The organism is Enterococcus eurekensis (assembly GCF_042654605.1).
GTDB classification, from domain to species: domain Bacteria; phylum Bacillota; class Bacilli; order Lactobacillales; family Enterococcaceae; genus Enterococcus_I; species Enterococcus_I eurekensis.
Genome location: NZ_JBHSGT010000056.1, coordinates 1 through 94,714 on the forward strand (window position 1 = coordinate 1; position 94,714 = coordinate 94,714).

General features: G+C 35.9%; 84 protein-coding genes, 1 tRNA gene and 1 riboswitch. Of the genes, 79 read left to right on the forward strand and 6 right to left on the reverse strand.

Annotated elements, in window-relative coordinates:
- Window positions 1-308: 308 nt before the first annotated feature.
- From ACFO3L_RS09010 to ACFO3L_RS09085, 16 genes are all read left to right on the forward strand, one after another.
- Window positions 309-530: a transcription antitermination protein gene (locus ACFO3L_RS09010; RefSeq protein WP_379966269.1), complete on the forward strand. Its 222-nt coding sequence runs from the start codon at window positions 309-311 to the stop codon at window positions 528-530.
- A 103-nt stretch (window positions 531-633) separates the two neighbouring features.
- Entirely contained in the window at window positions 634-1,806 is a 1,173-nt protein-coding gene (locus tag ACFO3L_RS09015; RefSeq protein ID WP_379966272.1) for a CDP-glycerol glycerophosphotransferase family protein, read from the forward strand.
- Window positions 1,796-2,539 (forward strand): WecB/TagA/CpsF family glycosyltransferase, encoded by a 744-nt coding sequence (locus ACFO3L_RS09020; protein WP_379966275.1) that lies wholly within the window; start codon window positions 1,796-1,798, stop codon window positions 2,537-2,539. The genes ACFO3L_RS09015 and ACFO3L_RS09020 overlap by 11 nt, the downstream gene beginning before the upstream one ends.
- Window positions 2,540-2,553: 14 nt before the next feature.
- Window positions 2,554-3,270 (forward strand): glycosyltransferase family 2 protein, encoded by a 717-nt coding sequence (locus tag ACFO3L_RS09025; RefSeq protein WP_379966278.1) that lies wholly within the window; start codon window positions 2,554-2,556, stop codon window positions 3,268-3,270.
- Window positions 3,270-3,626 carry a DUF2304 domain-containing protein gene (locus ACFO3L_RS09030; RefSeq protein WP_379966281.1) on the forward strand — a complete coding sequence of 119 codons (357 nt, stop codon included), beginning with the start codon at window positions 3,270-3,272 and terminating at the stop codon, window positions 3,624-3,626. The genes ACFO3L_RS09025 and ACFO3L_RS09030 overlap by 1 nt, the downstream gene beginning before the upstream one ends.
- A 12-nt stretch (window positions 3,627-3,638) precedes the next feature.
- Window positions 3,639-3,980 carry an EamA family transporter gene (locus tag ACFO3L_RS09035; RefSeq protein WP_379966284.1) on the forward strand — a complete coding sequence of 114 codons (342 nt, stop codon included), beginning with the start codon at window positions 3,639-3,641 and terminating at the stop codon, window positions 3,978-3,980.
- 10 nt (window positions 3,981-3,990) lie between these two features.
- On the forward strand, window positions 3,991-5,547 hold the full coding sequence (locus ACFO3L_RS09040; RefSeq protein WP_379966287.1) for a DUF2142 domain-containing protein: 1,557 nt from the start codon (window positions 3,991-3,993) through the stop codon (window positions 5,545-5,547).
- 38 nt (window positions 5,548-5,585) lie between these two features.
- On the forward strand, window positions 5,586-8,924 hold the full coding sequence (locus tag ACFO3L_RS09045) for a CDP-glycerol glycerophosphotransferase family protein (protein WP_379966290.1): 3,339 nt from the start codon (window positions 5,586-5,588) through the stop codon (window positions 8,922-8,924).
- An 82-nt stretch (window positions 8,925-9,006) separates the two neighbouring features.
- Window positions 9,007-11,310, forward strand: a complete 2,304-nt coding sequence (locus ACFO3L_RS09050; RefSeq protein WP_379966293.1) for a CDP-glycerol glycerophosphotransferase family protein — start codon at window positions 9,007-9,009, stop codon at window positions 11,308-11,310.
- Between the two features lie 86 nt (window positions 11,311-11,396).
- Window positions 11,397-12,674, forward strand: coding sequence for an endolytic transglycosylase MltG (gene mltG / locus ACFO3L_RS09055; protein ID WP_379966296.1), 1,278 nt, complete (start codon window positions 11,397-11,399; stop codon window positions 12,672-12,674).
- 125 nt (window positions 12,675-12,799) lie between these two features.
- Window positions 12,800-13,273: a transcription elongation factor GreA gene (greA, locus tag ACFO3L_RS09060; protein WP_379966299.1), complete on the forward strand. Its 474-nt coding sequence runs from the start codon at window positions 12,800-12,802 to the stop codon at window positions 13,271-13,273.
- 134 nt (window positions 13,274-13,407) lie between these two features.
- A complete protein-coding gene (gene liaF, locus ACFO3L_RS09065) occupies window positions 13,408-14,139 on the forward strand; it encodes a cell wall-active antibiotics response protein LiaF (protein ID WP_379966302.1) in 732 nt (243 codons plus the stop codon).
- Window positions 14,136-15,209, forward strand: coding sequence for a sensor histidine kinase (locus ACFO3L_RS09070; protein WP_379966305.1), 1,074 nt, complete (start codon window positions 14,136-14,138; stop codon window positions 15,207-15,209). The genes liaF and ACFO3L_RS09070 overlap by 4 nt, the downstream gene beginning before the upstream one ends.
- Window positions 15,209-15,838, forward strand: a complete 630-nt coding sequence (locus tag ACFO3L_RS09075) for a response regulator transcription factor (protein WP_379966308.1) — start codon at window positions 15,209-15,211, stop codon at window positions 15,836-15,838. Before ACFO3L_RS09070 ends, ACFO3L_RS09075 begins: the two co-directional genes overlap by 1 nt.
- 22 nt (window positions 15,839-15,860) lie before the next feature.
- On the forward strand, window positions 15,861-16,526 hold the full coding sequence (locus ACFO3L_RS09080) for a potassium channel family protein (RefSeq protein ID WP_379966311.1): 666 nt from the start codon (window positions 15,861-15,863) through the stop codon (window positions 16,524-16,526).
- Between the two features lie 31 nt (window positions 16,527-16,557).
- Window positions 16,558-16,854: a HesB/YadR/YfhF family protein gene (locus ACFO3L_RS09085; protein ID WP_379966314.1), complete on the forward strand. Its 297-nt coding sequence runs from the start codon at window positions 16,558-16,560 to the stop codon at window positions 16,852-16,854.
- Between the two features lie 75 nt (window positions 16,855-16,929).
- Here ACFO3L_RS09085 and ACFO3L_RS09090 read toward each other — a convergent pair whose 3' ends face one another.
- Window positions 16,930-17,733, reverse strand: coding sequence for a DUF1189 domain-containing protein (locus ACFO3L_RS09090; RefSeq protein WP_379966317.1), 804 nt, complete (start codon window positions 17,731-17,733; stop codon window positions 16,930-16,932).
- Window positions 17,734-17,806: 73 nt separating this feature from the next.
- Between ACFO3L_RS09090 and ACFO3L_RS09095 the strand changes: the two genes are divergently transcribed.
- The 10 genes from ACFO3L_RS09095 to ACFO3L_RS09140 all read left to right on the forward strand — a co-directional run bounded on the left by ACFO3L_RS09095 (window position 17,807) and on the right by ACFO3L_RS09140 (window position 28,464).
- Window positions 17,807-18,241 carry a GtrA family protein gene (locus ACFO3L_RS09095; protein WP_379966320.1) on the forward strand — a complete coding sequence of 145 codons (435 nt, stop codon included), beginning with the start codon at window positions 17,807-17,809 and terminating at the stop codon, window positions 18,239-18,241.
- A 76-nt stretch (window positions 18,242-18,317) separates the two neighbouring features.
- Window positions 18,318-18,926 carry a superoxide dismutase gene (locus ACFO3L_RS09100; protein ID WP_379966323.1) on the forward strand — a complete coding sequence of 203 codons (609 nt, stop codon included), beginning with the start codon at window positions 18,318-18,320 and terminating at the stop codon, window positions 18,924-18,926.
- Window positions 18,927-19,047: 121 nt separating this feature from the next.
- Complete coding sequence (tagD, locus tag ACFO3L_RS09105) at window positions 19,048-19,458, forward strand: glycerol-3-phosphate cytidylyltransferase (RefSeq protein ID WP_379966326.1); 411 nt, start codon at window positions 19,048-19,050, stop codon at window positions 19,456-19,458.
- 114 nt (window positions 19,459-19,572) lie between these two features.
- Window positions 19,573-20,631 (forward strand): ABC transporter ATP-binding protein, encoded by a 1,059-nt coding sequence (locus tag ACFO3L_RS09110; protein WP_379966507.1) that lies wholly within the window; start codon window positions 19,573-19,575, stop codon window positions 20,629-20,631.
- A gap of 54 nt (window positions 20,632-20,685) precedes the next feature.
- Window positions 20,686-21,495, forward strand: coding sequence for an ABC transporter permease (locus ACFO3L_RS09115; RefSeq protein WP_379966329.1), 810 nt, complete (start codon window positions 20,686-20,688; stop codon window positions 21,493-21,495).
- Window positions 21,496-21,625: 130 nt separating this feature from the next.
- Complete coding sequence (locus tag ACFO3L_RS09120; RefSeq protein ID WP_379966332.1) at window positions 21,626-22,672, forward strand: LCP family glycopolymer transferase; 1,047 nt, start codon at window positions 21,626-21,628, stop codon at window positions 22,670-22,672.
- A 289-nt stretch (window positions 22,673-22,961) separates the two neighbouring features.
- Window positions 22,962-25,073: a peptidoglycan D,D-transpeptidase FtsI family protein gene (locus ACFO3L_RS09125; protein WP_379966335.1), complete on the forward strand. Its 2,112-nt coding sequence runs from the start codon at window positions 22,962-22,964 to the stop codon at window positions 25,071-25,073.
- 37 nt (window positions 25,074-25,110) lie between these two features.
- Window positions 25,111-26,997, forward strand: a complete 1,887-nt coding sequence (locus ACFO3L_RS09130) for an ABC-F family ATP-binding cassette domain-containing protein (protein ID WP_379966338.1) — start codon at window positions 25,111-25,113, stop codon at window positions 26,995-26,997.
- Window positions 26,998-27,012: 15 nt separating this feature from the next.
- Window positions 27,013-27,960, forward strand: a complete 948-nt coding sequence (locus ACFO3L_RS09135; RefSeq protein ID WP_379966341.1) for a thymidylate synthase — start codon at window positions 27,013-27,015, stop codon at window positions 27,958-27,960.
- Window positions 27,961-27,972: 12 nt separating this feature from the next.
- Window positions 27,973-28,464 (forward strand): dihydrofolate reductase, encoded by a 492-nt coding sequence (locus ACFO3L_RS09140; protein WP_379966344.1) that lies wholly within the window; start codon window positions 27,973-27,975, stop codon window positions 28,462-28,464.
- A gap of 40 nt (window positions 28,465-28,504) precedes the next feature.
- Here ACFO3L_RS09140 and trhA read toward each other — a convergent pair whose 3' ends face one another.
- On the reverse strand, window positions 28,505-29,158 hold the full coding sequence (gene trhA, locus ACFO3L_RS09145; protein WP_379966347.1) for a PAQR family membrane homeostasis protein TrhA: 654 nt from the start codon (window positions 29,156-29,158) through the stop codon (window positions 28,505-28,507).
- 124 nt (window positions 29,159-29,282) lie between these two features.
- Here trhA and ACFO3L_RS09150 point away from each other — a divergent pair, with 124 nt between their 5' ends.
- From ACFO3L_RS09150 to ACFO3L_RS09240, 19 genes are all read left to right on the forward strand, one after another.
- Window positions 29,283-30,125 carry a DegV family protein gene (locus ACFO3L_RS09150; protein WP_379966350.1) on the forward strand — a complete coding sequence of 281 codons (843 nt, stop codon included), beginning with the start codon at window positions 29,283-29,285 and terminating at the stop codon, window positions 30,123-30,125.
- 151 nt (window positions 30,126-30,276) lie between these two features.
- Window positions 30,277-31,161: an SGNH/GDSL hydrolase family protein gene (locus ACFO3L_RS09155; RefSeq protein ID WP_379966353.1), complete on the forward strand. Its 885-nt coding sequence runs from the start codon at window positions 30,277-30,279 to the stop codon at window positions 31,159-31,161.
- Window positions 31,154-31,816 (forward strand): YpmS family protein, encoded by a 663-nt coding sequence (locus tag ACFO3L_RS09160; RefSeq protein ID WP_379966356.1) that lies wholly within the window; start codon window positions 31,154-31,156, stop codon window positions 31,814-31,816. Before ACFO3L_RS09155 ends, ACFO3L_RS09160 begins: the two co-directional genes overlap by 8 nt.
- A gap of 5 nt (window positions 31,817-31,821) precedes the next feature.
- A complete protein-coding gene (msrA, locus tag ACFO3L_RS09165; RefSeq protein ID WP_379966359.1) occupies window positions 31,822-32,328 on the forward strand; it encodes a peptide-methionine (S)-S-oxide reductase MsrA in 507 nt (168 codons plus the stop codon).
- A gap of 3 nt (window positions 32,329-32,331) precedes the next feature.
- On the forward strand, window positions 32,332-32,553 hold the full coding sequence (locus tag ACFO3L_RS09170; protein ID WP_379966362.1) for a YozE family protein: 222 nt from the start codon (window positions 32,332-32,334) through the stop codon (window positions 32,551-32,553).
- 18 nt (window positions 32,554-32,571) lie between these two features.
- Window positions 32,572-34,002, forward strand: a complete 1,431-nt coding sequence (locus ACFO3L_RS09175; protein WP_379966365.1) for a S41 family peptidase — start codon at window positions 32,572-32,574, stop codon at window positions 34,000-34,002.
- 4 nt (window positions 34,003-34,006) lie between these two features.
- The gene (gene lepB, locus ACFO3L_RS09180; protein WP_379966368.1) at window positions 34,007-34,561 is read left to right on the forward strand and encodes a signal peptidase I; all 555 of its coding nucleotides are present in this window, start codon (window positions 34,007-34,009) and stop codon (window positions 34,559-34,561) included.
- 143 nt (window positions 34,562-34,704) lie between these two features.
- Complete coding sequence (gene ylqF / locus ACFO3L_RS09185; protein WP_379966371.1) at window positions 34,705-35,568, forward strand: ribosome biogenesis GTPase YlqF; 864 nt, start codon at window positions 34,705-34,707, stop codon at window positions 35,566-35,568.
- The gene (locus ACFO3L_RS09190; protein ID WP_379966374.1) at window positions 35,555-36,328 is read left to right on the forward strand and encodes a ribonuclease HII; all 774 of its coding nucleotides are present in this window, start codon (window positions 35,555-35,557) and stop codon (window positions 36,326-36,328) included. The genes ylqF and ACFO3L_RS09190 overlap by 14 nt, the downstream gene beginning before the upstream one ends.
- A gap of 73 nt (window positions 36,329-36,401) precedes the next feature.
- On the forward strand, window positions 36,402-37,265 hold the full coding sequence (dprA, locus tag ACFO3L_RS09195; protein ID WP_379966510.1) for a DNA-processing protein DprA: 864 nt from the start codon (window positions 36,402-36,404) through the stop codon (window positions 37,263-37,265).
- A gap of 137 nt (window positions 37,266-37,402) precedes the next feature.
- Window positions 37,403-39,481: a type I DNA topoisomerase gene (gene topA / locus ACFO3L_RS09200; RefSeq protein WP_379966377.1), complete on the forward strand. Its 2,079-nt coding sequence runs from the start codon at window positions 37,403-37,405 to the stop codon at window positions 39,479-39,481.
- A gap of 24 nt (window positions 39,482-39,505) precedes the next feature.
- A complete protein-coding gene (trmFO, locus tag ACFO3L_RS09205) occupies window positions 39,506-40,816 on the forward strand; it encodes an FADH(2)-oxidizing methylenetetrahydrofolate--tRNA-(uracil(54)-C(5))-methyltransferase TrmFO (RefSeq protein WP_379966380.1) in 1,311 nt (436 codons plus the stop codon).
- A 125-nt stretch (window positions 40,817-40,941) separates the two neighbouring features.
- The gene (locus ACFO3L_RS09210; protein WP_379966383.1) at window positions 40,942-41,358 is read left to right on the forward strand and encodes a hypothetical protein; all 417 of its coding nucleotides are present in this window, start codon (window positions 40,942-40,944) and stop codon (window positions 41,356-41,358) included.
- A 13-nt stretch (window positions 41,359-41,371) separates the two neighbouring features.
- Window positions 41,372-42,790, forward strand: a complete 1,419-nt coding sequence (locus tag ACFO3L_RS09215) for a flotillin family protein (protein ID WP_379966386.1) — start codon at window positions 41,372-41,374, stop codon at window positions 42,788-42,790.
- A 247-nt stretch (window positions 42,791-43,037) separates the two neighbouring features.
- On the forward strand, window positions 43,038-43,940 hold the full coding sequence (gene xerC / locus ACFO3L_RS09220; RefSeq protein ID WP_379966389.1) for a tyrosine recombinase XerC: 903 nt from the start codon (window positions 43,038-43,040) through the stop codon (window positions 43,938-43,940).
- A 34-nt stretch (window positions 43,941-43,974) separates the two neighbouring features.
- Window positions 43,975-44,520, forward strand: a complete 546-nt coding sequence (hslV, locus tag ACFO3L_RS09225) for an ATP-dependent protease subunit HslV (RefSeq protein WP_379966392.1) — start codon at window positions 43,975-43,977, stop codon at window positions 44,518-44,520.
- A 2-nt stretch (window positions 44,521-44,522) separates the two neighbouring features.
- The gene (gene hslU, locus ACFO3L_RS09230; RefSeq protein ID WP_379966395.1) at window positions 44,523-45,920 is read left to right on the forward strand and encodes an ATP-dependent protease ATPase subunit HslU; all 1,398 of its coding nucleotides are present in this window, start codon (window positions 44,523-44,525) and stop codon (window positions 45,918-45,920) included.
- A 17-nt stretch (window positions 45,921-45,937) separates the two neighbouring features.
- Window positions 45,938-46,723: a GTP-sensing pleiotropic transcriptional regulator CodY gene (gene codY, locus ACFO3L_RS09235; protein WP_379966398.1), complete on the forward strand. Its 786-nt coding sequence runs from the start codon at window positions 45,938-45,940 to the stop codon at window positions 46,721-46,723.
- Window positions 46,724-46,745: 22 nt separating this feature from the next.
- Window positions 46,746-47,621 (forward strand): aldose 1-epimerase family protein, encoded by an 876-nt coding sequence (locus ACFO3L_RS09240; RefSeq protein WP_379966401.1) that lies wholly within the window; start codon window positions 46,746-46,748, stop codon window positions 47,619-47,621.
- A 49-nt stretch (window positions 47,622-47,670) separates the two neighbouring features.
- Here the strand turns inward: ACFO3L_RS09240 and plsY are convergent, their stop codons facing one another.
- Window positions 47,671-48,303: a glycerol-3-phosphate 1-O-acyltransferase PlsY gene (gene plsY / locus ACFO3L_RS09245; protein ID WP_379966404.1), complete on the reverse strand. Its 633-nt coding sequence runs from the start codon at window positions 48,301-48,303 to the stop codon at window positions 47,671-47,673.
- Between the two features lie 180 nt (window positions 48,304-48,483).
- Here plsY and parE point away from each other — a divergent pair, with 180 nt between their 5' ends.
- The 13 genes from parE (at window position 48,484) to ACFO3L_RS09310 (ending at window position 69,202) form a co-directional block, all read left to right on the forward strand.
- Complete coding sequence (gene parE, locus ACFO3L_RS09250; protein WP_379966407.1) at window positions 48,484-50,481, forward strand: DNA topoisomerase IV subunit B; 1,998 nt, start codon at window positions 48,484-48,486, stop codon at window positions 50,479-50,481.
- 12 nt (window positions 50,482-50,493) lie between these two features.
- The gene (gene parC, locus ACFO3L_RS09255) at window positions 50,494-52,950 is read left to right on the forward strand and encodes a DNA topoisomerase IV subunit A (protein ID WP_379966410.1); all 2,457 of its coding nucleotides are present in this window, start codon (window positions 50,494-50,496) and stop codon (window positions 52,948-52,950) included.
- A 279-nt stretch (window positions 52,951-53,229) separates the two neighbouring features.
- Window positions 53,230-55,509 carry a formate C-acetyltransferase gene (gene pflB, locus ACFO3L_RS09260; RefSeq protein ID WP_379966413.1) on the forward strand — a complete coding sequence of 760 codons (2,280 nt, stop codon included), beginning with the start codon at window positions 53,230-53,232 and terminating at the stop codon, window positions 55,507-55,509.
- Window positions 55,510-55,579: 70 nt separating this feature from the next.
- Window positions 55,580-56,347, forward strand: a complete 768-nt coding sequence (pflA, locus tag ACFO3L_RS09265) for a pyruvate formate-lyase-activating protein (protein WP_379966416.1) — start codon at window positions 55,580-55,582, stop codon at window positions 56,345-56,347.
- 113 nt (window positions 56,348-56,460) lie between these two features.
- Window positions 56,461-57,387 (forward strand): manganese-dependent inorganic pyrophosphatase, encoded by a 927-nt coding sequence (locus tag ACFO3L_RS09270; RefSeq protein ID WP_379966419.1) that lies wholly within the window; start codon window positions 56,461-56,463, stop codon window positions 57,385-57,387.
- Between the two features lie 80 nt (window positions 57,388-57,467).
- Window positions 57,468-58,292 (forward strand): DUF1803 domain-containing protein, encoded by an 825-nt coding sequence (locus ACFO3L_RS09275; protein ID WP_379966422.1) that lies wholly within the window; start codon window positions 57,468-57,470, stop codon window positions 58,290-58,292.
- Between the two features lie 142 nt (window positions 58,293-58,434).
- Window positions 58,435-60,348, forward strand: coding sequence for a 1,4-alpha-glucan branching protein GlgB (gene glgB, locus ACFO3L_RS09280; RefSeq protein ID WP_379966425.1), 1,914 nt, complete (start codon window positions 58,435-58,437; stop codon window positions 60,346-60,348).
- Window positions 60,349-60,374: 26 nt separating this feature from the next.
- Window positions 60,375-61,520, forward strand: a complete 1,146-nt coding sequence (locus tag ACFO3L_RS09285; protein ID WP_379966513.1) for a glucose-1-phosphate adenylyltransferase — start codon at window positions 60,375-60,377, stop codon at window positions 61,518-61,520.
- Entirely contained in the window at window positions 61,507-62,646 is a 1,140-nt protein-coding gene (glgD, locus tag ACFO3L_RS09290) for a glucose-1-phosphate adenylyltransferase subunit GlgD (protein WP_379966428.1), read from the forward strand. Before ACFO3L_RS09285 ends, glgD begins: the two co-directional genes overlap by 14 nt.
- A gap of 4 nt (window positions 62,647-62,650) precedes the next feature.
- Entirely contained in the window at window positions 62,651-64,081 is a 1,431-nt protein-coding gene (gene glgA, locus ACFO3L_RS09295; RefSeq protein ID WP_379966431.1) for a glycogen synthase GlgA, read from the forward strand.
- Between the two features lie 80 nt (window positions 64,082-64,161).
- Window positions 64,162-66,576, forward strand: a complete 2,415-nt coding sequence (locus ACFO3L_RS09300) for a glycogen/starch/alpha-glucan phosphorylase (protein ID WP_379966434.1) — start codon at window positions 64,162-64,164, stop codon at window positions 66,574-66,576.
- Between the two features lie 12 nt (window positions 66,577-66,588).
- On the forward strand, window positions 66,589-68,397 hold the full coding sequence (locus ACFO3L_RS09305; RefSeq protein ID WP_379966437.1) for a glycoside hydrolase family 13 protein: 1,809 nt from the start codon (window positions 66,589-66,591) through the stop codon (window positions 68,395-68,397).
- Window positions 68,398-68,473: 76 nt separating this feature from the next.
- The gene (locus ACFO3L_RS09310) at window positions 68,474-69,202 is read left to right on the forward strand and encodes a hypothetical protein (protein ID WP_379966440.1); all 729 of its coding nucleotides are present in this window, start codon (window positions 68,474-68,476) and stop codon (window positions 69,200-69,202) included.
- A 109-nt stretch (window positions 69,203-69,311) separates the two neighbouring features.
- Here the strand turns inward: ACFO3L_RS09310 and ACFO3L_RS09315 are convergent.
- Window positions 69,312-69,392: transfer RNA gene (locus tag ACFO3L_RS09315), tRNA-Leu, on the reverse strand.
- 200 nt (window positions 69,393-69,592) lie between these two features.
- On the opposite strand from ACFO3L_RS09315, the gene ACFO3L_RS09320 reads away from it, so the two are divergent.
- The gene (locus ACFO3L_RS09320) at window positions 69,593-70,810 is read left to right on the forward strand and encodes a pyridoxal phosphate-dependent aminotransferase (RefSeq protein ID WP_379966443.1); all 1,218 of its coding nucleotides are present in this window, start codon (window positions 69,593-69,595) and stop codon (window positions 70,808-70,810) included.
- A 73-nt stretch (window positions 70,811-70,883) separates the two neighbouring features.
- Here the strand turns inward: ACFO3L_RS09320 and ACFO3L_RS09325 are convergent, their stop codons facing one another.
- The gene (locus tag ACFO3L_RS09325) at window positions 70,884-71,063 is read right to left on the reverse strand and encodes a DUF2187 domain-containing protein (protein ID WP_379966446.1); all 180 of its coding nucleotides are present in this window, start codon (window positions 71,061-71,063) and stop codon (window positions 70,884-70,886) included.
- Window positions 71,064-71,191: 128 nt separating this feature from the next.
- Here ACFO3L_RS09325 and ACFO3L_RS09330 point away from each other — a divergent pair, with 128 nt between their 5' ends.
- The 4 genes from ACFO3L_RS09330 to ACFO3L_RS09345 all read left to right on the forward strand — a co-directional run bounded on the left by ACFO3L_RS09330 (window position 71,192) and on the right by ACFO3L_RS09345 (window position 77,491).
- Window positions 71,192-72,025, forward strand: a complete 834-nt coding sequence (locus tag ACFO3L_RS09330; protein WP_379966449.1) for a helix-turn-helix domain-containing protein — start codon at window positions 71,192-71,194, stop codon at window positions 72,023-72,025.
- A gap of 71 nt (window positions 72,026-72,096) precedes the next feature.
- Entirely contained in the window at window positions 72,097-73,242 is a 1,146-nt protein-coding gene (gene nagA, locus ACFO3L_RS09335; RefSeq protein WP_379966452.1) for an N-acetylglucosamine-6-phosphate deacetylase, read from the forward strand.
- Window positions 73,243-73,362: 120 nt separating this feature from the next.
- Window positions 73,363-74,064 carry an ABC transporter ATP-binding protein gene (locus ACFO3L_RS09340; RefSeq protein WP_379966455.1) on the forward strand — a complete coding sequence of 234 codons (702 nt, stop codon included), beginning with the start codon at window positions 73,363-73,365 and terminating at the stop codon, window positions 74,062-74,064.
- Window positions 74,065-74,071: 7 nt separating this feature from the next.
- Window positions 74,072-77,491 (forward strand): FtsX-like permease family protein, encoded by a 3,420-nt coding sequence (locus ACFO3L_RS09345; RefSeq protein WP_379966458.1) that lies wholly within the window; start codon window positions 74,072-74,074, stop codon window positions 77,489-77,491.
- Between the two features lie 771 nt (window positions 77,492-78,262).
- Here the strand turns inward: ACFO3L_RS09345 and ACFO3L_RS09350 are convergent.
- Window positions 78,263-78,757, reverse strand: a complete 495-nt coding sequence (locus ACFO3L_RS09350; RefSeq protein ID WP_379966460.1) for an FUSC family protein — start codon at window positions 78,755-78,757, stop codon at window positions 78,263-78,265.
- 101 nt (window positions 78,758-78,858) lie between these two features.
- Here ACFO3L_RS09350 and ACFO3L_RS09355 point away from each other — a divergent pair, with 101 nt between their 5' ends.
- From ACFO3L_RS09355 to purD, 16 genes are all read left to right on the forward strand, one after another.
- Window positions 78,859-79,806 (forward strand): aromatic acid exporter family protein, encoded by a 948-nt coding sequence (locus ACFO3L_RS09355; RefSeq protein ID WP_379966463.1) that lies wholly within the window; start codon window positions 78,859-78,861, stop codon window positions 79,804-79,806.
- 199 nt (window positions 79,807-80,005) lie between these two features.
- A complete protein-coding gene (locus ACFO3L_RS09360; RefSeq protein ID WP_379966466.1) occupies window positions 80,006-80,515 on the forward strand; it encodes a hypothetical protein in 510 nt (169 codons plus the stop codon).
- Between the two features lie 29 nt (window positions 80,516-80,544).
- Window positions 80,545-81,333 carry a M15 family metallopeptidase gene (locus ACFO3L_RS09365; protein ID WP_379966469.1) on the forward strand — a complete coding sequence of 263 codons (789 nt, stop codon included), beginning with the start codon at window positions 80,545-80,547 and terminating at the stop codon, window positions 81,331-81,333.
- A 7-nt stretch (window positions 81,334-81,340) separates the two neighbouring features.
- Entirely contained in the window at window positions 81,341-81,961 is a 621-nt protein-coding gene (locus tag ACFO3L_RS09370) for a glycoside hydrolase family 73 protein (protein WP_379966472.1), read from the forward strand.
- A 14-nt stretch (window positions 81,962-81,975) separates the two neighbouring features.
- Window positions 81,976-82,662: a hydrolase gene (locus tag ACFO3L_RS09375; RefSeq protein WP_379966475.1), complete on the forward strand. Its 687-nt coding sequence runs from the start codon at window positions 81,976-81,978 to the stop codon at window positions 82,660-82,662.
- A gap of 88 nt (window positions 82,663-82,750) precedes the next feature.
- A riboswitch (purine riboswitch) is annotated at window positions 82,751-82,847 on the forward strand.
- 89 nt (window positions 82,848-82,936) lie between these two features.
- Window positions 82,937-83,518: a xanthine phosphoribosyltransferase gene (locus ACFO3L_RS09380; protein ID WP_379966478.1), complete on the forward strand. Its 582-nt coding sequence runs from the start codon at window positions 82,937-82,939 to the stop codon at window positions 83,516-83,518.
- A 190-nt stretch (window positions 83,519-83,708) separates the two neighbouring features.
- Window positions 83,709-84,197 (forward strand): 5-(carboxyamino)imidazole ribonucleotide mutase, encoded by a 489-nt coding sequence (gene purE / locus ACFO3L_RS09385; RefSeq protein ID WP_379966481.1) that lies wholly within the window; start codon window positions 83,709-83,711, stop codon window positions 84,195-84,197.
- On the forward strand, window positions 84,181-85,311 hold the full coding sequence (gene purK, locus ACFO3L_RS09390) for a 5-(carboxyamino)imidazole ribonucleotide synthase (RefSeq protein ID WP_379966484.1): 1,131 nt from the start codon (window positions 84,181-84,183) through the stop codon (window positions 85,309-85,311). Before purE ends, purK begins: the two co-directional genes overlap by 17 nt.
- A gap of 268 nt (window positions 85,312-85,579) precedes the next feature.
- On the forward strand, window positions 85,580-85,834 hold the full coding sequence (gene purS, locus ACFO3L_RS09395) for a phosphoribosylformylglycinamidine synthase subunit PurS (protein ID WP_379966487.1): 255 nt from the start codon (window positions 85,580-85,582) through the stop codon (window positions 85,832-85,834).
- 1 nt (window position 85,835) lies between these two features.
- Window positions 85,836-86,510: a phosphoribosylformylglycinamidine synthase subunit PurQ gene (gene purQ / locus ACFO3L_RS09400; protein WP_379966489.1), complete on the forward strand. Its 675-nt coding sequence runs from the start codon at window positions 85,836-85,838 to the stop codon at window positions 86,508-86,510.
- Window positions 86,511-88,733 carry a phosphoribosylformylglycinamidine synthase subunit PurL gene (gene purL, locus ACFO3L_RS09405; protein WP_379966492.1) on the forward strand — a complete coding sequence of 741 codons (2,223 nt, stop codon included), beginning with the start codon at window positions 86,511-86,513 and terminating at the stop codon, window positions 88,731-88,733.
- Window positions 88,718-90,157, forward strand: coding sequence for an amidophosphoribosyltransferase (purF, locus tag ACFO3L_RS09410; protein WP_379966495.1), 1,440 nt, complete (start codon window positions 88,718-88,720; stop codon window positions 90,155-90,157). The genes purL and purF overlap by 16 nt, the downstream gene beginning before the upstream one ends.
- A gap of 15 nt (window positions 90,158-90,172) precedes the next feature.
- Window positions 90,173-91,213, forward strand: coding sequence for a phosphoribosylformylglycinamidine cyclo-ligase (gene purM, locus ACFO3L_RS09415; RefSeq protein WP_379966498.1), 1,041 nt, complete (start codon window positions 90,173-90,175; stop codon window positions 91,211-91,213).
- Entirely contained in the window at window positions 91,213-91,809 is a 597-nt protein-coding gene (purN, locus tag ACFO3L_RS09420; protein ID WP_379966516.1) for a phosphoribosylglycinamide formyltransferase, read from the forward strand. The genes purM and purN overlap by 1 nt, the downstream gene beginning before the upstream one ends.
- Window positions 91,787-93,328, forward strand: a complete 1,542-nt coding sequence (gene purH / locus ACFO3L_RS09425; RefSeq protein WP_379966501.1) for a bifunctional phosphoribosylaminoimidazolecarboxamide formyltransferase/IMP cyclohydrolase — start codon at window positions 91,787-91,789, stop codon at window positions 93,326-93,328. The genes purN and purH overlap by 23 nt, the downstream gene beginning before the upstream one ends.
- Before the next feature lie 30 nt (window positions 93,329-93,358).
- Window positions 93,359-94,615 (forward strand): phosphoribosylamine--glycine ligase, encoded by a 1,257-nt coding sequence (gene purD, locus ACFO3L_RS09430; protein WP_379966504.1) that lies wholly within the window; start codon window positions 93,359-93,361, stop codon window positions 94,613-94,615.
- The last annotated feature ends 99 nt before the right edge of the window (window positions 94,616-94,714 follow it).

Below are 94,714 nucleotides of genomic sequence, written 5' to 3' on the forward strand. Positions count from 1 at the left end.
ATAGGGATATTAGTGATACATATTTCAATAAAATGTGCCAAAGAATTAAAGCTATGAATTATTCAGGGTATTAGTATATTTGGTAAGTTTTTAAAGGAAATTAATTTCACACCCAAAAAAGATTGATTGGAAACAGAAAAATTTAAGGTTTTGTATCCTTAGTCGTTAGCAGAAATACAATCCTATTTCCTATGCGGAAAATTTGTTTATTTACAAAAATTTCTTGATATTTCACCTTGTATTTGTTTGGCATACATGTTATAACTGAAAGTACCATTATTAGTAAAAAACACTAGGGGGCAGATAATATGGTACAAGATTTGTTGGTTGGTAAAAGTTATGAAGTTCAGACAAAAGATTTTCATCGATCGTTTGTTGGTAAAATTACCGATGTAACTAAAGAAAATATCTTAGTAGAAATTGAGCATCTATCTTTAGTGGATAGCGAAATGTTTAAGATGAATTCCCTTATTAAAGTCGATCGCTTCGATATTAAACGACAATTAGAAGATGATTATTTTTTCAGTTAATCCAGTAGAAACCATTAAGTCTTAAGACTCTAGAATCAGAGCTGAGATTTAATGGTTTTTTTGTAAATCTAAGGTGGAGTTATGCTATAATAATTAATGGAAAATGATAGAGGAGGGGGAAATGCTTTCCATGATATCGAATCTATTAAAAAGTTTGTATCTTTTCATTGTTAAAATACGTTCAGATATAACGTTTAAAAAACATGAAAAAGTAATTTTTTTATTAAGTTTCCCAGCAACGAGCGGAATTGTTATTGAAGCAATTTACAATGAATGGGGTAAAAACTTAATCATTTGTTACACATCAGAGGCATCTGGATTAGCATATGAATATAAAAAAAAGGGGTGTATAATTTACCATATTGATTCTTTTAAAACATTAATTCATCGAGTAGTCCCACTCGTTACTACTGCTAAAGTGGTACTTTGTGACAATTATTTTGCATTTTTAGGCAGTATTCATTCATCAAATGATAGAGAAATTGTTCAAATATGGCACGCAAATGGTGCAATTAAATATTTTGGATTAGAAGCTAGATATACACAAAATCGTTCGAAAACAGATCAAAATCGTTATAAGAGAGTGTATGAGAAATTTACTCATTATATTGTGAGTTCGGATAAAATGAGCGAAATTTTTACACGAAACTACCAAGTGACAATTAATACGTTACCCTTTGGTTATCCTATGACTGATAATTATTTTGATCCCGACTGGATTCACGAAAAGAAAAATTTATTTAAGCAGAATTTTCCTACATCTAAAAAAGTTTTACTGTACGCACCGACTTATCGTGAAGAAAATTCTAAAATAACGAATAAATTTAATAAAATTGTAGACGACCTACAAGAGGATTGGATAATACTTGTAAAACCTCATCCGCATGAAGAGGGGAAATATCGTTCCTTGAATCATGAAGATAAGATGTTTTTGGATTTTAAGGGATTGTCGTTAACAGAGATTTTACCTTCTGTGGACTGTTTAATCACCGATTACTCTTCAATACCATTTGAATACTCACTAGCGAATACTAATGGTAGGGTTATTTTTTATTGTTATGATTTTTTAGAATATGACCGCATGGTCGGAATTGAGAAAGATTTTAAAGAATGGGCCCCAGGTGATATTGTTTTTGATGAGAAATGCCTTCTAGAAGCAATCAATGCTGAAAAGGAAACGTCCTTTGATAAATTCAATGCCGATTGGAATCAATTTGCTAATGGAACGTCTCGAAAAAAAATAATAGAATGGGTAAGGAATAAAAATGAATCATGAATTAATAATGGGAATACCAGTAGATCATATAACTTATGAGAGTGTCCTTGAAGATGTGAATAATCACCTACTCGCTGGAACAAAAAAGATGACCATCGCTAGTGTTAATCCACAAATTATCGTAGAATCTAAAAAATATCCTGAAGCGGTAAATTTTTTAGAAAAGAGCACACATCGGATTCCAGATGGTATAGGAATCGTGTTAGCTTCTAAATTGACTGGTGGAAAAATCAAAGAACGTGTTACAGGATTTGACTTGATGATTAAGTTACTTGAAAATGGTAATAATAATAAAAGAAGTGCTTTTTTTTATGGAGCAAAACCTGAGATTCTGGGTGCTGCTTTAAAGAATATTGAATTAAAATATCCTAACTTGGTAATAGCGGGTGGAATAGATGGTTATACTACTATGACGGAAGAGGAAGTTGTAGAACAAATTAATCGGACGAGTCCCGATTTTCTTTTTGTTGCTATGGGATTTCCGCGTCAAGAGTTATGGTTGAATCGTAATGTATCTAAACTAGATGTGAAAATTTTTCAAGATGTTGGCGGTAGTTTCGATGTACTCAGTGGAACTGTCAAACGCGCCCCCAAATTTTTTCTCGACTATCACATGGAATGGTTATACCGTTCTTTAAGTAACCCTAAAAGGATAGGCCGGATTTTTCAACTACCTGTTTTTTTAATGAAGAGCGTATGGTGGAAAATATTTGAAGCAAATAATCTTTTATAAATAAGGAGATGCAGATGAAAATTTTATTGATTATCCCTGCGTATAATGAAGAAGAAAGTATTTTATCTACAATTAGTTCAATAGAAAAGATAAGGGAGACTTTTCCACATCAATTGGATTATTTGGTTATAAATGATGGATCAATAGATAGTACGGAAGACATTTTAAAGCAAAATAAGATAAATTATGTGACTCTTTTAATAAATTCAGGAATTGGAGTTGCTGTTCAGACTGGCTATAAATTTGCTTTGGAAAACGAATATGATATTGCTGTTCAATTTGATGGAGATGGTCAACACGATATTAATTCCCTAGAAAATCTAATTAGCTCTTTGATTACAAAAAAAGCAGACTTAGCAGTAGGATCCAGGTTTTTAGAAGAAAAAAAATCTGAATTTCAAACGACATTAATGAGACGTGTTGGAATAAATATTTTGAGCTTCTTTATAAAGGCTGTATCTGGGAAAAGAATCAGAGATACTACATCTGGTTATAGGGCAGGGAACAAAAAAGTTATCAAAGAATTTGCTAAACGCTATCCCACAAAATACCCAGAGCCAGAATCGATAGTCTACCTTCTAAAAAAAGGATATACAATTAAAGAATGTCCCGTTAACATGTTTGAGCGTCAAGGAGGAACCTCATCAATCACACCATTTAAATCCGTTAGGTACATGATTGATGTTTGTTCTGCAATTCTAATCTTATTATTACTGAAGGAGGAAGACTAATGAATAGTTTATCTGTGATTATGGTAGTAATTTCGATCCTTTTTTTATACATGATTTTACGAGATATTAATAAAAATGAAATTACGTTAGAATATGCTAAATTATGGATTTTTGTAGGTTTTATTATGCTGTTTATTTCCATTTCAGCAGAATTTTCTACGTGGATAGCGAAGTCTCTAGGGTTTGAACTACTTTCTAATTTTTTATTGGTTGGTGCTGTTTTATTTTTAATTGTTCATTCTTTTCTTCAAGCAAAAGAACTTTCAAGAAACAAAAAGCAAATCACTTCGTTAATTCAAGAAGTTTCGTTAGTAAAAAAAGAAATTAAAGATATGAATTCGGAGAAGGAAACTTAAGGGGGATTTTTTATGATACTTTTTATTTTGTACGTTATTTTATCTACATCGGGGCTAGTTTTATTTAAAATCGGGGCGAATAGCCTGACGTTAGGGCTTCAAAAGTCTATTTTTTCAATGCAATTACCTTTAATAAGTTTGCTAGGATTGACATGTTACTTAATTAGTTTTGTTTTATGGATGTATATAATATCTAAATCGGATATTAGTTTTATAGTTCCATTAGGAGTAGCACTCACAAATTTAGCAGTTTTGTTTAGTTCTTACTTTATTTTAAAAGAAGAAATTTCTATAACTACAATTATAGGTGCGGCTATTATTATTCTAGGTGTTATTGTAATTAATATAAAGTAGAGGTGATAACATGTCGAATGACTTTAACAGATTGGTATTTCAGCAACATATAAGTACTTTTTTCGCATCAATATGGGAAAAAAGGTGGTTTATTTTTTCTGCGTTAGTGGTGTCCATAATAGGAGGAGGCGTTTCTACAGAAGGAGCATCTTTTTATTGGAGGTTTATTATTTTAATTTTTGTAATAAGTGGAATATCGATTTTATTTATTCATAGTAAAGTAGCCACGGCATGCTTTGTAATAATAATGACTTTTGGAACATTTTTTGTTATTTTTTCTCCAGTGTTTGATTCTCTAGATGAACCTGCACATTATGGAAGAGCACAACATGTTTCGGAAGGAAATTTATTTTTGAAAAATGATCCTAAAGAACTTGCATTTTCCAAGGATTATCAATATTTGGTTGAAATGACGGGTTACAATGGTATCAATCGATTAAACCCTAAGAAAAATTTTTTTCATAGTGATTTATTTTCAAAAACACATATTAAAGAAAAACAAGTAGAAACAAAAATCAAAGCAACAAGAACGTATGGGACTTTAGTGTATATTCCTAGTGCTTTAGGTTTGAAAATTGGAGAGATTATCTCTGGTGGTAACTTAGGCGTAATGTTCTATCTGGGTCGTTTTTTTAATCTATTGATGTATGCGCTAATGGCTTTTTTTGCAATACGATTAGCTGGTAGATTCAATCTGTTGGTTGGTTTTTTTGCGATTCAGCATTTTCCAGTCTACATATCTGCCTCATTTAATCAGGATGCTTTTTTTTATGGGTTATCATTGCTTATTTTGGCAAAATTTATTAGTATATTTGATAGTGAAAAGAAAATTAGTTATAAAGATGTCATTCAAATGACTATTTTCTGTGGACTAATGGCATTTACTAAGCTACCATCAATTGCGTTAATCGGGTTAATGATTTTCATACCACGAGATCGATACAGTGACAAGAAGGTATATTATTCTAATTTTTTAGCTATATTAAGTGTGTTGATAGTTTCTCTTATATGGTTAAAATACTACTCGACAATGGAAGCTACAGATCTTCCAAAATCAGTAAATCAAACAGAACAATTAAATTATATTATTGAGAATCCACGTGCGTTTATCACCGCATTAGCAAATGGTGTATTAAGTACCCCGCTAAAATTAAAGCAATATTTTACTTTTGGGTGGTCTTACCATTATTCAGAATATGCCTATATTTTAAGCCTTCCTGTAATAGGAGCGATGCTGTTGATGTATCCTATGCAATTGAAAAATAAAGTGAACGCTTGGTTTAAATTTGCGCTTGCAGGGGTAATGTTAGCGATTATAATAGTTACTAATATTATTTTATATCTTACATTCACTGGTGTGGGTGAAAACGTTATTAAAGGAGTTCAAGGGAGATACTTTTATGGAATATTGGTATTACTACCATTTTTAACAAATATATCGGACAAGATATTTATTAAGGATAGTTTTGAAATAATTAATCGGCAAGCCTTCAAAAAAATTATCTTAGTATTATCAATTTTATTTTTAACATGGATGGCTACGATGAGAATTGGGGCATACTATTAATTTGTTATAGGTTTATCAAGGAAGGGATTTTTATATAAATGTTTATGAAAAAAATAGTGAAGAAATTTGTATCTTCTAAGAATGTATTGTTTCCAAATATGAATAATAAAATGCGACTACATTATGCAAAGGGATACGAAACAAAAGCGATTCAAGAAAATACGATTCTTTATGAAACAAGAGATGGAAAATCAATTGTCGATTCGCCCTATGCGATGTTTCTTTATTTAGCAACTTCATCTGAATTTACTCATTTCAAACATGTTTGGGTAATTCATAAGAAAAATGAAGGACTTGAGGAGAGCATACCAGAGGAGTTGAAAGAAAAAGTAACCTTTGTCTATAGACAAACATTAGAATATGTCGATGCGCTACTAGAAGCAAAGTATCTGATATCAAACTCTACTTTTGAATCTTTTTTTGTAAAACGACCAGGCCAAGTCTATATTAATACGTGGCATGGAACTCCCTTAAAACTAATGGGATTTGATATACCAGGTGATATCTCGCATTCGCAAAATGTTTTACGTAATTTTTTGATGACAGATTACATTCTTTCACCTAATGAACATACATCTAATATCTTTATTAATAGTTATAAGTTAAAAGGTCTATACCAAGGAGAAATTTTAGAGGGTGGATACCCTAGGGTTGATTTGACCTTGAGAGCTTATGAAGAAAATGTATATAATAAAATTGAAAAAAATGGGTGTCGAATTGATAAAAACAAACCTATTATTCTTTATTCCCCTACATGGAAGGGTGCATCGGTGCATGATGTGAATGATGATATTGAACAAATTATTTTAGAAACGCGTACGTTAATTAACAGATTCAAAAATGAATATCAAATATTGTTAAAGGTACATCCGTTTATTTTTCCGATAATTAAAGACGAGCCGCGCGTTATAGAGTATCTAGTTTCTGATATGATAGATGCAAACGAGGTTCTATCTGTCACAGATATATTGATTACGGATTACTCGAGTATATTTTTTGATTTTTTAGTTACAGATAAACCAATCATATTTTATGCTTGGGATAAGGATCTATATGAAGAGGAACGTGGTCTGTATTTATCTGAAAATCAGCTTCCAGGACCTATTGCCGAAAATTTAGAGGAACTCATTAGTATGATATCCAATATTAATACACTTGATTACAAAGAGAAGTACGGAAAACTTAAAGCGAAAATGACACCCCATGAAACAGGAGAGACTACGAAAGGTTATGTAGAGTACATTTTTGGTAATAAACAACCTGATAATAATATTAAACGTTATATGATAGATACACAAAAGAAAAAGATTTTATTTTTTCCTGGTGGGATGAGAAATAATGGAATCACCTCAAGTTTCTTGAATCTTATAGATAACATAGATTACGATAATTATGATGTTACAGTACTTTTAAATCCGAGCAATGATTTAGAAATTAATAATAATTTTAAATTAATGAATTCTAACGTTCGACCTCTATTTAGGTTCGGAATTGATATCTTGACTCGTAAGGAAAAACTTCTTAACAAAAGATTTGCCGACAGAGGCGTATCTGTAGAGGACAGAAATAAATATCCCTTAAAAGGTTATCAAAGAGAAGCACGTCGCTTAACAGCCGCATTAAAATTTGATGTAGCAATTGATTTCAGTGGTTATAGTTATTTTTGGGGAAGGCATATATTAGGAGTAGATGCTAAAAAACATCTAGTATTTATGCATAATGATTTATTGGCAGATTCAATGCGTGAAATCGATGGGGAAAGACCGATGTTTAAAGACTTAAACGGTTTATTTTCTATTTATTATCAGTTCGATCGATTATTAAGTGTGTCACCAATGACGCAAGAAGTCAATGCAAGCAAATTATCTCGCTATGTTAGAGACGATCAAATGTCATTCGTATATAACACTATCAATATTGATAATATCTTAAATCCTACAAAAGAAAAAAAAGATGAGCATCATTTGAAAGTTGCTAGGAGGTTATTAAGAACACTAGAAGAAGGAGATATTTACTTTTATAAAAACATCGAAGATATCAGACAGGGTAATAATTTTAAATATAAAGTCCAAAAGAATAGTGATGCTATTGGGTTTGCTTCTTATGAATTTAATTCAAAAATCTTTGTTAAAGTATCTATAGAAGGAACATATATAGGCTGGGCAGAGGAGTCGCATTTTGATTTTAGAGAAGTAATTACTTATTCTGTGCAGAATTTTAATGGATATGGGACTGTTTCTAGATTTTTAAATTCACCTATTTGGAAAAAAATTAAAACAAATACAACTAAAGATCAAGTGATAACGTACGTGAAACCATTTAAAAATAGATATGTACAGATTAAAAAAGTTGCAGATACCTCGGATGGTCGATACTATTACGTGAAGTATAAGGGAGAAAAATTAGGATGGGTAAAATCTAGTGCGGTTCAAAGGGTACATAAGATTAGTAAGTATTCACCTGTCAATCTCTACTTTTATCAAAAAATGAAGATTATGGAGAGTGAAAATCCAGTTACTTATCCGGAGCAGATAGAGTGGGTTTTTAAATACGGAAAACTGAAAGACTTTGATTCAGTAGCTTTATACTCCGAACCTGAAGGAGTAACTGGGGGAGTCGAGTTATCATTACCTTTTGAATATAAAGATCAAATTTTTGAAATCAAGGAAATCACGGAATTTGATAATAAACGTTTTTGTCGATTGAGCTTACCAGGACAGGAAAGTAGATTTGTAGGACATGTAAATGAAAAAAATATTGAATATGTTTCCCCAATAACTAATACTGAAATAAATAGTATCTTGGGTACACAGCAAAATAATTTTCCTGAAGTGGATACGGATAATCAACCAATACCTGTGTTTGATAAGAAATACTTTAACTTTGTTAATATGGGAAGGTTATCTCCAGAAAAAAATCAACAAGTTTTAATATCAGCATTTAAGAGGTTTCATGAGGAGTATCCTGATAGTCGTTTATACATATTAGGTAAAGGTCCGTTGGAAGATACTTTAAGAGCACATATAATTGAACTGGAAATGACTGAATCGGTCTTTTTGTTAGGTCATATTCCAGCACCGTATAATTTTATGAAACAAACAGATTGTTTCGTGCTACCCTCGCTATATGAAGGGCAGCCGATGGTTCTGTTAGAGGCGCTGACATTGGGAATGAAAATATTAGCTTCTAATATTCCAGCAAATATTAATGTGGTAGGGATAGCTGAAACCTATGGATTACTGACAGAAGGGACATCTATAGAGGCTGTCTATAATGGTTTGGTTCGAATTATAAAAAATGATAAACCTTTTGAAGTTTTCGATTATAGAGAATATAATCAGGATGCGATAAATAGTTTTTATAAAGAAATCAACTAATAGTATATAAAAAAGGAAATGAAAACTATGTATTTTCGTTTCCTTTTTTAATAATATTTTGAATCAAATAGGAGAGGATATAATGTCAACACTGAATAAAATAAAACGGAATCTTTCCACTCCCAATGAGTGGCATTATTTGAAATATCGAAATATAAAAATAAATCGAAGGACTATTTTATTAGAGGCAGTACATGGGAGAGAAATCTCAGGACATATTTACGCGCTGGTTAAAGAATTGCTTACTTCATACCCGAACTATCAAGTTTTTATAGCTGTTAACAAAAGTGCTTTTATTCCAGAAGACTTCAAAAAAAATACAGTATTACACATGAGTAAAGATTATCTTAAACTCTTAGCTACCTGCGAAATATTAATTAATGATACCTCGTTTTGGTCTTTTTTTCATAAGAGATCTGAACAAAAATATTATATTTTTTGGCATGGAACGCCCTTAAAGCAATTAGGGAAGTCAACTCAAATTCAAGGTTACGGAAATGTTCAACGTAATTTAGCTGCAGCAGACCAAGTGTTTGTCAGTAATGAGTTTACGAGGGAGCGACTAGTTAAAGATTTTGGGATAGAGTCAATCGTTGATAATCAGTTTGTTATAGGACCGTCGCCTCGAAATAGTGCTTTATTTGTTAATAAAGTGATACGAGGTCGCTATCTTTACATGCCTACATGGCGTGGAACGGATGTAGCGAAGGTTCAAATCCGAAAAAACTTTTACGAGTTTTTAAAAGAACTTGATGTGGGGCTAAAAGATACAGAGGAATTGTATATAAAACTCCATCCTTATGAAGAAGCTTTATTGAATTTTAAAGAAGAAGACTATAAGCATATTAAATTATTTCCTAAAAATGAAGATGTTTATCTCTTCTTACAAACAGTGGAGCAGTTGATTACTGATTACTCATCAATTATGTTTGATTTTTATTTAACGAGACGTCCAATCGTCCTCTTTACTTATGATAAAGCCGATTATCTACGTGAGCGTGGTATTTATTTTGATATGGATGATTTAGCGTTTCCACAATGTCAAACAGTGAGGGAAGTATTAAATTGTTTACATAGTAAACGTCAGAATATTGACCAAAACTTGCTAGAGTCTTTTGTTGAGTTTGATTCGATAAACGGAACAAAAATTGTCTTAGATTACTTGTTAAAAAATATTGAAAATCAAAGTATACAAGTGATTCCAAATTGGAATGAAAAAGAAAACATTTTAATCTATGCCTATCAATTAGCAGATAACGGCATTACTGCATCATTGCTTAATCTTTTTGATCAAGTGGATCTTACGAAACGTAATTATATTTTGACTTGGCAAGAGGGAATGATACCACAAGACTTAGAATATAAAGTTAAAAACCTACCAGAAGGGGTTTACACTTTTATTCAGACAAACAAAGTACAAAGCACGATGTCTGAGACGATTCCAACAGCAATGTACATGGCGGGTATCCCTTTAAAAACGAAAAAAATGGAAAAAATGTATCAAAGAGATTTCCAACGGAACTATCTCAATGTTCCAATTAGTCACTTTGTCCATTATCCAGGCTATGATCGTTCTTATTGTGTTTGGACTTGGGCGTTGAAGCCATTGGGAATAAAGACTTTTATTTTTGTACATACGGATATGAAACAAGAGTTTCAAGTGAATCGTCAATTAAAACCTAGAATAATTTATGAAGCATATCAAAAGGCAGATAAAGTTGTCTGTGTGACGAACTCAATTGAAAAAAAGGTGCAAGAAGTTGTCCCTGACTCAGACACAGCTGTAATGAATGTTTTATTCAATGAAGAAAAAATCAGGGAAATGGCACTGACGGATGCTATTAGTAACGTACCTTCGAACTTGCAAAAAGCTTTTGATGATGAAGAAATAACAGTGTTCATCAGTGTTGGTCGATTTTCCAAACAAAAAGGGTATGATCGATTAGTTAAGGCGTTTGAAAAATTGGATAATCCTTTTACAAGACTAGTATTAATTTGTTCTTATGGACCTGAAAGAGAAATGATCAATCAACAAATTAAAGAAAGTCATTTAAAAGAACAAATCTTTTTGTTAGAGAAGTTTGAGAATCCATATTGTCTTGTAAATAAGGCAGATGCGTTTGTTTTTAGTAGTCGCTACGAAGGTTTAGGTATGGTTGTTTTTGAATCATTAGCTGTAAATACACCAGTGATTATGACTCGAATTCCTGAGACGTTAGAAGTTCTGGGTGATGAAGAGCTAGCAATTGTAGTAAATAATTCCACTGAGGGAATTTACACGGGGCTAAAATCATTCATAGATGGTAAACGACCAAAAAGTTTTTTTGATTTTGAACAACAAAGAATGAATTCTCTAAATATTTGGGAAAGCTTTTTCGAAAAATAAGAGTTTTTTTATTCGATTGTTTCACTCCTCTTCGCTTTCGTGTATAATGATACAAGTTAGTATCTCGAAAGTAAGGAGGAGTTGTTTTGTCTAACAACCAAAATGAGGAAAAGTCAGTGAAAGATAAAGTGATGGATTCCTTAGAGACGTCTAAAAATGAGCAATCAAAAAAAGAAACTAAAAATTCAGATAGCAATGAGAGAAGTATCGGTTCACGAGTGAAGCAGGAAAAGAAAAAAGGGCAAACAAAGCCAATAAAGACATTGCCGGATTCGCCAAAAAAAAGACGCCAAAAAGAAGATAAAATTGTTAATCGAATTGCGACAATTGTTGTTCTGACGCTGTTAGTTATCATAGGGATTTCCGGTTTTTCTTTTTATCGTTATGTGACGGATAGTTTAGCGCCACTAGATAAGAGTGACAAAGAAGTTATTTTTGTGGAAGTGCCAATTGGCTCATCTAATAAAATGATTGGGAATATTCTAGAAGAACATAAAGTGATTAAAGATGGTACAATTTTCAATTTTTTCACCAAATTTAACAACTATAGTGGGTTTCAAGCTGGACGTTATCAATTTTCACCGAGTATGACATTGGATGAAATTAGCCAACAGTTAAAAGAAGGTGGCTTAGCAGCCGATCAAGCAGATGCGCGTTTAACAATCCCTGAAGGATACGACATTAGCCAAATTGGTGACATTTTAGAAAAGGAAACCTCATTCAAAAAAGAAGACTTTATTGCTTTGATGAAGGATGAAATTTATTTTGATAAACTACTTCAAAAGTATCCAGAATTATTAACAGACGCTTCCGAATCGAAGGGTGTTCGTTATCGATTAGAAGGCTATTTATTCCCGGCTACTTATGATTTCTTTGAAGGAATGGCACTTGAGGACTTTGTCACGCAGATGATTGGTAAAACCAACGAAGTCTTAACTGGATACTACGAGGAAATTGAAGAAAGTGAATGGAATGTTCATGAAGTGTTAACTTTAGCTTCCTTAGTTGAAAAAGAAGGTGTCGAAGATAAAGACCGTCGCATGATTGCGCAAGTTTTCTTCAATCGTCTAGCGATAGACATGCCTTTACAATCAGATATAGCCATACTATATGCATTAGGTGTTCATAAAGAATTGGTAACCTATGCAGATCTAGAAGTGGACTCGCCATATAACTTATATAAACATACTGGCTTTGGTCCAGGTGCTTTCAATAATCCAGGTGAAAATGCGATTCAAGCCGTTTTAAATCCGGAGAAAAATACTTACTATTACTTTGTTGCCGATTTAGCAACTGGAAAAGTTTATTTTGCAGAGACATTGGATGAACATAACCGTCTAGTCGAGCAATACGTAAATAAGTAAATTCAAGAAAGTAGTTTACATTTAAATAAAAGAATGGTAATCTTTTGTGGACTCAAGCAAAAGGTTACCATTATCTTTTAAAGAAAAGAAAATAAAGAGTAATTGAAACAAAAGGAGATAGCATTATGGTAGAAAAAGTATATCCAATGACTGAAGAAGGTAAACTAAAATTAGAGCAAGAATTAGAAGAGTTAAAAACGGTTAAACGCGGAGAAATTATTGAGCGAATTAAAGTCGCACGTAGTTTTGGTGATTTATCAGAGAACTCTGAATATGAATCAGCAAAGGACGAGCAAGCATTTGTTGAAGGGCGAATTACAACATTAGAAAATATGATTCGTTTTGCACAAATTATTGATAATAATAATGTCAACCAAGATGAAGTTTCAATTGGTAAAACAGTTGTCTTTATGGAATTACCAGATGGTGAGGAAGAAGAATATACAATTGTCGGAAGTGCAGAAGCTGATCCATTTGCTGGTAAAATTTCAAATGATTCACCAATCGCCAGCGCTTTGATTGGTAAAAAAATTGGTGATGAGGTTTCAATCTCGACACCTGGTGGCGACATGCTAGTTAAAATTGTTCGTGTAGGTTAAGCTTAAATTAGGTGAAATAGGAATCGGTCTTTCAGACAATTCCTATTTTTTTATGTTTTTCAGTCTTAAGGTGGATGAAAAAAAAAGAATAATTGATACAATAGGCTAGATAAAGTGAAGAAGGAGATAATTACATGAATAAACCATGGCGTTTTTTTCTAATTGTTGAAAGCTTAATTGCCATCCTTGTATTGTGGCAACTCATTCAAAATTTCCCAGTACTTTTGTTGAGTGCTTTTGGCGCAGCATTAATGTTTTTAGGACAAAAAAGTAAAAAAACAAGAAAATGGTCAAATGGTCCTTTTCTATTAGGTTTCATGATTTTTTGTTTTAGTATTTTGAACTTACCTGCCGTTTGGTTTATGTTGATTTTTGCCGTTTTATTTATTGGATTAAAAGGTCTGGAGATATCTGGCCTTTCTTTGAAAAAAACAAAGTTTCACCTAAAGAAAGAAATGGTAATCGTTGAGGGAACGGACTCCATTGATCATAGTGGCCAAATAAAAAAACAAACACTCTTTGGCAATCAACGAATAGGGAACCATATTTATGAATGGGATAATATGAATTTGCTTGTTGCAAGTGGTGACACGATTATTGACTTAGGTAATACAATCTTACCTAAAGGTCAAAATATCATCGTTATTCGTAAAGGGATTGGACGAACGCGTATTTTAGTTCCTTCTGGGATTGGGATTCATCTCGATTGCAGTATCTTTGCAGGAAAAGTTATTTTTAAGGAAGAGAAGATTGAGTTGTGGAATGAGCGCCTATCTCTTTATAGTAAAGATTATCAGCAAACTACCCGAAAAATAAAGATTATTTCAAATACCATTGTTGGAGACATTGAGGTGATTGAAGTATGATGAAGCAAAGTCCTAAGGTATTTATCGCTTTGTATAGTGGCTTGTCAACTTTTCTATTGTTACTTCTTGTCTCAACGTCTTCTTATTGGTTCACGCCAGGTGATAATAAACATATTATACAGTTATTTCAAATCAAGATTTTTTGGTTACCATTAATTTTTTACTTATTTGTTTTATCGGTGATTGCTGGCTTGATTATTTTTGTTTTACTGTCTTTTTATCAAACGAGACTCTTAGCGCCCATAGAGGAAAAATTACGTTTGTTAGCAGGTGGAAATTTTGATAATCCAATTTTGGAGCAAGCAATGCCTTATTCACCGACCAATCAGACATTGTTTGAGATGGATAATGATATTTATATGATTAAGATGAAATTAAAGGAAGTTTTATCCGAATTACAAACAGTCAGTAGTCGTCCACATTTAATTGATGGTGTTTCGAAAGAAGAAATTCTGGAAGCAGAGCGACATCGGCTAGCAAGAGAGCTACACGATTCAGTTTCACAGCAATTATTTGCGGCAATGATGCTTTTAGCAACGTTAAACGAAATGGAAGAGGAACAACCAACGAGGTATCAAAAACAACTTCAGATGATTGCTGATATCGTTAATGCAGCCCAGTCTGAAATGCGGGCATTATTGCTTCACTTAAGACCGGTAACTTTAGAAGGTAAAACTTTGCCAGAAGGTATCAAGCAATTATTGCTAGAATTAAAAACAAAAGTGAATATTGTGTTAAAATGGGAATTGGAAGAAGTTGCTATGCCTATAGCCACTGAAGATCAACTGTTTCGGATGATTCAAGAACTACTATCGAATACATTACGACATGCTAAAGCATCAGAGCTGGAAGTGTATTTGAATAAAGTCGATCAATCGATTTTACTACGAATTGTGGATGATGGTATTGGTTTTGATGTCGAACAACAAAAAAATAAGGCTGGTAGTTATGGCCTGATGAATATCCGTGAACGAGTTGCAAGTTTAGGTGGCACTCTAAAAATTATTAGTTTTTCGAATCAGGGGACGAGTATAGAAATAAAAATACCGCTATTAGGAGGGGATAATTAATGATTAAAGTATTGTTAGTTGATGATCACGAGATGGTTCGTTTGGGGGTCTCATCATATTTATCAATTCAAGAGGATATTGAGGTCGTTGGAGAAGCTGAAAATGGCCTAGTCGGCTATAATAAAGCATTAGAACTAAGGCCAGATGTTATTCTAATGGATTTAGTGATGGAAGTGATGGATGGAATTGAATCGACAACAAAAATCCTAAGTGATTGGCCAGAAGCAAAAATTTTAATTGTAACAAGTTTCATTGATGATGAAAAAGTTTATCCAGCCATTCAAGCGGGAGCTAGTGGCTATTTATTAAAAACGTCAACTGCCAGAGAAATTGCCGATGCGATTCGCTCGACCAAACGTGGTGAGCGTGTAATTGAACCAGAGGTAACGACTAAAATGGTTCAGCATTTAGCCCATCCACCTAAAGAATTGCATGAAGATTTAACAAAGAGAGAACAAGAAGTGTTATTATTAATTGCAGAAGGTCGGAGCAACCAAGAAATAGCGGACTTACTTTTTATCACCTTAAAAACGGTTAAAACACACGTATCGAATATTTTGGCGAAATTGGAAGTCGAAGATCGAACACAAGCAGCTATTTATGCTTTTAAACATCATTTAATTAGGTAAGAATTGAGGGGAGTTTGCAAAAATGAAACAAAACTATGCAATCATTGGTCTAGGTCGTTTCGGTGGTAGTATTTGTCGTTCTTTAGTAGAATCAGGACAAGAAGTCTTAGTTATTGATAGTAATGAGGATCGAGTAAATGAATATATGAATATTGCTACACATGCAGTTGTCGGAAATGCTCAAGATGAGATGACATTACGATCGTTAGGTATTCGAAACTTTGACCATGTAATTGTTGCGATAGGTGAAGACATTCAGGCTAGTATTTTAGTAACATTGATGCTAAAAGAAATGGGTGTCCCAAATATTTTAGCTAAGGCACAAAATGAATACCATGCACGGGTGTTAGAAAAAATTGGTGCAGATAAAGTTGTCCATCCTGAAAGAGATATGGGTGTTCGAATTGCACATAACTTGGTCTCGAAAAACATTTTAGAATTCATTGAGTTGTCCGATGAGTTTACCTTAGCGGAGATTCGTGTGACAAATCCAAAATTCTTTAATCGGACGTTGATTGATTTAAATTTTCGTCAAAAATATGGATTGACTGTTGTTGCAATCCGTCGAGGTTCAGGCAAAGTTGTTGTTTCACCAGAGGCAGCTGAAGTAGTCAGAGAGTATGATAATTTACTGGTTATCGGAACTGCAAGTGATGTCGATATGCTTGATGAGAAAATCAATAAGTAATGATTTAAATTTGATATGAGGTGTTGGAAAGATGAAGATTACAGTGACTCCAGAAGTTTTAGGATGGTTTAAACAAGAAATTGCTTTAGAGGGTAAACAAGGCATTCGTTTTTTTGGTAAAGTTTATGGGAGCACTCAAGTCCATGATGGGTTTTCAGTAGGAATGTCTGTTGATGTCCCAGAATATCCATTGTATCAAACAACGATTGATGGCGTGTTATTCTTTGTTGAAGAAAGCGATGAATGGTTTTTCAAAGGCTATGATATGGACGTAGCATATGATGATAAATTGAAAGAACCTGCTTATCATTTTTCAGAAGAAAAATAAGGGATTTAAAGAGCCAAACGTATTGAAAAGCCGACAGATCCATCTTGTTTAAGATGGATCTGTCGGCTTTTTGAATTATTTGGGTTGTTTTGACGGCATTCTTGTCGCGAGATTAAAAATAAACAAACTACCAATCATTAAGAAAGTATCCGTAGCAAAATTTGGAACGAGGGTATTAACAAGTACGGCAATCAGCACCGGCATCGTACTAGCCATGACAACAATCTTAAAGTTTTCTAGAAATGTTTGGCGCAATCCACGAAAACGACCGAATAAATTAGCAAATAGTGTGGTTAGCAATAAGGAAAAACCAATCGTAATAAATGAGGGATAAAGGGCTACTAAGAAAATCAGAGGCAATAACCACCAAGGCAAATGGTTTTGATTAATACTATCACGTAGTTTTTCACCAGTCAGTTGCTGGATTTGTGGGTTTGTATATGGGATTTTTAGTTGATTGGATCCTAGTATTGTAGTAACATTTTCTGTAGCAGGGAATGATAAGATTACTTGGTCTTTTAATAATCCAACACTTAAAAAATTACCAACTAAGTCACTTGAGATTGCCTCAGGGTCTCGCTTTCCTTCAGGATCAAAAGTAAAAATAATGGAATCAGTCTGGTAAATAAAGCCTTCTTGTGGTTTTTCTAGTGTCAATTGATCATTTTGAATGGTGAAGTCGGGAATTTTTTTTGCGATTTCTTTTCCATCTAATTGGATAGATGAAAATAAATTTAACACTTGGATGGAAATCGGGATGGCAAAGATTAAGCTTAATAGGATTAAGTGTCCCGCTATTTTTCCTAATGCCAAATTTTTGGCGGCTTTTAATTGATCAAATTGCCGAAATGATGATTTAACTAATTGAATGTATGACATAATTGAGCTCCTCAGTGGTTTACGTAATATCTTTCATTTTAACGGACACTACCAAAGAAGACAAGGAATTCAAGTGGAAATATTAGAGAAAAGAGTAAGAATGATGCGAATATTACGATTGTTGACAAATAAAGAAATAATTTTATATTTAGTTTTTGGCGTGTTGACGACACTAGTTAACTTTGGTGTTTATTTTTTTTTAAAATCTTTTTTAGAGATGGATATGCTTTTAGCAAATAGCTTTGCCTGGATTTTTTCGGTTTTATTTGCCTATTTAACGAATCGAAGATGGGTTTTTGATTCAAATGTTAGCGGAATCACAGCTGTTAGCTTTGAACTGATTAAATTCGTTTTTTATCGCGGGTTATCTTTTGTGATCGATATGCTGTCAATGCTATTATTGATTGAATTTTTAAACTGGAAAGATTTTTATGCAAAATTAATAACGCAGGTTATTGTGGTGGTGGCTAATTTTTTATTTAGTAAATGGCTTATTTTTAAAAACTAAGCATATGAATTGATGAATTAAGATATCTTTGATAATCTAAGAGTTGTAAATACAAATATTTTAGGAGGAATTTTTTATGACTTATCAATTACCAAAATTACCTTATGGATACGATGCTTTAGAGCCACATATTGATACTGAAACAATGCATTTACACCACGAGAAACATCACAATACTTATGTTACAAATTTAAATGCAGCAATTGAAAAACACCCTGAATTAGGTGAAAAAACAATTGAAGAATTAATTTCAGATATGGATGCAATCCCTGAAGATATCCGTACAGCTGTGCGTAATAACGGCGGCGGTCATGCAAATCATACATTCTTCTGGAATATCATGGCACCAAATGCTGGTGGCGAACCGGTTGGTGAATTAAAAGCAGCGATTGATGAAACTTTCGGAAACTTTACTGAATTTAAAGCATTATTAAAAGCTGCAGCTACAACTCGTTTTGGTTCTGGTTGGGCTTGGTTAGTTTTAAAAGATGGTAAATTGGAAATTACTTCAACTGCGAACCAAGACTCTCCATTAATGGATGGTGCAACACCTATTATTGGTTTAGATGTTTGGGAACATGCGTACTATTTAAACTATAGAAATGTACGCCCAGATTACGTAGATGCGTTCTGGAATTTAGTTGACTGGAACAAAGCAAATGACATTTTTGTAGCTGCGAAATAATAAAAGATTCAATAGCTTGTCGTCCTGACTAGGGCGATAAGCTATTTTTTTGTTGCTATTTAATTTTATTTTTGATATCGTGAAGGGTGTGAGAATAGTTAAATGAAAATGAGGTAAGAAAATGAAACGAGTAATTACTTATGGCACATTCGATCTATTACATTATGGTCACATAAATTTGCTTCGTCGTGCGAAAGAGCAAGGTGATTATCTGATTGTTGTTTTATCAACAGATGAGTTCAATTGGAACGAAAAACAAAAGAAATGTTATTTTTCTTATGAAAAACGTAAACAATTATTAGAGGCAATTCGTTATGTCGATCTTGTAATTCCTGAAGAAAATTGGGATCAAAAAGTTTCTGATGTCAAAAGTTATCATATCGATACATTTGTAATGGGAGATGATTGGTCAGGAAAATTTGATTTTATTCAAGAAGAAACGGATGCTGAAGTGATTTATCTTGCCAGAACACCCGAAATTTCAACAAGTCAAATAAAAAAAGATTTAGAATCTGGAAAAATAAAGGGGTAGGATTGGTGTCCACTCCTTTATTTTTGTTTTAGATTTGTTATAAAAGATTTCTCGAAGCTAGAAGATATGATATGATATAGCTTGAATATTCGTTTGATTGAATTTTTAGAATGGATGATTAACTTGAAGAATGATGAAATAAAAGTAAGAAGTACACTGGTCACAAAAGAATATGACTTGTATAAGAAAAAATCGGATAAAATTAAAGCGTTATTTAAATTTACCCATAAAGGCATTCCGCGCTTCTGGGCTTTGAAAGGTGTTAGTTTTGATGTGTATGCTGGCGAATCTGTTGGAGTAATAGGTATTAACGGATCTGGAAAGTCAACCTTATCAAATGTCATTAGTGGAATTATTCCAGCTACTTCAGGAACGATGGAGGTTAATGGAGATACATCTATCATCGCCATTGGTGCGGGCTTGAAATGGCAGTTAACGGGTAAGGAAAATATTCGCTTAAAAGCATTAATGTCTGGAATGACGAATAAACAAATTGATGAGAAAATGGAAGAGATTATCGCTTTTGCAGATTTAGGCGACTTTATTAACCAACCGGTAAAAAGCTACTCTAGTGGTATGAGGTCACGCTTGGGTTTTGCGATTGCCGTACATAATGATCCAGATATTTTGGTTATTGATGAGGCATTATCGGTCGGTGATGAAACTTTTTATCAAAAATGTGTTGATAAAATTATGGAATTTAAGCAGCAAGGAAAAACTATTTTCTTTGTTAGTCATTCTTTAGCTCAAGTTGAATCGTTGTGCGATAAAACAATTTGGATGCATTATGGTGATATGCGTATGTTCGGACCAACTAAGGAAGTAATGGCTGAATATAAAGCGTTTATCAAAGAGTTTAAAAAGAAACCGAAGAATGAACAAAAAGAATATCAAGATAACTATAAAAATGCACAAAAAGAGTTTACATTGAGTGATTTAGCTGAAAAAACAAAGAATGATCCGATTGTGCAGCAACAAGGACTAACTTCAAAAGAATTGAATAAAAATTTAGAACGCACTCCTTTAGGTGAAAAAATGACACTTCCAACGCGCATTTTATTGACTGGTGTCATCGTAGCGACGACCTTCTTCACATTGGTTTCTTTTAGTGGTCGATCTTTAAGCCATGCAGTTGAAAAGCCAATTGAAACAATTGTTGATGTTTTTAGATAATCTTGTATTCGTAAAGGAATACGGAAAGAATTTATTTGTAAAGGAAGTTATTTTGTGAAAGAAATTTTTATAATTCTTAAAGAGCAGTTCCAAAATTTAGGAATGATTTTTCGGATGTCTCGATACGAAGACAAAGCGACATATCAAAGCCATTATCTTGGTCTAGCTTGGCAAATCTTAAATCCAGCAATCCAAGTAGGTATTTATTATCTTGTTTTTGGAATAGGCGTCAATCAAGGAAATAAAATTTCAGGTGTACCATTTATCGTCTGGATGCTTATAGGGATTACTGCTTGGTTTTATATCAGTTCTTCTATTTTAGGAGCGTCAAACAGTATCCATCGTCAAGTCGGAATGGTCGCCAAAATGAAATTTCCAGTGAGCGTGCTGCCCACGATAAACATCGTGAGTAATTTATCGTCTTATTTTCCAATGCTCGTTATTGTGGTCTTTACAGTAATTGGTTTTGGAGGAAGCATTTCGTTTTATTGGATACAGTATCTTTATTATTTTGTTTGTATGATAGCATTCTTATTTTCATTTGGAATTTTAAATGCAACATTAACTGTTTTAGTTAGGGATTATCATATCTTTTTACAATCTGTTTTACGCTTGCTATTTTATGTTTCTGGACCAATTTGGGACATTCAAAATCGTAATTTACCAGAATGGCTTGTAAAAATTTTAAGAATCAATCCTGTCTATTATATTATTGAAGGTTTTCGTGATACATTCTTAAATCGTGCATGGTTTTGGGAAAAAACTACTTATGGCCTGATTTTTTGGGGAATGGTAATGATATTAGTGATTCTAGGTACGCATCTCCATATGAAGTTTAGAGCGAAATTTGTAGATTATGTTTAAGAAAACAGGCCCTAAGTCTGTTTTTTTAATTTTTTGTTACAATCTGCTAACAAATGAAAAAAAAGATTGTTTCAAAGATTAAGTTATGGGAAAATTCTTGTAGTTATGTTAGAAGTTAGAGGGGTGTCACATGCGTACATATCAAAAAGTTATCGTATCTATTTTAGGTGTGCTAGTCATTATGGTAGCAGCAGTCACTGGTTATGGAATGAAAGTCTTAGGAGATGCGAATAAGGCGGTTGACACGATTAGTCAGCAAGTTAACCGAACAACTAAAAAACGTGAAGTCGCAGTCAATTTTGGTGATAAAGATCCATTTTCTATCTTATTACTAGGAGTAGACACAGGTGCACTTGGTAGAAAAGATCATGGTCGCTCAGATAGTATGATGGTGGTGACAGTTAATCCTGCAGAAGAACAAACGACAATTGTGAGTTTAGATCGCGATATTTTATCAGATATGCTTGATGGTGTGACGTTCGATAAGTTAAATCATGCTTATGCCTATGGAGATGTTGAATTAGCGATGGATGTGGTAGAAAAGCTAGTCGATGTACCAATTGACCATTATGTTATGATGAATATGCAAGGTTTACGCGATTTAATTGATGCGGTAGGCGGGATTGAAGTAGATAATAAAATTGATTTTACTCTCGAGAAGGTCCACGTACCAGCTGGAAAAATCACTTTAGATGGCAAAACAGGTTTGGCTTATGCAAGAATGCGTAAAGACGATCCAGAAGGTGATATAGGTCGCCAACGTCGTCAAAGAGAGGTTATTGCAAAAATCGTCGATAAGTTAATTAGTTTAGATAGTGTGAGTAATTATCAAAAAATCTTAAAAGCAGTTGAAAAGAATTCTCGAACGGATTTAGTTTGGGATCAAATGCTTAATATTGTGACCAATTACTATCCTGCGTTTGAAAATATCGAGCAAGCACAATTGGAAGGTCAAGGCGAACAAATCAACGGTATCTATTACCAGATATTAGGTGTAAATGAATTATTGAAAGTTCAAAATCTTTTAAAAGAGCAATTGGGCTTACCAACTAACGAAGAATTAGAAATTGATCCACAATTTCAATATTCAATCAATGGTTTTATTGGTAATCAATTTTACGATGACCGTGATTATAGTAGTCAAGAAAATTCTGCAGAATCATTTTATGAACAATAATGGTCGCGAGATGATTTGATATTTATAAAATCAAAAGAAGGACACATCTTTCAAGGTGTGTCTCTTTTTTTATTTATCCACAAAAAAGGTTAGGATATAAAGTTTCACGCGATTAAATGATTTTATATGGGGTAAAACCTATTAAATCAATTATATTATTCTGCTTGATTTATGGTGAAATGATCTTGTGAAACATCGAGTGTGATGGTTAAATTTTAGTTAAAGGGTGCCAATCACACGCAATTTTTGGTAGAATGATTAGATAGAATGCAAGGAAGGGATTAGTCACATGCAAAAACTAAAAAAACTCTTTTCAGATGGAATGCCAGAAGAAAACCATAAAAAAAATAAACAGAAGTCACATATTCCTTTTCGATTAAACCTTCTATTTTTCATTGTATTTACGTTATTTGTAGCATTAATTATACAATTAGGTTATTTACAAATTATTAATGGCGATAGTCTTCAGGAAAAAATTGAAGCTTCTTCTGTACGTAAAGTGGAAACAAGTACACCACGTGGGATGATTTATGATAGTGCGGGCAAAGCACTTGTTCAAAATCATGCAAATCCAGCGATTACCTATACGAGAGGCTTAAATGTGATGGCAGATGAATTATTATCAGTTGCTCAAAAGCTTGTTCAATTAATTGAAATTGAAATAGATGAGAAACTAACTGAACGCGATTTAAAGGACACGTGGTTAGCAAATAAGGATAATTTAGAAAAAGCACGTAAGAGACTTCCAAAAGAAGCAATAGAAAATGAATATCAAGCGTTAGTTGATTCTGTGACACCTGAGGAAATAACCTTTAATGAAGAGCAACTAAAAGTCGCGACTATTTTTAAAAAATTAAATAGTGCACAAGAGTTGACAACGGTTTTTGTGAAAAACAAAAATGTTACGAATGAAGAATTAGCAATTGTTTCCGAACATAGTAAAGAGATTGCAGGAATTTCTACTGGAACCGACTGGTCACGAGAAGTGTTAGCTGAGAACGACTCGATACGTAGTGTTATTGGAAAAGTTTCGACAGAACAGCAAGGACTGCCAGCAGAGCTAACGGATGAATACTTATCAAAAGGTTATGCTCGAAACGACCGGGTGGGAACTAGTTTTTTAGAAAAACAATATGAAGAAGTTTTACAAGGAACTAAATCGCAACGTGAGATTACAATCAATCATGAAGGACAAATTCAAAACCAAAAAGAAACTTTCGCTGGAGAAAAAGGCGATAATTTAGTCCTAACCATTCATTCAGAATTTCAACATAAAGTCGATGCTATCTTAAAAAAAGAGTATCAACAATTAATCGATAGTAACTTTGCCACTTTTTCACCAGGAGCCTATGTTGTTGTGTTAGATACTAAAACAGGTGGCGTATTAGCGATGTCTGGTTACTACCATGAAATTCATTCAAAAGAGTTACAAGAAGATACCATTGGTGTTTACAAAAAGTCCTTTGTCCCTGGATCGGTAGTTAAAGCTGGAACGTTGACGGCTGGCTGGCAAAGTGGGGTCGTATCAGGTAATGAAGTTATTTATGATCAACCGATTTATTTAGAAGGAGCAAATCCAAAAGCGTCAATTTTCAACCCAACTGGGTCAAATAATCAAAATCTATCGGCGAGACAAGCGTTAGAAGTTTCTTCAAACTCGTATATGATTCAAATCGCTTTAAAATTGTTAGGTATTCAATATCATGGGAATAAGATTTCAGTCCCTAGTTTACCAGAACAAGCAAAAGCCTACGAACAATTACGAAGTGCGATGGCTCAATACGGAATGGGAACTAAAACAGGAATCGATTTACCAGATGAAGAAACAGGCATTCAAACACCGGTAAAATATTTATCGGGTGCTAATAACGATGGTGGTAAAATCCTCGATTTATCATTTGGTCAGTTTGATACATATACACCACTGCAATTAGCGCAGTATGTTGCGACGATTGCCAACGATGGCGTGCGTTTACAGCCTCATTTAGTTAAAGGTATTTATGGAAATAGTGAAGATGGGGGTCTAGGTAAATCCAAACAAGTGACTGAACCGAAAGCTTTAAACAAAGTCGATCTATCGGCGGAAGAATTAGCGATTATTCAACAAGGTTTCCGTGATGTTGTTACAGGAACAAATCCGTATACGACAGGAACTCGTTTACGAAATAGTAAGATGGAAATTGCGGCTAAAACTGGTACAGCAGAGGTGGATGTGTATGAAGATGGTAAAAAGTATGAGGTAGAAAATTCTAATGTAGTGGCTTATGGTCCAGCTTCTGACCCCGAAGTTGCCGTGGCGGTTGTAATGCCACAATTAAATGGTCTTAATCGTGCGCCTGCTCATATAGAGGTCACCAGACAAATTATGGATACATACTATGAAATGTTTATGACTAATTAGTGTACGAAAGTTGTTAGGATATTAGGAGGTATTTTGATTGAAAGAATTAAAAGTTACAGATTTATCAAAAACATATGGGGATAAAGATATCTTTAATCAAATTTCTTTTTTGATTCATACTCATGACCGGATTGGTTTGATTGGTGTCAATGGCACAGGGAAAACAAGTTTGCTTTCAATTCTTTCGGGTAAAGAAAAAGGTGATGGTGATCGTCAAAGTGTTTTCTATCCTAAAGATTATCGGGTAGGTTACTTATCACAAGAAACAAATATAGCTGGGGATTTGACGGTTTTAGAAGCCGTTTTTCAGGGGGAAAGCCTACAATTAAAAACAGTAAAACGTTATGAAGCGGCTTTGATTGCGTTAGAAGAGGCGAGTGAGGACACTTCCGCTCAAAAAGAATTTCAGTTGGCACAAGATGCGATGACTGAAAATGATGCCTGGATGACAGATACGAACGCCAAAATTATTTTACAAAAGCTAGGCATTCAAGAGTTGAATAAAAAAATCAACGAGTTGTCTGGGGGACAGAAAAAACGAGTCGGATTAGCACAAGTTTTAATTGATGAACCAGATTTGCTATTATTAGACGAACCAACGAACCATCTTGACTACCAAACAATTGAATGGTTAGAAGACTATTTAAAGCAATACCGTGGCTCCCTAGTGATGGTTACGCATGATCGTTATTTCCTTGATCGAGTGACGAATCGTATTTTTGAATTGGCTTATGGAAAACTACACGAGTACAAAGGCAATTATGCAACCTATCTGTTAGAAAAATCAGAAAGAGATCGTGTGGAAGGCGAACAAGAAGAAAAAAGAAAACAGCTTTATAAACAAGAGCTTTCTTGGATGCGAGCAGGGGCGAAAGCTAGAACAACTAAACAACAAGCGCGGATTAATCGTTTTGAAGATTTGAAAGATAACTTATATCAAGTGAAGCAAACAGATGAGATTGAAATTGATATTGCTACGCAACGTTTAGGTAAAAAAGTTTTTGAATTAAAAGATGCAACGTACACGATTGATGATAAAAAGATTTTAGAACATTTTGATTTGCTGATTCAATCACGCGAACGTTTAGGGATTACCGGAGAAAATGGCGCTGGAAAATCAACTTTATTAAATCTTTTAGCCCAACATTTGGAGTTGGACTCTGGTGTGTTTTCAATTGGAGAAACAGTTCGTTTGGCCTATTACACGCAAGAAAATGAAGCAATGGATGGCGATAAGCGGATGATCGCTTATTTACAAGAAGCAGCCGAGGCGGTAACACGACAAGATGGCTCACAAATGAGTGTAGCTGAGTTATTGGAACGATTTTTATTTCCTCGTCATGTTCATGGAACAAAAATCGCTAAATTATCCGGTGGTGAAAAGCGTCGCTTGTATTTACTAAAGCTACTAGTAGCGCAACCTAACGTCTTATTGCTAGATGAACCGACAAACGATTTGGATATTGATACGCTAACGATTTTAGAAGACTACTTACAAACCTTCCCAGGAGCGGTAATTACGGTTTCGCATGACCGTTACTTCTTAGACAAAGTTGCTGAAAAATTATTAATTTTTGAAGGGAACGCCAAAATCCAAACCTATTTTGGCTCCATCAATGATTACTTGCAAGAGCAAGAAAAAGAACTACACGATAAAAATCATGAAACAAAAGATATTGTAGAAGTAAAAAATGTTCCGAAAGAAAAGAAAAAGCTGAGTTATATGGAACAAAGAGAATGGGAAACGATTGAAGATGACATCGCCTCACTAGAAGAAATTATTGAGCTTTTGACACAAGAAATGAATCATCAAGGTTCCGATTTTACAAAACTCCAAGAAATTCAACAAGAGATTAATCAAAAAGAAACGGCATTAGAAGATAAAATGAATCGTTGGGAATACTTGAGTGAGTGGGCCGACTAAGGAAAGGTGACGAAGATGGAACAAGCGTATTTATCATTAGGTCAGAAAATTTTAAGTGAAGGAAATTTTAAAGAAGACCGAACTGGAACGGGTACGAAGAGTTTGTTTGGTTATCAGATGCGTTTTAATTTACAAGAGGGTTTTCCCTTATTAACAACAAAGCGTGTTCCCTTTAGTTTAATTAAGAGTGAGTTGTTGTGGTTTATTAAAGGGGATACAAATATTCGCTATCTCTTAGAAAATAACAATCACATTTGGGATGAATGGGCATTTGAACGCTTTGTTAAAAGTGAAGATTACCACGGGCCCGATATGACAAATTTTGGTCAACGAGCATTAAAAGATGAAGTATTTAACGAAAGTTATAAAAAGGAATTGGCTCATTTTTGTGAGCGAATCGTGACAGATAGTATTTTTGCAGAAAAACACGGTGATTTAGGGAAAGTTTATGGCTACCAGTGGCGTCATTGGGAAACAGCCAAAGGCGAGTGGATTGATCAATTAAAAGACGTGATTGAAATGATTAAAACCAATCCCGATTCCCGTCGTTTGATTGTGTCTGCTTGGAATCCAGAAGATGTTCCGAGTATGGCGTTACCGCCTTGTCATACGATGTTTCAATTTTATGTGCATGACGGAAAGCTGAGTTGTCAACTTTATCAACGTAGTGCCGATGTTTTTTTAGGAGTACCATTTAATATTGCAAGTTATGCTTTACTGACGCACTTGATTGCCCATGAAACCAATTTAGAGGTGGGTGAGTTTGTTCATACGCTAGGCGATGCCCATTTGTATGTCAATCACTTGGAACAGATGCAGGAGCAATTAACGCGTGAGATTCGTCAAGCACCAAAACTTATTTTAAATAAAGAAAAAAAATCGGTTTTTGATTTTGAGTTAGAAGATATTCAAATCGAGGGTTATAAACCACATCCAACCATTAAGGCGCCAATTGCCGTTTAGAGGAGGAGTTAAATGTTAGCAGCACTTTGGGCTCAAGACAAAACTGGATTAATTGGTAAGGAGCAAACGTTACCATGGCATTTACCAAATGACTTACAATACTTCAAAAAAATGACGATTGGAAAAACGATTGTTATGGGAAGAAAAACATTTGAAGGAATGAGAAGTCGTCCATTGCCGGGGCGACAAACAATCATTTTGACAAGAAATAAAAATTTTCAAGCTTCAGGAGTGGTGGTAATGCATTCACTAGAAGAAGTATTAACTTTTGCTAGTCAACAATCTGAGATAGTCATGATTGTTGGAGGAGCTGCGATTTATAAAGATTTCTTACCCTATCTGGATATTTTATATCGAACAGTGATTGATGGAAACTTTAAAGGGGATGCTTATTTTCCTGAAATAAATTGGCAAGAGTGGCAGTTAGTAGAAACTTTGGATGGTATTGTTGATGAAAAAAATAAATACGCCCATCGATTTGAAACATATAAGCGAAGTAAATAATTAAAACGGAGATGCGATATCAAGCACATCTCCGTTTTTTTTACGTATAAAATAAAATAGAAAAGTAGATTAGACCTGCTCCGAGCATCACGAAAAGATGCCAAACGACATGCATGTAGGGTACCTTTTTTAAACCGTAAAATAAGGCCCCTACGGTATAAGCGACACCACCACTAGCTAGCAAGAATGTTCCCCAAAAACCTAACGCTTGGGTTAAAGGATAAAAAGTTAATAAACAAAGCCATCCCATCACGATATAGATAGAAGTTGAAATTTTATCGCCTTCTTTTTTACGATGGAGGGTCAATGATTTGTAAATCACACCGCCAATGGCTAATGTCCAAATTAAACCAAAGAGAGTCCAACCAATCCAACCTCGTAAACTAATAAAACAAAAAGGGGTATAACTACCAGCAATTAATAAAAAAATTGAACTGTGATCAAAAACTTGAAAAACTTTTTTTGCCTTAGTGAACATTAAGCTGTGAAAGAGTGTTGAAAATAAAAAAAGTAAAATCATAGTTGAACCATAGATTGCATAAGAAACAATATGCATTGGTTCTCCTAAACGAGCACCTTTGACTAATAAAATAACTAACCCAGCGATACTAAGGCCAAAAGCGATACCATGTGTGACTGCATTTAAGACTTCATTGATAATTAAGTAGCGTCGATTCGTCTTCATAACTTCCATAAAACCACCTCAACTTAGATTAATTGATGAAAAATCGAATATTGTTTGTTATACTAGTAATAGAATATACGAATCTATTTTAACACGAATCCAAACTGTTTTAAAAGAAAGAGTGAAGAAAAGAATGAGAAAACTTAAAATCGTAACTGATTCATCTTGTACGATGGATCCTAAATTAGTTGATCAACTAGCTATTCAAGTCGTACCCTTATCTGTGATGATTAATGATACAATCTATGCAGACGATGAATCGCTAGGTGCAGATAAATTTATGTCGTTAATGGCAGGATCAAAGGACTTACCAAAAACAAGCCAACCACCAATCGGAAAGTTTGCCGAATTATACGATGAACTGGGAGCAGACGGTAGCGATGTTCTTTCCATTCATCTGACAAAAGCATTAAGTGGCACAGTTGAGGCTGCGAGACAAGCTAGTCAATTAACTAAGACCAATGTCGTCGTGGTTGATTCAGATATGACTGATCAGGCTCTATCTTTTGCTGTCATAAAAGCTGCTGAGTTGGCTCAAGCTGGAAAAAGTTTAAATGATGTACTTCCTATTGTAGAAAATATTTTAGCCCATACGAAGCTATACATTGGTTTATCTTCGCTTGAAAATTTAGTGAAAGGCGGTCGGATTAACCGCGCCAAGGGGATGCTTTCAAGTTTCTTAAATATGCGAGTAGTAATGGAACTTAAGGATGCTGAATTACTGCCATTAATTAAGGGACGCGGGAATAAAACTTTCGCTAAATGGTTCGAGGGCTTCAAAAAAGAGCTATACGAAACAAAAAACTTAAAACAAGTAGCAATTTCCTACGCGGGTGACTCTGAACAGTGGCAAAAATATGCGGATGATATACGTGAATCTTTCCCACAAATTAAAGTAACGTTATTTCATACGACACCAGTCATTGCAACACATACAGGTAGTGGAGCCTTTGCAATGATGTACTATTCTGAATAATTAATTAGCTGTGGCCGATCTTCTGTCGCAGCTCTTTTTTTCAATCTTTTTAATAAAATATAAAATTCTTATTTTTTCAGTCCAATTCAGACTCATATTTGTTAACAATCTGTTAAAATAACAAAGAAAACAAATGGAAGGAGGAGAGCAAATGAATGTGAATCGACTGCTTAAAGATTTATTCTTTGTTAGCCTATTAATTTTAGTTAGTCTGCTGTTTTTTAATAATCTTATTCCTAAAGCTAGCCCTCGTTTAGAAAATGAGTCAAACCTAGCTACAGCTGTAAAATCCTTACCTAACATTCATTTAGTTGCAATTGGCGACTCCTTGACTGAGGGGATTGGCGATGAAACAAAGAAAGGTGGTTTTGTCCCTTTGTTAGCCAATTCAATTGAGACGAAATTTCCAGTAGGTCAAATTGAAACCGAAAATTTTGGTGTGGCTGGTAATCGGAGTCCTCAAATTTTAAAGCGAATTAAAGGAGATAAAAAAATCCAAAAAAATTTATCGACAGCCAATATCATTACACTAACAGTTGGTGGCAATGATTTGATGAAGGTTATTCAAAATAACATTCTAGGTTTATCGGTTGAGACGTTTAAAAAACCAGGAGAAAAGTACCAAAAAAATTTAAAGGAATTAATCAATGAAATTCGGCTTTACAATACAACGGCCCCCATCTATGTCTTAGGAATTTATAATCCATTTTATGTTTATTTTCCTGAAATAACCGAAATGCAAGAGATTGTGAATAATTGGAATACCCTCACAGAAGAAGTGATTGAAGAAGAGCCACAAACGCACTTTGTTCCAATCAATGATTTAATTTATCAAGGAATTTTTGATTCGGATGAACTTCAAGGTGAAAATAGTACTGATGCTTCGACATTAAATGATTTACGGAATAATGCTCTTTATGAAGAAGATAAATTTCACCCAAATTATAATGGTTATCAATTAATTTCAATGGCCTTTTTAGAAAAAATGACAGAGACATCGGATGACTGGTTGACGGAGGAAAAAGTAAATGAATAATAAATCAAAGGAAAGCTTATTAAAAATTAAATGGCAAGAAATAAATGGCTGGAAAGTAGCGTTTATTCTATTGGCAACTATCTTAATTGGTGCGAGCTTGGTTGTTATGACTCGTTTGACACAAGAAAGAGAAAACTTTTCCGAACTGATTGAACAGCAACCGGTTCTTACCGGTGAGCCTTTACTAGCCATACGCAGTCAAAAAGCGCAAATTAATAAAATAGTAGCTATTTATCTCGAAGATTTACAAAAAGAGGCGAAAAAAGAAGAACAAAACTACCAGTTTGTTTTAAAAAATGAAGCCTTAATCTCTGGTGAGTTTGATTTATTAGGTTTTCCTTTACGATTTTATTTATATTTAGATCCATTTGTGATGGATGATGGAAATGTTCAATTAAAAGCAAAAAGTCTTTCAGTCGGCGCATTAAATTTACCAATCACTCAAGTATTGAGAATGATTGCAAAAACGCCAGAACTACCAAAATGGATTGAAGTCAAACCAAAAGAAGAGACAATTGTACTGCGCTTAGATCAATTTGAGATAGGCAATGGTCTTTATTTAAAAGCAGAAAAAATTAATTTAGTAGAAGATGAGATTGAATTTAGTTTGTATCTAGCCGAAACATCAACTTCAACTAAAAAAAGTGAGGAGTAAGAATCATGGAACGAGCAATATTTGCAGGGGGTTGCTTTTGGTGTATGGTCCAACCATTTGACAGTTTACCAGGAATTTATAGTGTCACTTCCGGTTATACGGGAGGAAAAACGGTTAATCCAACCTATGAAGAAGTTTGCACCAAAAATACTGGACACACGGAAGCAGTTGAAATTATTTTTGATGAAACAAAAATCTCTTATCCAGAGTTATTAGCGATTTATTGGCAACAAACCGATCCAACCGACGCTTTTGGGCAATTTCAAGATCGTGGCGATAGTTATCGTCCAGTTATTTTTTATTTATCAGAAGAACAAAAAGAGCAGGCTGAAGCGAGTAAAAAAGCTTTAGCAGAAAGTGGACGCTTTGATCGACCAATTGTAACCAAAATAGAAGCTGCGGCTCCATTTTATCCAGCTGAAATGTACCATCAAGATTATTACAAAAAAAATCCGACAAACTATGCGAGAAACCATGCTTTGAGAGCAGCGTTTTTAGCGGGAAAATGGTGAGTAATGAGAAAAACGTTTTATCAATACTTAATGACGTTAAAAGATGTTAAAGTACCCACGGATACGAGTCGGTTAGCGGAAGCAGCCAGTCGTGATTTACAATTTCCAAAACAAAGTGAAGAATATCATGAAATCTCTGATTATCTCGAACTAAATACGAATTATTTAGAAAATTTAGCTTTATTTGATCATCTTTGGGAAATTTATTTGGAAGAAAACTGCTAGTGGAAAGGGAGGATTTGAATGAAAAAGTATCCAGTACCATTCCAACGTCATTTGATTTCTTTAGTCTGTGTAGCGATTATTAGCGCAGGCGCGGTTCATATGTGGATGAGTCGACCGTCATTTGTAAATTCAAGTGAAAGTGAAAAAGATGAGTTGTTCAAAATACATGAACTATACAAGACGATTCAAGAAGATTATTATGAAGAAGTCAATTCAGATTTATTAATCGAAGGTGCGCTACAAGGCATGACGGAAGCACTGGAGGATCCTTATACGACTTATTTGCAAGAAGAAGAGTCGAGTGAATTAAATGAAATGCTTTTAGGAAAATTTGAAGGAATTGGTGCGACATTATCGATTCGTGAAGAATATCCTGAAATTGTTGAGGAGCCAAAAGAAAATAGTCCGGCAGCTAAAAGTGGTCTAGAAAAAGATGATCGGATTATTCAAATTGATGGTAGAGAAACAAAAGGTAAAGAACTATCCGAAGTTGTTGAAGAAATACGTGGGGAAAAAGGCTCGACAGTCCTTCTAACGATTCAAAGGGCTGAGGAAACTTTAGAGGTTAAAGTAACACGTGACACGATTGCTGTTGAATCGTTGTCATTTCAACTAGATGAAGATTATCCAACGATTGGATCCGTTCAAATTTTTAGTTTTAACGGTACGACAGCAGAAGAATTAAAAGAAGCGATTACTGCTTTACGAAAGCAAGGGGCCAAATCATTTGTTCTGGATGTGCGTCAAAATCCAGGAGGTTACCTCGATCAAGTTGAGAAGATGGCGAGTATGTTTTTAGAAGATGACCAAACCATTGTTCAGTTCGGCTTAAAAAATGAAATTATCGGCGAGACAAAAGCTTCAAAAGACTTAGACAATGGCTTTAAAGTAACGGAACCGGTAGTAGTCATTGTTGATGGGCAAAGTGCATCCGCTTCTGAAATATTGGCAGCGGCTTTAAATGAGTCGGCGGATATTCCAGTTGTTGGACAAACAACTTTTGGTAAAGGCACGGTTCAAGGAATGAACCATCTTTCTGATCAGAGTGAGCTGAAGATGACAGTTCAAAAATGGCTGACCCCAAGCGGTCAATGGATTAATGACAAAGGCTTCAATCCGACTTATGAAGTGCCTTATCCAGCCTATTTTGATTATCCTTCGCTGAGTGCTTCTGTTGGCTTGAAATTAGAAGATGAGGCAGAAGCTGTTGGTCATCTTAATGAGTTTTTAAGTCTTTTAGGTTACTTAACACCTGAGAATAAAGAAGAACTATTTACCAATGAGACGAAAAAAGCCTTAGAAATGTTTCAACAGGAGAATCAGTTATCCGTAACAGGTGTGTTAGATTATGATACAGCTTTTGCAATCGAATTGCGTTTGTTTGAGCAAGCATCAGCGACAGATGAAATGTATGAAAAAGCGATTGAGTTATTAAACAATAAAGACTAAAAGGATGAATTCGATGAAAGTACAAAATATAGTTGAGTGGTTTTGGCTAATTGTTAAGTATACTTTAGCTGGACTAAGCATCGCTCTTATTATTCGTGGCTTTTTCTTAATCCCTGTCCCTGTAGAAGGTATTTCGATGCAAAATACGCTAACACAAGGCGATTTTGTACTAATGGAAAAATTTTCCGACATTGAACGTTTTGATGTCATTGTTTTTCAAATGGCAGATGGTACAACTTATATTAAGCGTGTAATTGGTATGCCAGGTGACACTGTCAGTTATCGCAATGATCAACTTTACATTAATGAAGAAGTTGTAGAAGAGACCTTTTTAGAAGAAAATCTCGCTCATGACGAAGAGAGAATTCCTTTTACAAATGATTTTGAATTTGAAGAGTTGATGGGTGTTAAAAAGTTAGGAACAGGTAGCTATTTTGTCTTGGGGGATAATCGTCGGATGTCAAAAGATAGCCGTTCGTTTGGAGCAATCTCAGAAGAAAACATTATCGGAAAAGCGCGGATTGTTTATTATCCTTTAAAGCGAGCGCATTTTGTCTAATCGTGATGAGCAGTTTCATTTGGAACTGCTCATCGTTTTTTTGGTAAATCACTCATGAAAGAAGCAGGTCATTAAAAATTATGTTACAATATGATGCGATGCAAAATGACTAAATGAAATATATAGGAAAGTAGGAGCGTTTAATGACGATTCAATGGTTTCCGGGGCATATGGCAAAAGCCCGTCGAGAAATAAGTGAAAAATTAAAATTCGTTGATATAATATTCGAGGTAGTTGATGCGCGCTTACCCATTTCATCACGCAATCCAATGTTGGATAAATTATTACAACAAAAACCTCGTTTAGTTTTAATTAACAAATCGGACTTAGCAGACGCTAAGCAAACAAAATTATGGGAGCAATACTTTGTGAAACAAGGGGCTTTTACTTTAGCGATTAACGCGCATGAAAATAAATGCGTTAAAGAAATTATTAGTAAAGCTAAAGAAGCATTAAAAGAAAAAATAGAGCGAGACCGCAATCGTGGATTAAAACCACGAGCGATTCGAGCAATTGTAATTGGAATTCCTAACGTAGGGAAGTCAACATTGATGAATCGTTTGGTTGGAAAGAAAATTGCTCAAACAGGTAATAAACCAGGAGTTACAAAAGGGCAGCAATGGTTAAAATCAGGCAACGAGTTGGAGTTGTTAGATACACCGGGAATTTTATGGCCACGTTTTGAAAACCAAGAAATTGGTCGCAAATTAGCCCTTACAGGTGCGATTAAAGATCAGTTGCTTCATTTAGATGATATTGCAATCTATGGCTTAGGCTTTTTCGCTCATTATTATCCATCGGTAGTAATGAAACGTTATGGCTTAACAACCGATGATCTAGCTTTATCCGGTCCTGATTTATTAATTTTAGTTACAAAAAAACTTGGTTTTGGTGAAGACTTCGAACGTGGCAGTGAACGAGTTATTATCGATATCCGCCAAGGAAAATTAGGTGCTTATACGTTAGATAGAGCGGAAGAAATGAGTGTTGAAGATGGAGAAGCCTGAATCGATTGCTCAAATTAAAGCTCGATTAGCGGAAATTGAGGATGCTAGTCATCCTTATGTTGGTAGCTTACGTTTAGACGCACGTCAGGGAATCCAAAAACTGCTAATTCAATTTGATAAAAAAATTGAAAAAGCCCATCAATTGGTAGCTAAGTACGAAGAAATGTTACTTTTTGAAAATGCCGCTTTTGAAAAGGGGTATCGTTTCATTGCGGGCATTGATGAGGTTGGTCGCGGGCCGCTAGCTGGTCCGGTTGTAGCAGCAGCAGTAATTTTAGCACCAGATACACGAATTTTGAGTCTAAATGATTCCAAACAATTAAGTGTTAAACATCGCGAAGTTTTAATTAAAGAAATTAAAGAAAAAGCTTTGGCGATTGGTATTGGAATTGTCGATCCAGCAGAAATTGACCAAATTAATATTTATCAAGCAAGTAAAAAAGCGATGATTTTGGCAGTCCAGCAATTGTCTACAACACCCGATTGTTTATTAATTGATGCGATGAATTTGCCACTTGAAATTGCGCAAGAGAAAATTATTAAAGGTGATGCGCGTTCGGTTTCGATTGCTGCAGCAAGTATTGTTGCCAAGGTCTATCGTGATCATTTAATGCAAGAATATGACCATCAATTTCCAGGTTATGGCTTTGCTAAAAATGCAGGATATGGCACAAAAGAGCATCTAAACGGATTAGAAAATCAAGGAATTACGCCCATTCATCGTCGCAGTTTTTCACCCGTTTCAAATTATCTTAAATAATAAAAATATTGACTTTCTTTCTGCGAATATACAGTCAAATAGACGCAGGAAGAGGGTCATTTTTTTGACTAAAATGTCAGATTTGGAAGAATTGTTATTGAAATTAACTTTTTGTGAAGGACTTAGTATTGTTGGAAAATGGAAAGTTTTAGAAGTAGCGTTACAACTGGAATATACTAGTTTTTCAATTGATGAAATCATGGATATTACGAACTATCAAAAGAAAAAGGGGACCTTACAGGCAAGTTGGCAATCGCTATCATTAGATCAATTAAAAGAGAAAATGGCGATGCAAAAAGCTGTTTCATTTTTTTCTGATTCCTATCCAGCAAGTCTAAAGCATACTGACTATCCACCGCTTTATTTATTTTATGAGGGGCGTTTAGAATGGCTGGATTATCCATCGATTGCTATGGTAGGCGCTCGTTTGGCAACTCCTTACGCTAGTCAAGTTTTAACAAAAATCATTCCGCGATTAGTTGAAGAGAAGCGAGTAATCGTCAGTGGATTGGCAAAAGGCGTCGATCGTTTTAGTCATGAGTTGGCGATTCGTTCCGGTGGTAAGACGATTGGTGTTGTCGGTTGTGGTCTGGATATTTGCTATCCACGAGAGGTAAGTGATTTATTTTTTGAAATGAAAAAAAACCATTTAATCTTAAGTGAGTATCCCTTAGGAACTCCGATTAAACGATATCATTTTCCGATGCGTAACCGAATTATTGCAGGATTATCAGACGGTACTTGTGTCGTTGAAGCAAAAGAACGTAGTGGCTCTTTAATCACGGCCCAACTTGCTTTAGAGGCAGGAAAAGAAGTTTTTGCGGTCCCCGGAGAAATTTTAAGTGGTCAATCAAATGGTTGCCATCATCTGATTCAAGATGGTGCCAAATGCGTTTATCGTATTGAAGATATTTTAGAAGAATTACCGCAATATTGATTCGATAGATAAAAAAGTTTGATTTCCTTTCTTGACAAAATATTCTCTTACCGATATGATAAGCTACGATTTGTTGTAATCAAACAAGTGGACTATTATATAGTAGGAATTTGTTTTTGAAAGGAGTCAAAAATGGTATGGCTTATAAATATTTAGTAATTGTAGAATCACCCGCAAAAGCAAAAACAATTGAAAAATATTTAGGAAAAAATTATAAAGTAGTGGCTAGTGTCGGACATGTCCGCGATTTACCAAAAAGTAAAATGGGAATTGACGTCGAAAATAATTATGAACCCCATTATATTTCAATTCGAGGTAAAGGCGATGTAATTAAAAGTTTACGTTCGGCAGCTAAAAAAGCTGAAAAAGTTTTTCTAGCAAGTGACCCGGATAGAGAAGGAGAAGCCATTGCTTGGCATTTATCATTTTTATTAGGTCTTGATTTAAACGATAAAAATCGCGTGGTATTTAATGAAATCACTAAAGATGCGGTTAAAGCTGCTTTTAAAGAACCGCGCTCAATTGACGTTGATCTTGTTGATGCACAACAAGCACGTCGAATTTTAGACCGTTTAGTTGGCTATTCGATTAGTCCGATTTTGTGGCGGAAAGTTAAAAAAGGCTTAAGTGCAGGACGTGTTCAATCAATCGCTTTAAAAATGATTGTCGACCGAGAAAAAGCCATTCGTGTCTTTAAACCAGAAGAGTACTGGAGTTTAGATGGTAACTTCCAAAAAGGCCGTAAGAAATTTAAAGCCAATTTCTGGGGTGTCGACGGTAAAAAGACCAAATTGCCGAATGCTGCTAGCGTAAAAGAAATTACGGATCGCTTACAATCCAAAGAGTATGAAGTTAAAAAGGTTGAGAAAAAAGAGCGCAAACGTCAAGCAGCAGCGCCATTTACGACAAGTAGTCTACAACAAGAAGCCGCGCGTAAGTTGAATTTCCGTACGCGGAAAACGATGATGGTCGCACAACAACTTTATGAAGGAATTGCTTTAGGTCGTCAAGGAACAGTCGGACTAATTACTTATATGCGTACCGATTCAAAACGAATTTCTGATTCAGCTAAAGCTGAAACAGCGACTTTTATTGAAGAACGCTATGGGAAAGAATACGTGGCTCATCAAATTAAAGCCTCAAAAAATACCCAAGGCGCGCAAGATGCCCATGAAGCGATTCGTCCAACGAGTACATTGCGTACCCCTGAGGAACTTGAAAAGTACCTAGACAAAGACCAACTGAAGCTTTATCGTCTTATTTGGTCACGACTAGTCGCAAGTCAAATGACACCGGCTGTTTTTGATACGATGAAAGTTACTCTAGAGCAAAATGGTGTCGTATTTATTGCTAATGGCTCAAAAATTAAGTTTAAAGGTTTTATGCAAGTTTACGTTGAAAGTCGTGATGATGGTAAAGAAGAAAAAGATAATATTTTACCAGATTTAGAAGTTGGTGAGATGGTGACATCTGTTGATATTGAGCCAAAACAACACTTCACACAACCGCCTGCTCGTTTTACTGAGGCGACTTTAATCAAAACTTTAGAAGAAAATGGTGTCGGGCGACCATCGACCTATGCACCGACTTTAGAGACAATCCAAAGACGATATTACGTTAAATTGTCTCAGAAACGCTTTGAACCGACGGAGTTAGGTGAGATTGTCAATTCAATTATTGAAGATTTCTTTCCACAAATTATTGATATTCACTTTACCGCGGAAATGGAAAATAATTTAGACGCGATTGCTGATGGAAATGAAGATTGGGTGAAAGTTGTTGATCGCTTTTATCGCCCGTTTGAAGTGGAATTAGTTAAGGCAGAAGAAAATATTGAAAAAATTCAAATTAAAGATGAACCAGCAGGCTTTGACTGTGACCTTTGCGGCAAACCAATGGTCATTAAGCTTGGACGTTATGGTAAATTTTATGCATGTAGTAATTTTCCAGAATGTCGCAATACAAAAGCAATTGTTAAAGAAATTGGTGTAACTTGTCCAAAATGCCACGAGGGCCAAATTATTGAACGTAAATCAAAGAAAAATCGTTTGTTTTATGGCTGTAATCGATACCCTGAGTGTGATTTTGTTTCTTGGGATAAACCAATTGGACGCAATTGTCCAAAATGTGATCATTACTTAGTTGAGAAGAAAGTCAAAGGTGGCAAACAAATTATTTGTCCAAATGGCGACTATGAGGAAGCAGTTCAAAAATAAATTCTAGACGATAAGGAGAATCCTATGAAACACGTAAATGTAATTGGAGCAGGACTGGCAGGAAGCGAGGCTGCTTGGCAAATTGCTCAAGCAGGTGTTGCCGTTCATTTATATGAAATGCGTCCAAAGAAAATGACGGATGCACACCATACTGAAAATTTTGCCGAATTAGTTTGTTCAAATTCCTTACGCGGAAATAGCTTAGCTAATGCGGTTGGTGTTTTAAAAGAAGAAATGCGCCGCTTAAATTCAGTTGTGGTTCATTCTGCCGATGAAACGGCTGTTCCTGCAGGAGGCGCTCTGGCTGTCGATCGTGATTCTTTTTCAGAGGTTATTACGAAAAAAGTCAAAAGTCATCCATTAGTAACGGTTTTTGAAGAAGAAGTGACCGAAATCCCTGAAGGAGTGACTGTGATTGCCACAGGTCCATTGACATCGGAGCCTTTGTCAAAAGCCATTCAAGTCTTTAATGGATCAGAAGGGTTCTATTTTTACGATGCTGCTGCACCGATTATCGATCAGTCAACGATTGATATGGATAAAGTCTACCTAAAATCGCGTTATGATAAGGGTGAGGCCGCCTATTTAAATTGCCCGATGACGAAAGAAGAATTTGAAGCATTCCGTGATGCCTTATTAACTGCTGAGGTGGCGCCACTCAAAGAATTTGAGAAAGAAATCTTTTTTGAAGGTTGCATGCCAATCGAAGTGATGGCTAGTCGTGGACCGAAAACGATGTTATTTGGACCGATGAAGCCAGTCGGTTTAGAAGATCCCAAAACGGGTAAACGTCCATATGCGGTGATTCAGCTTCGCCAAGATAATGCCGTAGCGTCACTTTATAATATTGTTGGTTTTCAAACACATTTAAAATGGGGCGAACAAAAACGTGTCTTTCGTATGATACCTGGCTTAGAAAATGCCGAAATCGTCCGTTATGGCGTGATGCACCGTAATAGCTTCATGAATTCACCAGAATTGTTGCAACAGACCTATCAATCGAAAAAACGTGAAGACTTGTTCTTTGCCGGTCAAATGACAGGTGTGGAAGGGTATGTTGAAAGCGCAGCAAGTGGTTTGTTAGCAGGGATTAACGCAGCCCGCTTAATCAAAGGCCAAGAGCCAATTATCTTACCACAAGAAATGGCGATGGGTAGTCTTGCTTATTATATTACTCATGCATCAGGAAAACATTTCCAACCGATGAATACAAACTTTGGCTTATTCCCTGAGTTGCCCGAACGGATTAAAGATAAAAAAACACGCTATGAAGCCTTAGCAAATCGCGCCTTAGAAAATTTAGCAGCGATTCAATCAGAACTAATTCAAGAATAAATTTTAAAGAGCACCTTTAGTCGTAGATTTTCTTACGACTAAAGGTGTATCTTTTTTGTTTGCTCGGATAGTTCTTGAATAGTTGAAATACTTGCGATATGATTTTATAAAGGGGTGTGAGTAGCGTGATTCAAGACTTTTTGAACGAGTTAACTAATTATCTATCAGGGCAGTCGTTTTCCATTCAATTGATTAGTTGGTTAGTGATTATTTTGTTGCTGATTGTGGGTTTTTACTTGTTAATCAGTTTACTTTTTTTCCCGTTTATGTATCTCTACAATCGTTTAACGGACAAAAATAAAAGTAATTCGCTCTCGAAAAAAGACGTACTACTAGGGAAGCTGACACTCAAAATTCATGGTGATTCGATAGGAGAGGTGATGGAAATTGGTAGCAAAGAAGCACGATCGACTTATCCAGCAAAATTCTTTCGAGAAAAAGATCGCTTATCAGGGTTGAAATTAGAAAAAGGTACAAACGTAATTATTATTGAATTTGATGATCAAGGGATAGCGTTGGTTATTGAAAATAAAAATGGATAAAGGGGCGATTTAAATGTTTCAAATCTTTGGTTTGTTAGAAAATGTATTTTTTTGGGCAATTGTATTAATTATAGCTTTGTTAGCTTTTCTAATGGCTCGTTACCGAATTGGAAAGCCGGACGAAGCACTGATTGTTACAGGTTCGTTTTTAGGTAAAGAAGGCATAAAGATTTTAAAAAATAGTGGTACTTTTGTTATTCCAATTGTCCAAAAAGCACATAAACTAAGTTTGTTGACGCATAAACTTGAAATCGGTACACCTGAAGTTTATACCGAACAAGGGGTTCCAATTTTAGCCAGTGCAACGGTTTTAGTAAAAGTTGGAAATAGCGAAGAATCGATTAAAACAGCAGCTGAACAGTACTTAGGTAAAACAACGATGGAACTTGAAGATGAAGCTAGAGAAGTCTTAGAAGGACATTTAAGAGCGATTTTAGGGACAATGACTGTTGAAGCCATCTATCGTAACCGTGATGATTTTGCTGAGCAAGTTCAACAAGTGGCTTCGACGGATTTAAGCAAAATGGGATTAGAGATAGTTTCATTTACAATTAAAGATGTAACCGATCCAAACGGCTATTTAGATGCACTCGGTCGTCCACAAATTGCTGAAGTGAAAAAGAATGCGGAAGTTGCTGAATCAAATGCCTTACGTGAAACAAGAATTCGTCAAGCGGCCAATGAACAGTTGGCACAACAAGAAGAGATTCAACGTAGAACCGAAATAGCTGAAGCCAATAAAGATATGGCTTTAAAACAAGCGCAATATAAACAAGAGCAAGAAGTTGCCGATGCGATTGCAGAACAAATCGCTACAGGAGAACAAATGAAAGTTCAATTAATTGAACAAGAAAAGAATATTGAAATTCAAGCAAAACAAGCGGAACTTGCTGAAAAAGAATTGACAGCTACTTTAAGAAAACGGGCGGAAGCGGATAAGTATGTGGTAGAACAAAATGCTTTGGCTGAAAAAGCTAGAGAAATTGCTAAAGCAGAAGCTGAAGCAGCTAAAGTTCGCTTGGCGGCTGAAGCCGAAGCAGAACGGATTGCGAAGTTAGGTCAAGCCGATGCGCAACGGATTGCCAAAGTCGGACAAGCTGAAGCTGAGAGTCAAGAAAAAATGGCGGTTGCTCTACAAAAATTAAACGAAGCCGGTATTTTAATCGAGTTTATTAAAGTTTTACCAGCCATTGCTAAAGAGGTTAACGCACCAATTAGCAATATTGATAAGATTGTAAGTTTTGGTAGTTCAGGTGATGTCCATGAAATGGGTGAAGCGGGTTTAGCTCGGACTTTTGAAACGATTAAGGAGACAACCGGTCTTGATTTGGTTCAATTAATTAATGAGTCAATGGCTGTAAAACAGGGGAATAAAGAACTCGTTGCTGCTGTTGAACAGAGGGGGCAATCGTCTGAAAGATTTGCCGAATAAATGCACGAAAAGTTCGTAAAATAGTTGTCGAAATTACTTTAAACTAGTAAAATCGACAACTATTTTTTATTGAAAGCATTTAAAAAATTTCATGAAAAATGTGTTATATCAAGCATTTGGAACAATTATGAGGAGAAGATGAATTAAATGTGTCCAAAGTTGAAAAAATTGCTTAAATTCTGACAATTCATTTGAAATTTTTTATTTGCTATGCTAATCTGTAGAATGATTAGGATGGAGGACGCAAATGATAACACGAGATTGGGTACAAGAATTTATGCGTTATTTGATTGTAGAACGGGGCTATTCTGATAAAACACGCATTGCTTATGAAAAGGACATTCATGACTATCAATTATTTCTAGCAGAAACGGGTAATGAGTCTTACTTATCGGTTGACTATCGTGATGTTCGAATCTATTTAGGTTTCTTAACGAATGAAAAAAAATATAGTCGCAATACGATTAATCGTAAAATGGCGAGTTTGCGTTCTTTTTATCAGTATTTATTACGGCAAGAAGTTCTCTCTGAAAATCCCTTCAGTTATGTGCATCTAAAGAAACAAAATCAGCGTTTGCCCCATTTTTTTTATGAAAAAGAAATGGAGATGTTGATACAAAGTGTACAAGGCAATGAACCGCTCGAGCAAAGGAATCGAGCCTTACTTGAAATTCTTTACGGTTCTGGATTACGTGTAAGCGAATGTAGCGAGTTAACTTTATCGATGGTGGACTTTAATCTTTCGGTACTGCGCATCATTGGTAAAGGCAACAAAGAACGTTATGTCCCTTTTAACGAAGCCACCAAGAAGGCGTTGTTGACGTATATGGAAGCTGGTCGAAGAGAATTGATGACACAACATCAAGCGAAGCATGATTATGTTTTTGTCAATCATCTAGGCGAACAACTGACAGCAAAAGGGATTTCCTATGTTTTAAATCAAGTAATTAAAAAAGGGAGTTTGGATTTACAAATTAACCCTCATAAATTACGGCATACATTTGCCACACATTTGTTAAATAATGGTGCCGACATGCGAACCGTTCAAGAATTATTAGGGCATGAGAATTTATCGACGACCCAGATTTATACGCATGTGACAAAAGAAAGTTTACAAAAAAATTATCGACAATTTCATCCAAGAGCTTAATTTGGAGAAGATGAAATATAAAGGAGCAAAAGTTATGAAACCAGAATTTCATTCAACAACTATTTGTGCTATTGAAAAAGATGGCCAATTTGCAATGGCCGGTGATGGTCAAGTGACAATGGGAGAACAAATTGTGATGAAAGGCACGGCTAAAAAAGTTCGTCGTATTTATAACGATCAAGTCGTTGTCGGTTTTGCCGGCAGTGTAGCAGATGCTTTCACTTTAGAAGGTAAATTTGAAGAAAAATTAAATGAATACAACGGTAACTTGCAAAGAGCAGCGGTCGAGTTGGCGCAAGAATGGCGGACAAAACAATCCATGCAAAAATTAGAAGCGATGTTAATTGTGATGAATGACAAAGAAATGTTGCTTGTTTCAGGAACAGGTGAAGTGATTGCACCAGATGATGGCATTTTAGCGATTGGTTCAGGTGGTAATTATGCATTAGCAGCCGCTCGTTCGATGAAGCAATATGGAGCAGATGGGTTAACGGCTAGTCAAATTGCTAAAAATGCTTTAAATGTCGCAGCGGACATCTGTGTCTTTACAAACCATAATATTATTGTGGAGGAATTTTAATTATGATGAATCAAAATATTTCACCAAAGGAAATTGTTGCGGAATTAGACCGCTATATTATTGGTCAAGAAGCTGCAAAAAAATCAGTTGCCGTTGCCCTACGCAATCGCTACCGTCGTCTACAGCTTGACGAAGAGATGCAACAAGAAGTAACACCTAAAAATATTTTAATGATTGGGCCAACAGGGGTTGGGAAAACAGAAATCGCGCGTCGTTTAGCCAAAATTGTTCAAGCGCCATTTGTTAAAGTGGAAGCAACAAAATTTACTGAAGTAGGTTATGTCGGCCGTGATGTTGAATCAATGGTTCGTGATCTAGTGGAGCATGCGATTCAAATTGTGCAAAAAGAGCAATTTTCACGTGTACGTGTTCGGGCAGAAAAAAAAGCGAACCGTCGCCTAGCCAAAGTCCTTGTACCAGGTATTCGTAAGGAGCAAAAAAAATCAGTTAACCCTTACGAACAAATGATGACGATGTTCAATCAAGTGCAACAGCCGGAAGAAGCTAAAGAAGAGTTAACGGATGAAATTCGTAGTAATCGACAATCAATTTATGAACAACTTGAAAAAGGCATGCTCGATACGCGGGAAGTTACGATTGAAATCGATGAACCAAAAATTAATGCACCATCAATGAATAACGGTTTAGAACAAATGGGAATTGATATTAATGAAACACTAGGTGCTTTAAAACCGCGTAAAAAAATTGAGCGCACAGTAACTGTGAAGGAAGCTCGTGAATTATTAATTCAAGAGGAATCTTCAAAAATGGTCAATGATTCCGATATCAATAGCGAAGCACTCCGTCTCGCGGAATCAAGTGGAATCATTTTTATTGATGAAATCGATAAAATTACTTCAAAATCGCAACAATCAGGTGAAGTCTCACGTGAAGGAGTACAACGTGATATCTTGCCAATTGTTGAAGGTTCGCAAGTAAATACTAAATATGGTGCCATTCATACGGATCATATTTTATTTATCGCTTCAGGAGCCTTTCATTTATCCAAACCAAGTGACTTAATTCCTGAATTACAAGGTCGTTTTCCGATTCGTGTGGAATTGGATGATTTAACGGCTGCTGACTTTGTAAAGATTTTAAAAGAACCAAACAACGCACTCGTAAAACAATATATTGCTTTACTTGGAACCGAAGGAATTAAAATTACCTTTACTTTGGAAGCTATCGAGCGTATTGCGGAAATGGCGTTTCAAGTCAACCGTGATACTGATAATATTGGTGCTCGTCGCCTACATACCATTTTGGAAAAACTTTTAGAAGACTTGTTGTTTGAAGCGTCAGAAATTCAACTGGCTGAGATTACAATTACGGAAGCCTATGTTGATGAAAAGTTAGCTGCAATTGCTAAAAATGAAGATTTAAGTCGCTACATACTTTAATCAATGGGGGAGTAAAAATGAGTACACTTTTAGAAAAGACTAGACAAATTAATGAGTTGCTACAACAAAAGAATACTTTTGATTTAGCAACGGATTTGCCTTATGATAAAATGGCGATTATTTTAGGGGATATTTTGAACAGTAACGCTTATATTATTAGTAAAGATGGTACTTTGTTAGGATTTAACGAAAAACATGATGTCAATAATGATCGTGTGAAAAATATGTTTATCGAAAAACAATTTCCTGAAGTCTATACGGATATGGCTGACCGTTTGTTGAGTACCGAAGCCAATATTCCAATCACCAACGATTTAACCGCTTTTCCAGTCGAGACGCGCGAAATTTATCCAAATGGGGTTACGACAGTCGTGCCAATTTATGGAGCAGGCTCTCGTTTAGGAACAATTATTTTGTCGAGGATTGATCAATCATTTGATAATGACGCATTAGTGTTAGCTGAGTATAGTGCGACTGTAGTTGGGATGCAAATTTTATACCAACAATCAAGAAACATTGAAGACGCGGTGCGTAGTACAACAGCTGTTCAAATGGCAATTAGTACATTGTCCTACAGTGAACTTATAGCTGTTCAAGCGATTTTTAAAGCGCTAGATGGTGATGAGGGACGTTTAACGGCTTCTAATATTGCTGATGAAATTGGAATCACCCGTTCTGTGATTGTTAATGCCTTGCGCAAACTAGAGTCTGCAGGTATCATTGAGTCACGTTCTTTAGGAATGAAAGGGACATACTTAAAAGTGCTAAATCATCGCTTTAAAGAAGAGTTAAATAAAGCTTAAGAACATGTGAGGGGGTTTGAGAATGAAAGTAGTAATTGAAACAGACTATTTACAAGCAACAATTGATTCATATGGTGCAGAATTGCAGTCCTTATACAGCAAAGAACATAAAATTGAGTATCTATGGCATGGTGATCCAGAATTTTGGGGACGTCATGCACCCGTCTTATTTCCAGTCGTTGGCTCTTTAAAAGATCAGCAATATACACATCAAGGGAAAACGTATAAAATGGGACAACATGGTTTTGCTCGTGATATGGAATTTGCGCTCGTTGAGAAAAAACCAGATGAAGTGACATTTGTTTTAAAAAGTGACGAAGAAACCAAGGCGATTTACCCCTTTGATTTTCAGTTATTTATTTCTTATCAACTTGGCGGTGACGGGATTACAACCGCCTATCGTGTTGTGAATGAATCCGATGAGGAAATGTATTTTTCAATTGGCGGACATCCCGCTTTCAACGTACCTTTAGAAGAGGGTTTGACTTTTGAAGATTATTATTTAAAAACATCGCCGATGAAGTCTCGGATTCAAATACCGTTAGTTGGACCATACATTGATTTAGATAATCGCACATTGGGACAAACGAATGCCTCCATCGCTTTTACGCGTGATTTATTTAACAATGATGCGTTAATCTATGAAACGATTGGTTTGAATTCATTTTCAATTTTTAGCGACAAGTCGCCACACAGTATTACATTATCTTATAATAACTTGCCATTCGTAGGCATTTGGTCGCCTTATGGCAAAGAAGCTCCTTTTATTTGTATTGAACCTTGGTCAGGAATTGCGGATACAGTCGATGCTAGTGGGGAACTGAGTCAGAAATTTGGCATTCAAAAACTAGCAACGAATGAAGAGTTTTTGTCAAAATACGCAATCACAGTCAAATAAACAAAACGTTGAGTAAACGGATGTTTAGTATCCATTACTCAACGTTTCTTTATTTTTTTATTTGATTTAAACCAAAGGGTACTCTACTCTCTGTGCCGTTTTTTATCCGTGAAATATTATCTTTGTGGCGATAAATGATAAAGGTTGAAACGCAGATGGCAATCACCGTTAGCAACCAATCTTGTTTCGGTAAAATAAAAGGTGCAATTTGAGGTGCCAAGACAGTTGCTAAGGTAATAATTACTGCGGCAACCATGCTTGAAAGACTGACCATACTTGTTACAAATAAAAGGATAATAAACAATAAGACAGAGAAGAAAAAGAAAACTGGATTATAAGCTAAGAGCATCCCAGCACTTGTTGCGACCGCTTTCCCACCTTTAAAACGGGCGAAAATAGGGAAGGTGTGGCCTAAAATAGCTGCGCAACCAAACCATAGAGGGTTAATATTATCTAAATGAAAAATAAATGGTAGTGAAGTTGCAAGCGTCCCTTTTAAAATATCCATAAATAAAACAATGGTGCCGGCCTGTTTGCCTAAAACACGAAAAGTATTGGTGGTACCCGTATTGCCGCTGCCAAATTGGCGAATATCTTTTTTGAAGAATAGTTGACCAATCCAGACCCCAGAAGGAATGGATCCTAGAAGATATGCGATAAAAAGAAATAAAATAATTTTCATAATAACTCACTTTCTAAAAAAATCTAGTCTAATCTTAGCACGAAAAAACACTTTCAACAATCCATTTCTTCAGAAGTTAGAAAAAGGAATCGGAAAAATTATACTGAAATCTTTTTGCGAATTATAGGTATTATGATGTATAATGATTCGAGTGATTTTATAGACAAAGGAGCGTTTGCTTTGGTAAAAAAGAATTTAACAGAATATAATGATGCTTCAATCCAAGTATTGGAAGGGTTAGAAGCTGTTCGAAAAAGACCAGGAATGTATATCGGTTCAACAGATAGTCGTGGTTTGCACCATTTAGTTTATGAAATTGTTGATAATGCCGTTGATGAAGTTTTATCGGGTTACGGCAATCAAATTGAAGTTGTGCTACATAAAGACAATAGTATTAGCGTTGAAGATTATGGTCGTGGAATGCCTGTAGGAATGCACAAATCGGGTGTTTCGACCGTTGAGGTTATTTTTACTGTCTTGCATGCTGGTGGAAAATTTGGTCAAGGTGGCTACAAGACATCTGGTGGTTTGCATGGTGTTGGTGCCAGTGTGGTAAATGCTCTCTCCCGTTGGTTGACCGTTTCAATTTATCGTGATGGTATTGAGTATTTACAAAATTTTAAAGATGGTGGAAAACCAGACGGGAAATTAAAAAAAGTTGGTAAAACAAAACGAGCGAATGGAACAAAAGTTCAGTTTTTACCGGATAAAAGTATTTTTTCAGTGACTAAATTTTCATATGATACACTCGCAGAACGATTAAGAGAGTCCGCTTTTTTATTAAAAGGGGTAAAAATTAATTTAATTGATTTACGTGAAAGTGAAAAAGTTGAAGAGCTCTTCCATTATGATGAAGGAATTTCAGCTTTTGTTGCCTATTTGAATGAAGAAAAAGACAGCTTAACACCAATTATGTATTTTTCAGGTGAAAAAGAAGGCATTGAAGTCGAAGTTGCGATTCAATACAATGATGGTTTCTCTGACAATTTACTTTCATTTGTTAATAATGTGCGTACAAGAGATGGTGGCACACATGAAGTCGGTATGAAAACAGCTTTAACAAAAGCGTTTAATGAATATGCTCGAAAAGTAAATTTATTAAAAGACAAGGATAAGAATCTAGAAGGCAGTGATTTCCGCGAAGGGTTAGCGGCCATTCTCTCGATTCGTGTGCCAGAAAATTTATTACAATTTGAAGGTCAGACGAAGGAAAAATTAGGAACACCAATTGCTCGTAGTATTGTCGAACAAATTGTGAGTGAACAGTTAGGGTATTATTTACTTGAAAATAGTGAAACGAGTCAAATGTTGATTCGTAAAGCTTTGAAAGCCCGCGAAGCCCGTGAAGCAGCACGTAAAGCCCGTGAGGAAAGCCGAAACGGTAAGAAACGTAAAAAAGGCGAGTCTCTACTTTCTGGAAAACTGACACCCGCGCAATCTCGTAATCCTAAAAAGAATGAATTGTACTTAGTCGAAGGCGATTCTGCCGGTGGTTCCGCGAAACAAGGACGCGATCGAAAATTCCAAGCAATTTTACCTTTACGAGGTAAAGTGATTAATACTGAAAAAGCAAAAATGCAAGACATCTTAAAAAATGAAGAAATTAATACAATGATTTATACAATTGGTGCTGGCGTGGGTCCAGAGTTTTCAATTGAGGATTGTAATTATGATAAAGTGATTATTATGACCGATGCGGATACCGATGGTGCCCACATTCAAGTTTTATTATTAACATTCTTCTATCGTTATATGAAACCACTAATTGAAGAAGGTAAAGTCTATATTGCTTTACCACCGCTTTATAAAGTTTCAAAAGGGACAGGTAAAAAAGAAGTCATTGAGTACGCATGGACCGAAGATGAATTGCAAGAAAAAATTCAAAAAATTGGTCGTGGCTACATGATTCAACGTTATAAAGGTTTGGGTGAGATGAATGCTGATCAACTTTGGGAGACGACAATGGATCCAGAAACACGGACTTTAATCCGCGTCTGGATTGATGACGCCGCACAGGCTGAACGTCGTGTAACAACTCTAATGGGGGATAAAGTACCGCCCCGTCGTAAATGGATTGAAAATAACGTCCAATTTACTTTAGAAGATTCGGTTGGTATTTTGGATAAAGAAGCCAATCGCCCAGCAACAGTAACTGAAAGTGAATTAATTGAAGAGTAGGAGAGATCACTAATGGCTGAACAACAAAATATTCAAGAGTTAACGTTAGAAGAAGTGATGGGTGATCGCTTTGGACGCTATTCAAAATATATTATTCAAGAACGTGCTTTGCCCGATATTCGAGATGGGTTAAAACCCGTTCAACGTCGTATATTGTATGCGATGCACAAAGATGGGAATACTTTTGATAAAGGCTTTAGAAAATCAGCAAAATCAGTCGGCAATATTATGGGGAATTATCACCCGCATGGAGACAGTAGTATTTACGAAGCAATGGTCCGGATGAGTCAAGATTGGAAACTTCGCGAAGTTCTAATTGAAATGCACGGGAATAATGGAAGTATGGATGGTGATCCGGCTGCGGCGATGCGTTATACGGAGGCCCGTCTTTCAAAATTAAGTGGTGAAATGCTAAAAGATATCGAAAAAGATACGGTTGACCTGGTTTGGAATTTTGATGATACGGAGAAAGAACCGGTTGTATTGCCGACACAATATCCAAATTTACTAGTCAATGGCTCAACGGGGATTTCTGCAGGTTATGCAACCGAAATCCCAACTCACAACTTGGCAGAAATTATCGATGGCACCATCTATCTTATTGATCATCCCAATGCTTCCATTGAAAAATTAATGGATTTTATCCCAGGACCAGATTTTCCAACGGGTGGTATTTTGCAAGGAAAAGAAGAAATTAGAAAAGCCTATGAGACTGGCAAAGGAAAAGTTATCTTACGTTCTAAAACAAAATTTGAAGACATTAAGGGTGGCCGACAACAAATTGTCGTTGAGGAAATTCCTTATGAAGTCAATAAAGCCAATCTTGTTAAAAAAATGGATGAGATTCGTCTAAATAAAAAAATCGATGGGATTAGTGAAGTCCGTGATGAAACCGATCGGACGGGCTTAAGAATCGTCGTTGAATTAAAAAAAGAAGCCAATGCAGAAGGTATTTTAAATTATTTATTTAAAAATACCGATTTACAAGTCAATTATAACTTCAATATGGTCGCGATTGATGAAATGCATCCCCGTCAAGTGGGGTTAAAACGCATTTTAGAAAGCTACATTTTACATCGACGTGAAGTCGTCTTAAAGCGGACGCATTTTGACTTGGCTAAAGCGAAAAAACGTCAACACATCGTTGATGGTTTGATGAAGGCTTTATCGATTTTAGATGAAGTCATTGTTACAATCCGCCAAAGTAAAGATAAAAAAGACGCCAAAGAGCAATTGATTTTACAACATCAATTTACTGAAGAACAAGCAGAAGCGATTGTTATGTTACAATTGTACCGTTTAACGAATACAGATATTACGCAATTACGTGCAGAAGCGAAAGAGTTGGCTGAGCGAATTGAAGAGCTGTCAAAAATTGTTGCAGAAGATTCAGAACTATTAAAAGTCTTGAAAAAAGAATTACGCGACATCAAAAAGCAGTACGGTAATCCTCGTAAAACAGAAATTGAAGCTGAAATTGAAGAAATTGTCATTGAAACGGAAGTGCTTATTATTCCGGAAGAAGTCATTGTGACGATTACCAAGGAAGGCTATTTGAAGCGCAGTAGTTTACGTTCGTACCAAGCCTCAAAACCAATTGAATTGGGAATGAAGGATGGCGATGAAGTCTTATTTGCCAAACAGTTGAACACGTTAGATCATTTATATCTAGTCACAACGAAAGGTAATATCATTTACCGTCCAGTCCATGAATTACCAGAAGTTCGTTGGAAAGAATTAGGTGAGCATCTGTCACAAACAATCACTACGACTTTATCGAACGAAGAGATTTTAGCCGTCTTTGATTTTAAAGAGTTACCTACTGATAAAACATTCTTGTTTATTAGTCGCGAAGGTTGGATCAAACAAACGAATTGTCTTGATTTTGCTCCAGGAAGAACCTATAGAAGCCGTGCTCAAGTCTGTATGACCTTAAAAACTCCAACCGATGAAATTGTTGATGTCTTTTTAATTGATCCAAATGAAGCACTCGATGTTTTCTTAGCAAGCCATCAAGCTTATGGCTTACGTTATGCAGTACAAGAAGTACCAATCGTAGGTGCAAGGGCTGCTGGAGTGAAATCGATGAATCTAAAAGAAAATGATTTCGTTGTGAACGGTCTAGTTGTTTATTCCGAAGGAGATTCACCAATCGTGATCATTAGTCAACGAGGAGCCGTTAAGCGCATGTTAGCGCAAGAAATCCCGCAAATGGGACGCGCTAAACGTGGACAAATGATTTTACGACAATTAAAGAGCAATCCACATCGTATTTTCTTTATGGGATTAGGGGAAAATCAAACCTATCTTGTTCAAAATCAAAAAGGAGAAGAAAAAACGTTACATACCAATGATTTCCCGATTGCTGATCGGACATCAAACGGTAGTTTTATTCTTGATGAAAAATCAGGTGGCGAAATCAGTGAGGTTCGTTACATGGACAGTTTTTCTCAATTAGAAAATGATTAACTGTTATAATTAAACAGCGAAACAGGCTCGATCTGTATCAATACAGAGAGGCCTGTTTTTTTATTTCGTGCAACCTTTATTATTTTATTCACGAACTATTTTATAAAATTATCACAAGTGAAAATCCTTTTAAATCAACTGTTAAAGTCGATTTATTCGCAGATAAACTAAATTTGCTCAATGAAATTTATTTATTGTCTTGCAAAAACGCTTTTTTGTGTTATACTATTCACGTAAAGCTGTTACATAAGAGAACAGAAAATAAGGAGGACCATTATTATGTCATCTGAAGTAAAAAATGTAGAGAATTTAAACAAAGCATGGGAAGGTTTTAAAGGCGGTTTGTGGGAGTCAGAAGTTGACACTCGCGGATTTATTCAAGCAAACTACACAGAGTACCGTGGAGACGATAGTTTCTTAGAAGGTATCGCACCAAGTACCGACAAATTATGGACAAAGTTACAAGAATTATTTGAGGTTCAACATGAACGCAATGGTGTTTATGATATGGATACAAATAATCCTGCAACATTAACTTCACATGCACCAGGATATTTAATTAAAGAAGAAGAAAAAATTGTTGGTTTACAAACAGACGTACCATTGAAACAAGCATTTCAACCATTCGGCGGTATCAACATGGCTAATGGTGCATTAGTATCAAACGGCTATGAAGTTGATGAAGAAATGCAAAAAATCTTTACTGACTACCGTAAAACACATAACCAAGGTGTTTTCGATGCTTACACACCAGAAATGCGTTTAGCACGTAAAAACAAAATTATTACAGGTTTACCAGATGCTTACGGACGTGGACGTATCATCGGTGATTACCGTCGTATTGCGTTATACGGTATTGATTTCTTGATGGAACAAAAGAAAAAAGATCATGATAATACTGGTAACAAAGTAATGACTGACGATGTTATTCGTTTACGTGAAGAAATCTCAGAACAATATCGTGCTTTAAATGACTTGAAAAAAATGGCAGCCTCTTACGGATTTGATATTTCACGTCCAGCTGAAAATGCACAAGAAGCAGTTCAATGGTTATACTTCGGTTACTTAGGTGCGATTAAAGCACAAAATGGTGCCGCAATGTCAATCGGACGTATTTCTGCTTTCTTAGATATTTATATTCAACGCGATTTAGAAAAGGGCGTAATTACTGAGTTTGAAGCACAAGAATTAATCGATCATTTAATCATGAAATTACGTATGGTTAAATTTGCTCGTACACCTGAATACAACCAATTATTCTCTGGTTATCCAATTTGGGCAACATTATCAATTGCTGGTATGGGAATAGACGGTCGTTCATTAGTTACAAAAAATGATTTCCGTATCTTACATACATTAACAAACATGGGACCTTCACCAGAACCAAACTTAACTGTTTTATATTCATCTCATTTACCAGAAGGATTCAGAACATTCGCCGCTAAAATTGCAAAAGAAAGTTCATCAATCCAATTTGAAAATGACGATTTACTACGCGCTAACTGGGGATCAGATGACTGTGCAATTGCATGTTGTGTATCTGCAACAGTAATGGGTAAAGATATGCAATTCTTCGGAGCTCGTGCAAACCTTGCGAAAGCAGTTCTTTACGCTATCAACGGTGGCGTTGATGAAAAAACAAAAATGCAAGTTGCCCCTAAATTCCGTCCAATGGAAGGCGAATCATTAGATTATAACGAATTCATGGAGCGCTTCAAAGATATCATGGACTGGTTAGCAGAATTGTATGTAAATACATTAAACGTTATTCATTACATGCACGATAAATACGCTTATGAAGCAGCACAATTAGCTTTAATGGATAGTGACTTAAAACGTACTTTCGCAACAGGTATTGCAGGTATTTCACATGCGGCTGATAGCGTAATGGCAATCAAACATGGTAACGTAAAAGTAATTCGTGACGAAGATGGCATGGCAATCGATTATGTACCACAAAATGAATTCCCAACATATGGTAACGACAATAAAGAGGCAGATGCAATGGCGAACTGGATTTTAGACTACTTCATGACACAAATTAAACGCCAACACACATACCGTAACTCTACACCAACAACATCATTATTAACAATTACTTCAAACGTTGTTTACGGTAAAGCGACTGGTAATACACCAGATGGCCGTCGTGCAGGTAAACCATTAGCACCAGGTGCGAACCCAAGTTACCAAGATGGCAAATTCTTAGGTGAGAAAAATGGTCTATTAGCATCATTAAACTCAACAGCTCGTTTAGAATACAAACACGCTTTAGATGGTATTTCAAACACTCAAACAATTAATCCAAACGGCTTAGGTAAAGATGAAGATACTCGTATCGCAAACTTACGAAACGTAATGGATGGATACTTTGACAACGGTGGTTACCACTTAAACGTGAACGTGTTTACAAATGAATTATTATTGGATGCACAAAAACATCCTGAAAAATATCCAAACTTAACAATTCGTGTTTCTGGATACGCTGTTAAATTCCGTGATTTAACTCCTGAACAACAAGCAGACGTTATTGCAAGAACTTCACACGATAAGTTATAATTAGTGTAATAAGGAAGGGTGACAGCCTTAGCTGATCACCCTTTTTGTAAATAGAAGGGGAGAGATTGTTATGACAACTCCAGTTATGGGGACGGTTCATTCTACGGAAAGTTTTGGTACGGTTGACGGACCTGGTGTACGCTTTATTGTGTTTACGCAAGGCTGTCGCATGCGCTGCCAATTTTGTCATAATCCAGATACTTGGAAAATTAATGATCCAAAAGCATCGGTTCGTTCAGCCGATGATGTTTTAGCAGAAGCATTGAAATATCGTCCATACTGGGGGAAAGACGGTGGAATTACCGTTAGTGGTGGTGAACCATTATTACAATTGGACTTTCTAATTGACTTGTTCAAAAAAGCAAAAGCTTTAGGAATTAACACAACGATTGATACATGTGGGAAACCCTTTACAAGAGAAGAACCATTTTTCTCTAAATTTACCGAATTGATGTCATATACTGATTTGCTTTTATTTGATATTAAGCATATTGATAGTCAAGGGCATAGAGAGTTAACGACACAAACAAATGATAATATTTTAGAAATGGCACAGTACTTATCTGAAATTAAACAACCTGTTTGGATTCGTCACGTCTTAGTACCAACTAAAACAGATTACGATGAATTTTTAATTCGCTTAGATGCGTTTATTAAAACGTTGGATAATGTTGATAAAGTAGAAGTCTTACCGTATCACACAATGGGCCGTTATAAATGGGCTGAGTTGGGCTTAAAATACCCACTAGAAGGAATTGAGCCGCCAACCAATCCTCGTGTCGAAAATGCTAAAAAATTATTGCATGTTGAAGACTACCAAGGTTATCTAACTCGTTAAGTTCATACAACCTTTTCTCTTTTTGAAAAGGTTGTTTTTTATGGATACGTATAGTATTATCTAAAATAATTTGCTATTATTAATGTTGAATTGCAAAGAATGGAGCGAGAATCATGTCAAAAATTTTAGTTTTTGGTCACCAAAATCCTGATACGGATGCCATTGGGGCAGCAATCGCATATGCGAACTTACAACAAACATTAGGAAAAGAAGCGGAAGCAGTTGCTTTAGGAACACCAAGTGAAGAAACACAATACGCTTTAGATTATTTTAAATTAGAAGCTCCTAGAGTAGTTGCTTCTGTAAAAGATGAAACTTCAGATGTGATGTTAGTCGATCACAATGAATTTCAACAAAGTGTTTCTGATATTGCAGAATTAAATATTTTGGCGGTGGTTGATCATCATCGTATCGCCAACTTTGAAACAGCCAATCCGTTATATTACCGTTGTGAACCTGTAGGCTGTACGAGTACAATCGTCTTAAAGCTTTATAAAGAAGCGAGCGTTGAAGTCCCACAAGCGGTGGCCGGAATGATGTTATCAGCGATTATTTCAGATACATTATTATTTAAATCGCCAACATGCACACCAGAAGACGTTGCAGCAGCGAATGAATTGGCTGAAATTGCTCAAGTAAATATTGAAGTCTATGGTTTAGCGATGTTAAAGGCAGGAACAAATTTAAGTGATAAATCAGTTGAAACATTAATTGATTTGGATGCGAAGAGTTTTACAATGGGTGATAAAGTGGTCCGTGTTGCGCAAGTCAATACGGTTGATTTAAATGAAGTGTTTGATCGTCAGGCAGAACTAGAAACAGTCATGGCGAAAGAAAATCAAGAAAAAAATTACGACTTGTTTTTATTAATTGCAACTGATATCTTAGCTAGTGATTCTGAATTACTCGTAATCGGCGAACCTGTCTCAAATGTTGAACAAGCTTTTGCAACAACATTAACGAATAATCGTGCGTTCTTACCAGGAGTTGTCTCTCGTAAAAAACAAGTGGTCCCTCAATTAACTGAAAGTTTTAATTAAAAAACAAGCACTTATTGTTTTGAAGCGAATAATTCTTCGTTTGGACAATAAGTGCTTTTATTTTTTAGTAGGAGATAAAAATGAAAATTTTAGTGAATGAAGCAAATCAAAAATTACAAGCACTTTTGCAAAATACGGTCTTTCAAGAATTACTTGTATTCATGGAAACTAGCGCAGAAGCACCAACTTTGCGTAAAATAAAAGAAAAAATTGCTCATCCGAAAATCGAGAAAATACTCGATGATTCAATCAAAGAGCAAGTAATTTTACGAGAAAATAAACGTTACTATTTAAATCTAGCAGTGGTTAATCAATCATTTAACCAAGAAGTCGATCAAGTAGCTTCGGACTTCGTTTTAGGTATGGTAAACTTTCCAAATGTTCAAAAAATGATAATGATTGAATCATTGTATCAAGCAATTGATTTTGAAACCCCAATTATTCTAACAGAAGATATACCTGTTGTTTACGCCGAGACAGTAGAATCAGATCTGCTCAAGGTAATTTCTTTTACAAATGATCTGTGGGCTTACAATTTACCGAATTTTTTTAAATACCAAAAACTTCAAATGACAAGACTGGAATTTAGCAATTTGGATAAATTACTAGGAGATGTCGATCCTGTATACTTTCTAGATCAAATATTTGTCATTATTGAAAAAATAATGCGTGGAGAACGTATCCGTAAGAGTATTTTTTTAACAGCACTTGAGGAGTTTGGTTATGTGGTATTCGACGAAAAGTGGATTTTAACAGTTGCGGTGATTGAAGAAGCCGATGTAGATGCGATTAATTTATTGATTCCTAGCTACGAAATGCTATCGCCTTTACATAAAAGACAAGTGTTAACCAAACTTGTAACAGATTTAGAATTATTCAATAAAACAGTGATGATAAAAAAATAATGAGGACTCTTTTTTAAAAAGGGCCTCTTTTTTTGTTTTGTTTTTGGTAAAAAAACGATAAGAATTTAATTAGAAACGTGTTATAATGTAGTTAGTATCACAAAAGAGAAATGAGGAGCAGTAGAAACGAAGGAGGGGTGTTATGGAAATACAAAGAAAAAGTGATGAGAAGGAAGTTAAAAAGTTTTTAACGGGTGAAAATTTTTATGCACAGCAGATTCTTGGTATACAACAAATAGGTGACCGATTTACGTTTCGTGTTTGGGCCCCCCATGCGCAAATGATCTGGCTTGTTGGTGATTTTAATGAATGGCAAAATACTTTGGATATGGAAAAGGATGAAGAATCAGGAATTTGGGAAGTTACGACAAGTATTCCAAAGGTAGGCGATTTGTATAAGTTTAATGTGCAACGTGCCGATGGGAGTCAAATAATGAAACTCGATCCATTTGCTACACGTTTTGAAAAAAGGCCAGGCACCGCGGCTATTGTTCAAATTCCTACGCCAAAAAAATGGCGCGATAATCTATGGCGTGGTCGACAAAGGCGAAGTGATCATTTTAAACGACCGATTAATATTTATGAAGTTCATGCGAGCTCTTGGAAGCAAAACGAAAATGGTCAACCGTATACATTTAAGGAACTGAAAGATACGTTACTCCCTTATGTGCAGAAAATGAAATATACGCATATCGAATTTATGCCATTGATGGAACATCCTTTAGGAGCTTCCTGGGGGTACCAGTTAACGGGTTTCTTTGCGCTATCTTCCTATTATGGAACACCAGAAGAGTTTCAAGACTTTGTAGAAGCCTGTCATTTGGCTAACATTGGGGTAATCGTTGACTGGGTTCCAGGACATTTTTGTTCGAATGAGGATACATTACCGTACTATGATGGTACGCCAACTTTTGAATATGAGGACGCAAATCGAGCGAAGAATTATCGATGGGGTGTTCATAATTTTGATTTAGGTAAACCACAAGTTCAAAGCTTCTTGATTTCAAGTGCTTTATATTGGATCGATACATTCCATATTGATGGTATTCGTGTTGATGCTGTCTCAAATATGCTTTATTTGGATTATGATGATGGCCCATGGACGCCTAATCATGAAGGTGGCAATCGGAATTTTGAAGGGTATTATTTCTTACAAAAGCTAACGTCTGTCTTAAAACAAGCACATCCGAATGTCTTATTGATTGCAGAAGAAAGTACTTCACATACACAAATTACTGGACCCATCGAAACGGGTGCTCTGGGGTTTGATTATAAATGGAATATGGGATGGATGAACGATTTGTTACGTTTTTATCAAATGGATCCCATTTATCGGAAGCATCATTTTAATTTAGTCACTTTTTCATTTATGTATTTATTTAATGAAAATTATTTACTCGCTTTATCGCATGATGAAGTAGTCCATGGAAAAAAAAGTTTAATGCACAAAATGTGGGGGGATCGTTACAATCAATTTGCTCATTTGCGTAATTTGTATGCTTTTATGTATGCACATCCGGGCAAGAAACTCTTATTTATGGGAAGTGAGTGGGGGCAATTTTTAGAGTGGAAATATGATCACGGCTTAGAATGGGTTGACTTAAACGATTCGCTTAATCAACACATGCAAAGATATACTACGCATTTGAATCAACTTTATAAAGAAGAGCGTTCTTTATGGGAAACCGATTATTCACCATCGACCATTCGCTGGGTTGCAGATGATCCAGAACAATCGATTTTATCCTTTATTCGCCAAGGGACTCGAAAAAAAGACTTTCTAGTTGTGGTAGTGAATTTAGTGCCAACGGAACGTCTTAACTTTAAAGTAGGTGTTCCATATGAAGGGGAATATCAGGAAATTTTGAATACAGAAATGGTTGATTTTGGGGGAACATGGGAAAAAGGGAATGGCGTTCAATCAACGATAGAGGAAGAATTTAAGGACTTTACGTACCAAATTAAGATCAATGTACCTGCATTAGGCATTTTATATTTTAAACCAATGAATAAAACAACACGAAATTCAACAGTGAAAGGGGGGAAGGAGTTGTAGTCAAATTTTGATTGCAACTTGTGACGATGAAAAACGAAATGATTGGAATGATTCTAGCAGGAGGACAAGGAACACGATTAGGAAAACTAACGAAACACATCGCAAAACCAGCTGTACCTTTTGGAGGACGTTACCGAATTATTGATTTTACGTTAAGTAATTGTGCCAATTCAGGAATTAGTAACGTCGGTGTCGTGACCCAGTACCAACCTTTAGCTTTAAATTCTCATATTGGAAATGGTGTAAACTGGGGATTAAATGGGATTAATTCAGGTGTAACTATTTTACAACCATATTTCAGCGCAGAAGGAAGTAAATGGTTTGAAGGAACGGCCCACGCAATTTATCAAAACATTGATTACATTGATGAATTAAATCCACAGTATGTCTTAATCTTATCCGGTGACCATATTTATAAGATGGATTATGAAGAGATGCTTGAGAATCATAAAAAAAATAATGCGGCCCTTTCTGTTGCTGTGATTGAAGTACCGTTGAAAGAAGCATCTCGCTTTGGAATTATGAATACCGATGAATACGATCGAATCATTGAGTTCGAAGAAAAACCAGAGCATCCTAAGAGTAATTTAGCTTCAATGGGGATTTATATTTTTAATTGGGGACGGTTAAGAGAAACGCTCGTTAGTAATTATGCGATGGATAACAAAATGGAAGATTTTGGTAAAGATGTGATTCCGGCTTATTTATCTAGTGGTGCGAATGTTATCGCCTATCGTTTTCAAGGATATTGGAAAGATGTGGGAACGATTGATTCTTTATGGGAAGCCAATATGGAGTTTTTAGATTTAGATATGCCATTAAATATTCGAGACAAAAGTTGGCGGGTCTATTCTAAAAATCGGATTTGTCCACCGCATTTTATAACAGCGACTGGTTCAGTTAAAGATTCACTCGTATCAGATGGTTGTTACATTGCTGGTGCAATCCAGCATAGTATTTTGTCGGAAGATGTCCAGGTAAAAGAAGGATCTATTATCACAGATTGTGTCATTATGTCAGGTGCAACGATTGGAAAAAAAGTTTCTTTAAATCGCGTCATTGTTGGGGAAGATGCGATTATAGGTGATAATGCAACAATTGATGGCAGCGATGAAATTGCTGTTGTCGGTTATTCTGAAGTGATTGGAGTGACAAAAAATGAAGACCAATAGTATGTGTGCTTTAATCGGAAACATTCATCGGTATGATGAACTATTACCATTAATAAAGGATCGCCCAATTGCGACATTGCCTTTTTCTAGTAAATATCGGTTGATTGATTTTAATTTATCAAATGTCGCCAATGCGAATATTCTATCTGTTTTTATGGTTTTTAATGAAGGTGAGACTCGTTCTGTCTTTGATCATATCGGAGGCGGGCGAGAATGGAACTTAGATGGTGTAAAAAACCGCTTTTTCATTCATATTTATCAAGATTATATTCGTCGTGCTGATAATAATCGTAGTTATTATGAATTAATCATTGATTATTTACTCAAATCAAAATCAGAATATGTTGTTTATATGGGCAGTAAATTTGTATGTAATATTGATTTACGAGCGATACAAGCCATTCATCGCCAAAAAAACGCTGATTTAACGGTTGTTTATAAAAGAGTACCAAAGGAAAAGTTGCATTCTTCTGATCTTTTACTAAGAATGGATATGGATAATGTCGTAGTTGAAAAAGCTTCAGTAAGTACGGTGGAACCAAGCGAACTAGTCAATTTATGTACCGATATTTATGTTATTAAATCGAATCATTTGATTGAGTTGCTTAAAAAAAGGATTGCAGCAGGGGCTGTTGGGAGTATTGAAAATCTATTGAGAGAATCAATTGGACAAAATACCGCAGCTTATGAGTTTACAGGTTACTTGACGAATATTTATGATATTCCTTCGTATTACCAAGCGAATATGGACATGTTGGATGTAAAAAAATTCAACTCATTATTTTATTCTAGTCAAAAAATCTACACAAAAATGAAAGATGATGTTCCAACTTACTATAGTAAGACATCGAATATTAGCAATAGCCAATTAGCAACGGGATGTACAATTGAAGGCGAAGTGGAGAACTCCTTAATTAGTCGTGGAACACATATTTATAAGAATGCTAAAGTCAATCATTCAATTATCTTTTCAAGTAACGTTATTCACGAGGGGGCAACGGTCGCTTATGCGATCTTAGATAAAAATGTCATTGTTGATCCAGGTATTCGTATTGAAGGAACTCCGGAAAATCCGGTAGTAGTAGCAAAAGGCAAACACGTTACAAGAAACATCATTGGAGGATAGCAGTATGAAACTACTTTACACGGCTTTTGAATGTGCGCCATTTTTTAAAACGGGTGGCCTAGGTGACGTTGCTGGTGCTTTGCCCAAAGCATTACAAAAAAAAGGGATTGAGACGATTGTTGTATTGCCCTATTTTACTTTTATTCCTGAACGCTTTAAAAACGAATGTCAAGATGTAACAGCATTTACGCTAGAAGTAGGCTGGCGTAAACAATATTGTGGAATCAAACGGTTAGATTTTCAAGGCGTTCGCTATTACTTTATTGATAATTTGTATTATTTTGGCCGAGACCGAATTTACGGATACGATGATGATGCTGAACGTTTCGCTTTCTTCCAGTTAGCAGTGATTGAAATGATGGGAAAAATTGCCTTTATTCCAGATATTCTACATGTGAATGACTATCATACAGCAATGATTCCATTTTTATTGAAAGAAAAATATCATTGGGTTGATAATTATCAAGCTATCCGGACGGTTCTAACCATCCATAACATTGAGTTTCAAGGGCAATATGGACCAGAGATGTTAGGTGATTTGTTTGGTGTCGGTCAGCGTCGTTATGATGAAGGGGCGATTCGCTGGCACAATCAATTGAACTTTATGAAGTCTGGTATTGCTTATGCCAATCATATCAATACGGTGAGTCCATCCTATGCGGAAGAAATCAAAACGGCTGAATTTGGTGCCGGATTAGAAGAGATTCTCAGAATGGAAAATCAAAAGCTATCTGGCATTTTAAATGGGATTGACTATGAAATGAATAACCCTAGCGACGATCCAGCATTGGTGGCACCTTTTGACGCAGCTGATTTAACTGGAAAAGCGTTAAATAAAGTTGCATTACAAAAGTTAATGGGATTGCCTGAAAATTCGAAAGTTCCACTGCTTTCGGTTGTTAGTCGGCTCACGTATCAAAAAGGATTCCATTTATTGTTGGAAGAACTGGAACATCTATTGCAATTTGATGTGCAATTTGTCTTGCTTGGAACCGGCGATCCGCGTTTTGAAGAGGCCTTTCGGAAAATTGTCGCCCGTTATCCAGAAAAAGCTGCAGCTAAAATTACTTTTGATGTCACCTTAGCTCAAAAAATTTATGCAGGTTCTGATTTATTCTTAATGCCGTCTGCTTTTGAACCTTGTGGGCTATCGCAAATGATTGCGATGCGGTACGGAACATTACCCGTAGTTCATGAAATTGGTGGTTTAAAAGATTCGGTTAGACCATTCAATCCAATCACCAATCAAGGAACAGGGTTTGGTTTTGAACAATTTAGAGGGTTTTATTTAACCGAAGCGGTAAAGCAAGGCTTACAAGTTTATCACGATTCGCCAAATGTTTGGGAAAAACTGCAACAAGCGGCTATGACAACTGATTTTAGTTGGGAGACAAGTTGCCAAAATTATATTGATCTATATAATCGGCTGTTATAGAAATAAATGAAAAGAAGACAGCTTGAACTTTTGATAAGGTTCTTTTAAGCTGTCTTTTTTGCATCAAAAACTCGAGGGGGATGTTTATGCTAACAAAGAAAGAATTAATTGCCGAATTACGCAAAAATTTACAAGAAGACTACGCGATTGAGTTAGAAGATGCAACATCAGAAGAAATTTTTTTTAGTTTAGGAAGTGCAATCAAAGGGATTTCTAATCAAAAATGGCAAAAAACTTGGAAAAATTATTTGAAGGAGCAACAAAAACAAGTCTATTATTTTTCAATTGAATTTCTACCGGGCAAACTTTTAAAAAGCAATTTATTAAATTTAGGCTTGTATGAATTAGTCAAAGAAACACTCGCCGATTTAACGATTGACCTCGAAGAAATTGTTGAACAAGAAAAAGACATGGCACTAGGAAATGGTGGGTTAGGTCGTTTAGCTTCGTGTTTTATGGATGCCATTGCTTCAAAGGGCTTACCGGGAAATGGAAACGGTATTCGTTATAACTATGGGTTATTTAAACAACAGTTTGTTGATGGTTATCAAGTAGAACTACCGGACGATTGGTTGAAAAAAGGCAATGTTTGGGAAATTCGCCGGGATAGTAAGGCCGTTGATGTTCATTATGGCGGAAATGTTTTCTTTGAAAAAAAAGAGGACGGTCATTTAAAAGTTCAATATGAAAATCAAAGAATCCTAAGAGCTGTTCCTTATGACACTGGGATGATTGGTTATCAAAACAATATCGTTAACACCATGCGTCTTTGGGGTGTTGAAATCCCACATTCAGAGGAAGGAAAATATCGTAGTATTGAAGAGCGTCGCGTATTGGAAGATATAACCGCTGTCTTATATCCAGATGATTCCAATGAAAAAGGACGCTGTATTCGCTTAATTCAAGAGTACTTCTTTGTTTCAGCAGGGATTCAAAGTATTTTACGCTATTATCAACGTCTTGGGTTATCACCAAGTTTATTGAGTGAAAAAATCGCGATTCATATTAATGATACACATCCTGCCTTGTGTATCCCAGAATTTATGCGAATTCTATTAGATGAGTGGGAGCTTAGTTGGGAACAAGCTTGGGATATTACAAGTAAAGTAATGAGTTATACGAATCATACTATTTTAGCGGAGGCCTTAGAAAAATGGCCAATTAGCCTGATGAAGAATGTTGTTCCAAGGATGTTCCAAATTATTGAAGAAATCGATCGTCGTTATGTTTTATCGATGTCTGCGATTCATTCGGATGAATTAATTCAACGGACACGAATCGTACAAGGTTCAACGATTCACATGGCTCATTTGGCAATTATTGGCAGTCATAGTACAAATGGCGTGGCGAAATTGCATTCTGATTTGTTGAAGTCAGTGGTCTTGCATGATTTTTATGTCATTTTCCCTGACCGTTTTAATAATAAAACTAATGGAATCGCTCAGAGACGTTGGTTGCAATTAGCAAACGAACCATTGAGTAAAGTTTTAGATGATACGATTGGTCACACTTGGAGACAAGATTCCAGTAATTTAAAATTACTGATGAATTATCAAAAGGATACGAGTGTTTTAGCAAAATTAGCGGCTGCTAAACAAACGAAAAAAATCGAATTAGCTGATTTTATTGAAGCAAATACGGGTATTATCGTTAATCCGGAGGCGATTTTTGATGTGCAAATTAAACGTCTACACGCTTATAAACGCCAGTTGTTAAATCTGTTGCATATTTTAAAACAATATTTTGATTTGAAAGACCATCCTGAGAAACGGATTCATCCAAGGGTTTATATTTTTGGAGCAAAAGCTGCCCCGAGCTATCATTATGCCAAATCAATTATTAAAGTCATCAATGAAGTAGCTAGTTTAATTAATCATGATGCAACGATTCATGATCAAATAAAAATTATCTTTTTACCAAATTACAACGTTTCATTGGCTGAAAAAATCATTCCAGCTGCCGATGTGAGTGAGCAAATTTCCTTGGCCTCAAAAGAAGCTTCTGGAACGAGTAATATGAAACTGATGTTAAACGGTGCGATTACCTTGGCTACTTTAGATGGTGCCAACATTGAAATCAGGGATGCTGTAGGCGATGAAAACATTGTCATTTTTGGACTTTCTGAAGCACAAGTCTACGCATATTATGAAAATAAAAACTATTCTTCGATCGAAATCTATGAAAAAAATCCGATGATTCAACGGGTGTTAAATGCCTTCATCAATGGTGAAATTCCAAATATTGAGCAGGAAGGTCGAGAAATTTTTGATTCACTTTTAACTTATAATGATGAATATTTCTTATTGAGAGACTTTGATTCCTATTGTGCCGCTCAGAGCCGAATCGAGCAAGAGTATCAGAATTCGACCGACTGGCAACGTCGCTGTCTTATTAATATTGCCAACGCTGGCGTTTTCTCTGCGGATGAAACCGTTCAACAATATGCCGATGATATTTGGCATATTGAACCATTATTTGCTCACGAATCAAAGTAGAAAGGAGTTCCTATGAACGGTATTTATTTTAATCCTTGGAACCAGCTGTATAAACAGCCCTTTGGTGCGACTGCGGTTAATCAAGTGGTTCATTTTCAAATACAAGTAACTATAACGCAAGTCAGTCAAGTTTACTTAGTGATTCATAAAGATTTTGGTGAGACACAACGCGTGCTCTTACAAAAAAAAGACGCGGATTTTTACGCAGAAGTTTATAAACTAGATAAAGGAAAAGGACTCTATTTTTACCATTTTGAAATTCAAATGAATGATTCATCTGAGCCTGTTTACTATGGGAGTCATCAAGGTGGGGAGGGACGAATTGAAAAGCATCGTGAGAAACTTTGGGAATTTCAGTTAACTTGCTATGAAACCGAAGATCCCATTGTTCCCTGGTATCGTCAAGCTGTATTTTATCAAATTTTTCCGGATCGTTTTTTTAATGGGAATGAAAATGATAAAGTGAATCAACCAAAAAAAAATAGCTTTCTTTATGCAACAAAGGCGGATGAACCGATGTACATCAAAGATGCAGCAGGCGAAATATTACGTTGGGATTTTTATGGTGGCAATTTAAAAGGGATTGAAGATAAAATCCCTTATCTAAAAAAATTAGGCGTTAATGCTTTGTATTTGAATCCGATTTTTGAAGCTGCCAGTAACCATCGTTATGATACGGCTGATTATTTAGTTATCGATCCCGTCTTAGGCACATTAGCTGATTTTGAAAAGCTAGTGGCTACTCTAAAAGCGCAGGGAATGTATTTAATGCTAGATGGTGTCTTCAGCCACGTGGGTCAAAATAGCCGTTATTTTAATCGGGATGGTTCTTATGGCAAAAATAGAGGCGCCTATCAAAATCCTCAAAGTCCCTACTTTTCATGGTTTCAATTTTTTGAATACCCGCAGCGTTATCAATCTTGGTGGGGGATAGCCGATTTACCAACAATTGACAAACTTAATCCGACGTTTCAACAATTTATCTATGGTGGGCAACAAAGCGTGATTGATCAGTGGACGAGTCGTGGTGTTGATGCCTGGCGTCTGGATGTCGCTGATGAGCTACCAGAGATATTTATCGAAGGTATTCGTCAAAAGTTGGATCAATATACTGATAAAGTCTTAATCGGAGAAGTGTGGGAAGATGCATCGAATAAAATTTCATATCAACAACGACGCCAGTATATTTTAGGGGGACGCTTGCAGGGTGTGATGAATTATCCTTTAAGAGATGGGATTCTTTCTTTGCTCAATCATGTGAACTCGACAGAAGAAGTTGCACGAATGCTAACAACATTGATTGAAAATTATCCAAAATTTATTTTATATAGTAATTTAAACAATCTTGGTACGCATGATACGGAAAGAATTTTTTCAATGTTAAATCAAGATGTCAAAAAATTCGATTTAGCTTTTGGTCTGCTTTTTTTCTTTATTGGTGTTCCTTGCATTTATTACGGGGATGAGGCAGGTTTAACAGGTGGAAAAGATCCGGAAAATCGAAAATTTTTTCCTTGGAAAGAACAAAATATAACGCTTTTTACCATTTGTCAAAAATGGATTGCATTAAGAAAAACGAGTGAAGTTTTAATAGAAGGTGAGATTCACTTATTTTACAACTTAGGGCTGTTTGGAATTGCACGTACATTAGGAAGTGTTTATCAAGCGTTGGTTGTAAATCCCCTAGATTCTAGCTATCAAATAACGGAACCTTTAAGCTTTACAACGAGTCCAGTTTCAGTGGCTAAAGCCATTAATAGGCAGCTAGAAAATGTAAAATTGGAAGGATTGAGTTATCATATTTTAGAAGGACAGGTGTGAAAGCATACTTAAAAAAACTATTTGCTTGTAGAGAAAGTGTGGTAAGATAAAGGAAATCTTTTAAAGGATGAGTGAGATGAAAGACAACCAAGAAATTAAACGAACACACACTCGTTTTCCAGCCTATTCAGATGAAGAAGGTGTCAAAATTCAAAGAGCGGAAAAAAGAAATCTTTTTTCAAGTGAAGAGAATTGGATTTTAACGGAAGAGAGTGAAACACCTTTTTATTCAAGAAAAACAAATCCAGCTGAAATTAAAGACTTGCGTCGTTCGAATCGTAGTACTGCAAATAAAGCGGGTCAGTCAATTCGTCAAAAAGAGGAATTGAAACGCCATCGTTCGAATCTACCAGACTACTCAAAGAGAGTTGAGATGGAAGTGACAAAGACCGGTAAAAAGCAGTTTTTTGGTGAAGGACCGAAGCAAGCTTCCTATTTAGTTAAAGAGAAAAAATCTGAAACGGTACCGTCTGTCAAACGTCAATATTCTGGGAGAGCCTATTTTGTTCCTAAATACATTCCGGCATCAATTATTCCAGATGCACAAGATGCAATAATTACAGAAAATCAATTGTTAAAATCGATGGAAAAACCGGAAGGAAGTTACTTGTTATTTGATACCGATGTGACTCCATATCAAGAGCGCAACGACGAAGATCCAAGTGTTCAAAAGTTTGCTTCAAAGCAATCAGTTGAAGATACTGGGGAGAAACCTAAAAAGAAAAAAATGAGCCTTGATCGTTCACTAAAGGGAATGATTGAACAAGAACGCGACGATTTAACTGAAAGAAATTATTTTAGTTAAAAGAACAGACGAAAGGGATCCTAATCAATGTTAAGGGTCATGTTTCGTCTGTTTTTACTATTCAATCCATAATAAAAGAGAATAGCTGTATAAGCTATTCTCTAAACGATGCGGTCGATGGGATTTGAACCCACACGAGTTTCCTCACACGGCCCTCAACCGTGACTGTCTGCCGTTCCAGCACGACCGCGAATAACAAAATATTACCGATAAATAACAGAGTTGTCAATATGAAGTTTGATAATCCGAATGTTTTTTCTAAATATTTCTTAAAAGAATAAGAATATTTAGAAAAAAGATTAACATGCGACTAAAAAAAATTGCTATAATAGAAATCGTTTAACGCGTTGATCTAGGAATCATCGAATGGGATTGAAAGAGGGAAAATCAATGAGAAAATTTGAAAAGTCAACAAAACTTGATGGGGTAAGTTATGATGTTCGTGGACCGGTTCTGGAAGAAGCCGATCGAATGCAAGAAGAAGGGATTAGTATTTTAAAATTAAATACCGGTAATCCCGCGACTTTCGGATTTGAAGCACCGAATGAAATTGTGCGTGATTTGATTTTGAATGTAAGAGAGTCAGAAGGATATTCCGATTCTAAAGGTATTTTTTCTGCTAGAAAAGCAGTAGAACAATACTACCAAGTTCGAAAATTTCCAAATTTATCAATACATGATATTTATACGGGAAATGGTGTGAGTGAATTAATCACTATGTCGATGCAAGGTTTATGTAACAACGGAGATGAAGTCCTTGTCCCAATGCCTGATTACCCACTTTGGACAGCTTCCATTTCCTTAGCAGGTGGAAAAGCCGTTCACTATATTTGTGATGAGCAAAGTGAATGGAATCCTGATATTGCAGACATCCGTTCGAAGATTACAATGAAAACAAAAGCAATTGTTTTAATTAACCCTAATAATCCGACAGGAGCAGTTTATCCAAAGGAAATTTTAGAAGAAATTGTCAAAATCGCTCGAGAGTTTGATTTAATTATTTTTTCAGATGAAATTTATGATCGTTTACTAATGGATGGGCACAAGCACCATCATATTGCAGCTTTAGCACCTGATCGACCAGTTGTGACGTTTAGTGGTTTATCTAAATCACATCGTGTCGCGGGTTTCCGTGTTGGTTGGATGGCAATTAGTGGCGATAAATCGAATATTAATGGCTATATTGAAGGCTTGAATATGTTGTCTTCCATGCGTTTATGTTCCAACGTTTTATCGCAACAAATCGTTCAAACTGCTCTAGGTGGCCATCAAAGTGCCGATGCGTTGATGTTACCGGGTGGTCGTGTTTATGAACAGAGGGAATTTATTTATAAGGCAATTAACGATATTCCTGGATTGTCAGCAGTCAAACCAAAAGCAGCATTTTACATCTTCCCGAAAATTGATATTAAACGTTTTAACATTTATGATGATGAAAAATTTGTTTTAGATTTTTTACATGAACATCATGTTTTATTAGTACATGGTGGGGGTTTTAATTGGCAGACGCCAGATCACTTCCGAATTGTTTATTTACCAAATATGGATCAATTAGAATCAACGGCCGTCCGGATGCGTAGCTTTTTAGAAACGTATAAACAAAAGTAATTATTCAACTAAAAAAACCTGTCTTTCACGTTTTAACATGAAATGACAGGTTTTATTTTTTGTTTAGTCTTCATTATTTTGTTGTTTTTTGGCAAATCTTTTTACTGATAACCATTCTGCCATTATATTTTTCAACGATTTCTGCAGAAGGCTCTTTAACTTGAATTAAAAATGAATTTTCGTATTCTTTCTCAATAAGACCAAATAAAGTGATATTTTCCCACTTGAATGTTACGTTTGTTTGCGTTTCCATGAACAACACTCCAATCGATTGTCTAGTATGATGCACATTTTTAAAATAGTTTCTATTTTTGTATTATGTTACAAAATATGGTAAATTTAAAATGCAAATTCGCATATTTTGAAATAAAGGGGTAGAGCATGATAAAAAAACGGGAATCATTTGGGGAAACTTTAAAAAAGTTGCGACAGTCACAAAAAATGACGCAAAAGATGCTTGCTGAAGGTATCTGTGCTCAAAGCCTGATTAGTCGTGTTGAAAATAATGAAGAATTGCCAAATGTAGTCATTTTGCAACAAATTTGTCAACGATTAGATATTACTATGGATCAATTGATGCAATTTGAATCAGAAGAAATTAACCAACGAAACGATCAATTGAATAAAGTTCATCATCACTTTATTCAAAAAAACTATTTAAAAATGGCGCAGTTATTAAAAGATGAAAGCTTAATCAATAGCTTATTTTTGGATGCTGATTTCCAAAGATATGACTACTACTTAAGTATTTGTGCATTTTACGTCGAAAAAAAGACTATTAAAGCTTTACAGTTATTAAAAAAAGCTATTTCCTATACACATAAACGAGAAAATCCAAATATTTCGATATTAGAAATTCAGATGATGGCTGACTTGGGACGGATGTACCAAAAAAATGGGCAGTTAGAAGCTGCTTTTATTGAATTAGAACGGGTTTATCAGTTGATTGATGTCCTGCCAGAAGAAAGAAAGAACTTTGAATTAAATAAGATTTATTTTTATTATGGAGAGTTATTATTTGAACAACAACGTTATACAGAAGCATTTGAAATTGTGGAAGAAGGAATGGCTTTAGCTCAACAATTTTGTAGTTATTATTATTTGGAAGAATTATTTACATTAAATGGTAAGCTTTTGGAGGTTGATAATCAATCGACGGAAGCAACGGAGTACTTTTTTTTAGCGAATATGGTACAAAAAATTGTTCGTGATTAATTATACGAAGCTTGACTTCGAAAAAAATTAGGAGTACTTTAACTATAGTAATCAAATAAGGGGCGAGCTTAATGAGAACGTTTGTAAAAGCAGATAAATTCTTTTATCATTCAACAACAAAAAACAATGGGTATTTAGAAATTGTCGATGGAAAATTCGGCCAACATTTCAAAGAATTACCAGAACAAGGTGAAGTAATTGACCATAGTGGCAAATGGATTGCACCAGGTTTAGTCGACACACATATCCATGGTTATATGAACCATGACGTGATGGACAATGATGCTGAGGGAATTAAAGTCATGTCTGAAGCGTTACTTGCGTGTGGGGTAACTTCTTTCTTACCAACAACTTTAACTTCAAGTCGTGAATTATTAACTAAAGTTGCTAAAACTTTAGGGGAAGTCAAAGATGAAGTGACTGGCGCGAAAATTCAAGGGATTTATTTTGAAGGTCCTTTCTTTACTGAAGAATATAAAGGGGCACAAAACCCTTCATATTTTGGTGATCCAAGTTTAGAAATTTTTAATGAATGGCAAGAAGCTTCAGGCGGTATCATCAAAAAAATCGCCTTGGCACCAGAACGTAAAGGCGTCAAAGAATTTGTTGAAGCTGTAACAAAAGAAGGCGTTGTTGTTGCATTAGGGCATAGTAATGCAACTTTAGAAGAAGCGACTGAAATCGTTGATGCAGGTGCGAGTGTTTTCGTTCATGCTTTTAACGGAATGCGTGGTTTAAATCACCGTGAACCAGGGATGGTTGGAGCATTGATGACGTTAGAAAAAGTCTTCTCTGAATTAATTTGTGATGGTCACCATGTACATCCACAAGCAGCAGAAGTTTTAATTAATAAAGTCGGTCATGATCATGTCGCATTAATTACCGATTGTATGATGGCTGGTGGTATGCCTGATGGAGATTACATTTTAGGAGAATTTCCAGTTGTCGTTAAAGACGGCACAGTTCGATTAAAAGAAGGCAGCTTAGCAGGAAGTATTTTAAAACTAAAAGAAGCAATCAAAAATGTTGTAGATTGGGAATTAGCGAAACCTGAAGAAGCAGTTTTAATGGGTAGTTACGTGCCAGCTGTGAGCTGTAACATCGCTGATAAATGTGGTCAAATTAAAGCAGGACGTGACGCAGATTTCATCGTCTTGAATCGTGATATGACCTTAGAAGCAACTTACTTAGACGGTGTTGAAAGATACCACGCTTAATAAAATATTTAAAAAGAGGGAGAAAATCCCCTCTTTTTTTTGTTCTCGTTTTGAAATTAATGGAAGAAAACAGTGATTATGATACAATAGAAACGGAATACAACTGAGGAGACGTGTGCGATGAGTTATATTGAAGTGATTGACGAAGTAAAAAAATATCGAATGGGCGACACTGAAATTTTTGCAAATGATGGTGTCACTTTTAATGTTGAACAAGGAGAAGTTGCCGTGATATTGGGGCCAAGTGGGGCAGGTAAGTCGACGGTTCTAAATATTTTAGGTGGTATGGATAGCTGCGATAGTGGCGAGATTATTATCGATGGCGTTGATATTGCGAATTTTTCAGATAAGGAATTAACAGCATATCGTCGCAGTGACGTGGGCTTTGTCTTTCAATTTTATAATTTGGTTCCCAATTTAACGGCTAAAGAAAATGTTGAATTGGCTTCACAAATTGTAAAGGATGCTTTAGATCCAGAAGAAGTGTTATTTCAAGTCGGATTGGGTCATCGGATGAACAATTTTCCCGCACAATTATCTGGCGGTGAACAACAACGGGTGACAATTGCCAGAGCTTTGGCAAAACGTCCGAAATTATTGTTATGTGATGAGCCTACTGGAGCCCTTGATTATGAAACAGGAAAGCAAATCTTACAAATATTAGAAGATGCTGCCCGTAAGATAGGGACGACGGTGGTTATTATTACACATAATTCGCAAATTGCACCTATGGCAAATCGGGTGATTCGCATTAATGATGCAAAAGTTCGAAGTATTGAAATTAATGAAAATCCGACGCCAATTTCAGAGATTGAGTGGTAGATGATGAATGAAAAAAAAGGCTTTATTAAAAACTAGTTTAAGAGAAATTACCAATTCACCAGCCCGTTTTTTATCAATTTTGGGTATTATCTTTTTAGGAGTAGCATTTTTTGTTGGAATTGGTGCAACGGGTCCAGATATGATTCGTTCGGCCGATGATTATTTTAAAAAATATGACTTAGCCGATGTGAGTGTCTATTCCTCTTTAGGTTTCTCTAACGAAGATAAAAAAATTATTGAAAAAGATGAGGCGATTGGAGCGATCTCACTTCAATACTTAGCAGATATTCATTCCAATCAGAGTAATCAAGTTTTTCGATTTTTAAGTTATGATGATAAGGATTCGTTAAATAAATTGAATGTCGTTAAAGGACGTTTACCAAACGAGCCGGATGAGATTGTCATCGATAGTATTTTGCAAGGAAATGAGAAATATAAGATTGGTGAGACTTATACAATTGATCAATCAGACGATGTAGATAAGCAATTGGAGAATCATTCATTTGAAATTGTAGGGTTTGTGAAAAGTCCGGAATTTATCGATAATGCGAAACGCGGCAACACGAATGTCGGTAATGGCGCCATCGATGCCTTTGTCTTTGTTTTACCGGAGGCATTTAATCTTGACGCTTACGGTCGAATGCTTGTTTCATTTGTGAATCTAACGGATGAAGTGGCTTATTCTGAAGCGTATCAGCAAAAAATGAAAGACAATAAGGCTTTATTAGTAGATTTACTTGATCCTAGAAAAACCGAACGTTTGAAAGAAATCCGGACAGAGGCTTTGGATGAAATTGAGCGGAATCAAAAAGAGTTAACCAAAGCAAAAGACCAATTGCAAGCGGGTGAAAAAGAACTATTACAGGCTAAGAAAGAACTTGAAAGTGGCGAAAAAGCTTTTCTTGAAGGCAAGAAAACATTTCAAACTGAAATTGCAAATGGACAAGCGGAAATTGCGCGACAAGAACAGCAATTGGATGCAGCCGAAGATGAAATTGATCAACAAACTGATTATTTAAATAATCAACAACGAGAACTCGATCAAAATAGTGGGAAATTAGCAGCTTACCAAGAGCAATTGGAACAAATTTTTGATCAATTAGACGAAATTCAATTAGCTTTGGGACAGTTAGATGAGGCAGAGGCTGTTTTTAAAGAGATTGAAATCCTACTTGACCAATTGGAGCAACTGAATGATGAGGAACAACAAGCAGCGCTGGGCGAATTAAAAAGTCTACTCCAACTGCTAGCTAGTCAATTGCCAAATGCTTCTGAGCTACAGACAGTGATTGATGCAATTATTAATGGTTTGACTTTAGAAAATCTAGTACAAGTTAGACAAGAGATGCAACAACTACAAGAATTATTAGCGAATCAACGCCAAGAAATTGAAAATCAATTACAAATGTTGACCCAACAACAATCCGAATTGGAAGCTGGTCTTCAAGTAATTGAAGAGGGGCAGCGTCAACTAGACGAGGGTCGAGAAGCACTTCGCGCAGCACAACGGCAATTACGTGAGGGGCGTAAGCAATTAAACAGTGGTCGTGAGACATTAATTGTTGAGCGGGAGCGCGGACAACAGAAATTAGATGCGACTGAAAAGGAATTAAAGGCTGGTCGCACGACATTTGAAAAAGAACAGGCGAAATTTGAAAAATTACAAAAAGAGAAAATTCCTGAACTTGAAAAAGCTCAAACCCGATTAAATGAAGAAAAAGCAAAACTAGATGACTTGAAGGAAGCGAAGTTTACGACAGTTTTACGTGAAAGCAATCCTGGTTATCTTGAATATGAACAAAATGCCAATCGGATTTCTTCCATTGCAACGGTCTTCCCAACGATTTTCTTCTTAATTGCCGCTCTAGTTAGTTTAACAACGATGGGACGGATGATTGAAGAAAAAAGAATGGAGATTGGGACTTACAAGGCTTTAGGTTATAAAAACAGTGAAGTGGCTCAAAAGTTCCTGATTTATTCGTTAGCCGCAGGGTTAACGGGAACTTTGTTAGGTTTGCTTGTAGGTTTTTATTTATTCCCAACGATTATTATTAATGCTTATGGGCAACTCTATAGTATTAAAGAGTTTTCAACGCCATGGTACTTATCATACTCTCTGATTGGTATTGCAGTCGGCCTATTTTGTACGGTCGGTATCGCTTTAATTGTTCTTAGAGTTGATTTAGCTAGTACGGCAGCGACACTTCTTCGGCCAAAAGCACCTAAACCAGGTAAAGTTATCTTAATTGAACGTATCAAACCTCTTTGGCGTCGCTTGAACTTCAATCAAAAAGTAACCATGCGTAATTTATTCCGTTATAAGTCACGAATGTTTATGACTATTTTTGGCATTGCTGGTTGTACGGCAATGATTGTTACGGGTTTTGGTTTGAAAAACTCCATTGGTGACATTGTACCGATTCAGTTTAATCAGATTTGGCATTATCAAGGTATTGTTAGTTTCAATCAAGATGCCACTGAAGAAAAACTAAGACTTTATCAAGAGGAACGCTCAGATCTAACGGGCTTAAAGACTTCTTTAGCATTAGCCTCAGAGAATTTAACGACAGAGATTTCTGGAGAAAATATCCAAGATTTAACAGTCTATGTACCAGAAAACATCGACGATATCGCAGACTTTGTTTCTTTTGAAGACCGTCAGACGCAAGAAACATTTGTTTTGAATGACGATGGCGCGATTATTAACGAAAAGCTCTCGAAGTTGTTTGATGTGAACGTTGGAGATACGCTAGAATTAAAAAATGCGGATAGCGAAACGTTTGAGATAACTATTTCAGGCGTTGTTGAAAACTATGTCGGTCATTTTGCGTATCTGTCACCAAAATATTATGAAAAAGTCTTTGCGAAAGAACCGGCCTTCAATAGTGAGTTGCTCTTGTTTGAGGATTCGCTAACAAAAAATGAAGAGAAAAAGATTGCCAATCAATTGATGAAATTAGATCGGGTGATTAATGTCTCCTTCTTATCGGATTCTTCAACCGCATTAGACGAGACGACTGAAATTTTAAACTTAGTTGTGTGGATTTTGATTATTTCAGCGGGATTATTAGCCTTTATTGTTTTATATAACTTAAACAATATTAATATTTCTGAACGTATTCGCGAACTTTCCACCATTAAAGTTTTAGGTTTTTATAATAATGAAGTGACGATGTATATTTACCGAGAAAATATTTTCTTAACGATTTTTGGTGTAGGAATTGGTTTGCTTTTCGGTAAAATTTTACACGGTTACGTATTACAAACAGTTGAGTTAGATATGTTGATGTTCTCACCTAAAATTCATGGCTTAAGTTATGTATACGCAAGTTTGATTACTGTCTTCTTTACAGTTGTGGTCGGTTTTGTCATGTATCAGAAGTTGAAAAAAGTCGATATGATTGAAGCGTTAAAATCAAACGAATAAGAAGGGAAATGTGAAAGGTGATTTTACTTTTTACATGGAAAAGATTCGTCTTTTCACTTGAATGCAAGTTAACGAATGTGAACTAGACATAAATTTCAGATAAAAAATAAGCTGTGACGGATGTCATAGCTTATTTTTGCGGTTGTATAATATTTGGTGTTGATGGAAAAATGTCATAGAGATTTTCTTTCAGCACTTTTTTAATTTTTCCGACAAAAAAAGGCCTCAAACTGATAAAATGTAGTCGTCGAAAACAAACACAAATCAAGAGTGAAGCCTCATGCATAATAATATTAGAAACATGCTTGGATTAACAGATGCAAATATTACTTTCCCGGAAGATGGTTGGAGGAGGGGAAATAAAAGGTGTCACTGAGTACTTGAATAATAAAATTATAGTAATTAGACGTGTTTCCTATGGTTATTGTGTTTTCTATCATTTAAGAGATCGAATCTACGTCGTTCAGAGATTGTTTTTCTCACAATCTGAAGCAATCTAAAGAATCAATAAAAAACACTAGCAGATCGGAGAAAAATGTCTTGTGCAGCTACGCCAAAAGACGAAATATGAATTACTCTAGGTTGGTGCTTTAGCACTTAACTAGAGTTTGAAGCTTTCGGGTTGAGAGACCATGGCTCGAAACGGTCTCGTAGCTTCTGTCAACAAGGCGATTTTTCGCAGGTGAGCGGGAGGCTCCACCCCTTTTTTATGGCAATAAAAAAATCAATAGAGAAACAACGACTCTACCGATTCAGACGCTTATTTTTGCGTTATTCTTCTGTTTGCGTTGGGGCTAAAGGTAGAAAATAATTTAAGCCGATTGCGACCAACGTTCCAATAAAAGTATCTAAAATTCTCTGCAAGGCAAAAACAAAGGATTTATCACCTTCAGAATCCAGTGAAATTAAAAGTAATGTAGCAACAGCTGAAATAATACCAGCATGGTTATTGATACCGTCAGATAAAATGATGACAAAAGCAACAGCTAGTGGCACAAGTAGAAGTTCTGTTAGTGTATGGTGTTGCACCATATTCTGAATAAAAACATAAAAGAGTGCAGCAGCACCACCGATAATATTCCCTAATACGCGAGAACGTGCAAAGGTAATCGTAGTTGGCATATCCTGTCGCAAACTAAAAACAGCGGCTAAAGCAGCAATCATTGCATCTCCTCTGTTAAAAAAATAGAAAAGCAAAATACAAATCATCACTGCAAGAGAAGATTTGATCGTTCGCATACCGATTCGAAATTGACCAATATTCATTTAAAACACCTCTTTTAATTAGTTTATCGAAAATTCATTTAAAACGCTAGTGAAATTTTAGAAGCTTTCGTTTAAAATAGCTAAAGGAAGGTGGAAACAACATGAAAATTGGATTACGAACACTTAAAACCGTTGTGGCTTGCTTTTTTGCCCTGATTATTGCCCAACAACTTGATTTACTCTATTATACTTCAGCAGGGATTATCGCAATTTTAAGTGTGGGCAATACAAAAAAATCTTCTTTTAATACTGGGATGGCACGTGTTGCATCGTTGACACTGGCAACAATCATTGCCGCCATTATTTTTAATCTCGTGGGGTATTCGCCATTGGGTTTTACACTTTTTTTAACTTTTTTTATTCCGTTAACGGTCCGTTTTTCATTAACCGATGGCATCGTCGTCACTTCTGTTTTAGTCACTCATTATTTACTTGAACAAAACTTTGGTTGGGATTTGATTATCAATGAATTTTTGCTGATGGGAATAGGAGTAGGTGTAGCGTTACTGCTTAATTTATATATGCCTAATCTCGAAAAAAGAATTAAGCAAGAGCAAGAAACAATCGAAGTTCATGTCAGACAACTATTGCTAGATATGGCCGATCACTTGGCACAGACGAATAAAGAAGATTTAGTTATCTCATGCGACGCCTTGCTAGAAAGTATTGATAATGGTCAAAAGCAGGCACACATGCATCAAGAAAATCAATGGTTTGAAGAAAACTGGTATTATGAGGAATATTTTATTATGCGTCGCTCCCAAGTTCGCCTGTTAAGGGAAATGATTTTTATTTTGAAAAAAATTGAAATTGAAAAAGCTTTGGTCGAAGATCTTCATATTTTATTAACAACGGCAGGAGAGACATTGTCAGAAGCAAATGATGGTATACAATTGTTAAAAAATATTGATTTAGTTACGGAGAGCTACCGTTTAAAACCATTGCCAAAAAACCGTGAGGAATTTGAAAATCGTGCACGACTTTTTCAATGTTTGCAAATTTTTAAAAATTTCATTGAGCTAAAAGCAGAGTTTTCCATGCAACGATAACATTTCGCCGCCTCAGTCCTATTTTGGGAATGGAGCGGCTGTTTGAATGGTTTCGATATTTCACAAAAAACAACTGTTATAGGTTATAATAGGCAATGAAACATTGATTGTTTCAAATGATAAAATTTATTCAATTTTTACGTTTATTGCTATCATTCAATTGATTTACAAAGTAAAATACTCGTTAGGAGGAAACAACATGCACGAAATTTATATTAATCTGATTTTAAGTGGTATTTATGAGAATTATTATTCAGAAGAAGAATTTTACAAGAATCACTTAGGCATTTCTTTTGAAAGGTGGGAAAATTGGAAGCACGGAAAAACAAGTCTTTCACCTGAAGAGAGTCAAAAAGTTAAAAATATTTTTAGTGATTATGAGTGGATGCTTTTACAAAAGGTTTTACGACAAACGATTATTTACCCTGAAAAACGTCATATCGCTGTTTCTGAGTATAAAAAATTAAAAATTAAAATTGCGCAACAATGGTTAAATACAAACAGTGGGGTTGTTGAATTTCAGCAACTCAAAGAAGAAGAGAAAAAAGATGCCTTGATTGATTTACGTGTCAGCTTACAATATGGTGAATGGGGCTTTGACGATGTTTTGAACTTTCGATTACCGGCAGCCATTCAAAATCAAATCGTTCGACAAGAAGTTGCCCTCTTAGATTGGGTGAATCAAGAGTTAGAGGACGCTTATGTGTAAGGAAAAAGAAATGAATTGAGGAATTGATTTTGAAATTGAAAAAAATAATTGCAACAATAACCATGAGCGTTTTAGGTGTGATATTGATTTATGGAATTAATCGATTTGTGACAAGAGAATACGTACCAAAAGGGACAAAAGAAGCAATTGCCGCAAAAATTAATACGTTAAATGAACAAGAACAAATAAACGAAAAAAAGGTGTCAGAGTCTTTACCTGAGGGGGAACTGACCGATTGGAATTTGGTCTTAGTTGGCCCAAGTCATAAATTAAAAGAAGAAGCAACCGAGACATTGACGACGCTTGACAATGGAATGATGCTGGATCATCGGATTGTGGACCCATATAGTCAAATGTTAATCGCAGCTCAAGAAGATGGGATTGATTTGATGCTCGTTTCAGGTTACCGTTCTATTTCGTATCAAGAACAAATTTTTAATGAGAATGTCAATGCTTTAATCTATCAAGGAGAGTCGGAAGTTTCAGCGAAAAAGATTGTTAAACAGACATCCACTGAACCCGGTTATAGCGAACATCACACTGGTTTAACTTTTGATATTGTCGATCAAGATTGGTCGAATAATTTTACGGATAACCTTTTAAGTGAAGCATATGCTGAAACAAGAGGTGGTAAATGGTTGGCGACACATGCACGTGAATATGGTTTTATTCTACGCTATCCTAAAGGGAAAGAAGAAATCACCGAGATTTCTTTCGAACCTTGGCATTATCGTTATGTTGGAATCGAACATGCGAAATACATCGAAGCGCATCAATTGACCTTAGAGGAATACTTGGATTTATTAAAGGAGACATAGTGATTGCATGAAAAAAAATAAAAAACCGAGACAGTCTCCATTGAGATTTCCTCTAATTTTAGCTGGACTCTTTTTAATCGTTTTATCCTTTGTATTTTCTTTAAGAGGTTTGGTTGATGAAGCACCACGTTATATGACTGAGGATGCACAACAAGAAAATTCTCAGCTATCAAAGGAAGCATTTATTGAACGCTTAGTACCGCATGCCCAAACGTTACAAAAAGGTTATGGGATTTTACCGAGTATTATTATTGGGCAAGCAATTTTAGAATCGAATTGGGGAAACAGTGAGTTATCAAGTAAATATAATAACTTATTTGGAATTAAATCATTTGGTCACTCAGACTATGTAACAATGGATACCCAGGAATATGTGAATGGCCAATGGATTACAATTCAAGGTGATTTCCGTGTTTATCAATCATGGGAAGAATCTATGGATGACCATACGATGCTGTTTGTAAATGGTGTTGATTGGAGTCCACAAAAATATGAAGCGGTTTTAACGGCACCAAGCTATAAAGAAGCAGCCAATGCGCTACAAGCAGCCGGTTATGCTACGGATCCGGGCTATGCTAACAAAGTAATACAAGTAATTGAAACTTATCATTTAGATCAATATGACTAGCAAGGAGTGATCGTGTGACAGAAAAATTTGTGCCAAACATTTCAACAGAATTAAGAAAAGATATTGTCAGAGTACCGGAAGTGATTAACGAATGTAGTGGCATTATGATTTTCGGGAAATTAATAAAATCAATCATTTTTACAACGGATATTGCCATTATTCGTAATACGAATGCTCATGCGGTGATAGCAGTTTATCCATTCACACCCCATCCGGCGATTACGAAAAGTATTATTGAAGCAGCAGATATTCCAGTTTTTTCTGGTGTTGGCGGAGGTCTAACTCAGGGAACCCGCGCGAGCTATATGAGTTTATTTGCTGAAGCACAAGGCTCAATTGGTGTTGTTTTAAATGGACCCACTCCAATTGAAACCGTAGTTGATGTTTGTGCTGTTGTTGATATCCCGGTTGTTAGTACGGTTACCAGTCTCTATACACCGATTGAAGATAAACTTGCTGCGGGTGTTAAAATTATTAATATTAGTGCGGGACGAAAAACGGAAGAAGTTGTTCGACATTTTCGTCAATTATATCCTGACTTACCAATTATCGCGACTGGTGGTCCAACGGAAGAAAGTATCAGGGGTACGATTCAGGCTGGTGCAAATGCCGTCACATATACACCACCGACGAATGGTCAGCTTTTTAGTAAAAAGATGGAACATTATCGTGAAATTGAACGCGTTTCCTTTGAAGAATAAAGATTTGATGAAAAAATGAAGAGAACTAGCTTGATTTTAGCTTTTTCTCTTGTTTTTTTAGATGGTTCAAGGCATAATTAGTTTTGTGTTTTTCATAATTAGTCTTCCTTATATATCGTCGTAATTGGTCGACAGTTTCTACCTGGTACCGTAAATACCGGACTATAAGTGAAAAAAGTGTTTTATTAAATAAGGCACCTTTTTTGCATGTAGCAAAAAAGGTGTCTTTTTTAATAGATATTAAGAGTGATAAAATAAAAGGAGTTAATTTACGATGGAAGAATTAGTCAAACGAATTCAACAAGATGGAAATGTTTTAGGAGATGGCGTATTAAAAGTTGATAGTTTGATCAACCACCAAGTCGATCCACAGCTCATGAAAAATATGGGTGAGCTTTTTGCTAAAGTTTTTGCTGAAAGAAAGATCACGAAAGTTGTTACGATTGAATCATCTGGGATTGCACCGGCGATTTTTTGTGCATTAGAATTAGGTGTTCCAATGATTTTTGCCCGTAAATCAAAAAGCTTAACAATGAATGAGGAATTATTGACGGCTTCCGTCTATTCTTTTACAAAGCAAGTAACGAGTACGATTTCAATTTCACGCAAGTTTTTAAGTGAATCAGACAATGTCTTAATTATTGATGATTTTTTAGCGAATGGTCAAGCGGCAAAAGGTTTAATCGAACTTTGTCAGCAAGCAGGTGCTTCTGTTGAAGGTGTCGGCATCTTAATTGAAAAATCATTCCAAGATGGACGTGAATTATTAGAAAGTATGGGAATTGATGTTGTTTCGTTAGCACGAATTCAATCATTAAATGATGGGCAAGTGACATTTATTGAAGCGGATGCCTAATAAATAAGTTATTTTTATCAGACAGCTTGAAGGGACGTCTTCAAGCTGTCTTTTTTTCGAAACAGAACAGTATTTCACTTAAAAAACGAACGATTGTTGATTTATTTGATTGTAATGTACGATTAATTTTTGACTTCATCGTTTAAGGTTGCTAGAATACGGATATCGAATATAAAAAGGGGTAAAATAAATGAATCCACAAGTTGCAGTCATTATGGGAAGTATTTCAGATTGGGAAACGATGAAAGAGGCCTGTGCTCAATTAGACTTCTATGGTATTGAATATGAGAAAAAAGTTGTTTCTGCTCATAGAACGCCCGATTTAATGTTTAAGTATGCTGAAGGAGCAAGGGACCGAGGGATTAAAGTGATTATTGCAGGAGCTGGCGGGGCCGCGCATTTACCAGGAATGGTTGCAGCTAAGACGACTTTACCGGTAATTGGTGTTCCTGTTCAATCACGAGCACTCAGTGGTTGGGATTCATTATTATCCATTGTCCAAATGCCAGCGGGTGTCCCAGTTGCCACAACCGCAATTGGAAAAGCGGGAGCAAATAATGCGGGGATTCTTGCAGTTCAAATGCTTTCGATGTATGATTTAACTATAGCAAGAAAACTTTCAGATCGAAGACAAGAAATGGAAGAAATGGTAATAGAAAGTAGTGATCAACTTGGTTAATCCGTTAATGCCAGGCGCGACAATTGGTATCATTGGTGGCGGGCAATTAGGAAGAATGTTAACAATGAGTGCGAAAAAAATGGGCTTTCAAGTTGGGGTTTTAGACCCAGCAGAAAATTGTCCCACTGCTCAAATTGCTGATTGGCATATCTTAGCTGATTATGATGATGTCTTAGCTTTAGAAGAAATGGCTAGACGTAGTGATGTAGTGACTTATGAATTTGAAAACGTCAATGTTGAAGCGCTAGCGGCGATTACAGAACAAGTTCCAGTCCCTCAAGGAACAGATTTATTAGCGATTACGCAAGATCGCTTATTAGAGAAATCTTTTTTGGAAGCAAATAATATTGTGATTGCGCCTTATGCGACAATTATCAGCCCAACTGATATCCAAGACGCGATTGAAAGTATTGGCTATCCTTGTGTCTTAAAAACAACTCGTGGTGGTTATGACGGTAAAGGTCAATATGTTTTAAAAGATATGAGTGATTTAGCGCCTTCGATGAATTTACTACGTACAGGAACTTGTGAACTTGAAGCTTGGATTCCTTTTGAAAAAGAACTTTCTGTAATTGTTGCAGGAAATGGTGAGGAGTTTACAACATTCCCAATTGTTGAAAATATTCATCGCAATAATATTTTATATCAAACGATTGCTCCGGCAAATGTTCCTTTAGATGTCTCAAATGAGATTGCACGAATTGCAAAAGTCATTGCTAAGGCGCTAAATTTACATGGTGTTCTGGCAATTGAACTCTTTTTAACCGAATCTGGTAGTATTTATGTCAATGAATTAGCACCAAGACCACATAATTCTGGGCATTATTCAATTGAAGCTTGTAATATGAGTCAATTTGATGCGCATATTCGTGGGGTCTGTGGTTGGCCTTTAGGTGAGGTTGAGTTACTATCACCAGCAATTATGATCAATGTTTTAGGCGAGGAACTTGAAAGAAGTTACCAACAAATCAGTCAGCAACCACAATGGCAATTTCATTATTACGGCAAGGGAGAAGCAAAAACAGGTCGTAAAATGGGACATATTACAATTACAACGAATGATTTAGAACAAACAAAAAAAGAAATTGATGAAACGAATGTTTGGCCGAATTAAAATAACTAAATACAAAAGAAAACACCCTTAAAGACGAATGTTCCGTTCTTAAGGGTGTTTTTGTATTCGAAATCAATCGAAACACGAACGATTATTCGGCAATGTATATTTAATGTAAATATTTTGTTGACCGGTTATTCATTGGATTGTTACAATGAAGCCATCAAATAGAGGACGAAAGCTAGTTAATACCGATTATTGAAGAATGGTGAGTTGAGAATCGTTCGGATAATTAGGTGAAGTAGCGCCTCACAAAGGAGAAGAGCAAATGTATTTTGTAAAAGTTTATGTTACTTACAAGGAATCAGTATTAGACCCACAAGGAGAAGCAGTTAAAGGTGCGGTTCATCGTTTAGGCTACACAGAAGTGGAAGATATTCGTATTGGTAAGTATTTTGAAATAAAAATTGCAAAATCAGATCGTCCCGTTGAAGAAATGATTGAAGAAGTTTGTGACAAGTTATTAGCGAATGTCAATATGGAAACATATCGTTATGAAATTCAAACACTGGAGGAAGCATAACATGAAATTTGCGGTCATTGTTTTTCCAGGTTCTAATTGTGACCTTGATTTACTTTGGGCAATCAAAGATGTCATGGGGGCAGAAGCAGAATATGTACGTCATGATGCAACAAGCTTAGAAGGCTTTGATGGCGTCTTATTACCAGGTGGTTTTTCATATGGCGATTATTTACGTTGTGGAGCGATTGCTCGTTTTTCAAATATTATGTCAGAAGTGATTCGTTTTGCGGATGAAGGCAAACCAGTTTTTGGAACGTGTAATGGTTTCCAAGTATTGACTGAAGCGGGTCTTTTACCGGGTGTATTAAAACGTAATGAATCACTACATTTCATTTGTAAAACCATTCCTCTAGAAGTTGTTAATAATCAAACGAAATTTACTTCTGAATATGAAGCCAATCAAGTGTTGCAATTGCCGATTGCTCATGGTGAAGGTAATTATTATTGTGATGAAGCAACATTAAAAGAATTAGAAGAAAACAACCAAATCGTCTTTAAGTATCAAGATAACGTGAATGGTAGTCTAAAAAATATCGCGGGTATTACGAATAAAGCAGGGAATGTTTTAGGAATGATGCCTCATCCAGAAAGAGCAATGGAAGAATTACTTGGCTCAACGGATGGAAAAAAATTCTTTGCATCAATTTTGAAGAACTTTGGAAAGGTGACTGTATAAATGAATAAAGTAATGGAGCCAACACCGCAAGAAATTAAGGATCGTAAAATTTATGCTGAGTGGGGACTAACAGACGAAGAATACAGTTTAATCTCAGAAAAAATTTTAAATCGTTTGCCGAACTATACTGAAACAGGGCTTTTCTCAGTTATGTGGAGTGAACATTGTTCATATAAAAATTCGAAACCGGTTTTACGTAAATTCCCAACTACTGGAGAACACGTATTACAAGGACCGGGCGAAGGTGCAGGAATTGTTGATATCGGTGACGGACAAGCAGTCGTGTTTAAAGCAGAAAGCCATAATCACCCTTCAGCTGTTGAACCTTATGAAGGTGCAGCTACAGGTGTCGGTGGAATTATTCGTGATATTTTCAGTATGGGTGCTAGACCCATTGCAATGTTAAACTCTTTACGTTTTGGTGAATTAGACAACGATCGTACAAAATATTTATTTGAAGAAATCGTTGCTGGGATTGGTGGTTATGGTAACTGTATTGGTATTCCTACAATCGGCGGAGAGATTCAATTTGATGCCGTTTATGAAAAAAATCCATTGGTCAATGCGATGTGTGTCGGCTTAATTGACCATAAAGACATTCAAAAAGGTCAAGCCAAAGGAATCGGGAACTCGATTATGTACGTTGGTGCGAAAACGGGACGCGATGGGATTCATGGTGCAACTTTTTCTTCTGAAGAATTTGTTGAAGGGGAAGAGCAACAACGTTCAGCGGTTCAAGTTGGTGATCCATTCTTAGAAAAATTATTAATGGATGCTTGTTTAGAATTAATTTTAGAACATAGTGATATTTTAGTCGGAATCCAAGATATGGGTGCAGCGGGTCTTGTTTCATCAAGTTCAGAAATGGCTTCAAAAGCTGGTTCAGGCTTAAAATTATACTTAGATGATGTGCCACAGCGTGAAACAAATATGACTCCTTATGAAATGATGTTATCAGAATCTCAAGAACGCATGCTTCTATGTGTCAAACAAGGTGCAGAGCAACAAGTCATTGATTTATTTGAAAAATATGAGTTAGATGCGGTGAATATTGGTGTCGTAACAGATGATGGACAATACCGCTTGTATCATAATGATATCGAAGTCGCAAACTTACCAGTTGATGCTTTGGCAGAAGATGCACCAACTTACTACAAAGAATACCAAGAACCTGCCCGAATTGCTGAATTTGCACAAATGGATAACTTCATTCCAACTGTAATAAGTGCCAATGAGACGTTACTAAATTTATTACAACAATCAACAATTGCTTCTAAAAAATTAGTTTATGAAACGTTTGATTCAAAAGTTCGTACAAATACCGTTGTTGGACCTGGCAGTGATGCTGCTGTTTTACGTGTACGTGGTACGAACAAAGCGTTAGCGATGACGATGGATTGTAATAGTCGTTATTTATATTTGAATCCTGAAATTGGTGGACAAATTGCTGTTGCGGAAGCCGCACGTAATATTGTTGCTTCTGGTGGGAAACCATTAGCAATTACAGATTGCTTAAACTTTGGTTCACCAGATAAACCAGAAGGATTCTGGGAATTATGGACAGCTGCTGACGGTATTTCAGAAGCATGCCGTACATTATCAACACCAGTTATTTCAGGTAACGTTTCATTATACAATGAAACAAATGGTCAATCAGTTTATCCAACACCAGTCATTGGAATGGTTGGACTAATTGAAGATGTTGCCCATATTACAACACAAGATTTCACAACAGCCGGTGATTTGATTTATGTTGTGGGTCAAACATTTGCTGACTTTAACGGTAGTGAAATTCAAAAGATGCAATTAGGTAAAATTGAAGGGAAATTAATGAACTTTGATTTAGCAACAGAAAAAGCTAATCAAGACATCGTTTTAGCAGCCATTCAAGCAGACCTTGTGGCAAGCGCTCATGATTGTAGTGAAGGTGGCTTAGCTGTGGCGATTGCGGAATCCGCTTTTGGTAACCAATTTGGTGTAGATGTTAAAGTTGATTTAGTGAAGGAAGAATTATTTGCTGAAACGCAATCACGTTTCATTCTAAGTGTTTCTCCAGAAAATCAAGTTGCTTTTGAAACATTGGTTGGTAATCAAGCAACAGCGATTGGTCAAGTAACCAATACAGGAAAATTGGCAATTACTGCAAAAGATGCGGCGATTGAATTAGTTACAAGTGAAGCTAAACAAGTTTGGGAGGACGCACTTTCATGTCAACTGAAATAAAAAGTTTAAATGAAGAATGCGGGATCTTTGGTGTCTGGGGACACCAAGATGCCGCTCGCGTCACTTATTTTGGCCTACATAATTTACAGCATCGTGGTCAAGAAGGTGCGGGAATTGTTTCAAATGAAGAAGGACAATTACATGGCTATCGTGGATTAGGCCTATTATCTGAAGTTTTTGCGAACGAAAAAAGACTCAGCAAATTATACGGTAATGCAGCGATTGGTCATGTTCGTTATGCCACTTCTGGTAATGGTCATGTTGATAATATTCAACCGTTCTTATTTCGTTTTTTTGATAGCCAAGTGAGCCTTGCCCATAATGGCAATCTAACCAACGCTAAAACTTTACGTCGTGAACTTGAAGAACAAGGAGCAATCTTTCACTCTAGTTCAGATACAGAAATTTTAATGCATCTAATCCGTAAAAGTAATGCGCCAACTTTTTTAGATCGTTTAAAAGAAAGCTTAAATATTGTAAAAGGCGGATTTGCTTATATTTTAATGACTGAAAGCGCAATGTATGCAGCGCTTGATCCAAATGGTTTCCGACCATTATCAATTGGTCAAATGAAAAATGGATCGTATGTGATTGCCTCTGAGACGTGTGCTTTAGAAGCGATTGGAGCATCGTTTGTATGTGATGTCCAACCAGGGGAAGTTGTTGTAATTGATGATAACGGTCTAAAAATTGACACGTATACAACTGAAACACAGCATTCAATTTGTTCGATGGAATATATTTATTTTGCAAGACCTGATTCGAATATTGCCGGAGTTAATGTTCATACTGCACGTAAAAATATGGGCCGAACATTAGCAAAAGAAGCGCCAATCGAAGCCGATATGGTTATCGGTGTACCAAATTCCTCTCTTTCAGCTGCCAGTGGTTATGCTGAATTTTCAGGGATTCCTTATGAACTAGGTTTAGTAAAAAATCAATATGTTGCTCGTACATTTATTCAACCAACTCAAGAGTTGCGCGAACAAGGCGTACGTATGAAGTTGTCTGCCGTACGTGGCGTTGTTGAAGGGAAAAAAGTGATTTTAGTTGATGATTCGATTGTTCGTGGGACAACATCTCAAAGAATCGTTCAATTGCTAAAAGAGGCAGGAGCGAAAGAGGTTCACCTACGCATTGCATCGCCACCGTTAAAATTCCCTTGTTTTTATGGAATTGATATTAAAACACGCAAAGAATTGATTGCAGCAGATTTAAGTATTGAAGAGATGAATGAACGTTTTGGTTCAGATTCATTAGCATTTTTAAGTGAAGAAGGCTTAATTTCTTCGATTGGTTTAAAATTTGATGCCCCTTATTCTGGTTTGTGCATGGCCTACTTCAATGGCGATTATCCAACACCATTATATGATTATGAGAAAAAATACCGTGCATCATTAAAAGAGAACAAAGTGAATTTATAATTGGAGGAATGCAAAGTGCCGAATGCATATGCAAAAGCAGGCGTCGACGTTGAAGCTGGCTATGAAGTAGTAGAGCGGATTAAAAAACATGTAAAGAAAACCGAGCGTTTGGGTGTCATGGGTGCTTTAGGTGGCTTTGGTGGCTGTTTTGATTTAAGTGCCTTGAATGTTAAAGAACCAGTTCTTGTTTCTGGAACGGATGGGGTAGGGACCAAATTAATGGTCGCGATCCAAGAAAATCAACATGATACAATTGGCATTGATTGTGTAGCCATGTGTGTCAATGATATTGTTGCACAAGGTGCCGAGCCGCTTTATTTCCTTGATTATATTGCAACTGGAAAAAATCATCCAGAACGTTTAGAAGCTGTTGTTGCTGGCGTCGCGGAAGGTTGCTTACAAGCCGGCGCTGCTTTAATCGGTGGAGAAACAGCAGAAATGCCAGGTATGTACAGTGAAAACGATTATGATTTGGCTGGGTTTGCAGTTGGAATTGCCGAAAAATCACAATTAGTCACAGGTGAAAAAATTGCTGTGGGTGATGTTTTAATTGCCTTACCTTCGTCAGGAATTCATTCAAATGGTTATTCACTTGTCCGTAAAGTCTTTTTTGAAATGAATCAATTAACCGGCGACAGCATATTAAATGCTAGTCAAAAAACGGTCAGAGAAGAATTATTGACACCAACTAAAATTTACGTAAAAGAAATTTTACCTTTAGTAAAAGCAGGACTAGTTAACGGTATTGCGCATATTACAGGTGGTGGTTTTGTTGAAAATATTCCTCGTATGCTACCAGAAAACTTGACTGTTGAAATTCAATTAGGCTCATGGCCAATCCTACCTATTTTTACAGACTTAGAAACATATGGAAAGATTCCGACAATGGAGATGTATGAAATCTTTAATATGGGTGCGGGAATGGTCTTAGCCGTTTCAGTCGATAAAGTAGATGAAGTTCAGCGTCTACTTAAAGTGGAAAATAGTGAATCTTATGTGATTGGGCAAGTCAAAGCGCAAGCGGATCAAGCAATTGAATGGATTGAAGCAAAATGATGAAAATAGCCATCTTCGCATCGGGCAATGGCAGTAATTTTGAAGCCATTGCTCAGGCGGTTGAAAAACAAGACATTCAAGCTGAAATTGCGGTTCTTTTTTGTGATCAAAAATCAGCTTTTGTATTAGAGCGTGCAGCTAAATATCAGGTGCCAACGGTATCGTTCTCACCAAAAGATTTTTCGAGTAAAGTCGATTATGAAAATGAAATTAAACGCATGATGCATGGATTTGACGTCGAGTTAATTGTTTTAGCGGGCTATATGCGGATTGTCGGATTAACATTATTGGAAGCTTTTCCTAAAAAAATTATCAATCTTCATCCCTCGTTATTACCAAGTTTTCCAGGTTTACATGGGATTCAAGATGCCTTTGATTACGGGGTAAAAGTGAGTGGCATAACGATTCATTATATCGATGAAGGCGTTGATACAGGTCCAATTATCGCTCAAGTGCCAACGGAAATCACGGCAGAAGATACATTAGAGAGTTTAGAAGAAAAGATTCATCAATTGGAACATTATTGGTATCCGAAAGTACTAGGAGAAATTATTCAAAAGGAGTCTTATTCATATGTTAAAAAGAGCGTTAATTAGTGTTTCTGATAAAGCAGGAATTGTTGAACTAGCAAAAGAATTAGTTGCTTTAGATTTTGAAATCATCTCAACCGGTGGAACAAAATCAGCTTTAGATCAAGCGGGTCTCACAACGATTGGGATTGAAGAAGTGACAGAGTTCCCAGAAATGATGGACGGTCGAGTTAAGACTCTTCATCCAAAAATTCATGGTGGCTTATTAGGTCGTCGTGATTTCGAAAGTCACGTAGCGGCAATGAGTGAGCATGCTATTCATCCAATTGATTTAGTTGTGGTTAACTTATATCCATTCAAAGAAACAATTAGTCGCCCGGATGTAACCGAAGCCGATGCGATTGAAAACATTGATATTGGTGGACCAAGTATGTTGCGTTCAGCTGCTAAAAATCATCAATTTGTGACAGTCGCAGTTGATCCTAGCGATTATCCAATTATTTTAGAAGAGTTAAAAGCAAATGGTGAAACCACTTTTGCGACTCGTCAAAAATTAGCAGCGAAAGTTTTCCGTCACACAGCGGCTTATGATGCGTTGATTGCCAACTACTTAACAACACTTGTTGGTGAAACAGAACCTGAGCAATTAACGTTAACTTATGATTTAAAACAATCACTTCGTTATGGTGAAAACAGTCATCAAGCAGCTGATTTTTATCAAGATGCTTTACCGAAAGCTTTTTCAATTGCAAGTGCTAAACAACTACATGGTAAAGAGCTTTCTTATAATAATATTCGTGATGCCGATGCAGCGATTAAAATTGCTAAAGAATACGATAAACCAATCGCAGTCGCGGTGAAACATATGAATCCTTGTGGAATCGGTACTGGCGAAACGGCTTATGAAGCATTTATGAATGCCTACGAAGCGGATTCAGTTTCGATCTTTGGTGGAATTGTTGTCTTGAACCGTCCAATTACGCTTGATGTTGCTAATCAAATGAAAAATATTTTCTTAGAGATTATTATTGCACCATCATTTGATGAAGATGCTTTTGAAGTTTTAGCTCAAAAGAAAAACCTTCGTTTATTAACGCTTGATTTTTCAGCAGCGGTTAGTGAACAAGCAGAAGTGGTTTCTGTTTTAGGTGGTTTATTAGTTCAAAGTCCAGATAGTCAAAAAGAAAATCCAACTGATTGGAAAGTTGTTACAAAACGCCAACCATCTGAAGCAGAATTAGCGACAATGATTTTTGCTTGGAATGGTGTGAAACACGTAAAATCAAATGCGATTTTATTAGCCAATGGTGAACGGACAGTTGGTATTGGTGCGGGTCAAATGAATCGTGTGGGTTCAGTTAAGATTGCAATTGATCAAGCAACAGCCGCCAACCAAATTGAAGGAGCTGTTTTAGCCAGCGATGCCTTTTTCCCAATGAGTGACAGTGTCGAATATGCGGCAAAACATGGGATTAAAGCGATTATCCAACCTGGTGGTAGTATTAAAGATCAAGAATCAATCGATATGGCCGATCAATATGGTGTTGCAATGATCTTCACTAATTTACGTCATTTTAAACATTAAAAATAGCTAGGTAACAAAAAGGAGAACGCGATGAAGCTTTTGATTATTGGTAGTGGCGGTCGTGAACACGCCGTAGGAAAAAAACTATTAGAAGATCCACAAGTAACTGCCGTCTTTTGTGCGAAAGGCAATGCCGGTATGCTCAAGGATGGGATTAAGATTCTTGATATTGCGGAAGATGCGCACCAAGACTTGATTGCTTTTGCTAAAAAAGAAGTAATTGATTGGACATTTGTTGGTCCAGAAATTCCTTTGTTAAATGGGATTGTAGATGATTTTCAAACAGCTGGTTTAAAAATCTTTGGTCCAAATCAGGCAGCAGCGATGATTGAGGGTTCAAAAGAATTTGCCAAAGAACTTATGACTGAAATGAAAATTCCAACAGCAGCTTATCAAACATTTTCTGATTTTGAAGCAGCTAAAGCGTATGTTCTTGAACAAGGTGCACCAATTGTGGTTAAAGCGGATGGGTTAGCCGCTGGTAAAGGGGTTGTTGTTGCTGAGACGGTTGAAGAAGCGATTGAAGCTTTGCATGAAATGCTTGAAGAACAAAAATTTGGTTCAAGCAGCGCTAGAGTTGTCATTGAAGAATTTTTAGTGGGAGAAGAATTCTCATTGTTAGCATTTGTTGATGGTGAACACGTTTATCCAATGGTTATTGCACAAGATCATAAGCGTGCGTTTGATTTTGATCGAGGTCCAAATACAGGTGGGATGGGTGCCTACTCGCCGGTTCCTCAAATTTCTGAAGCAATGGTGGAGCAAGCCGTTCAGAAAGTCTTACATCCAACGGTCCAAGGAATGATCCAAAGAGGAACACCGTATCACGGGATTTTATATGCTGGTTTGATTGCTACTGCTCAAGGACCGAAAGTGATTGAATTTAATGCCCGCTTTGGTGATCCGGAAACGCAAGTTGTTTTACCGCGTTTAGAAAGTAGTTTAGCACAAGTAATCAGCAAGTTGATTGCGCATGAAAAACCAGAAATTAAATGGAACAACCAAGCATCGGTTGGTGTAGTTGTGGCCGCTGAAGGTTATCCTGAAGTTTATCAAAAAGGTATGCTCTTGCCTGAAATGACCAATGAAGATGTTTCGGTGATTTATGCGGGCGTAGCTGAAAAAGAAGGACAACTCGTTGCTAATGGTGGTCGTGTCTTTTTAGTTGAAGCACATGCAGAGACTATTGAAGCAGCTCAACAAAAAGTCTATCAGGCGTTAGAAAGCGTAGCACTCGATCAACTGTTTTATCGTAAAGATATTGGTAGTAAAGCTTTAAAAAATTAAATAAAGCAACCAATTTTAATTTCGCATGAAAGCTTAATTGCAATATCAAATGCATAAAAAATTTTAAAAACCTTTATAGACAGCGAATTACTCAATAAT

Excerpts from the sequence above, each read along its gene's own strand:
- ACFO3L_RS09010 (WP_379966269.1), top strand. The coding sequence starts at position 309 with ATGGTACAAGATTTGTTGGTTGGTAAAAGTTATGAAGTTCAGACAAAA.
- ACFO3L_RS09015 (WP_379966272.1), top strand. The coding sequence starts at position 634 with ATGATAGAGGAGGGGGAAATGCTTTCCATGATATCGAATCTATTAAAA.
- ACFO3L_RS09020 (WP_379966275.1), top strand. The coding sequence starts at position 1,796 with ATGAATCATGAATTAATAATGGGAATACCAGTAGATCATATAACTTAT.
- ACFO3L_RS09025 (WP_379966278.1), top strand. The coding sequence starts at position 2,554 with ATGAAAATTTTATTGATTATCCCTGCGTATAATGAAGAAGAAAGTATT.
- ACFO3L_RS09030 (WP_379966281.1), top strand. The coding sequence starts at position 3,270 with ATGAATAGTTTATCTGTGATTATGGTAGTAATTTCGATCCTTTTTTTA.
- ACFO3L_RS09035 (WP_379966284.1), top strand. The coding sequence starts at position 3,639 with ATGATACTTTTTATTTTGTACGTTATTTTATCTACATCGGGGCTAGTT.
- ACFO3L_RS09040 (WP_379966287.1), top strand. The coding sequence starts at position 3,991 with ATGTCGAATGACTTTAACAGATTGGTATTTCAGCAACATATAAGTACT.
- ACFO3L_RS09045 (WP_379966290.1), top strand. The coding sequence starts at position 5,586 with ATGTTTATGAAAAAAATAGTGAAGAAATTTGTATCTTCTAAGAATGTA.
- ACFO3L_RS09050 (WP_379966293.1), top strand. The coding sequence starts at position 9,007 with ATGTCAACACTGAATAAAATAAAACGGAATCTTTCCACTCCCAATGAG.
- greA (WP_379966299.1), top strand. The coding sequence starts at position 12,800 with ATGGTAGAAAAAGTATATCCAATGACTGAAGAAGGTAAACTAAAATTA.
- liaF (WP_379966302.1), top strand. The coding sequence starts at position 13,408 with ATGAATAAACCATGGCGTTTTTTTCTAATTGTTGAAAGCTTAATTGCC.
- ACFO3L_RS09070 (WP_379966305.1), top strand. The coding sequence starts at position 14,136 with ATGATGAAGCAAAGTCCTAAGGTATTTATCGCTTTGTATAGTGGCTTG.
- ACFO3L_RS09075 (WP_379966308.1), top strand. The coding sequence starts at position 15,209 with ATGATTAAAGTATTGTTAGTTGATGATCACGAGATGGTTCGTTTGGGG.
- ACFO3L_RS09080 (WP_379966311.1), top strand. The coding sequence starts at position 15,861 with ATGAAACAAAACTATGCAATCATTGGTCTAGGTCGTTTCGGTGGTAGT.
- ACFO3L_RS09085 (WP_379966314.1), top strand. The coding sequence starts at position 16,558 with ATGAAGATTACAGTGACTCCAGAAGTTTTAGGATGGTTTAAACAAGAA.
- ACFO3L_RS09090 (WP_379966317.1), bottom strand. The coding sequence starts at position 17,733 with ATGTCATACATTCAATTAGTTAAATCATCATTTCGGCAATTTGATCAA.
- ACFO3L_RS09100 (WP_379966323.1), top strand. The coding sequence starts at position 18,318 with ATGACTTATCAATTACCAAAATTACCTTATGGATACGATGCTTTAGAG.
- tagD (WP_379966326.1), top strand. The coding sequence starts at position 19,048 with ATGAAACGAGTAATTACTTATGGCACATTCGATCTATTACATTATGGT.
- ACFO3L_RS09110 (WP_379966507.1), top strand. The coding sequence starts at position 19,573 with ATGATTAACTTGAAGAATGATGAAATAAAAGTAAGAAGTACACTGGTC.
- ACFO3L_RS09120 (WP_379966332.1), top strand. The coding sequence starts at position 21,626 with ATGCGTACATATCAAAAAGTTATCGTATCTATTTTAGGTGTGCTAGTC.
- ACFO3L_RS09125 (WP_379966335.1), top strand. The coding sequence starts at position 22,962 with ATGCAAAAACTAAAAAAACTCTTTTCAGATGGAATGCCAGAAGAAAAC.
- ACFO3L_RS09135 (WP_379966341.1), top strand. The coding sequence starts at position 27,013 with ATGGAACAAGCGTATTTATCATTAGGTCAGAAAATTTTAAGTGAAGGA.
- ACFO3L_RS09140 (WP_379966344.1), top strand. The coding sequence starts at position 27,973 with ATGTTAGCAGCACTTTGGGCTCAAGACAAAACTGGATTAATTGGTAAG.
- trhA (WP_379966347.1), bottom strand. The coding sequence starts at position 29,158 with ATGGAAGTTATGAAGACGAATCGACGCTACTTAATTATCAATGAAGTC.
- ACFO3L_RS09150 (WP_379966350.1), top strand. The coding sequence starts at position 29,283 with ATGAGAAAACTTAAAATCGTAACTGATTCATCTTGTACGATGGATCCT.
- ACFO3L_RS09155 (WP_379966353.1), top strand. The coding sequence starts at position 30,277 with ATGAATGTGAATCGACTGCTTAAAGATTTATTCTTTGTTAGCCTATTA.
- ACFO3L_RS09160 (WP_379966356.1), top strand. The coding sequence starts at position 31,154 with ATGAATAATAAATCAAAGGAAAGCTTATTAAAAATTAAATGGCAAGAA.
- msrA (WP_379966359.1), top strand. The coding sequence starts at position 31,822 with ATGGAACGAGCAATATTTGCAGGGGGTTGCTTTTGGTGTATGGTCCAA.
- ACFO3L_RS09170 (WP_379966362.1), top strand. The coding sequence starts at position 32,332 with ATGAGAAAAACGTTTTATCAATACTTAATGACGTTAAAAGATGTTAAA.
- ACFO3L_RS09175 (WP_379966365.1), top strand. The coding sequence starts at position 32,572 with ATGAAAAAGTATCCAGTACCATTCCAACGTCATTTGATTTCTTTAGTC.
- lepB (WP_379966368.1), top strand. The coding sequence starts at position 34,007 with ATGAATTCGATGAAAGTACAAAATATAGTTGAGTGGTTTTGGCTAATT.
- ylqF (WP_379966371.1), top strand. The coding sequence starts at position 34,705 with ATGACGATTCAATGGTTTCCGGGGCATATGGCAAAAGCCCGTCGAGAA.
- ACFO3L_RS09190 (WP_379966374.1), top strand. The coding sequence starts at position 35,555 with ATGGAGAAGCCTGAATCGATTGCTCAAATTAAAGCTCGATTAGCGGAA.
- dprA (WP_379966510.1), top strand. The coding sequence starts at position 36,402 with ATGTCAGATTTGGAAGAATTGTTATTGAAATTAACTTTTTGTGAAGGA.
- topA (WP_379966377.1), top strand. The coding sequence starts at position 37,403 with ATGGCTTATAAATATTTAGTAATTGTAGAATCACCCGCAAAAGCAAAA.
- trmFO (WP_379966380.1), top strand. The coding sequence starts at position 39,506 with ATGAAACACGTAAATGTAATTGGAGCAGGACTGGCAGGAAGCGAGGCT.
- ACFO3L_RS09215 (WP_379966386.1), top strand. The coding sequence starts at position 41,372 with ATGTTTCAAATCTTTGGTTTGTTAGAAAATGTATTTTTTTGGGCAATT.
- xerC (WP_379966389.1), top strand. The coding sequence starts at position 43,038 with ATGATAACACGAGATTGGGTACAAGAATTTATGCGTTATTTGATTGTA.
- hslV (WP_379966392.1), top strand. The coding sequence starts at position 43,975 with ATGAAACCAGAATTTCATTCAACAACTATTTGTGCTATTGAAAAAGAT.
- hslU (WP_379966395.1), top strand. The coding sequence starts at position 44,523 with ATGATGAATCAAAATATTTCACCAAAGGAAATTGTTGCGGAATTAGAC.
- codY (WP_379966398.1), top strand. The coding sequence starts at position 45,938 with ATGAGTACACTTTTAGAAAAGACTAGACAAATTAATGAGTTGCTACAA.
- ACFO3L_RS09240 (WP_379966401.1), top strand. The coding sequence starts at position 46,746 with ATGAAAGTAGTAATTGAAACAGACTATTTACAAGCAACAATTGATTCA.
- plsY (WP_379966404.1), bottom strand. The coding sequence starts at position 48,303 with ATGAAAATTATTTTATTTCTTTTTATCGCATATCTTCTAGGATCCATT.
- parC (WP_379966410.1), top strand. The coding sequence starts at position 50,494 with ATGGCTGAACAACAAAATATTCAAGAGTTAACGTTAGAAGAAGTGATG.
- pflB (WP_379966413.1), top strand. The coding sequence starts at position 53,230 with ATGTCATCTGAAGTAAAAAATGTAGAGAATTTAAACAAAGCATGGGAA.
- pflA (WP_379966416.1), top strand. The coding sequence starts at position 55,580 with ATGACAACTCCAGTTATGGGGACGGTTCATTCTACGGAAAGTTTTGGT.
- ACFO3L_RS09270 (WP_379966419.1), top strand. The coding sequence starts at position 56,461 with ATGTCAAAAATTTTAGTTTTTGGTCACCAAAATCCTGATACGGATGCC.
- ACFO3L_RS09275 (WP_379966422.1), top strand. The coding sequence starts at position 57,468 with ATGAAAATTTTAGTGAATGAAGCAAATCAAAAATTACAAGCACTTTTG.
- glgB (WP_379966425.1), top strand. The coding sequence starts at position 58,435 with ATGGAAATACAAAGAAAAAGTGATGAGAAGGAAGTTAAAAAGTTTTTA.
- ACFO3L_RS09285 (WP_379966513.1), top strand. The coding sequence starts at position 60,375 with ATGAAAAACGAAATGATTGGAATGATTCTAGCAGGAGGACAAGGAACA.
- glgD (WP_379966428.1), top strand. The coding sequence starts at position 61,507 with ATGAAGACCAATAGTATGTGTGCTTTAATCGGAAACATTCATCGGTAT.
- glgA (WP_379966431.1), top strand. The coding sequence starts at position 62,651 with ATGAAACTACTTTACACGGCTTTTGAATGTGCGCCATTTTTTAAAACG.
- ACFO3L_RS09300 (WP_379966434.1), top strand. The coding sequence starts at position 64,162 with ATGTTTATGCTAACAAAGAAAGAATTAATTGCCGAATTACGCAAAAAT.
- ACFO3L_RS09305 (WP_379966437.1), top strand. The coding sequence starts at position 66,589 with ATGAACGGTATTTATTTTAATCCTTGGAACCAGCTGTATAAACAGCCC.
- ACFO3L_RS09310 (WP_379966440.1), top strand. The coding sequence starts at position 68,474 with ATGAAAGACAACCAAGAAATTAAACGAACACACACTCGTTTTCCAGCC.
- ACFO3L_RS09320 (WP_379966443.1), top strand. The coding sequence starts at position 69,593 with ATGAGAAAATTTGAAAAGTCAACAAAACTTGATGGGGTAAGTTATGAT.
- ACFO3L_RS09325 (WP_379966446.1), bottom strand. The coding sequence starts at position 71,063 with ATGGAAACGCAAACAAACGTAACATTCAAGTGGGAAAATATCACTTTA.
- ACFO3L_RS09330 (WP_379966449.1), top strand. The coding sequence starts at position 71,192 with ATGATAAAAAAACGGGAATCATTTGGGGAAACTTTAAAAAAGTTGCGA.
- nagA (WP_379966452.1), top strand. The coding sequence starts at position 72,097 with ATGAGAACGTTTGTAAAAGCAGATAAATTCTTTTATCATTCAACAACA.
- ACFO3L_RS09340 (WP_379966455.1), top strand. The coding sequence starts at position 73,363 with ATGAGTTATATTGAAGTGATTGACGAAGTAAAAAAATATCGAATGGGC.
- ACFO3L_RS09345 (WP_379966458.1), top strand. The coding sequence starts at position 74,072 with ATGAAAAAAAAGGCTTTATTAAAAACTAGTTTAAGAGAAATTACCAAT.
- ACFO3L_RS09350 (WP_379966460.1), bottom strand. The coding sequence starts at position 78,757 with ATGAATATTGGTCAATTTCGAATCGGTATGCGAACGATCAAATCTTCT.
- ACFO3L_RS09355 (WP_379966463.1), top strand. The coding sequence starts at position 78,859 with ATGAAAATTGGATTACGAACACTTAAAACCGTTGTGGCTTGCTTTTTT.
- ACFO3L_RS09360 (WP_379966466.1), top strand. The coding sequence starts at position 80,006 with ATGCACGAAATTTATATTAATCTGATTTTAAGTGGTATTTATGAGAAT.
- ACFO3L_RS09370 (WP_379966472.1), top strand. The coding sequence starts at position 81,341 with ATGAAAAAAAATAAAAAACCGAGACAGTCTCCATTGAGATTTCCTCTA.
- ACFO3L_RS09380 (WP_379966478.1), top strand. The coding sequence starts at position 82,937 with ATGGAAGAATTAGTCAAACGAATTCAACAAGATGGAAATGTTTTAGGA.
- purE (WP_379966481.1), top strand. The coding sequence starts at position 83,709 with ATGAATCCACAAGTTGCAGTCATTATGGGAAGTATTTCAGATTGGGAA.
- purS (WP_379966487.1), top strand. The coding sequence starts at position 85,580 with ATGTATTTTGTAAAAGTTTATGTTACTTACAAGGAATCAGTATTAGAC.
- purQ (WP_379966489.1), top strand. The coding sequence starts at position 85,836 with ATGAAATTTGCGGTCATTGTTTTTCCAGGTTCTAATTGTGACCTTGAT.
- purL (WP_379966492.1), top strand. The coding sequence starts at position 86,511 with ATGAATAAAGTAATGGAGCCAACACCGCAAGAAATTAAGGATCGTAAA.
- purF (WP_379966495.1), top strand. The coding sequence starts at position 88,718 with ATGTCAACTGAAATAAAAAGTTTAAATGAAGAATGCGGGATCTTTGGT.
- purN (WP_379966516.1), top strand. The coding sequence starts at position 91,213 with ATGAAAATAGCCATCTTCGCATCGGGCAATGGCAGTAATTTTGAAGCC.
- purH (WP_379966501.1), top strand. The coding sequence starts at position 91,787 with ATGTTAAAAAGAGCGTTAATTAGTGTTTCTGATAAAGCAGGAATTGTT.
- purD (WP_379966504.1), top strand. The coding sequence starts at position 93,359 with ATGAAGCTTTTGATTATTGGTAGTGGCGGTCGTGAACACGCCGTAGGA.